At 63.4% G+C, this 82,399-nt stretch carries 87 protein-coding genes and 2 tRNA genes (1 of these 89 running past the window's edge); 45 read left to right on the top strand and 44 right to left on the bottom strand.

Features of this window, described 5'->3' with window-relative positions:
• Nucleotides 1-212: 212 nt before the first annotated feature.
• On the bottom strand, nucleotides 213-1,403 hold the full coding sequence (gene fdhA / locus D460_RS0113425) for a formaldehyde dehydrogenase, glutathione-independent (RefSeq protein WP_018899073.1): 1,191 nt from the start codon (nucleotides 1,401-1,403) through the stop codon (nucleotides 213-215).
• A gap of 303 nt (nucleotides 1,404-1,706) precedes the next feature.
• Here fdhA and D460_RS0113420 point away from each other — a divergent pair, with 303 nt between their 5' ends.
• Both D460_RS0113420 and D460_RS0113415 read left to right on the top strand, forming a co-directional pair.
• On the top strand, nucleotides 1,707-3,590 hold the full coding sequence (locus tag D460_RS0113420) for a methyl-accepting chemotaxis protein (protein ID WP_018899072.1): 1,884 nt from the start codon (nucleotides 1,707-1,709) through the stop codon (nucleotides 3,588-3,590).
• A 136-nt stretch (nucleotides 3,591-3,726) separates the two neighbouring features.
• Nucleotides 3,727-4,035 carry a Dabb family protein gene (locus D460_RS0113415; protein WP_026283108.1) on the top strand — a complete coding sequence of 103 codons (309 nt, stop codon included), beginning with the start codon at nucleotides 3,727-3,729 and terminating at the stop codon, nucleotides 4,033-4,035.
• Nucleotides 4,036-4,066: 31 nt separating this feature from the next.
• Here D460_RS0113415 and D460_RS0113410 read toward each other — a convergent pair whose 3' ends face one another.
• From D460_RS0113410 to D460_RS37080, 4 genes are read right to left on the bottom strand one after another with little or no spacing between them, the layout of a single operon-like run.
• Entirely contained in the window at nucleotides 4,067-4,966 is a 900-nt protein-coding gene (locus D460_RS0113410; protein WP_026283107.1) for a zinc ABC transporter substrate-binding protein, read from the bottom strand.
• Between the two features lie 15 nt (nucleotides 4,967-4,981).
• Complete coding sequence (locus D460_RS0113405) at nucleotides 4,982-5,854, bottom strand: metal ABC transporter permease (RefSeq protein WP_018899069.1); 873 nt, start codon at nucleotides 5,852-5,854, stop codon at nucleotides 4,982-4,984.
• The gene (locus D460_RS0113400; protein WP_018899068.1) at nucleotides 5,851-6,591 is read right to left on the bottom strand and encodes an ABC transporter ATP-binding protein; all 741 of its coding nucleotides are present in this window, start codon (nucleotides 6,589-6,591) and stop codon (nucleotides 5,851-5,853) included. The genes D460_RS0113405 and D460_RS0113400 overlap by 4 nt, the downstream gene beginning before the upstream one ends.
• The gene (locus tag D460_RS37080; RefSeq protein ID WP_018899067.1) at nucleotides 6,588-6,713 is read right to left on the bottom strand and encodes a hypothetical protein; all 126 of its coding nucleotides are present in this window, start codon (nucleotides 6,711-6,713) and stop codon (nucleotides 6,588-6,590) included. Before D460_RS37080 ends, D460_RS0113400 begins: the two co-directional genes overlap by 4 nt.
• A gap of 55 nt (nucleotides 6,714-6,768) precedes the next feature.
• On the opposite strand from D460_RS37080, the gene D460_RS35935 reads away from it, so the two are divergent.
• A complete protein-coding gene (locus D460_RS35935; protein WP_018899066.1) occupies nucleotides 6,769-6,906 on the top strand; it encodes a hypothetical protein in 138 nt (45 codons plus the stop codon).
• A 403-nt stretch (nucleotides 6,907-7,309) separates the two neighbouring features.
• Here the strand turns inward: D460_RS35935 and D460_RS0113385 are convergent, their stop codons facing one another.
• Nucleotides 7,310-7,795 (bottom strand): peroxiredoxin, encoded by a 486-nt coding sequence (locus D460_RS0113385; protein ID WP_018899065.1) that lies wholly within the window; start codon nucleotides 7,793-7,795, stop codon nucleotides 7,310-7,312.
• A gap of 85 nt (nucleotides 7,796-7,880) precedes the next feature.
• On the bottom strand, nucleotides 7,881-8,591 hold the full coding sequence (locus D460_RS0113380; protein ID WP_245267747.1) for a protein-disulfide reductase DsbD domain-containing protein: 711 nt from the start codon (nucleotides 8,589-8,591) through the stop codon (nucleotides 7,881-7,883).
• 265 nt (nucleotides 8,592-8,856) lie between these two features.
• Here D460_RS0113380 and D460_RS0113375 point away from each other — a divergent pair, with 265 nt between their 5' ends.
• The 3 genes from D460_RS0113375 to D460_RS0113365 all read left to right on the top strand — a co-directional run bounded on the left by D460_RS0113375 (nucleotide 8,857) and on the right by D460_RS0113365 (nucleotide 10,907).
• On the top strand, nucleotides 8,857-9,462 hold the full coding sequence (locus tag D460_RS0113375; RefSeq protein WP_018899063.1) for a YqgE/AlgH family protein: 606 nt from the start codon (nucleotides 8,857-8,859) through the stop codon (nucleotides 9,460-9,462).
• A gap of 87 nt (nucleotides 9,463-9,549) precedes the next feature.
• Complete coding sequence (locus tag D460_RS0113370; RefSeq protein WP_018899062.1) at nucleotides 9,550-9,741, top strand: CsbD family protein; 192 nt, start codon at nucleotides 9,550-9,552, stop codon at nucleotides 9,739-9,741.
• 80 nt (nucleotides 9,742-9,821) lie between these two features.
• On the top strand, nucleotides 9,822-10,907 hold the full coding sequence (locus tag D460_RS0113365; protein ID WP_018899061.1) for a putative zinc-binding metallopeptidase: 1,086 nt from the start codon (nucleotides 9,822-9,824) through the stop codon (nucleotides 10,905-10,907).
• A 36-nt stretch (nucleotides 10,908-10,943) separates the two neighbouring features.
• On the opposite strand, the gene D460_RS0113360 is transcribed toward D460_RS0113365, so the two are convergent.
• From D460_RS0113360 to thrC, 4 genes are read right to left on the bottom strand one after another with little or no spacing between them, the layout of a single operon-like run.
• Nucleotides 10,944-13,856: an EAL domain-containing protein gene (locus D460_RS0113360; protein ID WP_018899060.1), complete on the bottom strand. Its 2,913-nt coding sequence runs from the start codon at nucleotides 13,854-13,856 to the stop codon at nucleotides 10,944-10,946.
• Complete coding sequence (locus tag D460_RS0113355) at nucleotides 13,853-14,467, bottom strand: GNAT family protein (RefSeq protein ID WP_018899059.1); 615 nt, start codon at nucleotides 14,465-14,467, stop codon at nucleotides 13,853-13,855. Before D460_RS0113355 ends, D460_RS0113360 begins: the two co-directional genes overlap by 4 nt.
• A gap of 29 nt (nucleotides 14,468-14,496) precedes the next feature.
• Nucleotides 14,497-15,795, bottom strand: a complete 1,299-nt coding sequence (locus tag D460_RS0113350; RefSeq protein WP_026283105.1) for a pitrilysin family protein — start codon at nucleotides 15,793-15,795, stop codon at nucleotides 14,497-14,499.
• A 27-nt stretch (nucleotides 15,796-15,822) separates the two neighbouring features.
• Nucleotides 15,823-17,223, bottom strand: coding sequence for a threonine synthase (gene thrC / locus D460_RS0113345; RefSeq protein ID WP_026283104.1), 1,401 nt, complete (start codon nucleotides 17,221-17,223; stop codon nucleotides 15,823-15,825).
• A 232-nt stretch (nucleotides 17,224-17,455) separates the two neighbouring features.
• Here thrC and D460_RS0113340 point away from each other — a divergent pair, with 232 nt between their 5' ends.
• The gene (locus D460_RS0113340; RefSeq protein WP_026283103.1) at nucleotides 17,456-18,121 is read left to right on the top strand and encodes a hypothetical protein; all 666 of its coding nucleotides are present in this window, start codon (nucleotides 17,456-17,458) and stop codon (nucleotides 18,119-18,121) included.
• 242 nt (nucleotides 18,122-18,363) lie between these two features.
• Here the strand turns inward: D460_RS0113340 and D460_RS0113335 are convergent, their stop codons facing one another.
• Nucleotides 18,364-19,053, bottom strand: a complete 690-nt coding sequence (locus D460_RS0113335; protein ID WP_018899055.1) for an HAD family hydrolase — start codon at nucleotides 19,051-19,053, stop codon at nucleotides 18,364-18,366.
• 195 nt (nucleotides 19,054-19,248) lie between these two features.
• On the opposite strand from D460_RS0113335, the gene D460_RS0113330 reads away from it, so the two are divergent.
• The 3 genes from D460_RS0113330 (at nucleotide 19,249) to D460_RS0113320 (ending at nucleotide 21,127) form a co-directional block, all read left to right on the top strand.
• A complete protein-coding gene (locus D460_RS0113330) occupies nucleotides 19,249-19,920 on the top strand; it encodes a GntR family transcriptional regulator (protein ID WP_018899054.1) in 672 nt (223 codons plus the stop codon).
• A 201-nt stretch (nucleotides 19,921-20,121) separates the two neighbouring features.
• Entirely contained in the window at nucleotides 20,122-20,700 is a 579-nt protein-coding gene (locus tag D460_RS0113325; RefSeq protein WP_018899053.1) for a biotin transporter BioY, read from the top strand.
• A 1-nt stretch (nucleotide 20,701) separates the two neighbouring features.
• Nucleotides 20,702-21,127: a DUF1284 domain-containing protein gene (locus D460_RS0113320; RefSeq protein WP_018899052.1), complete on the top strand. Its 426-nt coding sequence runs from the start codon at nucleotides 20,702-20,704 to the stop codon at nucleotides 21,125-21,127.
• A gap of 21 nt (nucleotides 21,128-21,148) precedes the next feature.
• Here the strand turns inward: D460_RS0113320 and D460_RS0113315 are convergent, their stop codons facing one another.
• Complete coding sequence (locus D460_RS0113315) at nucleotides 21,149-21,868, bottom strand: helix-turn-helix transcriptional regulator (RefSeq protein WP_018899051.1); 720 nt, start codon at nucleotides 21,866-21,868, stop codon at nucleotides 21,149-21,151.
• 101 nt (nucleotides 21,869-21,969) lie between these two features.
• Here D460_RS0113315 and D460_RS0113310 point away from each other — a divergent pair, with 101 nt between their 5' ends.
• Both D460_RS0113310 and D460_RS0113305 read left to right on the top strand, forming a co-directional pair.
• Entirely contained in the window at nucleotides 21,970-22,299 is a 330-nt protein-coding gene (locus tag D460_RS0113310) for an NIPSNAP family protein (protein WP_018899050.1), read from the top strand.
• A complete protein-coding gene (locus tag D460_RS0113305; protein WP_018899049.1) occupies nucleotides 22,296-22,649 on the top strand; it encodes an antibiotic biosynthesis monooxygenase in 354 nt (117 codons plus the stop codon). The genes D460_RS0113310 and D460_RS0113305 overlap by 4 nt, the downstream gene beginning before the upstream one ends.
• A 3-nt stretch (nucleotides 22,650-22,652) precedes the next feature.
• Here the strand turns inward: D460_RS0113305 and D460_RS0113300 are convergent, their stop codons facing one another.
• Nucleotides 22,653-22,838, bottom strand: a complete 186-nt coding sequence (locus D460_RS0113300; RefSeq protein WP_018899048.1) for a hypothetical protein — start codon at nucleotides 22,836-22,838, stop codon at nucleotides 22,653-22,655.
• Between the two features lie 183 nt (nucleotides 22,839-23,021).
• Here D460_RS0113300 and D460_RS0113295 point away from each other — a divergent pair, with 183 nt between their 5' ends.
• Nucleotides 23,022-24,152 carry a site-specific DNA-methyltransferase gene (locus D460_RS0113295; RefSeq protein ID WP_018899047.1) on the top strand — a complete coding sequence of 377 codons (1,131 nt, stop codon included), beginning with the start codon at nucleotides 23,022-23,024 and terminating at the stop codon, nucleotides 24,150-24,152.
• 191 nt (nucleotides 24,153-24,343) lie between these two features.
• Here the strand turns inward: D460_RS0113295 and D460_RS0113290 are convergent, their stop codons facing one another.
• The 4 genes from D460_RS0113290 to mutY all read right to left on the bottom strand — a co-directional run bounded on the left by D460_RS0113290 (nucleotide 24,344) and on the right by mutY (nucleotide 27,572).
• Nucleotides 24,344-25,255, bottom strand: coding sequence for a hypothetical protein (locus D460_RS0113290; RefSeq protein ID WP_018899046.1), 912 nt, complete (start codon nucleotides 25,253-25,255; stop codon nucleotides 24,344-24,346).
• Nucleotides 25,256-25,500: 245 nt separating this feature from the next.
• Complete coding sequence (locus tag D460_RS0113285) at nucleotides 25,501-25,866, bottom strand: nuclear transport factor 2 family protein (RefSeq protein WP_018899045.1); 366 nt, start codon at nucleotides 25,864-25,866, stop codon at nucleotides 25,501-25,503.
• A 2-nt stretch (nucleotides 25,867-25,868) separates the two neighbouring features.
• On the bottom strand, nucleotides 25,869-26,477 hold the full coding sequence (locus D460_RS0113280; protein WP_018899044.1) for an HAD family phosphatase: 609 nt from the start codon (nucleotides 26,475-26,477) through the stop codon (nucleotides 25,869-25,871).
• The gene (mutY, locus tag D460_RS0113275) at nucleotides 26,478-27,572 is read right to left on the bottom strand and encodes an A/G-specific adenine glycosylase (RefSeq protein WP_026283101.1); all 1,095 of its coding nucleotides are present in this window, start codon (nucleotides 27,570-27,572) and stop codon (nucleotides 26,478-26,480) included.
• Between the two features lie 97 nt (nucleotides 27,573-27,669).
• Here mutY and D460_RS0113270 point away from each other — a divergent pair, with 97 nt between their 5' ends.
• The 6 genes from D460_RS0113270 to ppdK all read left to right on the top strand — a co-directional run bounded on the left by D460_RS0113270 (nucleotide 27,670) and on the right by ppdK (nucleotide 36,256).
• The gene (locus tag D460_RS0113270; protein WP_018899042.1) at nucleotides 27,670-28,158 is read left to right on the top strand and encodes a DUF721 domain-containing protein; all 489 of its coding nucleotides are present in this window, start codon (nucleotides 27,670-27,672) and stop codon (nucleotides 28,156-28,158) included.
• 81 nt (nucleotides 28,159-28,239) lie between these two features.
• Nucleotides 28,240-28,515: a type II toxin-antitoxin system ParD family antitoxin gene (locus tag D460_RS0113265; RefSeq protein ID WP_037111341.1), complete on the top strand. Its 276-nt coding sequence runs from the start codon at nucleotides 28,240-28,242 to the stop codon at nucleotides 28,513-28,515.
• On the top strand, nucleotides 28,502-28,807 hold the full coding sequence (locus tag D460_RS0113260; RefSeq protein WP_018899040.1) for a type II toxin-antitoxin system RelE/ParE family toxin: 306 nt from the start codon (nucleotides 28,502-28,504) through the stop codon (nucleotides 28,805-28,807). Before D460_RS0113265 ends, D460_RS0113260 begins: the two co-directional genes overlap by 14 nt.
• 142 nt (nucleotides 28,808-28,949) lie before the next feature.
• Nucleotides 28,950-29,642, top strand: a complete 693-nt coding sequence (locus D460_RS0113255; RefSeq protein WP_018899039.1) for a DsbA family protein — start codon at nucleotides 28,950-28,952, stop codon at nucleotides 29,640-29,642.
• Between the two features lie 84 nt (nucleotides 29,643-29,726).
• On the top strand, nucleotides 29,727-33,188 hold the full coding sequence (smc, locus tag D460_RS0113250; protein WP_018899038.1) for a chromosome segregation protein SMC: 3,462 nt from the start codon (nucleotides 29,727-29,729) through the stop codon (nucleotides 33,186-33,188).
• Between the two features lie 395 nt (nucleotides 33,189-33,583).
• On the top strand, nucleotides 33,584-36,256 hold the full coding sequence (ppdK, locus tag D460_RS0113245; protein ID WP_018899037.1) for a pyruvate, phosphate dikinase: 2,673 nt from the start codon (nucleotides 33,584-33,586) through the stop codon (nucleotides 36,254-36,256).
• Nucleotides 36,257-36,285: 29 nt separating this feature from the next.
• Here the strand turns inward: ppdK and D460_RS0113240 are convergent, their stop codons facing one another.
• Together D460_RS0113240 and D460_RS0113235 are read right to left on the bottom strand one after the other, a co-directional pair.
• Nucleotides 36,286-36,534: a hypothetical protein gene (locus D460_RS0113240; protein ID WP_026283099.1), complete on the bottom strand. Its 249-nt coding sequence runs from the start codon at nucleotides 36,532-36,534 to the stop codon at nucleotides 36,286-36,288.
• A 92-nt stretch (nucleotides 36,535-36,626) separates the two neighbouring features.
• Complete coding sequence (locus D460_RS0113235; protein WP_018899035.1) at nucleotides 36,627-36,824, bottom strand: hypothetical protein; 198 nt, start codon at nucleotides 36,822-36,824, stop codon at nucleotides 36,627-36,629.
• A 105-nt stretch (nucleotides 36,825-36,929) separates the two neighbouring features.
• Here D460_RS0113235 and D460_RS0113230 point away from each other — a divergent pair, with 105 nt between their 5' ends.
• Nucleotides 36,930-37,175 (top strand): hypothetical protein, encoded by a 246-nt coding sequence (locus D460_RS0113230; RefSeq protein ID WP_018899034.1) that lies wholly within the window; start codon nucleotides 36,930-36,932, stop codon nucleotides 37,173-37,175.
• 6 nt (nucleotides 37,176-37,181) lie between these two features.
• Here D460_RS0113230 and D460_RS0113225 read toward each other — a convergent pair whose 3' ends face one another.
• Nucleotides 37,182-37,568 (bottom strand): hypothetical protein, encoded by a 387-nt coding sequence (locus D460_RS0113225; RefSeq protein ID WP_018899033.1) that lies wholly within the window; start codon nucleotides 37,566-37,568, stop codon nucleotides 37,182-37,184.
• Between the two features lie 243 nt (nucleotides 37,569-37,811).
• Between D460_RS0113225 and D460_RS0113220 the strand changes: the two genes are divergently transcribed.
• The gene (locus D460_RS0113220; protein WP_018899032.1) at nucleotides 37,812-38,750 is read left to right on the top strand and encodes a DUF1499 domain-containing protein; all 939 of its coding nucleotides are present in this window, start codon (nucleotides 37,812-37,814) and stop codon (nucleotides 38,748-38,750) included.
• On the opposite strand, the gene D460_RS0113215 is transcribed toward D460_RS0113220, so the two are convergent.
• Genes D460_RS0113215 through D460_RS0113200 form a run of 4 tightly spaced genes read right to left on the bottom strand, consistent with a single transcriptional unit; the run spans nucleotide 38,747 to nucleotide 41,059 of the window.
• Complete coding sequence (locus D460_RS0113215; RefSeq protein ID WP_018899031.1) at nucleotides 38,747-39,352, bottom strand: DUF4166 domain-containing protein; 606 nt, start codon at nucleotides 39,350-39,352, stop codon at nucleotides 38,747-38,749. The two genes, D460_RS0113220 and D460_RS0113215, sit on opposite strands and share 4 nt — an antisense overlap.
• The gene (locus D460_RS0113210) at nucleotides 39,349-39,798 is read right to left on the bottom strand and encodes a DCC1-like thiol-disulfide oxidoreductase family protein (protein WP_018899030.1); all 450 of its coding nucleotides are present in this window, start codon (nucleotides 39,796-39,798) and stop codon (nucleotides 39,349-39,351) included. Before D460_RS0113210 ends, D460_RS0113215 begins: the two co-directional genes overlap by 4 nt.
• 4 nt (nucleotides 39,799-39,802) lie before the next feature.
• Nucleotides 39,803-40,720 (bottom strand): MBL fold metallo-hydrolase, encoded by a 918-nt coding sequence (locus D460_RS0113205; RefSeq protein ID WP_018899029.1) that lies wholly within the window; start codon nucleotides 40,718-40,720, stop codon nucleotides 39,803-39,805.
• A 42-nt stretch (nucleotides 40,721-40,762) separates the two neighbouring features.
• On the bottom strand, nucleotides 40,763-41,059 hold the full coding sequence (locus D460_RS0113200) for a cupin domain-containing protein (RefSeq protein WP_018899028.1): 297 nt from the start codon (nucleotides 41,057-41,059) through the stop codon (nucleotides 40,763-40,765).
• 187 nt (nucleotides 41,060-41,246) lie between these two features.
• Between D460_RS0113200 and D460_RS0113195 the strand changes: the two genes are divergently transcribed.
• Nucleotides 41,247-41,321 (top strand) — tRNA-Gln (locus D460_RS0113195).
• 141 nt (nucleotides 41,322-41,462) lie between these two features.
• On the opposite strand, the gene D460_RS0113190 is transcribed toward D460_RS0113195, so the two are convergent.
• Nucleotides 41,463-41,879: a hypothetical protein gene (locus D460_RS0113190; protein WP_026283098.1), complete on the bottom strand. Its 417-nt coding sequence runs from the start codon at nucleotides 41,877-41,879 to the stop codon at nucleotides 41,463-41,465.
• Nucleotides 41,880-42,148: 269 nt separating this feature from the next.
• Here D460_RS0113190 and D460_RS0113185 point away from each other — a divergent pair.
• Nucleotides 42,149-42,225, top strand: a tRNA-Pro gene (locus tag D460_RS0113185).
• Nucleotides 42,226-42,343: 118 nt separating this feature from the next.
• On the opposite strand, the gene D460_RS33025 is transcribed toward D460_RS0113185, so the two are convergent.
• Nucleotides 42,344-44,527 carry an Ig-like domain-containing protein gene (locus D460_RS33025; protein ID WP_018899026.1) on the bottom strand — a complete coding sequence of 728 codons (2,184 nt, stop codon included), beginning with the start codon at nucleotides 44,525-44,527 and terminating at the stop codon, nucleotides 42,344-42,346.
• Nucleotides 44,528-44,986: 459 nt separating this feature from the next.
• Here D460_RS33025 and D460_RS0113175 point away from each other — a divergent pair, with 459 nt between their 5' ends.
• Nucleotides 44,987-45,805 carry a bifunctional allantoicase/(S)-ureidoglycine aminohydrolase gene (locus tag D460_RS0113175; RefSeq protein WP_026283097.1) on the top strand — a complete coding sequence of 273 codons (819 nt, stop codon included), beginning with the start codon at nucleotides 44,987-44,989 and terminating at the stop codon, nucleotides 45,803-45,805.
• Nucleotides 45,806-45,820: 15 nt separating this feature from the next.
• Nucleotides 45,821-46,330: a GNAT family N-acetyltransferase gene (locus D460_RS0113170; protein WP_018899024.1), complete on the top strand. Its 510-nt coding sequence runs from the start codon at nucleotides 45,821-45,823 to the stop codon at nucleotides 46,328-46,330.
• A gap of 9 nt (nucleotides 46,331-46,339) precedes the next feature.
• Here the strand turns inward: D460_RS0113170 and D460_RS0113165 are convergent, their stop codons facing one another.
• The 4 genes from D460_RS0113165 to D460_RS0113150 form a co-directional block, all read right to left on the bottom strand.
• Nucleotides 46,340-47,296, bottom strand: a complete 957-nt coding sequence (locus D460_RS0113165; RefSeq protein WP_155947746.1) for a DMT family transporter — start codon at nucleotides 47,294-47,296, stop codon at nucleotides 46,340-46,342.
• A 132-nt stretch (nucleotides 47,297-47,428) separates the two neighbouring features.
• Nucleotides 47,429-48,913: a sulfate adenylyltransferase subunit CysN gene (gene cysN, locus D460_RS0113160; RefSeq protein WP_018899022.1), complete on the bottom strand. Its 1,485-nt coding sequence runs from the start codon at nucleotides 48,911-48,913 to the stop codon at nucleotides 47,429-47,431.
• A gap of 1 nt (nucleotide 48,914) precedes the next feature.
• Complete coding sequence (cysD, locus tag D460_RS0113155; protein WP_018899021.1) at nucleotides 48,915-49,868, bottom strand: sulfate adenylyltransferase subunit CysD; 954 nt, start codon at nucleotides 49,866-49,868, stop codon at nucleotides 48,915-48,917.
• Nucleotides 49,869-49,976: 108 nt separating this feature from the next.
• Complete coding sequence (locus tag D460_RS0113150; protein WP_018899020.1) at nucleotides 49,977-50,720, bottom strand: phosphoadenylyl-sulfate reductase; 744 nt, start codon at nucleotides 50,718-50,720, stop codon at nucleotides 49,977-49,979.
• A gap of 414 nt (nucleotides 50,721-51,134) precedes the next feature.
• Between D460_RS0113150 and D460_RS0113145 the strand changes: the two genes are divergently transcribed.
• Nucleotides 51,135-51,578: an Rrf2 family transcriptional regulator gene (locus D460_RS0113145; RefSeq protein WP_026283096.1), complete on the top strand. Its 444-nt coding sequence runs from the start codon at nucleotides 51,135-51,137 to the stop codon at nucleotides 51,576-51,578.
• A gap of 15 nt (nucleotides 51,579-51,593) precedes the next feature.
• Here D460_RS0113145 and D460_RS0113140 read toward each other — a convergent pair whose 3' ends face one another.
• Nucleotides 51,594-52,955: a chloride channel protein gene (locus D460_RS0113140; protein WP_026283095.1), complete on the bottom strand. Its 1,362-nt coding sequence runs from the start codon at nucleotides 52,953-52,955 to the stop codon at nucleotides 51,594-51,596.
• Between the two features lie 158 nt (nucleotides 52,956-53,113).
• On the opposite strand from D460_RS0113140, the gene D460_RS0113135 reads away from it, so the two are divergent.
• Together D460_RS0113135 and D460_RS0113130 are read left to right on the top strand one after the other, a co-directional pair.
• Complete coding sequence (locus D460_RS0113135; protein ID WP_018899017.1) at nucleotides 53,114-53,329, top strand: ribbon-helix-helix protein, CopG family; 216 nt, start codon at nucleotides 53,114-53,116, stop codon at nucleotides 53,327-53,329.
• Nucleotides 53,323-53,688 carry a type II toxin-antitoxin system VapC family toxin gene (locus D460_RS0113130; RefSeq protein WP_018899016.1) on the top strand — a complete coding sequence of 122 codons (366 nt, stop codon included), beginning with the start codon at nucleotides 53,323-53,325 and terminating at the stop codon, nucleotides 53,686-53,688. Before D460_RS0113135 ends, D460_RS0113130 begins: the two co-directional genes overlap by 7 nt.
• 3 nt (nucleotides 53,689-53,691) lie before the next feature.
• Here the strand turns inward: D460_RS0113130 and betA are convergent, their stop codons facing one another.
• The 3 genes from betA to betI form a co-directional block, all read right to left on the bottom strand.
• A complete protein-coding gene (gene betA / locus D460_RS0113125) occupies nucleotides 53,692-55,344 on the bottom strand; it encodes a choline dehydrogenase (RefSeq protein WP_018899015.1) in 1,653 nt (550 codons plus the stop codon).
• Nucleotides 55,345-55,527: 183 nt separating this feature from the next.
• On the bottom strand, nucleotides 55,528-56,991 hold the full coding sequence (betB, locus tag D460_RS0113120) for a betaine-aldehyde dehydrogenase (protein ID WP_018899014.1): 1,464 nt from the start codon (nucleotides 56,989-56,991) through the stop codon (nucleotides 55,528-55,530).
• A gap of 1 nt (nucleotide 56,992) precedes the next feature.
• Entirely contained in the window at nucleotides 56,993-57,691 is a 699-nt protein-coding gene (betI, locus tag D460_RS33020) for a transcriptional regulator BetI (RefSeq protein ID WP_037111263.1), read from the bottom strand.
• A 137-nt stretch (nucleotides 57,692-57,828) separates the two neighbouring features.
• Here betI and D460_RS0113110 point away from each other — a divergent pair, with 137 nt between their 5' ends.
• The 4 genes from D460_RS0113110 to D460_RS0113095 all read left to right on the top strand — a co-directional run bounded on the left by D460_RS0113110 (nucleotide 57,829) and on the right by D460_RS0113095 (nucleotide 61,887).
• The gene (locus D460_RS0113110; RefSeq protein ID WP_018899012.1) at nucleotides 57,829-58,380 is read left to right on the top strand and encodes an HdeD family acid-resistance protein; all 552 of its coding nucleotides are present in this window, start codon (nucleotides 57,829-57,831) and stop codon (nucleotides 58,378-58,380) included.
• A gap of 236 nt (nucleotides 58,381-58,616) precedes the next feature.
• Nucleotides 58,617-58,844 carry a type II toxin-antitoxin system ParD family antitoxin gene (locus D460_RS0113105; protein ID WP_018899011.1) on the top strand — a complete coding sequence of 76 codons (228 nt, stop codon included), beginning with the start codon at nucleotides 58,617-58,619 and terminating at the stop codon, nucleotides 58,842-58,844.
• 166 nt (nucleotides 58,845-59,010) lie between these two features.
• The gene (locus D460_RS0113100) at nucleotides 59,011-60,816 is read left to right on the top strand and encodes a GGDEF domain-containing protein (protein ID WP_018899010.1); all 1,806 of its coding nucleotides are present in this window, start codon (nucleotides 59,011-59,013) and stop codon (nucleotides 60,814-60,816) included.
• 75 nt (nucleotides 60,817-60,891) lie between these two features.
• Entirely contained in the window at nucleotides 60,892-61,887 is a 996-nt protein-coding gene (locus tag D460_RS0113095) for an NAD(P)H-quinone oxidoreductase (protein WP_018899009.1), read from the top strand.
• 3 nt (nucleotides 61,888-61,890) lie between these two features.
• On the opposite strand, the gene D460_RS0113090 is transcribed toward D460_RS0113095, so the two are convergent.
• A complete protein-coding gene (locus D460_RS0113090) occupies nucleotides 61,891-63,336 on the bottom strand; it encodes an MFS transporter (protein WP_018899008.1) in 1,446 nt (481 codons plus the stop codon).
• A gap of 119 nt (nucleotides 63,337-63,455) precedes the next feature.
• Here D460_RS0113090 and D460_RS0113085 point away from each other — a divergent pair, with 119 nt between their 5' ends.
• A complete protein-coding gene (locus D460_RS0113085) occupies nucleotides 63,456-64,082 on the top strand; it encodes a transcriptional regulator (protein ID WP_018899007.1) in 627 nt (208 codons plus the stop codon).
• Here the strand turns inward: D460_RS0113085 and D460_RS0113080 are convergent.
• A complete protein-coding gene (locus tag D460_RS0113080) occupies nucleotides 64,079-64,816 on the bottom strand; it encodes a DUF3750 domain-containing protein (RefSeq protein ID WP_018899006.1) in 738 nt (245 codons plus the stop codon). The genes D460_RS0113085 and D460_RS0113080 overlap by 4 nt on opposite strands.
• Nucleotides 64,817-64,971: 155 nt before the next feature.
• Between D460_RS0113080 and D460_RS0113075 the strand changes: the two genes are divergently transcribed.
• Both D460_RS0113075 and D460_RS0113070 read left to right on the top strand, forming a co-directional pair.
• Complete coding sequence (locus D460_RS0113075) at nucleotides 64,972-65,979, top strand: asparaginase (RefSeq protein ID WP_018899005.1); 1,008 nt, start codon at nucleotides 64,972-64,974, stop codon at nucleotides 65,977-65,979.
• 140 nt (nucleotides 65,980-66,119) lie between these two features.
• On the top strand, nucleotides 66,120-66,869 hold the full coding sequence (locus D460_RS0113070; protein WP_018899004.1) for a hypothetical protein: 750 nt from the start codon (nucleotides 66,120-66,122) through the stop codon (nucleotides 66,867-66,869).
• Here the strand turns inward: D460_RS0113070 and D460_RS0113065 are convergent.
• The gene (locus D460_RS0113065; protein ID WP_018899003.1) at nucleotides 66,844-67,599 is read right to left on the bottom strand and encodes a DeoR/GlpR family DNA-binding transcription regulator; all 756 of its coding nucleotides are present in this window, start codon (nucleotides 67,597-67,599) and stop codon (nucleotides 66,844-66,846) included. The two genes, D460_RS0113070 and D460_RS0113065, sit on opposite strands and share 26 nt — an antisense overlap.
• Nucleotides 67,600-67,717: 118 nt before the next feature.
• Here D460_RS0113065 and D460_RS0113060 point away from each other — a divergent pair, with 118 nt between their 5' ends.
• Together D460_RS0113060 and D460_RS0113055 are read left to right on the top strand one after the other, a co-directional pair.
• Nucleotides 67,718-68,083, top strand: coding sequence for a hypothetical protein (locus tag D460_RS0113060; protein ID WP_018899002.1), 366 nt, complete (start codon nucleotides 67,718-67,720; stop codon nucleotides 68,081-68,083).
• A gap of 105 nt (nucleotides 68,084-68,188) precedes the next feature.
• On the top strand, nucleotides 68,189-68,809 hold the full coding sequence (locus D460_RS0113055) for a glutathione S-transferase (protein ID WP_018899001.1): 621 nt from the start codon (nucleotides 68,189-68,191) through the stop codon (nucleotides 68,807-68,809).
• Between the two features lie 6 nt (nucleotides 68,810-68,815).
• On the opposite strand, the gene D460_RS0113050 is transcribed toward D460_RS0113055, so the two are convergent.
• Together D460_RS0113050 and D460_RS0113045 are read right to left on the bottom strand one after the other, a co-directional pair.
• Nucleotides 68,816-69,169, bottom strand: a complete 354-nt coding sequence (locus tag D460_RS0113050; RefSeq protein ID WP_018899000.1) for an MmcQ/YjbR family DNA-binding protein — start codon at nucleotides 69,167-69,169, stop codon at nucleotides 68,816-68,818.
• Between the two features lie 46 nt (nucleotides 69,170-69,215).
• Entirely contained in the window at nucleotides 69,216-69,386 is a 171-nt protein-coding gene (locus tag D460_RS0113045; protein WP_245267743.1) for a hypothetical protein, read from the bottom strand.
• 164 nt (nucleotides 69,387-69,550) lie between these two features.
• Between D460_RS0113045 and D460_RS0113040 the strand changes: the two genes are divergently transcribed.
• The gene (locus D460_RS0113040; RefSeq protein ID WP_018898998.1) at nucleotides 69,551-70,447 is read left to right on the top strand and encodes a LysR substrate-binding domain-containing protein; all 897 of its coding nucleotides are present in this window, start codon (nucleotides 69,551-69,553) and stop codon (nucleotides 70,445-70,447) included.
• On the opposite strand, the gene D460_RS0113035 is transcribed toward D460_RS0113040, so the two are convergent.
• Nucleotides 70,448-71,107 carry a glutathione S-transferase family protein gene (locus tag D460_RS0113035; protein WP_018898997.1) on the bottom strand — a complete coding sequence of 220 codons (660 nt, stop codon included), beginning with the start codon at nucleotides 71,105-71,107 and terminating at the stop codon, nucleotides 70,448-70,450.
• Nucleotides 71,108-71,262: 155 nt separating this feature from the next.
• On the bottom strand, nucleotides 71,263-72,636 hold the full coding sequence (locus D460_RS0113030) for a TIGR03808 family TAT-translocated repetitive protein (RefSeq protein WP_037111259.1): 1,374 nt from the start codon (nucleotides 72,634-72,636) through the stop codon (nucleotides 71,263-71,265).
• Between the two features lie 227 nt (nucleotides 72,637-72,863).
• Here D460_RS0113030 and D460_RS0113025 point away from each other — a divergent pair, with 227 nt between their 5' ends.
• The 6 genes from D460_RS0113025 (at nucleotide 72,864) to D460_RS0113000 (ending at nucleotide 81,046) form a co-directional block, all read left to right on the top strand.
• Entirely contained in the window at nucleotides 72,864-75,152 is a 2,289-nt protein-coding gene (locus D460_RS0113025; RefSeq protein ID WP_018898995.1) for an EAL domain-containing protein, read from the top strand.
• A gap of 89 nt (nucleotides 75,153-75,241) precedes the next feature.
• Nucleotides 75,242-76,252 carry a ligase-associated DNA damage response exonuclease gene (locus tag D460_RS0113020; protein ID WP_026283094.1) on the top strand — a complete coding sequence of 337 codons (1,011 nt, stop codon included), beginning with the start codon at nucleotides 75,242-75,244 and terminating at the stop codon, nucleotides 76,250-76,252.
• Nucleotides 76,253-76,487: 235 nt separating this feature from the next.
• Nucleotides 76,488-78,113, top strand: coding sequence for a cisplatin damage response ATP-dependent DNA ligase (locus tag D460_RS0113015; protein WP_018898993.1), 1,626 nt, complete (start codon nucleotides 76,488-76,490; stop codon nucleotides 78,111-78,113).
• 160 nt (nucleotides 78,114-78,273) lie between these two features.
• On the top strand, nucleotides 78,274-79,206 hold the full coding sequence (locus D460_RS0113010) for an alpha/beta fold hydrolase (protein ID WP_018898992.1): 933 nt from the start codon (nucleotides 78,274-78,276) through the stop codon (nucleotides 79,204-79,206).
• Nucleotides 79,207-79,314: 108 nt separating this feature from the next.
• Complete coding sequence (locus tag D460_RS0113005) at nucleotides 79,315-80,151, top strand: L,D-transpeptidase (protein ID WP_026283093.1); 837 nt, start codon at nucleotides 79,315-79,317, stop codon at nucleotides 80,149-80,151.
• 169 nt (nucleotides 80,152-80,320) lie between these two features.
• Complete coding sequence (locus D460_RS0113000; protein WP_026283092.1) at nucleotides 80,321-81,046, top strand: L,D-transpeptidase; 726 nt, start codon at nucleotides 80,321-80,323, stop codon at nucleotides 81,044-81,046.
• Nucleotides 81,047-81,131: 85 nt separating this feature from the next.
• On the opposite strand, the gene D460_RS0112995 is transcribed toward D460_RS0113000, so the two are convergent.
• Complete coding sequence (locus D460_RS0112995) at nucleotides 81,132-81,359, bottom strand: DUF1127 domain-containing protein (protein ID WP_018898989.1); 228 nt, start codon at nucleotides 81,357-81,359, stop codon at nucleotides 81,132-81,134.
• A 96-nt stretch (nucleotides 81,360-81,455) separates the two neighbouring features.
• Between D460_RS0112995 and D460_RS0112990 the strand changes: the two genes are divergently transcribed.
• Nucleotides 81,456-82,334, top strand: a complete 879-nt coding sequence (locus D460_RS0112990; protein WP_018898988.1) for a LysR family transcriptional regulator — start codon at nucleotides 81,456-81,458, stop codon at nucleotides 82,332-82,334.
• Between the two features lie 27 nt (nucleotides 82,335-82,361).
• Here D460_RS0112990 and D460_RS0112985 read toward each other — a convergent pair whose 3' ends face one another.
• Nucleotides 82,362-82,399: the 3' end of a gamma-glutamylcyclotransferase gene (locus D460_RS0112985; protein ID WP_245267742.1), read on the bottom strand. 673 nt of this gene lie beyond the right edge of the window; the window shows 38 of its 711 coding nt (coding positions 674-711); the start codon falls outside the window, past its right edge; its stop codon occupies nucleotides 82,362-82,364.

Below are 82,399 nucleotides of genomic sequence, written 5' to 3'. Positions count from 1 at the left end.
GCCAGAAAACTCGTCATTCTCGCCAACACAATCCTTACCCGAAAGACCGAATGGACGCCGAAATATGTGAATGGATGAGACATGGTTGCTCCCCGCGGGGGAGAAGGGACTCGTGGCGGGCCTCTTGCTCCCCCTCTCCCCAGCGGGGAGAGGGTAGGGTGAGGGGGCCACGCGCGCCAACGCTGGCCACCCCATATCCGTCGAGCGAGCCCTCAAGCTGCCTTCGCCACATCCCCATGCGGGTCGAGCACGAATTTCGTCGCGGCCCCGTGGTCGAAGCTCTCGTAGCCCTGAACGGCCTCTTCGAGCGGGATCACCTTGGCGTTGACGATATCGGCGATCGGCAGGCGGTCGTGGAGGATCGCCTGCATCAGCTGCCGGTTATACTTCAGCACCGGCGTCTGGCCGGTGTGGAAGGATTGTGCCTTGGCCCAGCCGAGGCCGAAGCGCAGCGACAGGTTGCCGGTCTTGGCCGCGCTGTCGACGGCGCCGGGGTCCTCGGTCACATAGAGGCCGGGAATGCCGATCGAGCCGGCGGCGCGGGTGATGTCCATCATCTGGTTCAACACGATCGCCGGCTGCTCGCCGCCCGAATGGCCGCGCGCCTCGAAGCCGACCGCGTCGATCGCGCTGTCCACTTCGTTGCTTCCCGTCACCTGCGCGATCATGTCGCCGAGACGGTCGCTCTTCGACAGATCGATCGGCTCGAAACCGACGCGGGCGGCATGCGCCAGGCGATCCTTGTTGAAGTCGCCGATCATCACCACGGCGGCACCCAGGATGCGGGCGGAAGCGGCAGCCGCAAGCCCGACCGGGCCGGCGCCCGCGACATAGACGGTCGAGCCGACGCCGACGCCGGCGCGCACCGCGCCATGGAAGCCTGTTGGAAGGATGTCGGAGAGCATGGTGAGATCGCGGATCTTCTCCATCGCCCGGTCGCGATCCGGAATTTTCAGGAGGTTGAAGTCCGCGTAAGGGATGGTCACGTAGCGGGCCTGGCCGCCGATCCAGCCGCCCATGTCGACATAACCATAGGCGCCGCCGGCGCGCGACGGGTTGACGGTGAGGCAGACGCCGGTGTCCTGCGACTTGCAGCAGCGGCAGCGGCCGCAGGCGACGTTGAACGGTACGGAGACGATGTCGCCCACCTCGAGCATCTCGACGTCGATGCCCTTTTCGATGATCTGGCCGGTGATTTCATGGCCGAGAACCAGCCCCGGCATCGCCGTGGTGCGGCCGCGCACCATGTGCTGGTCCGATCCGCAGATATTGGTCGAGATCACCTTCAGGATCACGCCATGCTCGATGCGGCGCCCATCGGGTGCCTCGAGCTTGGGATCGTCGATGTCATGGATTTCGACAACGCCGGGCCGCATGTAGACGACGCCACGGTTCTTGCTCATTTTCATCTCCTCCGTTGAAAATGCTCACCTCCGCGCGGGCTCCTCTTCCCGTGCGGTCATGCGTCGCAGCTTAGAGGAGAATGTCGCCGGCGTCGTCCCGTTTACGACGGTTTTTCCGCCCGAAACGGCCATCGTGCAGTCGTAACGCCCTGGGTTTCGGGCGTTTCGCAGCGGAACATGGGGCGTTGCTACATTTAGCCGCAAGCATCGCTCCGGTAAGTATTTCTCAATTGCCATTTGTCAAACCGGTTGCCGGTTGAGGAGGGCCAGAGCGAAAAGATTGAAGAAAGACCGGGGCTTACGATGATGAATTTGAAGATCAGGACACTGATACCAGCGCTGTTTGGCGGCGTTGTTGTCTTGGGTGTCATTCAGGGCGGCTTGGCGCTCAACTCTATTTCCAATCTCGAAACACAGTCGCAGTTGATGGTCCGCAACATGACCGGCAACGCCTTCCTGGCCGCGCTCGACAAGAGCTTCGGCGATCAGCGCCGCCATGTCACGGCCATGCTGTCGGCAACTGGCCCGCAGGAGATCGCAACGCTCGAGAAGGCGCTGGAAGATGTCCGCGTCGTTCGCGACGAGGCGCTCGCTTCCTTCGAAACCCGCGTCACCCTGCCGGCCACCCGCGCCAAGGTCGAGACGCTGAAAAAGGACTTCCGCGACTACGACAATTTCGGCGCGACGATCGCGAAGATGGCGACCTCGGGCGAGCAGGCGAACCTGAAGACGTTCATGGTCGAGAACATGGACCCGATCAGCACTGAGGCCAGCGGCATCATCAAGGGCGTGGTCGACAACAACAAGACCCTGGCGGCAACATCGATCACGATCTCCAGCGACGTCATCAGCTTCGCCCGGATCTCGACGATCGCGGCCGTCGCCATCGCGGCCCTTCTCGCCATCGCCGCCGCCTTCATCTCGTTCTTCCGCGTGGCGCGGCCGATCAGCGACATCACCAGTGCGATGAACAAGCTTGCATCAGGCGACAACAGCCATGAGATCCCGCACGGCGCCCGCCGCGACGAGATCGGCGAAATGGCCGCCGCCGTCACTGTCTTCCGCGAAAACGCGCTGGAGCGCGAACGCCTCGAGCGCGAAACGGAAGCCAATCGCAGCCTCAGCGAAAACGAGCGCATCGCCCGCGAAACGCAGAAGGCACGCGAAGCCGAAGACGTCCGCTTTGCTGTCGATGGCCTCGGCGTCGGGCTGCAGCGCCTGTCGGATGGCGACATGACCTACCGTCTCGAAACGCCCTTCGCTGATCAGCTGGACGCGCTGCGCATCAGCTACAACGAATCGATCGGCCGTCTGCAGGAAACGCTGCGCACGGTTGGCGAGAATGCCCGGATGATCGATGCCGGCGCAGCCGAGATCAAGGCGTCGGCCGACGATCTGTCCCGCCGCACCGAACAGCAGGCAGCCTCCGTCGAGGAGACGGCCGCCGCACTGGAACAGGTGACGACCGCAGTCAAGGATTCGGCCACCCGCGCCGGTGACGCCGGCGAACTCGTCAAGCGCGCCCAGGCCGGCGCCGAACGCTCCGGCGACATCGTCCGCGAGGCGGTCGATGCCATGCATGAGATCGAGCAGTCGTCGAGCCAGATCTCGAACATCATCGGCGTCATCGACGACATCGCCTTCCAGACCAACTTGCTGGCGCTGAACGCCGGTGTGGAAGCGGCGCGTGCCGGTGAAGCCGGCAAGGGCTTCGCGGTCGTGGCCCAGGAAGTGCGCGAACTCGCCCAGCGCTCGGCCAACGCCGCCAAGGAGATCAAGCAGCTGATCACCAAGTCCGGCGAACAGGTGCGCGGCGGCGTCGATCTCGTCGGCCGCACCGGCAAGGCGCTGCAGGAGATCGTCTCCGAAGTGCAGGACGTCAACCGCAACGTCCAGTCGATCGTGCTTTCGGCGCGCGAACAGTCGACCGGCCTGTCGGAGATCAACACCTCGGTGAACCATATGGACCAGGGCACGCAGCAGAACGCGGCCATGGTGGAGCAGGCGACCGCGGCAAGTCACGGCCTCGCGACCCAGGCGGCAACCCTGCTGGAGCTCCTGTCGCAGTTCAAACTCGACGACCGCGCCGTCAGCGCCGCAACGTCAAGCTCGCGTCCGGTACAGTCGCCGGCCCGTGCGCTCGCCGATCGCCTGACGTCGTCCTTCGGCGGCCGCTCCGCCGCCTGACCGCGGCTTGGCAATCATCGTTCAGAAGGCGCGGCCGGCACCGGTCGCGCCTTTTTCCATGGCTAATCTTTGCATCTTGCCCGCAGCCGCATTCCCACTATGCTTTGCGGATAACAACATGTCGGGAGGCGACCATATGATCCTGCACTCAGTGCTGATGCGGCTGAAATCGGCCATCACGGGCGAAGAGAAGCAGTCCCTGTTTGAACAGATCGTCGCGCTGAAGCAGGTCATTCCGGGTATTCTGGATATCAAATACGGCCCGAACGTCTCGCCAGAGGGCCTGCATGCCGGCTTCGTCGATGGCTTTGCCGTTACCTTCGAAAGCCCGGAGGCGCGCGACGCCTATCTCGTCCATCCCGAGCATGTCGCCGTCGGCGAGCGCATCGTCTCGTCGCTGGATGGCGGCCTCGGCGGCCTGATCGTCTTCGACCTGCAGGTCTGATCCCGCAGGTCGAACGTCTCGGTTTCCGTCGTCAGCTGCCCTTGCGCATCGCGGCGGAGATCTGGTCGACATTGTAGCGGAACATCTTCTCGTAGTTGGATGCCGGGCCCTTGGCATCCGACAGCGACTCTACATAGAGCTCGCCGCCGGGCTCAGCCCCCGTTGCCTTGGCGATCTGCTTGACGAGGCGCGGATCGTTGGAGTTCTCGAAGAAGTACGTCTTCACGTGCTCGGCTTTGATCTGCTCGATCAGCTGGGCAACTTCGGCGGCTGACGCCTCGCTTTCGGTGGAGACGCCGAGCGGCGCCAGGAAGCTCACATGATACTCCCGGCCGAAATAGCCGAAGGCGTCGTGGCTGGTCAGAACCTTGCGGTGATCCTCGGGGATATCCTTGAACTTCGCCTTGGCATAGGCGTCCATCTCGTCGAGCTTCTTGGTGTAAGCCGCGGCATTGGCCTTGAACGCCGCCGCATCCGCAGGATCGGCCGATGAAAGCGCCTTCTCGATGTTGGCGACCCAGACCTTGACACTGACGGGGCTGTTCCAGACGTGCGGATCGGTCACTGTCTTGCCGTCCTCTTCCATGGTGCGCGTCTTCACGCCCTCGGAGACGGTCACCGGCGTGCCCTTGTAGCCCGATGCCGCGATCAGCCGGTCCATCCAGCCCTCCAGTCCTTCGCCGCTGACGAAGGTGACCTTCGCGGCCTTCAGGTTCTTGGCGTCGGTCGGCGACGGCTCGAATTCGTGGGGGTCGCCGTTCGGCCCGACGAGGCTCTTGACGTCGACATGGTCGCCGCCAACCTGTTTGACGACATCGGCCAGCACGGTGAAGGAGGCCACGACCTTCAGCGTTTCGGCCGAAGCCGGCATGGCCGAGAAGGCCATCAGCGCGGGAAGCGAGGCGGCAAGAAGCAATCTTCTATGGGGCATAGAAGGATCCTTTGGTTAGCCCTTGAGATGGGCGCGGGGGAAAAGACGCCGGGCAAGGCCCGACGGTGCGAAAAAGATGGAGAAGCCGTAGATCGCCGCCGCCGTCATGATGATCGTCGGCCCGGAGGCGAGCTCTAGATGATAGGAGGCGATCAGCCCGAAATAGCCGGATGCCGCGGCACTCAAGGCCGCCACCAGCATCATCGAGGGCAGACTGCGCGACCAGAGCTGCGCGATCGCAGCCGGCAGCATCATCAGCCCCACCGCCATCAGCGTACCAAGCGCCTGGAAGCTGGCGACGAGATTGAGCACGACGAGCAGCAGGAACAGGAAGTGATAGACCGGACCGCGCCCGCCGATCGCCCTGAGGAAACTCGGGTCAAAGCATTCGGCGATCAGCGGCCGGTAGATCGCGGCGAGCACGATCAGCGTCAGCGTCGTGATCGCGCCGATCTGGTAGAGGGCAGGGGGATCGATGGCGAGGATGGTGCCGAACAGCACATGCAGCAGATCGATATTGGACCCCCTCAGCGAGACGATCAGCACGCCCAGCGCCAGCGATGCCAGATAGAAGCTGGCAAAGCTCGCATCCTCCTGCAGCACCGTCACACGGCTGACCGCGCCCGACAGCAAAGCCACAGCGAGCCCCGCCACCAGCCCGCCGATCCCCATCGCCGTCAGCGACAGCGACCCGGCGACGAGATAGCCGATCGCCGCCCCCGGCAGGATCGCATGGCTCATCGCATCGCCCATCAGGCTCATGCGCCGCAACATCAGGAACACACCGATCGGCCCGGAACCGAGCCCGAGGCAAAGGCACGCGACCAGCGCCCGGCGCATGAAGCCGTAGTCGACAAAGGGCGCGAAGAAGAGATCGTAGATGGTCATGCGGCCGGCGCGCAGGCGTCTGCGTCCTCATCCCAGCGCTCGGCCATCGCCCGCGCCTTCAACAGGTTCTCGGCCGACATCGCGGAAGCGGTCGGGCCCCAGTCGATCATCTCGCGGGCGAGAAGCAGCGTCTGCGGGAAATGCGCGCGGATCTGCTCGAAATCGTGCAGCACCGCCACGATCGTGCGCCCGTCGCCATGCCATCGCCTGATCATCTCGATCAGGTCGCGGGTGGTGCGGGCATCGATCGCGGTAAAGGGCTCGTCGAGCAGGATCACCTTGGCATCCTGCAGCAATAGCCGCGCAAACAGCACGCGTTGCAGCTGGCCCGACGACAGCGACCCGATCTGCCGCCGCTCGAAACCTTCGAGCCCGACCGCCGCGATCGCCTCACGCGCCCTCACCATCTCCGCACCCGAAACCCGCGAAAACGCCCCCGCCTGCCGCCATGCGCCGAGCAGCACGGTATCGAGCACCGAGATCGGAAACCGCCTGTTGATATCGGCCGCCTGCGGCAGATAGCCGAAATCGGTGCGCTGCAGCCGATGCTCCACGCGCCCCTCGCTCGGCCTGAGCTCACCCATGATCGCCTTCAAAAGCGTCGATTTCCCCGCGCCGTTCGGCCCGGCAATGGCCGTCAGACTGCCGGCCGCTATCGCGCCGGAGACGTGGTGCACAGCCGGGTGCCGGTTATAGGCGACGGTAAGATTGGAAAGCCGGATCAGATCTTCGCTCATGGCAGCACCACCGCCCATGCGATCGCGATCCAGAGCAGGGCGGTGACGACAACAGCGCCGATCACGCGGCTCATCGCCGATGTGCCCAACAGGCCGGCGGCGAGATTGTTTAGGAGGGTCATTCTCGGCACTCAGTATGTAATAACATTACTTTGTAACGTTATAACGATATTTTCAATGAGGACGCAAGCGCTCGAGCGCGAAAATATCGGCGACCAGCAGAGGTTTGTGGAGAACAGGAAGTGGAAGGCGGACTGGGAGGACGCCGCCGCCACTCTCTCGGCGTCATCCTCGGCCAACGTGCCGAGGATCTAAGCACGCAGCCGCGAATGCAACGGTTCAGGGGGATGAGAGGAGCCGGAGCCACTGGAGTTGGTGGGTGATGCGTACTTGCGTCTGAGCCGGCACCCGCAGCCCCGTCCTCGCCCAGCGTCCATTCACGTTGAGCCAATTGCACCGACAGCAGATACTCGGGACGGGCCCGAGTATGACGGTTGAAAGGATGGATACGTCTCTAACCTATTGAAAGGACGTCGCTTCCTACGCTCTCGGCGTCATCCTCGGGCTCGTCCCGAGGATCTAAGCACGCCGCCAGAAACGCAACGGTGCGTTAAAAACGCAAGAGAGCCAAGGCCCGCAGCAACCCGCCACGGAAGCCAGCGCAGCGTGGCCAAGCGCAGGGCGAAGCCGACACGCGGCCCCGCCCCGCAACATCACATCAAAGCTGCTCGATCATCGTCGCAGCGCTCGAAACCGTCGCCTGGCCGGGATTGTCTTCGACGTTGAGCGACTTCACGACACCGTCCTCGACCAGCATCGAGTAGCGCTTGGAGCGCACGCCGAGGCCGCCGCCGGAGAGGTCGGCGTCGAGGCCGATGGCTTTGGTGAAGGAAGCGTCCCAGTCGGGGAGGAAATGGATCTTGCCCATGCCGCCGGAGGATTGCGCCCAGGCGCCCATCACGTGCCAGTCGTTGACGGCGATGACGGCGATGTCGTCGACGCCCTTGCCGAGAATGGTGTCGCGGTTTTCGAGATAGCCGGGCAGGTGGTTGAGCGAGCAGGTCGGCGTGAAGGCGCCGGGCACGGCGAAGAGCACCACGCGCTTGCCCTTGAACAGCGCCTCGGTCGTGGTCTCGACCGGACCGTCAGCCGTCTTTTCCTTGAAGGTCGCCGAAGGCAGCGTGTCGCCGATTGCAATGGTCATGACTATCTCCTGGTTATTGTTTGGCAGGCGCCGCCGAGGGCCGCCTAAGTTGAGATCAATGGCAGGTGTGAATGATAGGATCGGCCTATTTGAAAGCAAGCGGGCTTTCGATGGCGCGGGCACCGTCGATCACAAGCGCGCTCCAGCTCTTGCCCGATATGTCGTAATTCTTCGGCAGCTTGCCGATCGCAACTGTCGTCGTCAGCGACGTGCCATCGCGCTTGCTCATCAGCTGCTTGGTAAACACATAGCCGCTCGGGCCGGCAATGGCGACGTCGGGCGTCGTGTCGCCGATATCGGGGAGCGTGATATTGAGCGTCAGCTCCTTCAGGTCGGCCGACAGCGTGTGCTTGGTCACCTTGAACTTGGAGGAAGGCGCCTCCGGCAACCGCGCGTCGGCGGCGTCCAGTATGGCCTTTTCCTCCGGCTCCGATTGTCCTGCCGCAGCGAGGCGAACGGTGAGATCGGCCTGGAAGGGCACGCAGATATCCTTGCAGATACCGATGAAGGCCTGCGCCTTGATCTCGGTGGCACCGCTCGTGGCCGAAAGCGTGAGCGGCAGCGTCACCGGCGCGTCGTAGCCGATGTCGTCGAGCCTCTCGTCCTTGATGTGCTTCGGGATCGGGTAGCCGATCTTATCGAGCGTCACGCCTGTCTCGGGCGCGATCGTGATCTGCGGGGGGATGCCGCTATTGCCCGGCTCGCGCCAATAGGTGATCCATCCGGCATTGGGTTCGATCTGCAGCCCGGCGCGGATCTTGCCGTGCGCGTCGGGCGCCATCGCCACCAGCCGCATCCGCCCGCCGGCATTGTCGACCCATTCGCTGGTGCCCGCCTGCGCTGTGGAGAGCGCGGCTGAGGACAGGCCAAGAGCCGTGGCGAGGATTAGGACGAGATGTCTTTTGTGCGGGGCAAAGGTCATGCGGCAATGGTTATTCAAATCCGCTGCCCTTCGCCAGCAGCCGCATCCGATTTAATTTTCATTTTCAGTTGATTGAAACAGGACATTGGCCCATGTTTCTCTTGTCGGCGCCTCGAGCGGTCTGGCATCAGGAGGTATCATGTCCCTGTCGACCCTGAAAAACAGACGTGAACGCGGCTTCTTCGACGGCCAGTTCCTGATCGCCATGCCCGGCGTATCGGACAGCAATTTCGCCCGCACCGTCATCTATGTCTGCGCCCATTCCGATGCCGGCGCCATGGGTTTCATCATCAACCGCTCTCAGGAGCTTTCGTTCACTGACGTGCTCATGCATCTCGACATGATCAAGAGCGACGAGGCGATCCTCATGCCGCCGCCATCTGGCGACCTGTCGATCCAGACGGGCGGGCCTGTGGAAAGCGGCCGCGGTTTCGTTCTGCATTCCGATGATTATCTCTGCGATTCCAGCATTCCCGTCAGCGACGATATCTGCATGACGGCGACGCTCGACATCATCCGTGCCATTGCCAAGGGCGAGGGGCCGAAGCGCGCCACCATGCTGCTCGGCTATGCCGGCTGGGGTGCTGGCCAGCTCGAAGCCGAGATCGCCAGCAATGGCTGGCTGAATTGCCCGGCCAACGATGCCCTCATTTTCGATCCCAATCTGGATGATAAATACGAGCGCGCATTGGCCGGCATGGGCATTTCGGCCGCCATGCTCTCCACTGAAGCCGGCCACGCCTGAAGCTGAAAAAATTCGCGGAACGAATAGCCGCGAACCACGTTCTCTTTTCGCACCGGGCACGAGGCCCGTACCAAAAGGAGACATCAGATGGGTAGCACCAGCGACAAGATTTCCGGCAAGGCCAACGAAATCGCCGGCAAGGCGAAGCAGGCTGTCGGCAAGGCGACCGGCGACAATTCGACCCGCGCCAAGGGCGCCGTCCAGGAAGCCAAGGGCAAGGCACAGACTGCCAAGGGCAATGCAAAGGACAAGCTGAAGGATGTCGTCGATCGCATGTGATCGAAAGCATCCACGCAATGGCCCGTCGCGCATCCGCGCTGCGGGTCGTTTTGTATCAACACCACGCTATGGGGCGTTCCATGCGGCTTTTCGCCTGCGATAACTGCGATCAGGTCGTGCACTTCGACAACCGGCAATGCGTTCGCTGCAACCATCGCCTCGGCTTCCTGCCTGATGACCTCTCGATGCGGGCACTCGAGCCGCGCGACGACACGCTGTGGCAGCTGACGTCGGACCCTCAGCGCGCGGTGCGCTTCTGCGCCAATGCCGGTCTCGATATCTGCAACTGGCTGGTCAATGCGGATGACGAAAATCCGTTTTGCATCGCCTGCCGCTACAATCGCCTGGTGCCGAATACCCATACGCAGGAGGGGATCGATCGCTGGCGTCGCATCAGCCAGGCGCAGCGCCATCTCTTCTACTCGCTCTTGCGCTGGCGCCTGCCGCCGCCCGATCGGATCGAGGATCCGCAAGGCGGGTTGGTATTCGACTTTCTCGAGGATGAGGTGCAGGTCGACGGCAACGTCATCCCGGCCATGACCGGCCACGACGAAGGTGTCATCGCCATCCGCGCAGCCGAGGCCGACGACATCACCCGCGAACTTGCCCGCGCCTCGATGAACGAACCCTATAGAACGCTGCTCGGCCATTTCCGCCACGAGATCGGGCACTTCGTCTGGAACCGCCTGGTCCGCGACCGCGACGCCTTCGATGGCTTCCGCGCCGTCTTCGGCGATGAGCGCCAGGATTATGGCCAGGCGCTGCAGAACCATTACCAGAACGGCGCGCCTCTCGGCTGGCAGCAGAGTTTCATCAGCGCTTATGCTGCGGCCCATCCCTGGGAGGATTTCGCCGAGTGCTTCGCGCACTATCTCCATATCGTCGATACGCTGGAGACCGCGCGCGGCTTCGGCATCGCGATCGATCCGCGCGGTCATGAGGAAATGGCGTCTGAGGTGGATTTCAATCCCTATCGGGCAGCGAGCGCCGAGCAATTGGTCAGCGCCTGGGTGCCGCTATCGGTAGCGATCAACGCCATCCAGCGCAGCATGGGCCAGCCGGATTCCTACCCCTTCGTGCTGTCGAACGCTGTCGTCGAAAAGCTCGAATATCTGCATCGGCTGATCCAGGATCGCGTCGCCGAGCCACGGCAAGTCGCGGCCTGAATATTAGGTGCCTGAACCTTGGCGGCCTGAGAGACCTCAGGCGCGCTTGGTCAGAGGAAACCGTTCCTTCAGCAGCCGCAGTACCGATTCCGACGCCATCGGCGGGCCGAAGAGATAGCTCTGGCCGTAGGTGCAGCCCATCTTCGCCAGCTCGATCGCATCCTCGTTGGACTCGATCCCCTCGGCGACGACCTTCATCTCAAGCTCCCGCGCCATCGAGATCACCGAGCGCAGCACGGTCGACTTGCGGTCGCTGGTGTCGCAGACCAGCGTCTTGTCGAGCTTGATCGTGTCGAACGGGAAGCGGGTGAGGTAGGAGAGCGAGGAGTAGCCGGTGCCGAAATCGTCGAGCGCCAGCCCAAGCCCGATCTCGCGCAGCTTGCCGAGCACCAGGCGCGCCTGCTCCGGGTTTTCCATCACCATCGTCTCGGTCAACTCCAGCTTCAGCCGGGTTGGATCGCAATGGGTCTTGGCGAGAACCGAGCGGACGTCGTCATAGAGATCGTTGTTCAGCAGCTGCGAGCTGGAGAGGTTGATCGACACGAAGATCGGCAGCTCGCCGGTCTGGCTCTCCCAGGCCATCAGGTCGTTGGTCGCCTGTTCGAGCGCGAAGACGCCGAGCATGTTGATGATGTCGGAAGCTTCCGCGATCGGGATGAACTCCGACGGCGGGATGTTGCCGCGCTTCGGATGCTCCCAGCGCATCAGCGCCTCGAAGCCGGCGATCTCCACATCTTCCAGGCCGGCAATCGGCTGGTAGACCATCGACAGTTCCTTGCGCTCCAGCGCACGGCGGAGATCCGATTCCAGCTGCAGCCGATCGGCGCCGAAGTCGCGGAAGGCAGGCTGGAACGGCTCGACGCGATTGCTGCCGGCACGTTTCGCTCGGTACATGGCAAGCTCGGAATCGCTGAGCATCCCCGTCGCGTTTTCCTGCTGGTCGACGAAGGAGGCAAGCCCGATCGACGCCGTCAGGATGATCTCGCGGTTGGCGAAGTTGATCGGCACCATGATCGCCTTGCTGATCGCATCGGCGAAGTCGGCGATCTTGGTGGGATCGCGCTCGGAAACCAGAATGAGGCCAAACTGGTCGCCGGAGAGCCGCGCCAGCGTGTCCTGCGGCTTCAACAGTCGGCGAAGACGGCGCGTCAGCGCGATCAGAATGTTGTCGCCGGCCGCCACGCCAAGCGCGTCGTTGACCAGCTTGTAGCGATCGATATCGATCACCATCACGGTCGGCCTCAGCGTATCGCCACCTGGCGCCAGCGCCAGCACGCCCTGCAGGCGGTCGAGGAACAGCTGGCGGTTGGGAAGGCCGGTCAGGTTGTCGTGCAGCGCGTCCTGCAGCAGCCGGTCGATCGAGTTCTTCTGCTCGGTCACGTCGATGACGGTGCCGACGCAGCGGATCACCTCGCCGTTGGAATCGAGCACCGGCCGGGCGCGGATCAGCAGCCAGTGGAAATGCCCGTCCTCGGCGCGGATGCGGAACTCGTGGTTCAGCCGGCCGCGGCGATGTTCGAGCAGCACGTCGAGCGTGGCGCGGAAGCGGTCGCGATCGTCGGGGTGCAGGCGCGGCAGCCAGTTGCGGGCGGCACCATGCATCGTGCCGGGCGAAAGGCCGAGCTTGACCGAGACATCGGGGATGGTGACGACGCGGTCGCGCGCCACGTCCCAATCCCACACCATGTCGCCGGAGCCAGTCAGCGCCAGCGATTGCCGTTCGAGATCGGAGAACAGGCCCTGCTGGAACGTGCCGCCGGCAAAGGCGTGCTGCATGACGGTGAAGCCGATCAGAAGCACGATCAGCACGAGACCACCGCCGAGCGCCGGCTGGATGATGTCGTTGTCGAGCTGGCCGGTGATCGTCAGCCAGCCGCCGAACAGCCACACCAGGATCAGCGCCCATGCGGGCACGAGCAGGATGGCGCGGTCGTAGCGGTTGAGGCCGAGATAGATGATCAGCAGCAAGCCCAGCGTCGCGGTGAGCGCGAAGGAGAGGCGGGCGATACCGGCGGCGATGGCCGGATCGTAGATCGCGACGCCGAAGAGCAGCGCCAGACCCAGCACCCAGGCCAGCGTCACGTAGCCGAGATGCGTATGCCACCGGTTTAGGTTGAGATAGGTGAACAGGAAGATGACGAAACTCGATGCCAGCGCCACTTCCGCGCAGGCGCGCCATATTCGCTGGTCCGCCGAAGCGATGCTGACGAGCTTGCCGAGAAAGCCGAAATCGACGCAGATATAGCCGAGCACCGCCCAGGCGAGCGCGGCGGTCGCCGGCAGCATCGAGGTGCCCTTGACGACGAAAAGGATGGTGAGGAACACCGCCAGCAGGCCGGCGATCCCAAGCACGATGCCGCGATAGAGCGTGAACGCGTTGATCGTGTCCTTGTAGGCGTCGGGCTCCCACAGATAGATCTGCGGCAGTTCCGGCGTCGAAAGCTCGGCGACGAAGGTGATGACGGAGCCCGGGTTGAGCGTGATGCGGAAGACGTCGGAATCGTCGCTCGGCTGCCGGTCGAGCGCGAAGCCTTCGCTCGGCGTGATCGCGATGATGCGCTGCGAGCCGAGGTCAGGCCAGAAAAGCTTGGAATTCACCAGACGGAAATGCGGTGCGACGATGACGCGTTCCAGCTGCTCGTCGGAAACGTTGGCAAGCGCGAAGACCGCCCAGTCGCCCTGGTGGTTGCCGGAGCTCGAGCGCACCTCGATGCGCCGGCGGATGCCGTCGGCGCCGGCCGCGGTAGACACCTGAAAGGCCTCACCCTGGTTGGCGTAGATCTCGGTGGTCTTGGTCAGATCGAGCGCGGTGTCGTCGCGGGAAATCTTCACCGGTTCGGCCGCCTGCGCGACCCCTGCCATCAGCGCCAAAGCCGACAGGAAAAGCGCTGCGATCACCGCGACGAAACGTCCAGATGGTGATGGGTGCAGCATGCGTTTGTTGGTCATCGGCTGTCGGTTATCCTGCCTTTATCCGTATCGGTGGCGAGCAGTGAAAACATCACGTGATCATGCCACTGACCGTTGATCTTCAAGTATCCGCGCAGATAGCCTTCCCGCTGAAACCCGGCTTTTTCAAGCAGGCGGATGCTCCGAGCATTGTCTGGAATACAGGCTGCTTCGATACGGTGCAACTCAAGGCCTGCGAAGATGTAGGGTATAACCAATTGAAGTGCGGCGAACATATGGCCCTGGCCGGCATGCGCTTCGCCCATCCAGTAGCCGATCATGCAGCTCTGTGCCGCCCCGCGCCTGATATAGCCGATGGTGATGCCGCCGAGCAGCGTCATGTTTTCACGGTGGAAAAGCAGCAGCGGAACGGCCTGGCCTGACGCGTATTCCTGCTTGCCGCGAATGACGCGCGCCCGGTACGAGCCTTCCGTCAGCTCATCGCGGCGCCAGGTCGGCTCCCAGCGTTCGAGAAAGCCGCGGCTTGCCGACCGCAGCTTGTGCCACTGGTTGAAATCCTGGTAGCGCGGCAGCCGCAGCACATAATTGGCGTCTTCGATTTCAACTGCTTCCGGCTGCCGAGACAGGAACCGAAACACCGATTTTGGCATCGATTACTCCCGGAGCCGCGAATGCAGGTTCAAAGTACGGCTTGCTTGCCCTGTGGGGCAGGCGAGGTGAGCGACGCGGCGATGTCTTCCATCGGCGCCAGATGCTCGAGCGGGCCGATCGCCGACAGCGTCGGCACGGTGTCGAAGAACAGCCGGCCCGCAAGGTCGGTCAGGCGTTCGATGGTGATGCCTTCGAGCCGCTCCATCATTTCAGGATTGGAGATCGGCCGGCCGTAGAGCATCATCTGCCGCGCCACCTGGCCGGCGCGCGCCGCCGGGCTTTCCTGGCCCATCAGAAGCTGGGCGCGGATCTGCGCGCGGGCACGCTCGATTTCCTTCTGGTCGATGGAGGTCGCCGACTTGTGCAGCTCGTCGATGATCACAGGCACCAGTTCCGGCAGGTTCTCGCCGCCGGTCGCGGCATGAATGCCGAAGATGCCGGTGTCGGAAAAGCCCCAGTGGAAGGCATAGATCGAATAGCAGAGCCCGCGGATTTCGCGCACTTCCTGGAACAGGCGGGAAGACATGCCGCCGCCGAGGATGTTGGCGAGGATCTGCGAACAGTAGAAGTCGCGCGCGTGATAGGCCTTGCCCTCGAAGCCGAGCAGGATCTGGGCGTCCATCAGGTCGCGCGTCTCGCGGATGTTGCCGCCGATGTACTTGGCGGGGTCCATGACCGGCGTGGCGCTCGGCGCGGTCGGGAGCGAGGCGAATCGCTCCTCGACCATGCGCACGAACTCGTCGTGCTGCACGGCGCCGGCTGCGACCACGAACATGCGATCGGTCGTGTAGTTGCGGCTGAGATAGCCGCGGATCTGCTGCGGCGTGAAGGACACCACCGTCTGCGGCGTGCCGAGAATGGCGCGGCCGAGCGTCTGGTCGCGATAGGCGACTTCGGAAAACCGATCGAACACCACATCGTCGGGCGTGTCGTTGGCGGCGTTGATTTCCTGCAGGATGACCTGCTTCTCACGCTCCAGCTCTTCCTCTTCGAAAGCGGATTCAGTGAGGATGTCAGCCAGGATATCGACGGCGAGCGGCACGTGGTCTTTCAGGACGCGCGCGTAGTAGGAGGTCGTTTCGGTCGAGGTGGCGGCGTTTACTTCGCCACCGACATCCTCGATCTGTTCGGCGATCTCGCGGGCGCTGCGGCGCGCGGTTCCCTTGAAGGCCATGTGTTCGAGCAGGTGGGCAATCCCGTGCTCGTCTGTCGTCTCGTTGCGCGAACCTGATTTGATCCAGACCCCGAGCGCTGCACTTTCGAGGTGCGGCATGGTCTGTGTCACTACTGTCAGCCCGGATTTGAGCCGGGTGCACTCAACTGTCATTGGCTATCTTTCTGCGCCTTCTGCCGATTAGGCCCGGGAATGCTCGTCGATAAATGTTTCTACCTCTTTGAGCTCGGGCTTAACGATCTGAAAGCGCTCCTCCTTGTCCATCAAATCAGCAAGCCACGTCGGGAGCGCGGGGTCAATACCGGATGCGGATTTTACGGCGGCGGGGAACTTAGCCGGATGCGCGGTGGCCAGCGTCACCATCGGTGAATTGGCCTTTTCATGCTTGTCAGCCACGAAAACGCCGATCGCCGAATGCGGATCGAGCAGGTAGCCGGTCTTTTCGAGCGTGGTCTTGATCGTCTCGGCCACCTGCTTTTCGCTGGCGCGGCCGGCGCGGAAATCCTTCTTGATGAAGGACATGGCATCGGCCGAAATATCGAAACCGTTCGATTGCTTCAGGCTGTCCATGGCAGCGCGAACCTTCGAGGCATCGCGGCCATAGGCCTCGAACAGCAGCCGTTCGAAATTCGACGAAATCTGGATGTCCATCGACGGCGAGGTCGTCGCCTTGACGTCCTTCATCTCGTAGCGGCCGGTCTTGATCGTGCGCGCCATGATGTCGTTTTCGTTGGTGGCAACGACCAGCTTGCCGATCGGCAGGCCCATGCGCTTGGCGCAGTAACCGGCGAAGATATCGCCGAAATTGCCGGTCGGCACGGTGAACGAGACCTTGCGATCAGGTGCGCCGAGCGTGATCGCCGTCGTGAAATAATAGACGATCTGCGCCATGATGCGCGCCCAGTTGATCGAGTTGACGCCCGAGAGCTTCACCTTGTCGCGGAAGGCGGCATCGTTGAACATCGCCTTCACGAGGTTCTGGCAATCGTCGAAATTGCCCTCGACGGCGAGCGCATGCACGTTCGACGCCGTCGACGTCGTCATCTGCCGCTGCTGAACCGGCGAAACCTTGCCATGCGGGAAGAGAATGAAGATGTCGGTGCGCTCGCGGCCGGCGAATGCGTCGATCGCGGCCCCGCCCGTGTCGCCCGAGGTGGCGCCGACGATGGTGGCGCGCTCGCCGCGCTTTTCCAGCGCATAATCCATCAGCCGTGCCAGAAGCTGCATCGCCACATCCTTGAAGGCGAGCGTCGTGCCGTGGAAGAGCTCCATCACGAAGCTGTTCGGGCCGGTCTGCACCAAAGGCGCGATCGCCGGATGGCGGAAGGTGCCGTAGGCTTCGTCGATCATCGCCCGGAAGGTGTCGGCTGGGATTTCACCGTTGGTGAATGGCGACAGGATGGTGAAGGCGATATCATGGTAGCTCTTGCCGCGCAGTGCCCGGATTTCCTTCTTGGAGAACTGCGGCCATTCGCGCGGCACATAGAGGCCACCGTCACGCGCCAGACCCGCCAGCAATGCATCGCAGAAACCGAGAGCAGGCGCTTTGCCGCGGGTCGAGATATATTCCACTGTCGTCATCCTTGATGTGCCGGCCTAAATAAAATCCGGATTGAAGAGAAAACCTGTGTCGCGCCGCCTCTTGGCCGCAGCTCTGGCCTTCGCCGGCTGCAATCCCGAAATGTGCATCAAAACAGTGCTTACCCAATCGATTTTTGTTTGCGCCGCTGATATAGACCATCGCAAACTGTCACGAAAGGCCCTGTTTTCACTCAGCAGGCCTGGCAAAAAACTTTGTGAAGAGGGTGGAATAATCGTGCTCGGCAAGGTCTCTCGTCTTATCGCTTCCGTATCCTTCGCGGCTGTTCTGGTCGGCTGCAACTCGCTCGGGATGGGCGGTGGTGAGACGAAGACGGCGGAAACGGCACCATCAGGCGCCACCGGCCAGATCATGCCGCTGTCGCCCGCCAACCCGTCCTCCAACGATCCGTCGATCGGCACCGCCACGACAGCATCCGGCAATACGGCGCGCGTCGTCCAGGGCGCTTGCCCGACCATCTACATGAAGGACGCCGACGCGATCCTCTACCGCTACGCAGGCGGCGCCAAGACCGGCGCGCCCGACAAGCTCTCCTTCCAGGCCTCGATCGGCAACTACACGCGCCAGTGCACGCTGAACGACCAGAACCTCGTGATGACCGTCGTGGCACAAGTCCGCGTCGTCGCGGGCCCGGCCGGCACCGGCGGCAACGTCACGCTGCCGATCCGTATCTCCGTCTTCGACGGCGAAGACGCGCTCTATTCCGAAGTCACCAACTTCCCCGCCCAGATCGACCCGACCGGCGCCACCCAGGTCCTGTTCCGCAAGGACGACATCAAGCTCCCCGTCGGCTCCGGCGCACTGGTCCGCGTCAACGTTGGCTTCGACCAGGGCGCGCCTGCCAAGGGCAAGGGCAAGGGCAAGAAGAAGTCTAGCTAAGGTTTGGGGTAGGGGGATCGCGGTTGCCGAGGTATCGCGATTTCAAGTTTGAGGGCGTGCCGTGAGGCCCCCTCATCCGACCCTTCGGGCCACCTTCTCCCCGTTGGGGAGAAGGGAAGATGGAGCGAGTGGCCGGCCCCGAGTCTCTTCTCCCCAACGGGGAGAAGGTGCCGGCAGGCGGATGAGGGGGCTCACGGCACAACGCCAACCACGTAATCCCTCAAACACCCCTCAATCCAAACTCACGCCACGCCTTCCCACTCCGCAAGCGCCGCAACTACACCCGGCAGATCCACCATCCGCGAAATCACCGTCTCGGCACCCGCATCCGTCAACCGGTCGGCATGCGAGGGGTAGGTGTGCGAGGCGCCGGTGAAGCCGATCACCCGCATGCCGGCGGCGCGGGCCGCGTGGACGCCGTGCACGGAATCCTCGACCACCACGCAGCGCGACGGCGAAGCGCCCATCTGCTTGGCGCCATGCAGGAAGATATCGGGCTTCGGCTTGACGCGGTCGGCGCCAAGATCCTTGGCCGAGAAGATGTTCGGCGCGAAGAACTGGCTGAGCCCCACCTTCGAGAGCATCATGGTCAGCCGCGCGCTCGACGAGTTCGAGCAGATGCAGCGCTTGAGATCGATGCGCTTGATGGCCGCCTCGACGCCCGCGATCGCCTGCACGTCGGAAGCGAGGCGCATGTCGAGCAGCTTCTCGGACTTGTCGAGCAACGAGGCCGAGAGCGGAATGCTGGCGTCGCGCTCCACTTCCATGAGGATGTTCTGCCAGGTCATGCCGGAGAAGCGCTCGCCCATCTCCTCGATGCTGATAGGGTAGCCGGCCTCCGTCAGAAGCTTGGACTCCACGTCCGCCGCGATGATTTCGGAATCGACCAGAACACCGTCGCAGTCGAAAAGGATGAGGTCGAAGCCATTCATGTCTATCAAGCCTTGTTGGGGGATGCTGCGGCTTTACACGATGCCTCGCCCGATCTCAACCGGCCGGGCGTCATGGCTGGCCTGCGGGTGCTGGGTGGCTAGGGTTGCGCTCAATTGAAATGCCTGCGGATGCAGGCGCTTGCCGCCTCGACAAGCCATCTCGACAAGCCACGGCTCGCCCTCTAATGGATGAGTATGGCCAAGGAACCGGAAGACACAATCGCAAGCCGCATCAGCCGCGTGCTCGCCGACCGCATCGTTCGCGGCGAACTGCCGGCCGGCTTCCGTCTGCGCCAGGATCATATCGCCGAGGAGTTCGGCGCCAGCCACGTGCCCGTGCGCGAAGCCTTCCGCCGCCTGGAGGCCCAGGGGCTGGCGATCAGCGAGCCGCGCCGCGGCGTGCGCGTCGCCTCGTTCGACATCAAGGAGGTGCGCGAGGTGGCCGAGATGCGCGCCGCACTCGAGGTCCTAGCGCTGCGCCACGCCGCCAAGCATCTGACGCCCGCCATCCTCGATGCCGCCGAGGACGCGACCCGCGAGGGCGATGCCGCGGCCGACGTTCATGCCTGGGAGGAGGCCAACCGCCGCTTCCATCGCCTGATCCTGACGCCCTGCAACATGAGCCGTCTGCTCGCCTCGATCGACGATCTCCACGCCGCCAGCGCTCGCTTTCTGTTTTCCGCCTGGCGTTCGGGCTGGGAAAAGCGCACCGACCACGACCACCGCGCCATCCTCGTGGCTTTGCGCCAAGGCAGGGCGGAAGAGGCGGCCGGCATCCTTGAGCGACACGTCCAGTGGATCGGTCGCGCGCCGAAATCCACCAACAAGGCTGGCGAAAACGGCGAAGCGTTCGCCATCGTCGGCTGATTTTCCAAAATTATAGATAATTTTTAATGGTCGTGATTTTCCCGGAAAATCGCGCCGTTACGCCTGCTTTCATGGTCGATCGTGCACGCGCTCTCGTTTGTCCACTGCACAATCGCGTCGCACCCGCTTGCCATCGCGAAAAATCTCTCTCATAAAATAGATGGGAATCAAAAATTATCTATAATTTGAGAAGGAGAGTTCATGTCCCTGTTCGATCAATCCCAGGAGTTCCGTTTCGACCCGCTGCGCCTCGCTGCTCGGCCGGCCGCCATCAAGGCCGTCTTCGTGCTGGCCGGCACGCTCGTCCTGGCACTAGCCTCGCAGATCTCGGTGCCGATGGTGCCGGTGCCGATCACGATGCAGACCTTCGCGGTGACGATGATCGGCGCGCTCTATGGCCGGCGTCTCGGCGCGGCGACGGTTCTGGCTTGGCTCGCTGAAGCAGCCATGGGCTTCCCGGTTCTGGCTGGCGGCGCCGGTGGTCTCGCCCCCTTCGCCGGTCCTACGGCGGGCTATCTCGCATCCTTCCCTGTGATCGCGGCGCTTGTCGGCTGGCTTGCCGCGCGCGGCTGGACCGGCGACGCCGTGATCCGCAGCTTCGCCGCTCATTTCGCCGCCAATATCCTGTGCCTGGCGATCGGTGGCCTGTGGCTCGCAAACCTGCTCGGCATGGAAAAGGCCTGGCTGCTCGGCGTCGCCCCCTTCATTCTCGGCGCGGTGTTGAAGTCGGCGCTGGCGGCAGCCGTGCTGAAGGGTATCAGGATCTATACCGGCCGCTGAAATGACCGTTCGCCTGCGCGCCCACCACCTGCTCTGCATGCTGACCTTCGTCGGTGAAGGCTACACGCCCGCCTTCACCGAGAACTACATGCGTATCGCCCGGCGCCTCTCGTCGGGCGAGGAGATCGAGGTGGTCGACGGCCCCGACGATATCTGCGCGCCGCTGCTCTCGGGAGCGGCGGCGCATTGCCACAACGACAGCGTCGTGGCGCGGGACAGGGCGGCGGCGCAAGCCGTCGGCCGTCTGTTGGGGATGGCGGTCTGGAAAGGCACCCGCATCTATCCCGACGCGGCGCTGCTGGAACGCCTGCGCCGCAATTTCGCTCTCGGCACGATCCGCAAGGCTTGCGAAGAGTGCGAATGGAGCGAACTCTGCAACGATATCGCCGAGCGCGGCTTTACCGATGTGCTGGTCGCGCCAAGCTGACGCATGTCTCCCGAAAGTGGTTCACGGTTTCGGGACAAAGACATGCGCAAAAACAAGAGCCTCTACCGGAAACAGTGCCAGGAACTGTCGCTCTCCATCAGGCGAAAAGATCACCGAGCGGCTGCCCGCCGTACGACGCGCCCAGCCCTTGTCGAAGAAACTCGCAAGCAGCGCCTTGCCGAGACTGCCCGCCAGATGCGCCCGCCGCTCGCTCCAATCGAGGCAGGAGCGGCAGAGTGGCCGCCGCGAAGCCTTGAGGTCGGCGACATTAATCCCGATGCACTGGAACGTCTCCTCGCCCTTCGCCGTCAGCGCCAGCCCGTCGCCGACGGCGTCGATCGCGCCTTTGGCGACGAGGCTATCCAGCATCCGCACCCCGTAATCGCCGGCCAGATGGTCGTAGCAGATCCGCGCCTTGCGCAGCGCCGGCTCCTTCGGTCCCGGCTGGTGGCGCAGATGCCCGCGGCTCGCCGCAAAGCCCATCATGCTTTCGATCAGCCGCGCCACAGTTTCATCGGCAAGAGTGAAATAGCGATGCCGCCCCTGCTTGCGGGGAAGGAGCAGCCCGCCGGCCTCGAGCTTGGCGAGATGCGCGCTCGCCGTCTGCAGCGTGATGCCGCCGACCGCGGCAAGCTCGGTAGCGGTCAGTGCCTTGCCACCCGTCAGCGCGGCCAGCATGTTGGCGCGGGCGGGATCGCCGATCAGCGCGCCGATCTGGGCGATATCAGGTCCTTCCTTCACGGCTCACCTCCTGCAGATGTCATCTTCCATACTTCGACCGTAGCCGAAGCATCTCCGTCCCGCAACATGGCAAAACCATCCTGCAATCAAGGAGAAAAAAGATGATCACCTGCTTCATCCGCTACGAAATCGACCCGTTCAAGAAGGATGCCTTCGCCGAATATGCGCGCAACTGGGGCCAGGCTATCCCGCGCAACGGCGCCGACCTCATCGGCTACTTCGCCCCGCACGAGGGTTCCGCGACCACGGCCTACGGCGTCTACAACATCGAAAGCCTCGCCGCCTACGAAGCCTACCGCGCCCGCCTTGCCGCCGACCCGCTCGGCCGCGAGAACTACGAATTCGCAATAGGCGAACGCTTCATCCTCAAGGAAGATCGCATCTTCCTGAAGAACGTCTCGCTCCCCCATGCCGCAAAGGTGCTGCCATGATCGCCGTTATCTTCGAAGTTCTGCCCTACATGGGCGAGCGCCACACCTATCTCGACCTCGCCGGCGAACTGCGCGCCGAATTGGAGAAGATGGATGGCTTCATCTCCATCGAGCGCTTCGAAAGCCTGACCATGCGCGGCAAGCTGCTGTCGCTCTCCTTCTGGCGCGACGAGGACGCGGTCAAACGCTGGCGCAACCTCGAACACCACCGCGCCGCCCAGGCCGCCGGCCGCGGCGGCATCTTCGCCGACTACCGCCTGCGCATCGGCCATGTCGTGCGCGACTACGGGATGAACGAGCGGGACGAGGCGCCGGCAGATAGCCGGGCGGTGCATGATGTGGTGGGTTAGGGATCAGCTCGGCCGCTTCGAAGGGCTGAGCTTTCCATCCTCATCAAGATCGTCAAGTTCGTAAGGCGCATCGGTTTCAACGCGCGCATTGCGGATCAGCCGAATTTCTTCATCGGTCAACTCTCCCGCGAGAATGCTCTTCCGGGACGGTTGCTTGCCTGAGCTTTCGGCTGCCTTGGTCGATCGCATCGCGTGTTCGCTCCTGAGAATTCAATCATAGGCAATGGCCCGCAAACCCGGCAAGTGGTTGCACCATGGCGCGCGCTGGAGATTTTATTTTCCCGAAATCGTACCCCGGTTCAGGCTTTGGTAACCAAGATGAGTAACCATAACAGACAGTAAAGAGCGTAATGTGTATGAGCGAGTTAAAAGATGGCGTCTGTATTTCCGCTTGCCGATCTCAAGGCCTCCGCAAAGCCGGACAGCTGGATCGACACGATCATCAAGGGCGATTGCGTTGCCGCTCTTGAAGCCCTCCCGACCCATTCCGTAGACGTCATTTTCGCCGATCCGCCCTATAACCTGCAGCTCGGCGGCAATCTGCATCGTCCCGATCAGTCGCTGGTCGACGCGGTCGACGACGAATGGGACCAGTTCGCCTCCTTCGAAGCCTATGATGCCTTCACCCGCGCCTGGCTGCTCGCCTGCCGCCGCGTGCTGAAGCCGACGGGCACGCTCTGGGTCATCGGTTCCTATCACAACATCTTCCGCGTCGGTGCCACGCTGCAGGATCTCAACTTCTGGATCCTGAACGACATCGTCTGGCGCAAGACCAACCCGATGCCGAACTTCAAGGGCCGTCGCTTCCAGAACGCGCATGAGACGATGATCTGGGCGAGCCCGAATGCCAAGGCCAAGGGCTACACCTTCAACTACGATGCGCTGAAGGCCTCGAACGACGACGTGCAGATGCGCTCCGACTGGCTGTTCCCGATCTGCAACGGCCACGAGCGCCTGAAGGGCGAGGACGGCAAGAAGGTGCATCCGACGCAGAAGCCGGAAGCGCTGCTTGCCCGCGTCATCATGGCTTCTTCCAAGCCCGGCGACATCATCCTCGATCCGTTCTTCGGCTCGGGCACGACGGGCGCCGTCGCCAAGCGTCTCGGCCGCCACTTCGTCGGCATCGAGCGCGAGCAGCACTATATCGACGCGGCGTCTGCCCGCATCGAGGCCGTCGAGCCGCTCGGCAAGGCGGAACTGACCGTCATGACCGGCAAGAAGCAGGAGGTCCGCGTGGCCTTCAACACGCTGGTCGAAAGCGGCCTCATCAAGCCCGGCCAGGTGCTGACCGACGCCAAGCGTCGCTATAGCGCGATCGTTCGCGCCGACGGCACCGTCACGGCGGGAGGCGAGGCGGGTTCGATCCACAGAATGGGCGCAAAGGTCCAGGGTTTCGACGCATGCAACGGATGGACGTTCTGGCACTTCGACGACGGGCAATCCCTGCGCCCAATCGACGATCTCCGGGCCGTCATCCGCAGTGATCTGGCAAACGCGGGCTGATCCGCGAAAGGCCCGATCGAGACTGCCGTCGACCGGTTTTTGTACCTCCAGTTGCGGAAGACGGCAAAAGGCGCCCGGGATCATACCCCGGGCGTCTTCAGTTCTGGACTTGGTCTTCACGCAGCCGCGCAATGAAAAACGCCCCGGAAAGCCCGGGGCGTTTGATGTTTGTCGATATCGCGGTCTCGGCTTCAGCGCTGCAGCAGCGCCATCCGCTCCTCGTCCTCGTCGCGCTGGCGACCGCCGATCGCGGCGGCGACACTGGCGATGAAGGCGCCGACGAACAGCGACAGCGCGCCGAACAGGGCAACCGCCGAAGCCGTCTTGCGGGCGTTATCCGCAGCCTCCTTGGCGGCAAGCTTGGCGTCGTCGATCCGCTTCATGACGGCGTCGACGCGGGCCTTGGCATCGGTTGCGGAAAGGCCGGTGCGGGCCGCGACCACCTGCTCGACAAAAGCCTGGTCATCGGCCGAAAGCTTGCCGTCGACAATGCCGTTCACCAGCACACGAGTCACCTGCGCATTGACCGCCTCATCGCTCTGGTTGCCCGCTGCCGGCGCCGTATTGGCCGGGCGCAGCAAGGCGTCGGTGAAATAGGCGGGCGAGAAACCGCTCGTATTGTCGCTGGCGCTTACGGCCGCCCCGGCACCCGCGGCGCCGACTGCTCTCACCGCTGTTGCCGTCGCCTGCGTGCCGGTGCTGATCACCGATGACAGCGCCGATCCCAGCAATCCGGCAACGACCACGGTCGCCAGCGCCCAGGAGAGGAAGCCATGCGCGGTATCGCGGAAGAAAACCTCGTAGGTATGGACGCCGACCCATTTGGTGCGCAAGCGGCCGGTCAGATAACCGCCGAGTGCGGCCGAGACCCATTGCACGACGATCAGCCAGATCGCGGCAGTCGCGCCGATCGTGGTCAGCGAGGCGTTGTCATGCGACCAGGGCGATACCATGGTCAGGCCAAGGCCGGAACCGATCAGGATGAAGATCAGCGAGATCGCGGTTGCGGCCAGCGTGCCGGCGATAATCGGCCCCCAGCTGACAGCGGGAGCCGATGATTCTAGTGGTGCGTCGGTCACCACGGTGGAGGAGGTAAAGGACATCGCCGACCCCCTAGTGCCAGAACAGCAGGATGATCAGGATCAGCGGGATCGGAACGCCCAGAAACCACAGCAAGATACCTCTACCCATCATAACCTCCCGTCAGCACGGCTGACTTATCGTTTGCTCGAAACCGCGTCATGCGCGGGTCCTCACAAAACCGTCAACGGCGCTGATTGTTCCTAAGGCGATGAGAGATTTACGGTTTCTCTTCGCGCCGGGAGGGAGGCCTAGAAGCTTCTCCGGCTTAGAAGTCCTGATAGTCCTTCACATCCACCCGCGTCACGCGTCCCTCTTCGTTGAAGGTGATCGTCTCCTCGCCCTCGCGCACGAGCGGCTTGCCGGTCTTGCTGTGGGTGGCGCGCACCGACCATACGGCGCGTCCGGCATAGGGGCTGACGCGCTCGACAAGCGTGTTGAAGGCCGTCTGGTCGGGATAGTCGTCGAAGTATTTGCGGAACGCCGTCATGATCTCGTCGCGGCCCGAAAGACTGCCGACGCCGTTCGAGACATAGGTCGCGTCCTCGGCGAAATAGTCCTCGATGACAGGATAATCGAGCCTGTTGATCGCGTCGTGAAACAGGGTGATTTCCTTGACTGGATCGAATGCCATGGTCAGACCCTCACGCCGCGTTCTGCAAGATCGGCGCGCAGCTGCTCGGCGCCGGTGAAGAGCACCGCGTCCCATCCCGCCTTCTTGGCGCCTTCGATGTTGGGCGCCGAATCGTCGATGAAGATCGTCTTCGCCGGATTGAGGCCGAAGCTTTCGGTGTGTGCTTCGTAGATCGCGATGTCGGGCTTGATCAGGCCGATATCGCCCGAGACGGTAACGCCGCGCGGCTTGGTGAGGAAGGGGAAGCGCACTTGCGCCTCGCGGAACGTGTCGGAAGCGAAGTTCGTCAGCATCGTCACGTCGCGGCCTTCGGCAATTAGCCCTTCCATGATGGCGACGCTGTCGTCATAGGAATGCGACACCATCTCGTGCCAGTGCTTGCGGAAGGCGCGGATGTGCTCTTCGCGATCGGGATGCGTCTCGATCAAAAGCGCCTCGGCATCCGCCCATGTGCGGCCGCGGTCCTGCTCGATGTTCCAGTCGTGGGTGCAGACATTGTCGAAGAACCACTGCCGCTCGGTCGCATCCGGAATGATGCGGCTGAAGGGAATGTTCGGATCGTAGTGGATAAGAACTTTTCCGATATCGAAAACGATATGATCAATAGGCATTTATCCGTCCTTGGACTGTTGAAACGCGCGTGGAATAGCCGATGTGATCGCTTTTTTCATGACTGTGGGCAATGCCTGCGCGTCAAGATTTGTAACCGGCTCCCACCATCCGTCATCCTCTTCGATCCTCGCGGGGATCGCCACGCGCCAGATCGAAAGCCTGAGCTCGAAATGGGTGAAGACATGGGTGACGGTGCCCGAGGGCTGCCAGTCGGCCGCGAACGGGGCCGCGTCGGCCGAGGTCTCGCCGTCGATCCGCGCCGTCCAGCCCGTCGTCGGCACCTCGGTCATCCCGCCGAGCAGCCCGCTCTCGATCCTGCGTCGCAACAGCACCTCGCCATCTGATGTGACCGCCACGAAGGCGGCGCCGACGCGAACGGGCTTGGCTTTCTTTGCGGCCTTGACCGGAAAATGCTCGGGATCGTGAAGCGCCAGCGCTTCGCACGATCCGTTGAAGGGACAGAGCGCGCATGCGGGCCGCTTCGGCGTACAGATCGTGGCGCCGAGGTCCATCATCGCCTGCGCGAAATCGCCCGGCCGGTCCGCCGGCGTCAGGAGCGCCACCCTCTGCTTCATCAAGGGCTTGGCAGCAGGCAGCGGCGTCGAGATCGCATAGAGCCGCGAGATCACCCGCTCGATATTGCCGTCCATCACGGCGGCCTGCCGGTTGAACGCGATCGCCGCCACCGCAGCCGCCGTATAATCGCCGATCCCGGGCAATGCCTTCAGCCCTTCCTCGGTGTCGGGAAACACGCCGCCATGATCGTACGCCACCGCCTCGGCGCATTTCTTCAGGTTGCGCGCACGGGCGTAATAGCCAAGCCCGGCCCATGCCGCCATCACGTCCTCGCTGGGTGCTGCGGCGAGATCATCAACTGTTGGCCAGCGCGCGAGGAATTTCAGGAAATAGGCTTTGACGGCGGGAACCGTGGTCTGCTGCAGCATCACCTCGGAAAGCCACACATGATAGGGATCGGCCTTGATCCCGCGCTTTGCCATCGGTGGCGAGACGCGCCAGGGCAGGTCGCGGTGATGGCGATCGTACCAGTCGAGCAGGGGCTTTGCTAAGGGCGCGGTGGTGGTCTTTAAGGTCATCATTTGCCGTGCGGAGGGGAAGTGCCCTATACTTGGCGAAGCATTGCCGCCCGATCAAGGCGGCGGCGCCCGATAGCGGCGGCATCCAAAGGTTTCCATGAGTTATCCACGCAAAGGTGAAAAACAGATCTCCGAACTGGCCAATGGCCTGATCGACCCCGTGCTCGCCAAGCGCGCCGGCATCAACACGGCGCTGCTCGGCTCCTGGGACGAGATCGCCGGCGAGGATTTCGCCGATTGCACCCGCCCGGAAAAGATCGCCTGGGCGCGCGGCGGCGATGACGGCAGCTTCCGCCCCGGTGTCTTGACCATCGCCTGCGAGGGCGCCCGCGCCTTGTTCTTGACGCATGCGCAGGGCGAACTCATCCAGCGCATCAACAGCTTCTTCGGCTTCTCCGCCGTCCACCAGATCCGCATCGTCCAGAAGCCGGTCTCCCAAGCCTTCAAACGCTCCCGCACCCCGCCGCCGCTGAAAGGCGAGGCGGCCCGCCGGCTAGAGGGGATGATGGAGGGGATCGACAATGCGAAGCTGCGTGAGGCGGTGAAGCGGCTCGGCACGGCGGTGTTGGGGAAGAAGGGGCGGTAGCGGCTCGGCCGCCTTTCGCTTGCATCAGAGGCGTTCTGTATTACACTGTAATTGTTCTCGTTCCGGTCTCAGGTGATCAGCATGCGCAGCAGCAAACCCATAACCGTTACGCTGGGCAGCCAGCAAAAGAGCTTGGATACGCGCCTGGAATCAGGGGCCTACAGCTCGGCCAGCGAAGTCATGCGCGCCGCGTTGCGCGCGCTTGATCGAGAGGAGGACGCGCTTGACGAAATCATGCGCCAGAAAATCCGCGAAGCGATTGACGATCCAAGCCCCGACATCGATGAGGACGTGGTCTTCGACCGTATCGAGCGCAAGCATGCGGAAAGAATGAAAGCGCGCGATGCCGGTAACTAAGGTCGTCTATCGCGCCAAGGCCGAACGAGACCTCGACGAAATCTATGACTTTATCGCCGACGACAATCCTGTTCATGCTGTCGACTTTGTTCGCAGATTGCGAGCCTTTTGCCGCAGCCTGACGGAGTTCCCGGAGCGCGGCGCTGCACGAAACGATTTTGATCCAGGTGTCCGCATCTTGGTGTTCGAGAAACGCGTGACGGTCGCTTACAAAGCTGACGGCAAACGCGTCCTGATCCTGCGATTTTTCTACGCGGGACGAAACACTCCGGCCGCCTTCCGTGCCAAATAAAATCAAGAGTTGCTTGCCACTCCCGCCCCTTCGTCCCATCAAGGTCACAATTGTTTGAAGAAACTCGTTCACGCGTGCCTTGTTCGCGGCCGTCAGCCGTTATATCGCACTTCCAGCCGCTACTCTCATTTATGAGGAAATTATGCAGATGTCCGAAATGCAACTGACCAAGCGCCAGCTCCTGGGCGGCGCAGCTGCCGCGACCGCCGGACTGGCGGTCTTCAGCAGCGCCAATGCGGCTGTGGAAATTCCGAAGTCCGACGGCGATGTCGATATGGAAGCCGTGCTGAAGCCGGGCGCTCTGCCGGAAATGGCACTGGGCAAGGAAGACGCCAAGGTCACCATCGTCGAATACATGTCGATGACCTGCCCGCACTGCGCGCACTTCCACACCACCACCTTCGACGAGATCAAGAAGAAGTATGTCGACACCGGCAAGGCTCGCTTTATCATCCGCGAATTCCCCTTCGATCCGCGCGCTGCCGCAGCCTTCATGCTGGCTCGCTGCAATCCGTCCAAGCCCGAAGATCTGAGCACGCCGGAGCAGTATTTCCCGATGGTCTCGATGCTCTTCAAGCAGCAGCAGACCTGGGCCGCTGCCGAAGATGGCCGCACCGCACTCCTCCAGATGTCCAAACTCGCTGGATTTAGTGAGGAAAGCTTCACGAAGTGCTTGACGAACCAGAAGCTGCTGGATGAAGTGAACGCGACGCGGGAACGGGGTTCCAAGGATTTCGGCGTCAACGCCACGCCGACTTTCCTCATCAACGGGAAGCGCTATTCTGGAGACATGTCGGTTGACATCATGTCGGCCCTTATCGACAGCCTGCTTTAAGCTGAGCCGTTCCTATAAGACGGGCGACGGCGGAAGCCGTGCGCCCGTTTTTTCGTTGGGCCAGCGCCCGGCTGAGGCGACCGCATGAAGTTCAACAAGCTCCGCCTCGTCGGCTTCAAATCCTTCGTGGAACCCGCCGAATTCGTCATCGAGCGCGGCCTGACCGGTGTCGTCGGGCCGAATGGCTGCGGCAAGTCCAATCTTGTCGAGGCGCTGCGCTGGGTGATGGGCGAGAACTCGTACAAGAACATGCGCGCGTCGGGCATGGACGACGTGATCTTTTCCGGTTCCGGCAATCGTCCCGCCCGCAACACCGCCGAGGTGGCACTCTATCTCGACAATGCCGACCGCACCGCACCTGCCGGCTTCAACGATAGCGACGAGATTCAGGTCACCCGCCGCATCGAGCGCGAGCAGGGTTCCGTCTACCGCATCAACGGCAAGGAAAGCCGCGCCAAGGATGTGCAGCTGCTCTTCGCCGACGCCTCTACCGGCGCCCGCTCGCCGTCCATGGTCGGGCAGGGGCGTATCGGCGAACTGATCTCGGCCAAGCCGCAGGCCCGTCGCCAGTTGCTGGAAGAAGCCGCCGGCATTTCCGGCCTGCATTCACGCCGTCATGAGGCGGAGCTTCGCCTGCGCGCTGCCGAAAGCAATCTCGAGCGCCTCGACGACGTGACGTCGCAGCTCGAAAGCCAGATCGAGAGCCTGAAGCGCCAGGCCCGCCAGGCCAATCGTTTCAAGTCGCTCTCCGCCGATATCCGCGCCCGCGAAGCGATGCTCCTGCATATCCGCTGGGTGCAGGCCAAGGAGGCGGAAGCCGAGGCAGACAGCGCGCTCAATCAGGCCACCTCCATCGTCGCCGAAAAGGCGCAGATGCAGATGGAGGCCGCCAAGTCTCAAGGCATATCGAGCCTCAAGCTTCCAGAGCTGCGCGAGGGCGAAGCCCGCGCCGCGGCTGCCCTGCAGCGCCTGCAGATCGCCAAGACCCAGCTGGAAGAAGACGCCAACCGCATCCTGCGCCGTCGCGATGAGCTCACCCGCCGCCTGGCGCAGCTCTCGGAGGATATCAGGCGCGAGGAACGGCTCGTCGCCGACAATGCCGAGATCCTCCAGCGTCTCGATGCCGAGGAAGCCGAGATCAACGAGATCCTCGCCGATTCCGGCCGCTACGCCGAAGAGACCCGCGAGGCCTTCGAGGAAGCCGCCGCCAAGCTTGCCGACAGCGAGCGCATCTTCGCCGGCCTGACATCGGAACGCGCCGAAGCCGCCGCCGGCCGCAACCAGCTCGAACGCGCCATCCGCGATCTCTCCGACCGCAAGATGCGCCTTGAGCGTCAGATGGACGAGGCCAATCGCGAGCTGTCAGGTATCGGCGAGCGCATCGCGACGCTGCCCGATCCCGACGAGAAGCGCATGGTGGTCGAAGCCGGCGAGAGCGCTGTCGCCGAGGCCGAAGCCGCGATACAGTCAGTCGAGCAGGCGCTGGCCGCAGCCCGCCAGACGGAGGCGATGTCGCGCGCCCCGGTCGATCAGGCCCGCGCCCAGCTGAACGCCATCGAGACCGAAGCGCGCACAATTTCCCGCATGCTGGCATCCGGCGCCACCGCCGGCGAATTCGCGCCTGTCGCCGATGACCTCAAGGTCGATCGCGGTTTCGAGACCGCCGTGGGTGCTGCCCTCGGTGACGATCTCGAATCCCCGCTCGACCCCAAGGCGCCCGCCCATTGGTCGGAAAACGGCGACGGCGCGGCCGATCCGGCGCTGCCATCAGGCGTCACACCGCTGATCACGCATGTCCGCGCCCCAGCCGCACTTGCCCGCCGCCTCAAGCAGATCGGCCTCGTCTCCGACGCCGATGCTGCCGGCCTGATGGTAAGCCTCAAGCCCGGCCAGCGCCTCGTCACCCGCGATGGCGCCGTCTACCGCTGGGATGGCCACGTCACCGGCGCCGATGCGCCGAGTGCCGCAGCACTCCGCCTGGCGCAGAAGAACCGTCTGTCCGAGCTCGAGAGCGAAGCATCGATCGCCCGCGACGTGCTGACTGAAGCCGAGGAGCAGCTGGCGATCGCGGCCGAAGCCATCTCGGGCGAGGAACATCGCCTGGCCGAGGCCCGCGATACCGCGCGCATGTCGTCACGCCAACTGGCGGAAGCGCGCGAGGCGTTGGCCGCTGCCGAGCGCGCCTCTGGCGATCTCATCCGCCGCCGCGATGTCATCGCCGAAGCCGTCAGCCAGCTGCAGAGCCAGCTCGAAGACATCGCCATCCAGGAAGAAAACGCCCGCATCGAGCTCGACGACGCGCCGGATCTCTCCGCACTCGACGAACGCCTGCGGCTGCAGCAGGCCGATGTGGCGACCGATCGGGGCGCCCTTGCCGAAGCCCGTGCCCGCCACGAGAGCCTCAACCGCGAAAACGACGCCCGCCAGCGCCGCATCATCGCGATCGGCCAAGAGCGCGAGACCTGGCGCCAGCGCGCCGCAAGCGCCGAGGACCACATCGCGACCTTGCGCGACCGCGAAGAGGAAGCCCGCGAGGAAGCGGCCGATCTGGAAATGGCGCCGGACGAATTCGACGACAAGCGCCGAGGCCTGCTCAACGAGCTGCAGAAGGCCGACGACGCACGCCGCGCCGCCGCCGATCTGTTGGCGCAGGCTGAGCTGATGCAGCGCGATGTCGATCACAAGGCGGCGATTGCGCTCTCCGAGCTTGCCGAAAGCCGCGAACGCCGTGGCCGCGCCGAAGAGCGCCTGGTTTCGGCCCGCGAAAAGCGCGTGGAGACCGAGGCCCGCATCCGCGAGGCGTTGAACGTCGCCCCGCACGAAGCCTTCCGGCTCGCCGGTCTCGACGCCATGCAGGCGATGCCTGATCTGCGCGAGGTCGAGCGCGAGCTTGAGCGGCTGAAGATGGAGCGCGAACGGCTGGGCGCCGTCAACCTGCGCGCCGAGGAAGAGCAGAAGGAACTGAGCGACCGGCTGGCGGCGCTGATCAAGGAGCGCGACGACGTCATCGACGCGATCCGCAAGCTGCGCGGCGCCATCCAGAGCCTGAACCGCGAAGGCCGCGAGCGCCTGATCGCCGCCTTCGATGTGGTCAACACCCAGTTCCAGCGCCTCTTCACCCACCTGTTCGGCGGCGGCACGGCCGAGCTGCAGCTGATCGAATCCGACGATCCTCTGGAAGCAGGCCTCGAAATCCTCGCCCGTCCGCCGGGCAAGAAGCCGCAGACCATGACGCTGCTTTCGGGTGGTGAGCAGGCGCTGACGGCGATGGCGCTGATCTTCGCGGTGTTTCTCACCAACCCGGCGCCGATCTGCGTGCTCGACGAAGTGGACGCGCCGCTCGACGATCACAACGTCGAGCGCTATTGCAACCTGATGGACGAGATGGCAGCCTCCACCGAGACGCGCTTCGTCATCATCACCCACAACCCGATCACCATGGCCCGCATGAACCGCCTCTTCGGCGTGACGATGGCGGAACAGGGCGTGTCGCAGCTGGTCTCTGTCGACCTGCAAACTGCGGAACAATTGCGCGAGATCGCCTGAGGTCAAGGCGAAACACCCAAAAAAGGTCGCCTCTGAGTAGCTTTCTCACCCAATAAGGTGATGCCTTTTTACCCATCTTGCATTAGAAGAAACTGTATGTGCGGTCCGCGAGGATCGCGCCACCGGTTTTGCGTACAGATTGCCGTGCGCATGTGTTGAGGCTTCCTCCACGTCGTGTCGGCATGCTGAACCCCCCGTCCGGTTTTCCTGGCCGGACGGAAATAAGGCTTTGCGGGACTTTGTTGCGGTCCCGCAAAGCTTTATTACTCTTCCTGAAAATTCAAACGGCTTGAATACGCGGATGTTGTGCACTGCAACATTTTGGCCGTATTTGTGCGATTTTCATTTTAACACCAAGGGATTAAGCTGATCCCGATTTTGGTGTTGGGGAGAGCATGACCAAGTGGGTCTACACATTCGGTAATGGCGCGGCGGAGGGGCGAGCGCTCGACCATGAAATGCTGGGCGGCAAGGGGGCCAATCTCGCCGAGATGTGCAGCCTCGGCCTGCCCGTTCCCCCTGGCTTGACCATCACCGCCGACGCCTGTTCCGCCTATTATCGCGACGGCCGCCGCATCTCGGATGAGGTGCGTGCGCAGGTGCTGTCGGGCATCTCAAGCATCGAGGCCGTCACCGGCCGCCGCTTCGGCGCGGGCGCCAGCCCGCTGCTGCTGTCGGTCCGCTCCGGTGCGCGCGTGTCGATGCCGGGCATGATGGATACGGTGCTGAACCTCGGGCTCAACGATGAGACCGTTCAGGCGCTCGGACACGATGCCGGCGATGCGCGCTTCGCCTGGGATAGCTACCGCCGCTTCATCCAGATGTACGCCGATGTCGTCATGGGGCTCGACAACGAGGTCTTTGAAGAAATCCTGGAAGACGAGAAGGCGCGCCACGGCTACGAATACGATACCGAGATGACCGCGAGCGAATGGCAGCACGTCGTCCATCTCTACAAGGCGGTGCTGGAAGAGGAACTCGGCGAGGAGTTCCCGCAGGATCCGCAGGTGCAGCTCTGGGGCGCTGTCGGTGCGGTGTTTTCGAGCTGGATGAGTGCCCGCGCCGTCACCTATCGCCATCTCCACAATATTCCCGAAGGCTGGGGCACCGCCGTCAATATCCAGGCCATGGTCTTCGGCAACCTCGGCAATTCCTCTGCCACCGGCGTCGCCTTCACCCGCAACCCGTCGACCGGCGAAAAGGCGCTTTACGGCGAGTTTCTGGTCAACGCCCAGGGCGAGGACGTTGTCGCCGGCATCCGCACGCCGCAGAGCATCACCGAAGAGGCCCGCATCTCCTCCGGCTCCGACCGGCCGTCGATGGAAAAGCTGATGCCGGAGGCCTTCAGGGAGTTCGTGGCGATCTGCGATCGTCTCGAGGCGCACTATCTCGACATGCAGGATATCGAGTTCACCATCGAGCGCGGCACGCTGTGGATGCTGCAGACACGATCGGGCAAGCGCTCGACCCGCGCGGCAATGAAGATCGCCGTCGACATGGTGGACGAGAAGATGATCACCGAGGAGCAGGCGGTGCTGCGCATCGAGCCGTCCTCGCTCGATCAGCTGCTGCATCCGACCATCGACCCCCGCGTTGCGCGCGAGGTGATCGGCACCGGCCTTCCGGCATCGCCCGGTGCGGCCTCCGGCGAGATCGTCTTTACCGCCGAAGAGGCTGTCATGGCGGAAGAGGAGGGGCGCAAGGTCATTCTTCTGCGCGTCGAGACCAGCCCCGAGGACATCCACGGCATGCATGCCGCCGAAGGTATTCTCACGACCCGTGGCGGCATGACCAGCCACGCGGCCGTCGTTGCCCGCGGCATGGGCATCCCCTGCGTCGTCGGCGCCGGCACCATGCGCATCGATCTGCGCAACGAGCGGCTGATCGGCATGGGCGTGACACTGAAGAAGGGCGATATCATCACTATCGACGGATCGGCCGGGCAGGTGCTGAAGGGCGAGGTGCCGATGGTGCAGCCGGCGCTCTCGGGCGATTTCGGCCGTATCATGGAATGGGCAGACCGCGTCCGCCGCATGACCGTGCGCACCAACGCCGATACGCCGGCCGACGCGCGCGCCGCGCGCTCCTTCGGTGCCGAGGGCATCGGCCTCTGCCGCACCGAGCACATGTTCTTCGAAGGCGAGCGCATCCATGTCATGCGCGAGATGATCCTGGCCGAAGACGAGGCAGGACGCCGTACCGCGCTCGACAGGCTGCTCCCCATGCAGCGCGAGGATTTCGAGAGCCTCTTCAACGTCATGCACGGCCTGCCGGTGACGATCCGCCTGCTCGATCCGCCACTGCACGAATTCCTGCCGAAGACCGACGAGGAAATCGCCGATGTCGCTGCCGCCATGAACATGGACGCGACAGCACTTCGCCAGCGCGTCGATGCCCTGCACGAGTTCAACCCGATGCTCGGCCATCGCGGCTGCCGTCTGGCGATCTCCTATCCCGAGATCGTCGAGATGCAGGCGCGCGCCATCTTCGAGGCAGCCGTCCATGCGGCCCGCGAGACGGGCGCCGCCGTCGTGCCGGAGATCATGGTGCCGCTTGTGGGCCTTCGCTCCGAGCTCGATTACGTCAAGGATCGCATCGACGCCATCGCCCGCGACGTGATGACGGAAGCCGAGATGCAGATCGATTACCTCGTCGGTACGATGATCGAGCTGCCGCGCGCGGCGCTGCGCGCCCACATCATCGCCGAAGCCGCCGAATTCTTCTCCTTCGGCACAAACGACCTGACGCAGACCACCTTCGGCATTTCGCGCGATGACGCCTCGGCCTTCATCCCGACCTACCAGCGCAAGGGCATCATCGAGCATGACCCGTTCATCTCACTGGATTTCGATGGTGTCGGCGAACTCATCCGCATCGCCACCGAGCGCGGCCGGCGCACCCGCGCCGACATGAAGCTCGGCATCTGCGGTGAACACGGCGGCGACCCGGCCTCGATCCATTTCTGCGAGGGCATCGGTCTCGACTACGTCTCCTGCTCGCCCTTCCGCGTGCCGATCGCCAGATTGGCGGCGGCGCAGGCGGCGATCAAGGAGAGGTCGCTTCGGTAGAGGCTATCGATAGCGATAGTAAGGGCCACCTAATAGGGGCCGCCCATGCGCCATGACATGTCCGACATCACATAAGCGCTGTCGGCCCGCGCCTGCGCCTGCCGGTTGAGGTCGATGCGCTGCAGGCAGGTGGCGAAGCTTTCTGTGCCGCGCTTGAAGCCATAGCCCAGGCACTGCCGCTCATCGGCCGCGCGCCGCTCTTCCGGCGTCATCGTCTGGCAGGCCGAAAGGCCGATCGCAATGGCGGCGATGGTGAGCGTCAGCGGGAGAATACGCATGGTTTTATCTTCAACGGATTGATCTTGCTGGAAATAGCAGACGCCAAGCCCGACCACCCGTCAACTAAAAACTCCGTCAGCCGCAAAACTTGTCACGCAGCGCCGGCGGGATCGCCGATCGGCAAAAGCGCCGGATCAAGCGTCGGGTCGTTCGGGTTCTTGCTGTCGCCGGGATCCTGTGCCGGCGTCAGCGGCGGCTTTTCCTGCACGCGGTCGGGAATGCCGGGTGTCGGCGTCGGGCCGCGCGGGGTCTCTGGCGTGGGCACGGGGATCGGGTCGCGATTGGGCATGATTGTCTCCTTTCAAGGGAAAACGATGCCCCCAAGCTTTGGTTCCGGCTTTCGCCCGGATGAGAACCGCTATAAGAAGACGCCTCACGGAAATGGAAGCGACTGATGGCACTGCGTGATCGATTCTCGAAAAAGCTGACCTGCCCGCAATGCGGCAATAGCGGCTTTGCCGAAGCCTCCGAGACGGACGATCCGAAGCGCAAGCACCCGGGCTTCAACATCGACCAGCTGCCGCGCGGGCTTTTCGTCCAGCGCCAGACCAATTTTCAGGAAACCAGTGTGATCAAGTGCGAATGCGGCCGCAAGTTCGCCTTCCGCACGCTGGCCGAAGCCGCATCCGGTCGCGATTGAACGAGACTAGAACCGCTCCAGCACCTCGATAAAGGCATCGGCGAACTGCGCGATATGGGCGGTCTCGGGCGCCGGGCTTTCCATGCGGATATCGGTGCCGTTCTGATCGAGCACCGCGAGCACGATCCGCATGTCTGTGGAAGCCGACGGGATGCGCAGCACCGCGATCCGCTTGCAATCGTCGATCAGCCCTTCGGCCGGGAGATCGAACAGGAATTCGCCGCCGCTCTTGCCCGCCGCCGTGCGCACCGCATCGCAGAAGTCGCTGTCGCCATCATAGCTTTCGAGCGAAAGCTCGAGCTCCAGAAGCTCCATCGGCAGAAGCGGATCGCTCGCATCGGCCCCTGATAGCGTCGGCATGGGGCTTTCCACTGCAAGCTCGGATGCGATCATTGCTCTTCTCCTGTTCGTTCGTGACCGATGAACATGCTGCAACTGCGGGAAATCAACTCAATATCAGAAAATGCTCACGTAGGCCATGCCCGCTTTGCTGGTCTAAAACGTGGGTTCATCGTGGATTGGACACGCTCGCGTAAGACAACAGTTTCAATTTAGGCGAATCTTGCACTAAACAAGTGCTTGGGCGATTTGCGCGTTCATGCGGGACGCGCCGCTTGCGACTAACCGGTAAGTTTGATGGCAATCCGTTTCGACCGCCCCATTTCCAGTGCCGCCCGCTTTTCCAGGCGGTTCGCGGCCTTTGCGCTGGTCTTGTGCCTGGCGGCGCTGATCGGCCACCGCTTCGCCGGCCTCGCCACGCCCTATCTCGTGCTCATCCTCATTGTCGCCACCGGCTTCAGCATCCTGGCCGCCGTGCTCGCCGCAGCCGGCCTGCGCAGCCTGTGGCTGACGGGCGCCGAGGGCGGTCATGATGCGCTGAAGGCGCTGATCTTCGCGGCACTGCCGCTCGTCATCGGCGGACTGGCGGTGGATCGCTATCTCACCATGCCGGTCATCTACGACGTCTCCACCGATCCCGTCTCTGTGCCGGACTGGCTGAAGACCCCCAGCGCCGACCAGATCTGGCTGAAGCGGGTTCCGGTGACGCCTGAGGATCGCGAAAAGCAGCTGGAAGCCTATCCGGAACTCACCGGCCGCCGCTACGACGGCGCCATCGACCGCGTGCTGGAGGCCGTCAAGAAGGTCGCCAAGCTGAACGGCATCCGCATCACGCGCGCCGAAGGCGACAGCGTGCCGACCCGCGATCCGGAAGACAAACCGGCGGCCAAGCCCCAGGCGCAGCCCCAAGCCCAGAACCAAGCTGCCGACAACACCGCCGTGCCCGACGAGGCCCCCGACGTCGTGCCCGTGCCGACGCCGCGTCCCTATGACGACGACGTCGCCCAGCTGATCCGCCGCGCCAATGGTGTGACGCTGCAGGGCGAGACGCGCACGCTGGTTCTCGGCCTGCGCTTCGACGTGATCATCCGCCTGCGCGAAGAGGCCGAGACCACCTTCGTCGACGTCCGCGTCGCCTCCCGCTACGGCCCCTCCGACCTCGGCTTCAGCGCCGATATCGCCGAGGACTATCTGAAGGCGCTGGACGCCGAACTGCTCGGCATCGCCGGCAGCTAATTGGTTTCCGGTGAAAGTGCAGCTGTCGGCACCAGCCATCCACGATAACGAACGATCAGGCCGACCAGCGGCGCCCTGACCTCGACATGAAACCGGAACCGCCCGTCGCGTTCCTCCTCATGCACCGTGCCGCCCGGTGCCAGGGCCATCGGCATGGGCAGCCCCAGAAACCGCCAGCCGCGCACCTGCAGCAGCAGCCGTCCATCCGCAACGACAAGCGCCATCAATATCCGGAACGGCCCGAGATCCTCCGCCAGCAGCGGAGCGCCGGCGTTTCCGCCCGCCATCTGAACACTGCGAAACACCTTGCCCCCGAAACGCCGCGTCCAGACCTCCATGCCATCCCGCGCCAGAAAATGGACCTCGACATCCGTCTCCGCCGCTGCCTTCGGGAAGCCCGCAAGCGTGGCGGCGAACTGGGCAAGCCACCCGCGACCGCGCTCGATATCGGCGCGCCCGCGCGCGGTGAGTTCATCAGAGACATCATGCATCGCCGCGACGCAGGGCGGCAACCGGTCCCAATCCGGGCCGAGCAGGCGGCGATAGAGCGGGGCAGGGCAGGTGCCCGGCTTCGGCGGGACGTTGCCGCGTCGATCGCTCATCCGAGAAAGCGATCCCGTTGCGCCTTGGTCGGCACGAAGCAGCTTGCCCGCCGCCCGGCAATCTTCAGCCGGTTGCGCGCCACGAATTCGTAGAGCCGATCTGCGAGCTTTCGCGGCAAAAGCCGGAATATCCTCACAGCCGACCACGGCGCGCCGAGCCCCGCCACCATCCGGATCGAGCCGTCCGACTTGAAGAAGGCCCGCCCGTCTTCGATCAGGATATTGGTCTCGTAGTCGCGCTCGTTGAGCCCATAATGCCGGTAGAGCGCCTCGCCGAGCGGCGTCTGCGCGGCAAGAAAGCGGTAGCGCTGGCGCTTGTCGTGCTTCAGCGCGAATTGCACCCAGGCAGAGCAGAACACGCATTCGCCATCGAACACGATCAGCGGCCTGTCGTCGGGGAAATCGGGAACGGCCGCATCGTTTCGATAGCTGTAGTCCGCCCGCATCGTCTCATCCTCTCCCGGCCATCCGATACGACCCCAGAAGCGCCGGCGGCCCATCGGTCTCGATCTCGCCGCGCTCGATCAGATCCTCGATATGCGCCAGCACGGAGAGCGCGGCCGCGCCGTGCAGCCTGGGATCGGTGTCGCGGTAGATCACCTTCACCATGTCGGGGATATTCGTGTCGCCGGCCCTGATCCGCCCCAGCACTGCGCGCTCGCGCATGCGCCTGTGCGTCTTCAGCGCCCGCATGAAGGAGATCGGCTTGCGCACCGGGCCGCCATGGCCGGGCAGAAGCAGCCGGTCGCGCCTTGCGATCAGCTTGTCGAGTGAGGCCATATAGTCGGCCATCGAGCCATCCGGCGGCGCGACGATCGAGGTCGCCCAGGCCATGACATGATCGGCCGAAAACAGGATGCCCGTGTCTTCAAGCGCGAATGACATGTGGTTGGCCGCATGCCCAGGCGTATGCACGCCCGTGAGCCGCCAGCCATCGCCCTCGATCGCATCGCCATCGGCAAGCGCGATATCGGGGCGAAAGGCCATGTCAGAGCTCTCGGCGAAGGGATTGGTCTCCCCCGCATGCAGCGGCCGCGCCGCCCGGTGCGGCCCCTCGGCGACGACGATAGCCCCCGTCGCCTCCTTGAGCCGGCGCGAGAGCGGCGAGTGGTCGCGATGCGTATGGGAAACGAGGATATGCGTGACCTCGCGCCCCTTAAGCGCTGCCATCAGCGCCGAAAAATGCGCGTCATCATCCGGGCCGGGATCGATCACCGCGACGGAGCGATCGCCGACGATATAGCTGTTGGTGCCGTGAAAGGTGAACGCGCTCGGATTGTTGACCGTGATCCGCTGCACACCGGGTGCTACCGGCACGGCCTGGCCGTAGGCGGGCTCGAAGGCGCGATTGAAGTCTGGATTGGCCATGTCGTTCCTGCGGTCGTCCACCCGGTCGTGTCCTGTAACGACCTACTTGTACTCGATCTCGATGAACGACATCGGCTTGTCGCCGGCATTGACGACATTGTGTTCGGTGCCCGCATCGCGCCGATAGGCGGCACCCGCCGCGATATCCACCCGCCGGCTATCGCCATTCTCCTCGATCAGAAACTGGCAGTCCGTCATCGGCACCACGACATAGCCCATGCCATGCGTATGCACGCCGGTATCGGCGCCGGGCTCGAAGTCCCAACGGGTGATCTTGACGACGGCATCGTCGAGGAGAAGCGTGGCAAGGGCAGGCGGGCGGGCACGATACTGGCTCATTGTCACTCCGAAGCGGTATGGTCTGAGAAGAGACCTAGCATGCCGTCCGCCAAAGCGTACAAAAAAGAGCGCATGGAAAACACCGCACAGAAATATGCTCGCCCTGAAACTTAATGATTGTGACGTTCACGGACCTTTGCTAATCAGGCGACGCAATTGGCAAGCGTTTCTCGCTGCCAGTCTCTGGTGGGGCGTCGCCAAGCGGTAAGGCACCGGTTTTTGGTACCGGCATTCCCAGGTTCGAATCCTGGCGCCCCAGCCACTGCTATCCTTCTCATCCAATAAATCTCTGAACGCGATCGCGCTTCAAACACGTACGCTTTGCCGTGGTGACACCTGTGCCCCACAACAAAAAAGGCGGAACCTGCGTCCCGCCTTTCATATCTCTTGCCGTGGCTGCGCCTTACTGCGTGGCCGGCTGGGCAGGCGCCAGGAATTCGGCGCAGTAGGAGGGGCCGTTTACGCCGGGGATGTCGCCGGCAACCTTGATGCTGCGGATCGTGTAGTCCGAGCTGGTGGTAATGGTAACCTTGCAGCGCAGGTACTGCTTGCGGGCGGGCGAGATCTGCTTACCGCGCTTGCCCTCAGTGCCATCGGCATATTTCGCCGGAACGGTTACGGTCTTGTAGCCGCCCTGCCAGGTGTATACGTTGCCGCCGCCATTGTCGGCATCGGTAAGCGGCGGGCCGTAGGCTGCGAAGAACTTGCCGGCGGACTGGCCGACCCAGCGGCTGGAGATCGGATCGGCGGCCGTTGGGATGGTCGTGCAGCCGGCCAAGGCGATGGCCAGCGCTGCGGCTGCGAAAGTGCGGAGTTTCATGATGTCGTCCCTGGATTTGTCGCGCATTCGGCGGCGGGAATCACTGCCCCTGCAGCGTTTCAGCCTGTCCTGACAGCGCTTTAGCGCGGAACCCGGCAAAAGAAAATCAGCTCTTTTTCGCGATTGCAAAATTTGCGGCGGGTGTGGCTTTTTGCTCTCGCGCAAGCCCGGGCGCGCTTCCCGCCGCCGCCGTCATAAAAATGCAACCTGCTTTGGATTTTGGTGCTTGCGCAAGCCGTTGGGCCGGTCTATAGAGGCGCCGCTGGTCACGGAGTGTAGCGCAGTCTGGTAGCGCACCACGTTCGGGACGTGGGGGTCGGAGGTTCGAATCCTCTCACTCCGACCAGCTGAAAATCCAGGCATTGCAGGATTTTCCACCCGATCCCGAATTTTTCCGAATACATCGCCCTATCGCAACTGACAGCTTCGCCGTCCGCCCGCCTCAGCCTGTCTGGATCCGGTTCTTACGGCGTGGCCTGCTCGGGCCGAGCATCCGGCGCCATATTGTCGGCGACACTGTTGCCGTAGCTTGCGCGATAGGTTCCGTCCGTTCCGGGGAAGAGGGCGTATTCCACACCTTTGATGACGGCTGTTTCGATCGGCATCGGCGCACCATTGTGGGTAAGCTCCAGGAGCCGCCCCCGGTCCGTTGATGACGGAAGCATCGCGGTCAGCATGCCATGCGTTCGCGGATCGCCGACGATCGTGAAGGAGAGGCCTTCGCCGTCCCACAATTGATTGAGAACGTCGGTCCGCGACCGTCCGTCCATCCAGTCCAGCATCTGCCGCGCCGAGACCATGGGGACCTGGTATTTTCGCGCCAGTTCCATCAGCATCTTGTCGAATTCGTTGTGGAAGTCGTAATGCGTGCCGAAGGCGCCGAAGAACTGTTCCGGCCCGAGCGCTCGCTGGATAAGCCCCTCGACCGCGGCGCGATCATTGCCGAAAATCTCGTCCACGAGATGGGTCTCCTGCTGATAGACATTGATCAGCTCGCCCTTCTCGCTGCTGAACCGCATCGGAATGCCCGATCCGGTCATGAAGCCGGTGCGGCCGTCCACCCAGGCCCTCGGCCAGTAATAGTAGTTCATGTCGAAGCGAATGCCCCAGTCCCGGCCGATCTTGGCCTGGGAGCTGTAGTCGCTCCACACGATGCAATGCAGCCGGCTCGCCTCCTGCACCGGAACATCGGGATAGGCGGCGCGGAAGCGCAGGATGTCGTGGGCGAAGGCAAGGTCGAGAGAGGCCCTGGACCAGTTCTGGCAATAGGTGCTGGCATGCGAGCCGAGATCGAAGCCCGCCGCCGCATAGTCCTTGGCCGCATGCGCGGTCAGCCCTGAATCGGCGTAGAGCCAGGAGGTGGCTCGTGCGCACTCCCATTTCGAGACGTCGCAAGTCTTGTCGTCGAGCGAGAGCATGCGCTCGAAGGAATCGCGCGTCCCGCGTTCGGTTCCGTGATCGTCGGCGGCCATGACGAGTACCGCCTTGTGGCGCTTGGGGAAATACCAGAAGCGCGGGATGGGCGCGCCGTCGCTCTGCAAATGTTCGATCAGGTTCGTCAACAATCGCATCTGTTCGTCGGCTTGCGGGATGTGTACGCGCGATATGTCGATGAAGTCGGGCTGCGGGTCGGTGGCGGATTGGCCGTAGAAGAGATCGTTCGGCCGTATCGGCGCAAGCCCGTCGCGCTCCTGTCCCGCCCATTGCGGATTTCCCTGGCGGGTGAGAACGACCGACTGCGGCAGGTCGAAGGCGAATGCGGCGACTTCGCCGCCCGCGTTGCCGACGCGTCGCAGCGTCAGGGCCGGCATCGGGCTCTTGTCGGCGTGGCTAGAAAGCGTGGCGAGCGTCCTGGTATTGGGGCCCGCGATGTAACGCTGCGCGGGACCATGGAACCGGAGATCGGCCACAAGCCCCCGTCCGGGCGCCTGCTGCGTGTCGATCGCCAGTTCCCCCTCGGAAAACGGCGCACCTGTCATCCGCAGCCCCGCGAGATCCGCGAGCTCGGCGGAGGGCCGGATCGAGATCAGATGCCCGCCACCATTGACCCAGGTCTCAAGCGCCGATGCCGACGCAGCCGGTATCGTGCCTGCGGTGATCACCAGCCGGTGCTCGCCAAGGGCGGTCGACTGCAGCGAGGAGCCGCCGATCGTCACGAAATTGGTAAAGCCCTCGGCCCGCATGATTTCGGAAAGATAGGACCCGAAGGGCGCATCCTCGCCAAGCACGAGCAGGATCGGCCCGCCACGGCCCTGGTCGAGCGGCGCCTTTTCCAAGACCGAGAACGCCCAGTCATGCATGGTTTTGCCTTGCAGCGAACCGCGCACCTGGATGTCGCCTTCAGGCAGCGGCCGATAGCTGCGGAAGATCGCGGCGGTGCGCTGCTCGTTTACCTCCACGGAGCCGGCGATATCCGTCTTCGAGCCATCGGGTTTGCGGGCCGATACGTCGAGCACCATCGCGCCGGGGTCGAAGGGTTGGCTGAAGCCGATCTGGATGCGCACGCCGGGAACGTTGACCGAACCCGGAAGGGGGAAGGTCGAAGCGACCTGGGGTTCCTTCTTCGACAATTTCGACAATGAGGAGACACTCATCGCGGCGGCCGCGATGAGTAGGAGAAGCGCGACAGTCCCTATGATTTTCTTCACGAGCCGTATCTTCCTCGCTATAGTTTGCCTAATCCACGCGATGCTCGGGCCGACCGGAACCAGCCCCATTGCCCGCCGGGTGGCAGGGCCTTGGAGAGGCGCCGTTTGCAAACACAAAGAAGAACCGTCCGTCGGCATCTCCCACTGCCGACGCCCACAAAAACGCCCTGCTGCCACAGATATCTTGAGAAAACGGGTTTTGAAATTACACCCTTCGCAGGGCCAGAAACTACCGCTAAAAGCTAGTTAAATTCAATTTTTGATTGCTTAAGGTTGAATCAATCAACTTTGTGGTGGCATCGAGAGACCCACGCCTCATCTTGCCCCCCGCTCGAAAACAACCGCATGCGACGAAGTCGCCGGCATGGTGCGGAAAAGCTCTTCCGCCAATCCGCATATTGCCTCGCCCGGACTGCGCGCTTAAAGCTTGATGTCACAAATGTCATGAGAAGCGGACCGATGAGCAGAGATTACTATTCCAGCATGGGCGGCCTGCCGCCGCAGACCGATCTTTTGTCGAGCAAGGCGGTGTTCACGACGGCCTATGCCGTCATCCCGCGCAGCGTGATGACCGATATCGTCACCAGCTATCTTCCCCATTGGCAGGGCACGCGCGCCTGGGTGATCTCGCGCCCGATGACCGGCTTCTCCGAGACCTTCTCGCAATACATCATGGAAGTGCAGCCCGGCGGCGGCAGCGACCGGCCGGAGCCGGAAAAGCGCGCCGAGGGTGTGCTCTTCGTGGTGGATGGCGAGGTGACGGTCGATCACGAGGGCGCAACCCACGTGCTGCGCCCCGGCTCCTTCGCCTTCCTTCCTGCCGGTTCGAGATGGACGCTCTGGAACAAGGGTGCAGATGCCGCCAAGTTTCACTGGATCCGCAAGGCCTTCCAGCCGGTCGAAGGCCTCGAGCCGCCACCGGCGCTCTTCACCCATGAGGATCAGAACCCGCCGCAGTCGATGCCCGATACCGACGACGTCTGGGCGACCACCCGCTTCATCGACCCGTCCGACCTGCGCTACGACATGCATGTGACCATCGTCACGCTCGAGCCCGGCGGCGTCATCCCCTTCATGGAAACCCACGTCATGGAGCACGGTCTCTACGTGCTCGAGGGCAGGGCGGTGTATAGGCTCAACAAGGATTGGGTCGAGGTCGAGGCCGGCGATTACATGTGGCTGCGCGCCTTCTGCCCGCAGGCCTGCTATGCCGGCGGCCCCGGCCGCTTCCGCTATCTGCTCTACAAGGACGTCAACCGGCACATGCCGCTGTTCTAAGCGGAGGCAGCGTCGATGACGGCATCGATCGAGATCAGGCGCGCCGAAGCGGCGGATGCGGCGGCACTCAGCCATTTCGCCGCCCGCCTGTTCCGCGCCACCTATGGCGACGATACGCCGCCCGCCGATCTCGAGGCCTACGTTACCAAGGCATTTAGGCCGGACATCCAGGCCGCCGAGATCGCCGACGCTGGCGCCGCCGTCTTTCTGGCCACGGACGGCGACATGCTTGCCGGCTACGCCTATCTCGTCGTCTCGCCATCCCCGTCCGATGCCAGCCTGCTCAGCCGCATCTACATCGACGCCGCCTGGCGCGGCCAAGGCCTCGCCAACCGCCTGCTCGACGCTGTTGTCTCGGAATGTGCGGCGCGCGGCGTGAAGCGCCTGCAATTGACGGTCTACGAAAAGAACGCCCGCGCCATCGCCTTCTACAACAAGGTCGGCTTCGTGCCGGTCGGCAGCACGACGTTCACAGTGGGTGAGGATGTGCAGAGGGATATCGTGATGGAACGCGCGACGCGCTAGTGTCTGTCGTCAGATGTCGCTCGCCGCATACGGCCAACGCCGCACCGCCTGCGCCGCCGTCATCCGCCGCACTCCGCCGCCACCGATGAGCCGCCGCAACACCCGGCCGTCGATCACAACCAGGCTGCTCATGATCAGCGCCATTCCCGCAAGCTCGAACATTCGCAGCCGCTCGCCGAGAAAGAGCGCGCCCAAGAGCGTGGCGCTCACCGGCACCAGCAGCGTCACCAGCGAGGCATTGGTGGCGCCTGCCGAGGCGATGAGGCCGAAGTAAAGGATGAAGGCGAGCGCCGTGCACAGGAGACCGAGGATCGCGATCGCCAGCCATGTCGTTCCGCTCACGGGGATGATGTCATCAGGCGCACAGAAGATTGCGACAACGGGCAGCATCAGCAGGCTCGAGACCGTCAACTGGCCGGTGGCGATCACCTCGGCGCCGATGCTGCGGAAGCGCCTCGCCAGCACGACGCCAAACGCATAGGAGATGGAAGCGCCGATGACCGCGAGCTTGGCCCATAGCGGCCCGTCGAGATTGGAGATCAGGCCGGGGCCGATCAGCACCACAGCCCCTGCGATGCCGAACGCGATACCTGCAAATGCCGTCATCGACAGCCTCTCGTCCTTCGCAAGCACCGTGGCGACGAAGATCGTCCATAGCGGCGTCGTCGCATAGAAGATCGAGGCGAGCCCGGCGCCGATTTCGGTCTGCCCGGCGAATATCAGCGAGAAGGGGATGACGTTGTTCAGCAGTGCTAGGCCGAGGAAGCCTGCCGGGTGCGCCAGCACCGGGGCGAAGGACAGGCCGCGAAGCTTCAGCCAGAGATGCAGCGCCAGCGCCGCGATCGACACCCGGTAGAAGACGAGAGCCAGCGGCGAAATCTCGGAAACGGCGATCCGCCCGATGAAGAACGAACCGCCCCAGAGCGCGCCGAGCAGCAGCAGCCGGCTCCAATCCTGCGAGGACATGGCGCGCCCCGCCGTGACAGGCACGACGATGCTGTGTGACGAGACAGGCTTTTCCGGTATTGCGATGCCACGCATGCCCTTTGCCTCCCCAAAAGAAAACGGGGCCGATCGGCCCCGTCTCATGTCGTCATCTCAGATGTCGCCGCCGGCGTTGGTCCAGAGGTTGGCGGCCTCCGCCGCCGTCATCCGGCGCACTTCCGCCTCGTCGCGGCGGCTGGAAAACAGCTCGCTGGCCATGATCTGGTCGGCGAGGTCGGCCGGCAGTGAGAGGATCACGCGGCCGTCGCCGCTGTGCAGGCCGCCGAGTTCCGAGCGCTTGCCTGTCACCATGCCGCCGGCGACCGTATTGTTGGTCTCCGGATCGATCAGGATGAAGGCGCCCGAGGAGCGGTTCTGCTCATAGGGGTCGAAGATCGCCGCTTCGTCGAAGGTCAGGTGCACCTTGCCGATGGCGTTCATGTAGAGCGTCTCGGCCGAGGTCCAGGTTCCGGTCTTCAGCTGAAGCTGCGCGACCGGCTGAACCTGAACGCGCTGGCGGCGGCTGCCGCTCTTCAACCAGTAGCGCTTGCCGGCTTCGATGCCCTCGGGCTGCAAGGCCACGATCTGTGCGTCGAAGGACAGGCCCACCTGCGGCTGGCTGTCGATCGAAACGATCATGTCGCCGCGCGCCACGTCCACCTGGCGGTCGAGCACCAGCGTGATCGCATCGCCCGCGACCGCCGCATTGCGCACGAGGTCGAAGGTGACGATCTTGGTGACGTTGGCGACCATGCCCGACGGCAGGATCATGACGCTGTCACCCGGCTTCACCGAGCCGCCGGCAACCGTGCCCTGATAACCGCGGAAGCTTTCGCCCGGGCGCGACACGCGCTGAACGGAGAGGCGGAAGCCGACCGTCTGCGACGAGCGCACGGTGGCAAGCTCCAGCGTTTCCACCAGCGTCGGGCCGGCATACCATGGCATCGAAGCCTCGCCGGAATAGACGACGTTTTCGCCCTTCAGCGCCGACATCGGGATCGCGGTGATCTGCTTGACGCCGAGAGACAGTGCGAATTCGCGGAACTCGTGGACGATCTTGTCGAAGCCGGCGCGATCATAGTTGGTGAGGTCGATCTTGTTGACCGCGAGCACGAACTGCTTGATCCCGAGCAGCGAGGCGATCGTCGCGTGACGGCGCGTCTGCTCGAGAATGCCGGCGCGGGCATCGACCAAGAGGATGGCGAGATCGGCCGTGGATGCGCCGGTCGCCATGTTGCGGGTATACTGCTCGTGGCCGGGGGTGTCGGCAACGATGAAAGAGCGCTTGTCGGTCGCGAAATAGCGATAGGCGACGTCGATGGTGATGCCCTGTTCGCGCTCGGCCTGCAAGCCGTCGAGAAGCAGCGCGAAGTCGGGCAGGCCGAGATCGTTCTGCTTGCCGGTGGAATCGCGGCGCAGCGTCGCTGCCTGGTCTTCCTTGACGGCCTTGGTATCCCAGAGCAGGCGTCCGATCAGCGTGGACTTTCCGTCATCGACGCTGCCGCAGGTGATGAGGCGCAACGGTCGCGTGTCGCGCACGGCCTGGGCGGGCTCGGCGGCGGGGGCGGCGATGGCGCTTGCTGTTGCTGCTGCAGTCATCTCAGAAATATCCTTCACGCTTCTTTTTCTCCATGGAGCCGGACTGGTCGCGGTCGATGGCGCGGCCCTGGCGTTCGGAGACAGTGGCAATTTCAAGTTCGGCGATAATGTCGTCCATCGTCGTGGCGGTGGACTTGATCGCGCCCGTCAGCGGGAAGCAGCCGAGCGTGCGGAAGCGGATGAAGTCTTCCTGCTTCGTCTCGCCGGGCAACAGCTCCAGGCGCGGATCGGTCGCATCGATCATCATGCCGTCGCGCTCGACGAACGGGCGCTTGGCGGCAAAGTAGAGCGGCACGATCGGAATGTTTTCGGCCTGGATGTAACGCCAGATATCGACCTCGGTCCAGTTCGACAGCGGGAAGGCGCGCACGCTCTCGCCGCTGCGGATCTGGCCGTTATAGATGTTCCAGAGCTCGGGGCGCTGGTTGCGCGGGTCCCAGCGGTGGTCGGGCGTGCGGAAGGAGTAGATGCGCTCCTTGGCGCGGGATGCTTCCTCGTCGCGACGCGCGCCGCCGAAGGCCGCGTCGAACTTGCCGGCGTCGAGCGCATTGCGCAGCGCTTCCGTCTTCATGATATCGGTGTAGCGCGCCGAGCCATAGGTGAACGGCGTGATGTTTTCGGCCGCACCGCGTGGATTGATGTGCTCGATCAGGTCGAGATCATATTCCTTCACTATTCTGTCGCGGAAGGTGATCATCTCCGCGAATTTCCAGCCGGTGTTGACGTGCAAGAGCGGGAAGGGCACGCGGCCGGGGTAGAAGGCCTTGCGCGCCAGATGCAGCAGCACGGAACTATCCTTGCCGATCGAGTAAAGCATCACCGGACGCTCGAACTCGGCCGCCACTTCGCGGAAGATATGGATGGATTCGTTTTCGAGCGCCTTCAGATGAGGGTCGAGCGGCGGCTTGGTGCTCTGCGGATTGCTGAGTTCCGTATCCGGACGGCTATCGGGCATGTCTTACTCCAGACTTCGATCATTCGCGGGCGCCTGGCCCGGAATGTAATGAGACGATGCATCGGGGAGCGCCGGCGGCTGCCGCGCTCTGATCCCGATGCCGAGGGGTTACTGTTGGATGGAAATGGCGGACGCCTCTTCAGCCACGTGCAGACCGCATTCGCGCGTCTGGTCCTGTTCCCACCACCAGCGGCCGGCGCGCTCGGGCTCGCCGGGCTTGATGGCGCGGGTACACGGCTCGCAGCCGATCGACGGGTAGCCGCGCGCATGCAGCGGATTGATCGGCACACTGTTGTCGGCGACATAAGCCTTGATGACATCGATGTCCCAGTCGGCCAGCGGATTGACCTTCAGGAGATGGCGATCGGCGTCATATTCGGCAAACGGCGTCTCGGCGCGATTGGCCGATTGACCGCGACGCAGGCCGGTGACCCAGATGGTTGCCCCATTGAGCGCGCGCGCAAGCGGCTTCAGCTTGCGCACGCCACAACAGGCATGCCGGGCTTCGACGCTCTCGTAGAAACCATTGAGGCCGTATTGCGCCGCATAGGCGTCGATATCGGCCTGTTCGGGCTCGTAGCGGCTGATGTGGATGTCGTACTGCTTTTCCGTCTCGTCGATCAGGTTGAGCGTCTCGGCAAAAAGGCGGCCGGTCTGCAGCGTCACGACGTCGATCGGCAGTCGGTGATTGCCGATCTCGGCGGTAATGACCTGGTCTTCGATACCAAGCGACGTCGTGAACACCACCCGCCCGCCGAGGCCGGCGACGAACGACAGGCGTTCCGCCAGAGATAGGCTTGCAAGCTTCGTGTTCAGCGTTTCCGCTTCTTCGATTGTATGAGCAACAGTCATGGGAATCCTGTCCTAGATGTTGACAGGAGTATCGCAGGTCGAGGCTGGATCTAACAGAAACAGGCATTTCGAAAGCGGGCTGGAAAGGAGCAAATATCTCTCCCCGGCCGCTGCAACGCAGAAAAGCAGCCGCGCCGGCGCTTAACGGCGCCGTGAGCCTTAATGTCTATTGATTTAGTAGTCTAACACGCCGTTTGTCAACCAGAAATCTGTTTTGATGATCGCCATTGTGCATTTTGACGTACATTCGACGGTGCTGAATTGTTCCGGAAGCACGCGCTCGAAAGCCTTGCCACGCAAGGGTTTTCTCGCTGTTGTTCAAACTCCGTTCATCCCGGCTATGCCATAAGGCAAGATGGAAAATTGCTGCCGGGTGCTGATGGCGCCCTGCCGCGTGTGTATCGATGGTTTGAGATGATTACGCAGAAGGCGAAATACGCGCTCCGTGCGCTGACGGTTCTGGCCGAGGCCGATGACGGCGAACCTGTGATGATCTCCGATATCGCGGCGCAGCAGAAGATCCCGAAGAAGTTCCTCGAGCAGATCCTCCTCGACCTCAAGCACCAGGGCATCGTCGTCAGTCGCCGCGGCAAGCAGGGCGGCTATCTGCTCCTGAAGCCGGCCGACATGATCACCTTCGGCGAAGTGCTGCGCATCATCGACGGCCCGATCGCTCCGCTGCCCTGCCTGTCGATCACCGCCTACCGCAAGTGCGACGATTGCGACGGCGAGCAGAACTGCGAAATCCGCCATGTCTTCGCCAAGGTGGCCGACGCCACCCGCAAGGTGCTGTTCTCCACCACCATCGCCGACGCCGTGGCGCCGCGCGGCGCCGAAGTCACGCGGATGCTGGCCTAAGCGCCGGCGGGTGACTCAGTGGGCCGGCTCTTCCTGATGTGACGCCTTCTCCGCCGCGCGGCGCGCCCGGATCGTGGCTGCGATGAACACGCGCGACAGGCCGTGATAGAGCGGCTCCCGCGACAGGAAGCGCGAGGTCACATAGCCGATCATCGACACCGCCATGATCGGGATTACCGCCTCATGGTCGCCGGTCATCTCCAGAATGATCACGAAAGCCGTCATCGGCGCCTGCACGACACCGGCGAAATAGCCAGCCATCCCAAGGATTGCGGCCAGCGCGATGCTGCTGCCGATCAGCGAGCCGACCGTGCTGCCGAAACCGGCGCCGACGGCCAGCGACGGCGCGAAGATGCCGCCCGGAATGCCTGAGATCATCGACAGGAAGCTGGCGAGCAGTTTCTCCACGAAGAAGAACAGCGGCAGCGCATGGCCCTCGACCGCACCGCGCGCCTGCTCGTAACCGGTGCCGAAGGTGTTGCCGCCCGACGCGATGCCGATGACGGCGATCACAAGCCCGCAGCCGCCCGCGAGGCACAGCATGCGTTTCAGGGGCTGTGGCTGCGCCCAGCGGCGCACGCGCTGGCCGACATGCAGTGCAAGGCCGCTGAAGCCTGCCCCAAGCGCCCCGCCGCCGACGCCGCAGATGAGAACGAGGCCCCAATCGGCCATATGCATGGGCGCCACCGAGGTGGAGCCGAAGTAGTTGTAGCTGCCAGATAACCCGAGTGCTGCGAGACCGGAGAGGATCACTGCGGTCAGCACCAGCCCGTTCGACCGCGACTCGTAGGTGCGGCTCATCTCCTCGATGGCAAAGACGATGCCGGCAAGCGGCGTGTTGAAGGCCGCCGCGATGCCGGCTGCCGAGCCCGCCAAGATCAGCCCGCGTGCCTGCGCCATGCCGCCGAAGCGGGCGACGGCCAGCATGATCGACGCGCCCACCTGCACCGTCGGCCCCTCGCGGCCGATCGATGCGCCGGAGAAGAGGCCGAGGACCGTCAGCAGGATCTTGCCGCCGGCGATCCGGAGCGACAGCAGTCGCGTGCGGTCAGCCTCGTCATGCAGGTGCCGCGCCGCGATCGCCTGCGGGATGCCGCTCCCCTGCGAGTTCGGAAACAGCTTCGCCGCCAGATAGGCCGACAGCACGAAGCCAGCCGGTGTGATGATCAGCGGCAAAAGGAACGACCACCGCCCTGATGTCGTCACCGCCGCAAACGCTTTCTGCGCCATGTCGGCAAGCTCCGCGAAGGCGACGCTGATCAACCCGATCGCCAATGCACCGCACCAGAACACCAGACGCGGACGCCAGAGCGAGAACGAGCCCCGAAACACGCGCGAACGGCGGAGCAGCTTGGATTTGCGATAGAGAGTGGGCATGTCGGTCACTTGGGGGTGGGGACGGGAGAGGGGGCACCGGTCTTATCTGCCCCGTGGCCGGTGTTTGCAAGCCCTGACGAATATGCGGGGGAGGTTGTATTTGGGCGCTATATGATATACATAGATGATATCTATAAATATCGCTTTTGGTGGATCCAATGAGAATCCTTGTCGATGTTGGTGAAGATGACCTTCGAGCTCTTGATGCGATCGCCGCCGCCAAGAACGTCTCGCGTGCCTCCCTTATTCGCAAAGCGGTCAGCGGCTTCCTTGAGCAAGACGCGCCCCGTGATCGGAAAGAGGCTTTTGGGCTATGGGGAAACCGTAAGATCGATGGTCTTGCATATCAGGAGGAGATCAGGGGCGAATGGTGAAGCCGCTGTTCGACACCAATATCCTCATCGATCATCTGAACGCCGTTCCGCAGGCTGCCCAAGAGATTGATCGCTACGACAGCGCAGCGATCAGCATTATCACCTGGATGGAGGTGTTGGCCGGCGCCCGTCGTGACGTTGCCGATGCCACCCGACGCTTCCTGGCCGGATTTCAGGTGATCCCGCTCGAGACATCCATCGCGGAAAGAGCTGTCGAGATCAGGCAGAAATACCGCATCAAGCTCCCCGATGCGATAATCTGGGCGACCGCCGATACGAATGCGATGCTGCTTGTCACGCGCAACAGCAAGGACTTTCCGGCAGACGCACCCGGGGTGCGGCTGCCTTATGTGATCTAACCCCTACCGGTCACTCACTTCCCACCGCGGATTGATCCATGGCTCCTGGTTGGAGCGCGGCAGCGGCTGCTTGCCGAGAATGTGGTCGGCGGCCTTCTCGCCCGTCATGATCGAGGGGCCGTTCAGGTTGCCATAGGTCACGTGCGGGAAGATCGATGAGTCTGCGACGCGCAATCCATCGACGCCGATAACCCGCGTTTCCGGATCAACCACCGCCATCGGATCGTCCTTGGCGCCCATCTTGCAGGTGCCGCAGGGGTGATAGGCGCTTTCCAGATGCTCGCGCAGGAAGGCGTCGATCTGATCGTCCGTCTGGACGCTCTCGCCCGGCTGGATCTCGGGGCCGCGATACTGGTCGAAGGCCTGCTGGCCGAAGATCTCGCGGGTGAGACGCACGCAGTGGCGGAACTTCTCCCAATCCTCGGGGTGGCTCATGTAGTTGAAGCGGATCAAGGGATCGGCCTTCGGGTCGGCTGAGGCGAGCGTCACGTTCCCGCGCGATTTCGACAGGTTATAGCCGACATGCACCTGGAAGCCGTGGCTCTTGGCGGCCGCCTTGCCGTCATAGCTGATTGCAACAGGCAGGAAGTGATACTGGATATCCGGCTGCTTCACACCCGGTGCCGAGCGCAGGAAGGCGCAGGCCTCGAACTGGTTGGAGGTGCCGAGACCCGATTTGGTGAACATCCACTGCGCGCCGGCAACGCCCTGCCAGAACCAGGGAAGCCACGAGTAAAGCGATACCGGCTTGGTCGAGACCTGCTGGAAGTAGAACTCCATATGGTCTTGCAGGTTGGCGCCAACACCAGGCCGGTCCGCCTTCACCTCGATCCCCATCTCCTTCAGATGCGCCGCCGGGCCGATGCCTGAGAGCATCAGCAGCTTCGGCGAGTTGAACGACGAGGCCGAGACGATCACCTCGCGTTTGGCCTTGATGACCTCGACCTTGCCGCCGCGCTCGATCTCGACGCCAACAGCCCGGCCGTTCTCGATCACCACCTTGCGGGCAAGGCCGTAGACGAGATCGACATTCGCCCGCTTCAGCGCCGGCTTCAGATAGGCCGACGCGGCCGACCAGCGCCGCCCCTGGAAGATCGTCTGCTCCATCAGCCCGAAGCCTTCCTGCTTCGAGCCGTTATAGTCGTCCGTCGCTTCGAAGCCCGCCTGCTTGCCGGCCTCGATGAAGGCGTGGAACAGCGGGTTGCGGAAGCCGCCGCGCTGCACATGCAGCGGCCCGTCGGTGCCGCGCCATCCCTCTTCGCCGCCGTGGCTGTGTTCCATCCGCTTGAAGTAGGGGAGCACGTCGGCATAGGCCCAGCCATTGGCGCCGAGCGCCTCCCAGCGGTTGTAGTCCTCCGCGTGCCCGCGCACATACACCATGCCATTGATCGACGACGACCCGCCGATCACCTTGCCGCGCGGCGCGGTGATGCGGCGGTTGTTGAGGTTGGGCTCTGGCTCGGAAAGATAGCCCCAATTGTAGCGCTTCATGCTCATCGGCCATGCCAGAGCCGCCGGCATCTGGATAAACGGCCCGAAATCCGACCCGCCGGCCTCGATGACGATAACACTGTTCTTGCCGTCTTCAGAGAGACGATAGGCAAGCGCCGAGCCCGCCGAGCCGGAACCGATGATGACGAAATCTGCCTGCTGCATGATGTTCCCTTATATTTTTTGTGGAGCCGGTGGCCCCCTCATCCGGCTGCCGCCACCTTCTCCCCGGCGGGGAGAAGGGATGTGCCGCACCGTCTCGTTCCCCCTTCTCCCCAGCGGGGAGAAGGTGCCCGTAGGGCGGATGAGGGGGCCGCACGGCAAAGCCGAAAAGGCATCAACCGAATATCAATAAGGCGCCTGAACCGGCCCCATGCCGACGTAAACCGTCTTCAGCTCGGAATAGTGCTCCAGTGCGGCAATCGAGTTCTCGCGGCCGAAGCCGGATTGCTTGGAGCCGCCGAAGGGGATTTCGACCGGGCAGAGATTGTAGGTATTGATCCACAGCGTGCCGGCCTCCAACTGATCGACTACCCGGTGGGCGCGGCTCATGTCTGAGGTGAAGACGCCGGCCGCCAGGCCGAATTCCGTGGCGTTGCCGCGCGCGATGACTTCCGCCTCGTCCTCGAAGTCGAGCACGCACATCACAGGTCCGAAGATCTCCTCGCGGGCGATCGTCATCTCGTCGGTCACATCGGCAAACACCGTCGGCTGCACATAGTAGCCTTCGCCCGAGACATTGTTCGGAATGCCGCCACCGACCAGAAGCGTCGCGCCCTCGGCCTTGCCCTTCTCGATGTATTGGAGAACCTTCTCGCGCTGCGCCCAGGAGACCATCGGGCCGATCTGCGTCGCCTCGTTCATGGGATCGCCGATCACCATCGCCTCGGTGCGTGCCTTCAGCCGCTTCAGGAACTCGCTCTTGATATCCTTCTGCACGAAGACGCGGGTGCCGTTGGAGCAGACCTGGCCCGTCGAATAGAAGTTGCCGAGCATGGCGCCACCCACCGCGCTGTCGATATCGGCGTCGTCGAAGACGATCAGCGGCGATTTCCCGCCAAGCTCCATCGTCACATGCTTGAGATTGCCGGCTGCAGCAGCCGCGACCTTGCGGCCCGTCGGCACCGAGCCGGTCAGCGACACTTTGGCGACATCGGGATGGTTGACCAGCAGCGGCCCGGTGTCGCGGTCGCCCTGGATGACGTTGAAGAGCCCCTTGGGCAGGCCGGCTTCGATCAGGATCTCGGCGATCTTCAGGGCGCCGAGCGGCGTGTTTTCCGACGGCTTGAACACCATGGCGTTACCGGCGGCCAGCGCCGGTGCTGCCTTCCAGCAGGCGATCTGCTGCGGATAATTCCAGGCGCCGATGCCGACGCAAACGCCGAGCGGTACGCGCTTCGTATAGGCAAAATCGCCGCCGAGCGGGATGTAGGAGCCGTTGAGGGCCGCCGCGATCACGCCGCCGAAGAACTCGAAGCTATCAGCGCCGGACGTCGGGTCGGCGACGATGGTCTCCTGGATCGGCTTGCCGGTATCGAGCGTTTCGAGCTCCGAGAGTTCGCGGTTGCGCTCGCGCATGATGTCGGCGGCCCGCTTCAGGATGCGGCCGCGCGCCGTCGGGCTCATCGCCGCCCATTCCGGCTGCGCGCGCTTGGCCGCGGCGATCGCCTTTTCGACGATGGCGGGCGTGGCGGCGTAAAGCCGCGCGATGACTTCGCCGGTTGCCGGATAAAGGCTTTCGATCACGGTGCCTGCATCGTCCTCGACATACTCGCCATCGATGAAGTGCGATGCTGTGGGCTGGGCTCTCATGTCAGATGTCCTTGCGGTGCTTGGGTTCGCTTTCCCTTCTCCCCTCGGGGAGAAGGTGGCCTGAAAGGCCGGATGAGGGGGCCGCGGTCTCGGCCTTGCGGTTGTCCATGTCGGGAGACGAATGGCGCGCCAGCTGTATCGTCACATAATCCTCCGTCAGCGCGATCGAAGCCTCGGCGCCAACCCGTGTCGAGCCGAGACTCTGGCGGATGTAGAGCCCGTCGATCATCGCGGCCACGCCTTCGGCGATATGTTCCGCGACATCGGCGGGGCAGAGCGGCTTCAGATTGGCGACGAGGTTGGAGCGCAGGCGCCTGGAATAGATGACGAGGAAGCGGCGCGTCTCTTCCGAGCGCTGCGCCTCGGGGTAGAAGGCAAGCCAGGCGGCGACCGTCTGCGGCGCGAACTGGTCGGCGTGGAAGCTGACGCGGATCACCGCAGACAGCCGGGCGCGCGGCGTGGCGGCCGCCTTCAGCGCCGTCACCGCGTCGTCGCGCAACTGCTTTAGAAGCGAACGGATCGTCTCGATCAGCAGCTGATCCTTGCTGCCGAAATAGTGGTGCGCGAGCGCCGGTGAAACGCCGGCCTGCTTGGCGATTTCGGACATGGTGACGCTGAGCGAGCCGTGATCCCCGATCACGCGCAGCGCTGCATCGACGAGCGCCTTGCGGCGCATCGGTTCCATTCCGACTTTCGGCACGGTCTTTCTCCTGCAATAGCCCAGCATAATTTTGATTGACTGATCAATCAATAAAAATCTGACCGCCTTTTCCGTGAGATATCTCTTTCCATCCGCCGTTTCTGCGCCATACTCAATGAACAACCGGGAGGTGCATGATGACAGACATGTCCGATGAAATGCCTTCGTCCTCCGCGCTGCGGTCGAAATGGGTCTGGTTCGTGGTGCTCGGCGTGCTGCTGATCGTCTTCGGCGCCATCGCCGCCGCCAACGTCTTTCTCGCCACCGTCGTATCCGTCTATTACGTCGGCCTGCTCATGCTCGTCGGCGGCATCGTCTATCTCGCCCATGCCTTTCAGGTGCGGGAGTGGGAGCAGCTCTTGTTCTGGGCGCTGAGCGGCGTGCTCTATGTGCTGGCCGGCGTCTTTGCCTTCATGAATCCCATTCTGGCATCGGCGGCGCTCACGCTGTTTCTCGCCATGGCCTTGCTGGTGGCGGGCATCTTCCGCGTCTTCGTCGGCTGGCGCATGCGCCCGTCGAGGGGCTGGGGCTGGGTGCTCTTGAGCGGTCTGATCACGGCGCTGGCGGGCTTCGTCATCGTGCTCGGCTGGCCGGTCAACAGCCTGTGGATCCTCGGCCTGTTCCTCGCTTGCGACCTGCTGCTGCAGGGCTGGTCGATGCTCGCCTTTGGCCTCGCCATCCGCCGCTGATTGTACCCGCTATTCACAGCCTGTTCATCACGCACTGTTTCTTTTTTGACAAGAATGTGAGTGAAGACTAAAATTAACCCCATGGCAGAGGTCGCAAACGTGTGAAAGCGACGCTGCTGAAAGCCCAGCACCCGCGACCGGAAGGGCGGCCGAAGCGAGTGTGTATCCGTTCCTCAAGAGGGTAGGTGTCTGCCCGACGAGGCGATGGGAGACCACGAGGCAATGGGAGTGATGTCATGCCGATGGTAACCGTTTCCATCTCTCCGCTGCAGGCGGCCGATATCCGCGCGGCGATCGACGATGGCACTTATGTTTCCAGCAGCGAGGTGGTGCGCGAAGCGCTCCGGCTGTGGGATGCCGCCCGCAAGGTCGATGGCCTGCCGAAAGCGCGCGATTGCGCCCCCGCCGATGCCAGATGCGTCGCCGACATGTTCGCCGACCATGAGCACCGCCGCACCGCCTGAAGGCGGCCTATATATGACCGCCGCCCGGTGCGGCGGTTGCGGCATGCATTTGATAAAACGCCAAGTTTCACAAAACCTTCACATTGGGGAAAGTGTTCGTTGACGCTTCGCCCTTAGTCTCCGCGCGAAAAATTATAATTATAAATGCCGTATAGTGGAGAATGGCATGTCGTTGGCTGCCACCGTAGAGCCCGCCCTTATTCGTCGCTATACCAGCGATCAAATCATTACCCTCGCAAAACTTGTTATCGAAAACGCCTTCCAGCCAATCGTCGAAGCCAGCACCGGTGTTGCTTTCGGCTATGAATCGCTGATGCGCGGCCAGGAGCGGCTGGGCTTCAATTCGCCGCTCGAAATTCTGGACGAGGCCCAGCGCGGCGATCAGCTGCTGCAGCTCGAGCAGATGGTGGCGAGCCGCGCGCTCGCCAAGTTCGCGTCGCTGCCGAATTTCGCGACCGCGACGCTGTTCCTCAATCTCGATGTCCGCCTCATTCCGCATGGCGAGCAGCTGGTGGAAAACCTGCTGCAGCATCTGAAGCTTGCCAATATCCCGCCATCCTCGATCTGCTTCGAATTCTCCGAGCGCTTCGACAACACCTCGGTTCCCGAATTCGCCGCATTGGTGTCGCTGCTGCGCAAGCGCGGCTTCAAGCTGGCGATCGACGATTTCGGCGTCGGCCATGGCGAGATGAAGCTGCTCTGTGATCATCCGGTGGATTACCTGAAGATCGACCGCTACTTCATCGCCGATATCGATGGCAGCCCGCGCAAGCGTCACCTGTTGAAGAACATCGTCCACATCGCCCACGTGCTTGGCACCCGCGTCATTGCCGAGGGCATCGAGACCGAAGCCGAGTTCATCACCTGCCGCGAGTATGGTGTGGATCTCGTGCAGGGCTGGTTCATCTCGCGCCCGACCACGCATGTCTCCGAGCTGGTGCCGTCATTCCCGCATCTGCAGGAACTCGGCAAGAGCAAGCGCAACAACCAGTCGCTTGACGAAATCCTCATCCGCAAGCAGATCGAAGTGCTGCCGACGGTCTATGAAAACGACACGATCGACAGCGTCTTCGAGGTCTTCCGCCGCCATCCGCAGAATGCCTTCTTCCCGGTCCTGAATGCTAATGGCGAGCCGCGCGGTATCCTGCATGAGCGCCATCTCAAGGAATATATCTACCACCCCTTCGGCCGCGACCTGCTGAAGAACAAGATGTATGAGCGCACCATCTCGCACTTCGTCGAAATGGCGCCGATCGTCGGCCTCGATTCCGATGCCGAGCAGCTGATGACCATCTTCGCCAACATGGAAGGCGCCAACTGTCTGCTGTTGACGGAAAACATGCGCTATGCCGGCGTCGTCTCGGCCGCCTCGCTCATCAAGGTGATGAACGAGAAGAAGCTCAAGACCGCGCAGGACCAGAACCCGCTGACCGGCATTCCCGGCAACCACGCCATTCGCGATTTCATGCGCGAGGCAAGCCGCGACAGCGATGAGACGCGGCACTTCTGCTATTGCGACTTCGACAACTTCAAGCCCTTCAACGATGCCTATGGCTTCCATCTCGGCGACCACGCGATCTCGCTCTTCGCAGCCTTGATGCGACGCTACTTCTTCGCCGAGCGCCACTTCCTCGGCCATGTCGGCGGCGACGATTTCTTCATCGGGGTGCAGGGCTGGACCAAGGAGGAGCTCACGGAAATCCTTGATCGGCTGATCGGCGACTTCCACGACGATGCCCAGGATCTCTATTCCGAGATCGACCGCGCCGCCGGCCGCATCCGCGGCCACGACCGCGCCGGCGTCGAAGCCTTCTTCCCGCTGATGCGCTGCTCGATCGGCGTTCTGGAGCTTCCCAAGGGTCTCGTCATCGACGATATCAGCCGCGTCTCCGCCGCCATCGCCCATATCAAGGCGCTGGCGAAGGAAAGCGCGGAAGGCCTGGTCTTCCATCGGTTGGGCGAGGCGAATTGACGCTACGGCGTTTCCGCCCTTCTCAACGCGGCGGGGCTGAACTATCTCACTGCTATCCGAATGAGGAGACCGGTGATGTCTTTGCCTGCGCTTATGCGTTTTGTCGATTTGCCCCGCTTCGGCGCCCCTGACGTGATGACCATTTCGAGCGGGCCGCTGCCCGTGGCGGGCGAGGGGCAGATCCTCGTGCGCACCCAGGCGATCGGTGTGAACCGTCCCGATGTCGCGCAGCGCCAGGGCACCTATCCGCCACCGAAGGACGCAAGCCCGATCCTCGGCCTCGAAATCGCTGGTGAAGTGGTCGCGATCGGCCCCGGCGTCAGCGGCTATACGGTCGGCGACAAGGTCTGCGGCCTCACCAATGGCGGCGCTTATGCCGAATATTGCCTCGTTCCCTCAGGCCAGGCACTGCGCTTCCCCAAAGGCTATGACGCCGTCAAGGCGGCAGCACTTCCTGAAAACTACTTCACGGTCTGGGCCAACATGTTCCAGATCGCGGGGCTGACCGAAGGTGAGAAGGTGCTCATCCACGGCGGCACAAGCGGCATCGGCACAACCGCGATCCAGCTTGCCCGCGCCTTCGGCGCCGAGGTCTACGCGACCGCAGGCTCTCAGGAAAAATGCGACGCCTGCGTCAAGCTCGGCGCGAAGCGCGCCATCAACTACAAGGCCGAGGATTTCGCCGAGGTGATCAAGGCCGAGACCGGCCAGGGCGTCGACATGATCCTCGATATGATCGGTGCCGCCTATTTCGAGAAGAACCTCGCCTCGCTGGCGAAGGACGGCTGCCTCTCGATCATCGCCTTCCTCGGCGGCGCGGTTGCCGAAACGGCCAACCTCGCGCCGATCATGGTCAAGCGGCTGACGGTGACAGGCTCCACGCTGCGCCCGCGCACGCCGGAAGAAAAACGCGCCATCCGCGACGATCTCCTGTCGCAGGTCTGGCCGCTGCTCGACGAGGGCAAGCTTGCCCCCGTGATCCACAAGACCTTCGCCTTCGAGGATGTCGTCGAAGCCCACAAGTTGATGGAATCGAGCAGCCATATCGGCAAGATCATGCTGCGCGTTTGACGATCACGCCGCTGCCGTCGCTTGCGTCTCGTTGCCGGACTTCTGGATCGACAGCGAGATCACGATCGTCACGATCCCCGGCAGCGCCATCAGCACGAACAGCCAATGCGCGGCGGATATGCCGCCGGCAACGCCGCCTGGCGCAAGCAGGCCGGTGCTGTTGACGATGACGCCCGCAAAGGCTGCGCCGAATGCGCTTCCGAGCGATTGCACGGTGGTGATCGCCGCCGAGGCCTTGTCCTGCTCCGAGGTCGCGACGAGACGCAGCACCTTGGTCACCAGATGTGCCCAGCCGAGCCCGACCCCAAACCCCATGAGGAACATGAAGACGACGGCCGGCGCGAGCAGCGCGATGCTGCCTGCCTGATTGTCGCGTGCCAGGAATATCGCCAGCGCCGCGACCGCAACCGTCTCGATCACGCAGCCGATAACGATCGCGCGCCCGGCGCGGCGACCGGAGAACGAGGCGCTGAGAAACGCTGCCACCGTCCAGCCGAGCGCGACGAGCGCCGTGAGGTATCCCGATTCCAGCGGGCTGACATTGTGCAGGGATTGCAGGAAGTAGGGGATGTAGATGTCGCTGGTCAGCACCAGGATCAGCAGGAACATCATCAGGTAGACGCGGGAAATCGGCATGCTGAGGGCCACGGCGCCTGTCGGCAGCAGGCGGTTCTCGCTACGCCGCTCAATGCCGAGCATGGCGACCACGGCGATGAGCGATGCCGCAACCAGCAGCGCCTTCGATTGCGTCGCCTCGATCGTGCCGGCGATGCTGACCAGAAGCACGGCCACTAGGAGCAGCGCGATCTGGGTGATCGGCGTGCGCCCGGGAGCCCGGTCGTCATGCGCCGACGGCAACAGCACGGGCGCAAGGATAGCCATGAGCACGCTCACGGGGACAAGCAGCATGAAGGCGTGGCGCCACGTGCTGCCATCGGAGAACAGGCCGCCGAGGCTTGGGCCGAGCAACGTCGCCACACCCCAGATCGCCGCGTAGAGCGTCGAGGCCTTGCGCCACAAGTGCTCGGGATAGGCAAAGCGGATGAATGCATAGGCAAGCCCGCCCAGCGCGCCGGCTCCAAACCCCTGCACCGCGCGTCCGGCCAGGATCACCTGCATCGAGGGCGCCAGCGCGCAGATCAGGCTACCGGCCGCAAACATCAGCGCGCCGGCCACGTAAACCGTGCGCAGGCCGATGCCGCGCGGCCGCATCGCGACGAAGATGGATCCGAGCACGGCCGCCGCGACGAACAGCGTGGTGACCCACGAGAGCAGTTCCAGCCCGCCGATATCGCGCACGATCGATGGCGCGATGGTCGCCATGATATAGGCCTCGACCGCATAGAGCGTCACGCCGCCGCCGAGCATCAGCGTGGCGGCTAGGACCGGCCTGGAAAAGAGATGGAAGACGGAGGAGCGCTCCGTCGCGACGTCGTCGATGCTGCTCATGCGGAATGCCTTGAATGTTTCCTGGAACGCTTTTGGGAAAGTTTTTTGCAAGTTATAGCTTGGAAAAAATACACGGCTGCGTTATTAAAGCAAGAACAAGCTTGGAAAAATATCAGCCTATGCGACAATCACCGGCCAACCGAATTCTGATGCTGCTCAAGACCGAAGGGCCACAACTCCTATCGGCCATAGGCGACGCGCTGTCCATCTCCGGCGAGGCCGCGCGCCAGCAACTGGCGAAGATGGCCGACGAGGGGTTGGTCGAGCCCGTCTCCGCGCCCGCGCCGGGCAGGGGCCGCCCCCGCCAGCTCTGGCACCTGACACCATCAGGCAACGCCCGCTTCCCCGACCGCCACGCCGAACTGACCGCGACGCTTCTCGCAACCATGGTCCAGAGCCTCGGCCCCCAGGCGCTCGACACCGTCATCGCCGCCCGCGAGACTGAGACGCTGGCGCGCTACCGCAGCGAGATCACGGCAGAAGATCTCCCCACCCGCGTCCGCCAGCTGGCCGGTATCCGCACCGACGAAGGCTACATGGCCGATAGCTGGCAGGAAGAGGACGGCTCGCTGCTCCTGATCGAAAACCACTGCCCCATCTGCGCCGCCGCCACCGCCTGTGCCGGCTTCTGCCGCTCCGAACTCGAAACCTTCCGCAGCATCCTCGGCGCCGACGTCGAGCGCGAGGAACACATCCTCCACGGCGCGCGGCGTTGTGCGTATCGGATTAGCGGGACCGCCCGCTAAAGCCCGATCCGCCCGATCGCCGGGATCTTCACGCCGGGGTTGGCGACGTCTATGCCGGCGACCAGGCCCATGAAGTGCACTTCGAAGCCGCTGCGCTGGCCGGCGGCGATGCCGATCAGGCCGTAGAGGGTCGCATGCATGTCGCGCCCGTCGGCATCGATCGCAAACATCCGCCCGTCGCTGAGGTAGTCGCGCCCGACCGCATCGGGTGGCAGCACCGTGTCGAGATCGGGCACCGCGCGCAGCACATGCGCGACGAAGCTGTTGGAATTCGGTCCCGGATAAATCCGGTAGTCGCCGACGCCGGCATAGGGGTAGGACTGGATCGCCGCCTCGACGGCGGGGATGAGCCTCTGGGCCTCGTCGCCGGAGATTTCCTTCACGATATGAGGTGTGTTGGAATACCAGTAGGCGTCCGCGACGTAATTGTTGCGGCGGATCGGCGAGCCCCAGCCGACCTTGTCGTAGCGATTGTAGGTCGCGTCGCCCTTGGCCTTGGTGACGATCCACGAGTGGCTGGCGACCGCGCCCTTCAGCCCGCCGGTGCTGGCCGACATGATATAGATCTTGGCGTCGCCCTTGGCATCGGCCTTCGGCAGCACGCCCGACGTGCCCCATTCAGCCTCCCGCCATGAGCTGGGATGGTTCTGCAGCGACCACCACCCGGCCGACGCCAGGGCCGGCAGCAGATAGACGACGAGGATGAGAAGAAGGAGCCGTTTGAGATGACGCATGAAACGCCGGGGACCTTTGCTGACGTGCGGTTGCGGTCAAGGATGTGACGAGCAAGATGGCGCAATTGCGCCGCTCTTTTTCAACATGAACCCGATTGCTTTATCGCGCCCATCATTTATGCGTGACAGCCTGTTCAGAATATCAGGATGAGCTCATGACCAATCCCGTCACCGTTGAAGTCACCCGCGGCGCGCGCGTCGAAAGCCGGCATCGCGGCGCCGTCATCGCGGTCGATGGCGATGGCAAGGTCGTCTTCTCGCTTGGCGATGTCGAGGCGCCCACCTTTCCGCGTTCGGCCTGCAAGGCCATGCAGGCGCTGCCGCTGGTCGAAAGCGGCGCTGCCGATGCCTACGGTTTCGGCGACAAGGAGCTGGCGCTCGCCTGTTCCTCGCATAATGGCGAGGACGAGCATGTTGCGGTGGCAGCCTCTATGCTGGCGCGTGCCGGCCGCGATGTCGAAACGCTCGAATGCGGCGGCCACTGGTCGTCGAGCCAGAAGGTGCTGATCCACCAGGCCCGCACGATGGAAAAGCCGACGGCGCTCCATAACAATTGCTCCGGCAAGCATTCCGGCTTCGTCTGCACCTGCGTCCACCAGGGCGTCGATCCCAAGGGCTATGTCGGTTACGATCATCCCCTTCAGCGCGAGATCCGCGCCACCATGGAAAGCCTGACCGGCGCCGTGCTCGGCCATGACAATTGCGGCACCGACGGCTGCTCGATCCCGACTTACGCCGTGCCGCTGAAGAGGCTGGCGCATGGCTTCGCCAGGATGGCGACCGGCAACGGCCTCGAACCATTGCGCGCCAAAGCCTCGCGCCGGCTGTATGACGCCTGCATGGCTGAGCCCTTCTATGTCGCCGGCACCGGCCGTTTCTGCACGAAGCTGATGCAGCTGGCGCCCGGCCGCATCTTCGCCAAGACCGGTGCCGAGGGCGTCTTCTGCGCCGCCATTCCCGATCAGGGCATCTCGATCGCCGTCAAATGCGACGACGGCCATGCGCGCGCCGCCGAAAGCATGGTTGCCGCAGCCCTTGCCCGCTTCTTCGACAAGGACAGCGCCATCGGCGTCGGTCTGGCAGAGCTGGCGACTTCAAGCATGCACAACTGGAATGGTATTCACGTCGGCGACATTCGCGCGGCGGCGGTACTCTCCGATTAAAGCGTGCCGGAACGGTACATTCCAAGCATCAAAGATAGTCGATTCTAATACATGCGAAACTGAACCGGATGACGGCGCGTGCGCTTTCATCCGGTTAAGCTACTCTTGGCGCAGTACATCGATTGCCATGAGGGCAGGATATGTTTGCAGGCCGCTATCTCTGGTGGATGCTGATCGCTCTGGCGGTCTTCCTGTTCTTTGCCATGAGCTTCGATTACGTCACCTGGGCAACGGTCGCGACATCGAGCTGCGCGCGGGTGGCCGGCTCCTGCGGGCCGCTGATCCTGCTGATGACCGGCACGATCAAGCCCATCGGCTATTACATCGCCAGCGGCATCATCCTCGTCATCACCTGCGCCCGCATCCATCACGTCGGCATGAGCTGGCTCTGGTGCCTCTTCGTGCTCGTCCTCTTCGGCGCCTCGGCGCCGTTTCCGCTCCTGCTCGCCAATGTCTGGACCGGCCAGATGAACGCGGAAATGGTGATGGAGAACCTGCCGGTGGCCTTCCCCTTCCTGGTGGTGTTCTGCACCTATATCGGCTGGTCGTTCGAGGATGGAGGGGGCAGGCCGCTCGGCCCCTGGCGCTGGCTGCGCGTAGCGATCCGGCTCTCGGCCCTGTATGGCGCCATGATAGCGCTCGCGCAGACACCGACGTTTGCCTGGATGCCCGGCCGGCTGCTCGACATGCCCGCGCTCTCGGTCCTGCTGGCCACCTGGCAGCCGAAGCTGGAGGCGGCACTCACGCTGGGCGCATTGGATGATCGGCTGGCCTATCTGGCCCTTGCCGTCTTCTCTGCAGCACTCGCGACAAGCCTGTTTGGCCCCCGCATCGAGACCCTCGGTGCCCGCCTCATGACACCCTTCATGCTGAGAGGATCGCGCCGTTGAGGCTGCGATAGGGCGCAAGCTGCGCCTCGTCGATATCGTCAGGCACGATCAGCCCCGAGACGGAAGCGACCGGCAGAACCTGGCAGGCGGAGGCCCGGTCGAGCTTGTCCGCCGTCAGCAGCACATAGGTCTCGATCGCGCAGCCGGCGATATGCCGCTTGATCGCGGCCTCCTCGAAATCCCCCGTCGACAGCCCATGCACGGGATGCGCCGCCGTCACGCCCAGAAAAAACAGGTCCGGCCGCAGCTGCGATATCGCGGCCATCGCGACGGCGCCGACAGCAACCATCGAATGCTTGTAGAGCTTCCCGCCGATCAGGATCACCTCGGCGCTCGGATGATGCTCGAGCTCGGCTGCGATCGTCGGGCTGTGGGTGACGATGGTGACCGATAGCCCGCGCGGCAGCTGCCGGGCGATCTCCGCCGTCGTCGTGCCGCCGTCGAGAAAGACCATGTGTCCCGGCTTGATCAGCCCGATCGCTCTTGCCGCAAGCCGCTGCTTGGCGTGGCGCGACACATCCTTGCGGGTCGTAAAATCGGGCAGCTCCGGCGAAAGCGGCATCGCGCCGCCATGCACGCGTTTCAAAAGCCCCTCCGCCGCCATCTCGCGCAGGTCGCGACGGATCGTGTCTTCAGACACGGAGAGGTCCTCGGCTACCCGCTTGGCAATCACCTGGCCGTCGCGGCGTAGCAGGTCGAGGATCAGTGTCTTGCGTTGGGAGGTCAGCATAGGGCTCACGAAGTTGAATGAATTTTCTTGAGTTTGCACGAAATGATTCGACAATCAAGAAATATCATGCATTTTCACGCAATCCCGTGCATGAAGCCGGGAGTTGAGGAGAAGAGACATGTTGATCTTGATTGCGGGCCCCTATCGTTCCGGAACCGGTGACGATCCGGCGAAGATGGCGGCCAACCTGCAGCGGCTGGAAGCGCCGTCGCACGTTTTGTTCGAAGCCGGCCACGTGCCGATGATCGGCGAATGGGTCGCCCTGCCGGTCTGGCATGCCGCCGGCGGCAAAAGCGTCGGCGATGATCTCTACGAGCGCATATTCCACCCGGTCGCGGGCCGCCTGCTGCAACTGTGCGAAGGCGTGCTGCGGCTGGAAGGGGACTCCAAGGGCGCCGACAACGATGTCCGCATTGCAAGAGAGCGCGGCATTCCCGTCTGGTACCGGCTGGAAGACGTGCCGGGCTGCGCCAAGGCCGCTTGACGCTGCGCCAGAGACAAATCGGGGAGGCCGCGCATGCGGTCTCTCTTTCTCGCTCGCAATCCCCCGCGCGCGCTCTATGCTCTCCTGAAAAAAACAGGAGTCGTCATGCTGACATTGTATTTCGCGCCCGGCGCATGTTCCCGCGCCAGCCTCATCGCGCTCGAGGAATCGGGCCTTCCCTTCGAAGCGAAGCGGGTCGATACCGCCAATGGCGAACAGCGTTCCGAAGCCTATCGCAAGATCAATCCCAAGGGCCGCGTCCCGGCACTTGCGACCGAAAAGGGCGTGCTCACCGAAACCCCGGCAATCCTTGCCTATATCGCCGCCATCGCGCCGGCCGCCGGCCTCGCGCCGCTCGACGACCCCTTCGAATTCGCCCGCCTGCAGGCCTTCAACAGCTACATCTGCTCGACGGTGCATGTGAACCACGCCCATGGCCGCCGCGCCAGCCGCTGGGCAGATGATGCCGCCGCCCATGAGGCGATGAAGGCCAAGGTGCCGGAGACGATGGCGGAGAGCTTCGCGCTGATCGAAGACGGCATGTTTGCCGGCCCCTGGGTGATGGGCGAGCGCTACTCCGTCGCCGATCCCTATCTGTTCGTCATGACCGGCTGGCTGCCGAGCGACGATGTCGACCCGGCGCGCTTCCCGAAGGTGGCCGACCACTACGCCCGCATGCTCGATCGCCCCGCCGTGCAGCGTGCGCTCGCCCGCGAGAAGGCGTAAGCCGCTTCACTGCGGATAACTTGCCGAAAGCTTCTTCGGCGCGCGCAACCGCCACGCGCGGATCAGCCGATCCGTCAGTTCCGCATCGCCGATGACGTCGATACGCACGGGCAGATACTGCCAGCCGACATAATGCAGTGTCTGAAAATAGATCTCGGGCGCCAGCTCAAGCAGCGCCTCCTTCTCGTCCAGCGGAATGGAAATCACCACCGTCTCGTTATCCTTCACGGCCACGAAGGACTTGCCCCCGACCTTCAGCGCATGGTTGCCGTAGGACGTGCCTTCCTCGACCCCGGGCAGCTTCGCCTCGGCCACCAGCCGCAGCAGCCGCTTGAAGATCGCATCGATATCCTCAGCCATGCCTTTCTCCCGATCCCGTCCGGGAGAGACTAGCAGATTTCGGAGCCTATGCGCAGAGCGCCAGCTCTGGCCGCTTAAGGCTTTGGCTGGACTGCTCGCAACGCTCGAGCGGCAAGTCCGCCAGCTCCGTCAGCGACATCCGCGCAAGATCGGGATGGGAGAGCGGATCGCCTGCCGGGTCCGCCCCATAAGACGGTTCGGCGGTCTCTTCGTTCAAGAAAAACTTTAGCCATTGCATCGGATGCCTCGCTTTCTCGGTCTCTGCCTGCGGTGGGTGATCGCTTGGCAGGCGTAAGATGTACGCGTCATGCCGGGCAATATCCTCCCGAAGCGGGGAGGGTTTCAATTGAGAATAACGGAATTCTGATATAGAAAATCTATATGAGAAATCTGAACTCGGTACATCTGAACGGCCTGCGCGCGCTTGAAGCGGTCGGGCGGCTGGGCTCGCTGCAGGCGGCGGCCGAGGAGCTTGGTGTGTCGATCGGCGCCGTCAGCCAGCAGGTGATCAAGGCCGAGGCGCAGCTTGATCGAACGATCTTCGAGCGTACGCCCAAGGGCATGCTGGCGACCGAAGCGGGCGCTCCGCTGCTGGCGGCGCTGAGTGAAGGCTTCGCGCATCTGTCGCGGGCGGTGGCGCTCGCGCAACGCCGCGACGACAGCATCCTGACGATCTCGGTGGCGCCGGTCTTCGCCGCACGTTGGCTGGTCTATCGCCTCGATCGCTTCGCCGAACACCACCCCGACATCAACCTGCGCATGGACGCGACCATGAAGCTGGTCGATCCGGCGCTCTGCGATGTCGATATCGGCATCCGTGTCGGCGATGGCCGCTGGCCGGATGTGAAGGCGGAACTGTTGCTGGAGCAGGAGGTGTTCCCGGTCTGCACGCCCGCTATGGCCGAGCGTCTGCGCGAACCCGCCGACCTCTTGGCGCTGCCCGCGATCATCGATGGCCGCGCGATGTTTGGCTGGGACGTCTGGATGCGCGCGGCGGGGCTTGAGGGTGCGGCGCTCGAAACCCGCCACGTCTTCAATGACGCCTCGCTCTGCCTCGATGCCGCCGTCGCCGGGCAGGGGGTAATGCTCGCCTGGCAGACGCTGGCCGGCTACGCGCTGCAGCAGGGCCAGCTGGTCGCGCCATTCGGCATTCGCGCCAGAACCGGCTTCGGCCACTATTTCGTGACCGCGCACGGGGTGCGCGAGCCGAAAAAGGTCAGGGACTTCAAGGCCTGGATCCGCGCCGAGATGGCCGAGACCTTGAAGCTGTTTATCTGATCACACCGCCTCTTTGGACCGTGCCGCCTGCATGGCGATATAGGCCGGGCGGGCCTGGCAGCGCTTGATCCAGGCATCGACCTTGGGGTGCGCGTCGAACAATGCCTGCTCCGACTGGGCATAGCGCAGCACTTCGGCAAGGTTGAGATCGGCGGCGGTGAAGCGGTTGCCGACGAGATAGTCGGTGGTGGCGAGATGCTTTTCGAGCACCGCCAGCGGCCGCTTCAGCGAACGGCTGGCCACCGCGATGGTCGCTCGGCCCTCGTCGGTGTCTTCCTTCTCGTTGTCGTAGGTCATGACGAGCTTGATCGTGTGGATCTCGACCTCGGTCGCCGCCCACATCGTCCACATGGTCAGAAGGCCGTCTTCCTCCACGCTCTGGCCGGCGAGCGAGCCGCCGTGCTTGCGGGCGAGATAGAGCGTGATCGCCAGCGACTCGTGCATGACGAGATCGCCGTCCTTGATGGCCGGGATCATCGCCATCGGGTTGATGGCGGCAAAGTCGGGCGACAGCGTATTGACCGGCGCATCCGGTGCCAGCGGGTCGTCGAGGCGCCGCGCCTGCAACACGGGCACGGATTTGAACTCCAGCCCGAGCTCTTCCGCCATCCAGTAGACGCGCGAGGCGCGCGAGCGATAAACGCCGTAGATTGTCAGCATGATGATGTGCCCCTCTTCAAAACTGCCGCGAGCCTAGAGGCTAGGGCGATCAAGCGGAAGCTTCCAAGGCTGATGGGTCAATCAAAGCTTTTGATGGTGGATTAAAGCTCGTCGCATGTCGCGCAAAACCGCTGCACACTTTTTCGCGACATGCTTCACGACACGCGATTGCGCTCGACCGTCAGATGCGCGTAGCCCCCGGCGCCATCCGCCAGTTCTCCCGACATCTTCTTGTCCCACGCAAACCCGACCACCGCTCCCTCGGCCATGTCCTGAAACACGTTGTCGGTGATGACGGCCGTTCCGGCCCCATCGACGACCGAAACCGCGCAGCCGACCGGCGCCTTGCGCACCACATTGCCGGTGACCACCAGATTGCGCATGTAGGGACCCCAGCCGAGCTGCATGCCCCATCTTGGCGCACCCTCGATGATGTTGTTCGAAACCAGCGTATCGGCCTCCGCGGCAATGCCGATGCCGAAGCTCACATCCGGCTTGTAGGGTCCGTCGAGCTTGAGATTGCGCATGACGTTGCCGGTGACGCTGGCGAGCCTGCCGCCCTTGTCGAAATTGGCGATCGAGATGCCGTTGGCGGCCCCGTCGATCATGTTGTTTGCGACCACGGCCCCCTCGAACTCGAATTCGACATAGATCGCCGTCTCGCCCGATCGCCGGCACTGGTTGCCCGTGATCTGCACGTCGGAGGCCGAGTTGGCGCGGATCGCGGTGAAGGCGCAGTCGGAGATGTGGTTGTTGGCGACCATGACATTGTCCGCGCGAAACAGGTTGATGCCGTTGCCGTTCTGCCCGGTCCCGCCATCGGTCGCGCCGATCCTGTAGATCCGGTTGCCACTGACGATGCTGTCATCGGCCGCCTTTTTCCAGCGATGGATCAGGATGCCGCCATTGCCGCAATCGAAGACCTCGTTATTGGTCACCGAAAGGCCCGAGGATTCCACCACGTAGAGCCCGGATTGCGCGGCCCCCGATATGCGGCTGCGCTCGATCCGCCCGCCGCAGCGTTCCAGCTGCAGTCCATGCTTGCGGCTTCCCGAGATCTCGCAATTGTCGATCACGACGTCGTCGACGCCGGTGAATTGCACCAGAGCGGACGCATTATCGCCCAGCCAGCGGTTCTGCCCGTCGATCACGATATTGGAGAGCTCGATGCGCTTGACGTTCTCGGCGGTAAACAGGCGTCCGTCGCCGGTATAGACGATCCGCGATGCGCCCGGCACGCCGGTGATGCGCGTATTGTTGGGCAGGGTCAGGTTCGACACCTTGTAGACACCGGGCGGCAGGAACACCGGAACGTTCTCCGCCGACGCGTCGTCGATCATCTTCTGCAGGCTGCTGCTCTTGCCGTCACCAGGATCGGGTGCGGCCTTGTATTTCACCGCGTCGATCGACCCGCGCAGATCCGGCTGCCGGCTCGCCGCGAAGGCGGGCGGCGCAAGCATGGCGACCGTTGAGCAGGCGGCAAGGCGCAGGAGATTGCGGCGGGACGATAGGAGAGGTGATTTGTTCATGGTGGCCGCCATGCAGGAACCGTGCCGCGACGACAGTATCATTTTGATACACCGGAAGTTGATAGGATTATTATTTATTAGTCATGCGATTCATGCAGTGGTGTTGGCGTATGATTCACCTTTTTATTTGAATGTGGCTGGGTAATCCGGAAGCATCTCCGGATTTACTGTGTGTATGACCGTGTTTGATGGCGTGGTTGCCGTTGCGGCCACTCTGGAGACTGACAATGAATGACTTGAGTGCCGGCCGCCGCGATGCCGATGTGACTGAGATCGACTCGAAACGGATTGCCGCTGCCGCCGAAGCGCTCATTGTCTCCAGCCGCCTTGGCATGGCCGCGGGCATCGAGGATCTCGGACTGAAGGCGATCATCCACGAGCTTCCCGATTTCTTCTACGTCAAGGACCGCGCCAGCCGTTTCGTGTTCGCCAATGCCACCGTCGCGCGCTCCTTCGGAGTTGACGACCCCGAGGACCTCACCGGCAAGCGCGATTTCGATTTCTTCGACTTCCAGACCGCGCGCGGCTTTTTCGAGTTCGAACAGGAGATCATGGCGACGGGCGAGCGGCGGCTCGATGTCGAAGAGATGGTCCGTTCGGCATCAAGCGAACTCGTCACCTGCCGGCTTACCTCCAAGCTTCCGTTGCGCAACGACAAGGGCGAGATCGTCGGCTTGATCGGCGTTTCGCGCGATATCACCGAGCGGCAACGGCAGGAAGAGTTTCGCCGTAACCAGGCGCAAATAGTGGAAATGATCGCCCGCAACGAGCCGCTCGAAATGATCCTTGAGGCGCTGGTCCTCTTGGTCGAGGCCGAGATCGAGGGCATTTCCGGATCGGTGCTCATTCTGGATCGCGACGGACGACGACTCTACCACGGCTCGTCGCCCAGCCTGCCAAGCATCTACAGCCGAATGATCGATGGCATCACGATCGGCCCGAATGCCGGCTCGTGCGGAACGGCGGCCTGGCGCGGCAAGTTCGTGATGGTCGAGGACATGATGGTCGATCCGCTCTGGGCCGACTATCGGGCCGTGGTGCAGCAATACGGCTTCCGCTCCTGCTGGTCGATGCCTGTCATGACGGCGCAGAACAATGTGCTCGGCACCTTCGCGCTCTATTCCAGCGAGGTTCGCCGCCCGACACCGCGCGAGATGGAATTCGTCGCCATGGCGACGCACATCGCCGGCATTGCCATCGAACGCCGCCGTGGCGACGAGCGCATCCAGTTCATGGCCCACCACGACGATCTGACCGGCCTGCCCAACCGCGCCTTCTTCAAGGAGCGGATGGCCAAGACCCTGCATCAGGCACGCCGCAGCGGCCGCAAGGTCACGGTCGCCTATATCGACCTCGACAATTTCAAGGATATCAACGACGGTCTCGGCCACGGGGCTGGCGACGAGGTCCTGAAGGAAGTCGCCGCCCGCATGGCGAACGGCGTGCGCGCCTCCGACATGGTCGTGCGCCTCGGCGGTGACGAATTCGTGGTGGTCCTCGTGCACCAGTCGAACCACGATACCGGCATCACCCGCCGCCTGCGCGAACTGCACAAGGCGGTGCGCAAGCCGATAAACTATCAGGACAAGCAGCTGCATGTGACCTGTAGCATCGGCGTCGCTTCTTTCCCAAGCGACGGCGCCACCGCCGAAGAGCTTCTGGCAAACGCCGATGGCGCCATGTACCGCTCCAAGCAGCTCGGCCGCGACACACTGCAGCACTATCAAAGTGCGCGCGATGCCGATCTCAACCTGCCGATCAGCGAGCAGGAGGAACTCAGACAGGCGATCATCTCCAATCAGCTCATCCTTCACTATCAGCCGCAGATCGATGTCTCGACACTTGAGGTGACCGGGCTCGAAGCCTTGGTGCGCTGGAAGCACCCGACGCGGGGAATGGTGCCGCCGATCGAGTTCATTCCGATGGCCGAAGAGTGCGGGCTGATCATTCCGCTCGGACTTTGGGTGCTGAACGAAGCCTGCCGCCAGGCGCGCGAATGGCAGGACATGGGCCTGCCGCCGCTGCGCATCGCCGTCAATGTCTCGGCACGGCAGTTCACCGACAAGGATTTCGCGCGTCATGTGACGGAAGCCATCGAGCGTTTCGACCTCGCACCGCGCTGGCTGGAGCTCGAGCTCACCGAAAGCGTGCTGATGCAGGACGCCGACCGTGCCCGCGCCACCATGAACGCGCTGCGCCCTCTCGGCATCCGCTTCTCGATCGACGATTTCGGCAGCGGCTATTCCAGCCTCGCCTCGCTGAAGACCTTCCCCTTCGACCGCCTGAAGATGGATCGCTCGCTGATCGAGGCGCTGCCATCCGACAAGACCGCCGTCGCCATCGGCCTGGCCGTCATCTCGCTGGCGCAGACGCTGAAGCTGACGGTCGTCGCCGAGGGCGTGGAGACCGACGAGCAGCGCGAGTTCCTGCGCTTCGCCAAGTGCGAGGAAGCCCAGGGCTACCGCTTCTCCAGGCCGCTGCCGGCTGAGGAAATTCCCGCTTTTCTGAGCCGCTAGGACAAAGGGGCGGGGCAGGGCGACGCCAAAGGGCCCCGATCCCGCCAGCCCCTCTGGTTCTTCCGCCATTTGCCGCTATCTCTATGGCGATGAGATTTGACGCGCTGCTTTATCCCGCGCCCGAGGGCCTCTACTGCCCGGTAGGCCGATTTTATGTCGATCCGGTCAGGCCCGTGGAGCGCGCGCTGATCACCCACGGCCATTCCGACCACGCCCGCTCCGGCCACGGCCATGTGCTCGCCACCCGCCAGACGCTCGACATCATGCGCATCCGCTACGGCGAGGATTTCTGCGGCTCGGAGCAGCCCGCCGCCTTCGGCGAAGAAATCGTCGTCAACGGCGTCAAGGTGAGCTTCCACCCCGCCGGACATGTGCTCGGCTCCGCCCAGATCGCCATCGAGAAGGACGCGACCCGCATCGTCGTCTCGGGAGATTACAAGCGCCGTCCGGACCCGACCTGCGCGCCCTATGAGCCTGTTGCCTGCGACGTCTTCATCACCGAGGCGACCTTCGGCCTGCCTGTCTTCCACCACCCGGACCCCGCGGGCGAAATGGCCAAGCTCTATGCGTCGCTGCGCCAATTTCCCGAGCGCACCCACATGATCGGCGCCTACGCGCTCGGCAAGGCGCAGCGCGTCATCCGCCTTCTGCGCGACACCGGCTACGACCAACCCATCTACATCCACGGCGCCATGGAGCGGCTCTGCGACTACTACGTCAGCCAAGGCATCGACCTCGGCGAGCTGCGCCCGGCAACCGTCGAGGGACGCGACAAGTCGGCGTTCAAGGGCGCCGTCGTCGTCGGCCCGTCATCCGCCTTCGCCGACCGCTGGGCCCGCCGCTTCAACGACCCGCTGCCTGCCTTCGCGTCCGGCTGGATGATGGTGCGCCAGCGTGCCAAGCAAGGCGGTGTGGAACTGCCGCTTGTGATCTCCGACCATTGCGACTGGCCCGAACTCACCGACACGATCTCCGAGCTTCACCCAGCCGAGGTCTGGGTGACGCATGGGCGCGAGGAGGCGCTGGTGCGCTGGTGCGAATTGCAGGGCATCAAGGCCAAGCCGCTGCATCTGGTGGGGTATGAGGATGAGGCGGAGTGATGGGTGTCTTGACGAGCATAGTTGGCCTTGGCGCCAGCATTACCCCCCTCTGCCCTGCCGGGCATCTCCCCCACAAGGGGGGAGATCGGCAAGTGGCTTGCCCAGAGCCAAACAATGAGCGTGGAGCGAACGGTTGCACCCAGCCAATCTCCCCCCTTGTGGGGGAGATGTCCGGCAGGACAGAGGGGGGTATCCCACCCACCAACGCCTCCTACGGAAGCGACGGAGGCCACCCATGAAAGCCTTCGCCGACCTCCTCGACCGCCTGGTACTTACGCCATCCCGCAACGACAAGCTCAAGCTGCTGACCGACTACTTCCGCGACACGCCCGACCCCGATCGCGGCTACGGCCTCGCGGCCATCGCCGGCACGCTCGATGTGCGCAACGTCAAGCCCGCCATGCTGCGCGAACTGGCGCTGGAGCGCATCGACGACGTCCTCTTCCGCTACTCCTACGACTACGTCGGCGATCTGGCGGAAACCATCTCGCTCGTCTGGGACAATGAGCGCGACATAGAGCGCTCGGCGCTGGCGCAGCCGAGGCTCGGAGAGGTGGTGGCTGAGATGAACACGCTCGGCCGCACCGAGGTGCGCGGCTATGTCCGCGACCTGCTCGACCGCCTCGACGCCTCCGGCCGCTTCGCCTTCATCAAGCTCGCGACCGGCGCGCTGCGCATCGGTGTATCGGCAAGGCTCGCCAAGCAGGCGCTGGCCGATCTCGGTGAACCCGATGTGACCGAGATCGAGACATTGTGGCACGGCCTGCAGCCGCCCTATGAGAGCCTGTTTGCTTGGCTGGAGGGCAAGGGCGGTAAGCCGGTGCTGGCGACGCCGGCGATCTTCCATTCGGTGATGCTGGCAAACCCGGTGGAGGAGGGCGATCTCACGCAGCTCGACCCGGCCGACTACGCCGCCGAGTGGAAATGGGACGGCATCCGCGTGCAGCTGTCGCGCGCTGGCGATACCCGCAAGATCTACTCCCGCTCCGGCGACGACATCTCCGCCGCCTTTCCCGATATCGTCGATTCGATCAGCTTCGACGGCGTCATCGACGGCGAGTTGCTGGTCGGCGGCACCGCCCGCTCAAACAGCCCGACCCGCACCTTCTCCGACTTGCAGCAGCGCCTCAACCGCAAGACCGTGACGCAGAAGATGCAGGACGATTACCCCGCCTTCATAAGGGCTTACGACCTGTTGTTCGACGGCGAGGAGGATGTGCGCGCCAAGACCTATCTCGAACGCCGCGCCCGCTTGAGCGAAATCGTCGAGCAAGCGCCGCACGAGCGCTTCGACCTCTCCGCGCTGGTTCCGTTTTCCTCATGGGAAGAACTTGACGACCTGCGCTCGACCCCGCCCGATCCCGTCATCGAAGGCGTGATGATCAAGCGCCGCGACAGCGTCTACCAGGCCGGACGGCTGAAGGGGCCGTGGTTCAAGTGGAAGCGCAACCCCTATAATGTCGATGCCGTGCTGATGTACGCGCAGCGCGGCCACGGCAAGCGCTCGAGCTACTATTCCGATTTCACCTTCGGCGTTTGGGCCGAAACGCCCGACGGCGAGCAGCTGGTGCCCGTCGGCAAGGCCTATTTCGGCTTCACCGACGCCGAGCTGGAGATCCTCGACAAGTTCGTGCGCAACAATACCACCGAACGCTTCGGCCCGGTGCGCGCCGTGCGCGCCGACAAGGATTTCGGCTTCGTGGTGGAAGTCGCCTTCGAAGGCATCAACCGCTCCAACCGCCACAAGTCAGGCGTCGCCATGCGCTTCCCCCGCATCTCGCGCCTACGGCAAGACAAGCCTTCCTATGAGGCCGATAGGTTGACGACGCTGGTGGCGATGATCGATGCGAAGGCGGGGTAGGGGCGGTCCTCAAGTCACCGTTTTCTCGATGATCTCTCGCTGACCTCGCATTTTCCTGATGCAAAATACATCCGACTGTGCATCCTCAACACAATGTGTCTTGGCGTTGATGCGTCGAGGGTGCAAGCATCTATCATGCCGGGGAAGACGGAAGAGTGATATGACATCAGACAACGACCATTCCTTTTCGCGCCAGCGCCGCCTGCTTCTTGGCGGGCTCGCCGGTGCCCTTGTTCTTCCGGCTCTTCCAGGTGTCGCCAATGCCTTCGACGTTCCCCCCGAGCCGCGCCTGATCACCCGCGATTACGCCAAGGTGCGCAAGCGCTTCCGCACGCGGCTGCTCGAAAAAGGCCCGGCGCCCGACAAATACGAGCCGCTCGATGCGCCCGCCAATGCCGAGAAGATCTTCTATCGCTCCGGCTATGGCGGCGAGCTGGAGTTGGTCGCCTGGGTGTCGAAATACAAGCGCGAGCGCAAGGCCAAGCCCGGCATTCTCTTCCTGCATGGCGGCAATGCCATGGGCGTTGGCCACTGGAACCTGATGGGACCTTATATCGATGCCGGCTTCGTGGTGCTGATGCCGTCGGTGCGCGGCGAAAACGGCCAGGCGGGCAATTTCTCCGGCTTTTATGACGAGGTGGACGACGTGCTGTCTGCCGCAGACCGCCTGGCGCATCTGCCGGGTGTCGATGCGAACCGCCTCTTCATCGCCGGCCACAGCATCGGCGGCACGCTCACCATGCTGGCCTCGATGTCCACTCACAAGTTCCGCGCGGCAGCCCCGATCTCCGGCAATCCCGACGCCTTCCGCTTTTTCAATCGCTATCCGCAGGATATCCGCTTCGACGACGACAACACCCACGAGTTCGAGGTGCGCACGGCGCTCTGCTACGCGCAGAGCTTCAAGTGCCCGGTGCGCGTCGTCCACGGCACGGACGAATCGCATTTCAACGACCGCGCCGGCCTGCTTGCCAGCCGCGCGCGCTCCGGCGGAGTTCGCATCGAGACGGATACAGCCAAGGGCGGCCACACATCCGCCTTGCCCGAGGAAATCGAGCAGAGCATCCGCTTCTTCCACGGCGTGGCGGCTTAATCAGTCGCGTTAGGGCGCTGGCTGGTCGTCGTCGCCAGCTTCGCGCCAGCCGCGCATGCCATCCTCGCGGCAGCTATAAATGTCGCTGTTATCGATGAGGGTGGTTTCATGAAGGGTCTAAGCCGGTTGTCGGCCATGTCGGGGCTTGTGTTGGCGGCCCTGTCGCTTGGCGGCTGCAACATTCTCGTGCCCGATACCGGCGCCACCGATCCGGCCCGTTTCGTGCAGGAAACCTATCCGGTGTTCTACAAGCCGCCGGGCATCGATCCCGATCGCGTCCGCCCGATCAACGCGCCGATCCCGCAGCGTCCCGGCGTCCCGGCGACGATCTACAACCAGACCTACGGCATCCCCGGCGCCACCCAGATGCGCACCTACGGCATGCCGTTGATCAATCCCGTCAGCGCCGCGATGTATGGCGAGGTCAGGGACAACGACTTCACGCTGCCTGCCATCCCCGTCAGCCGCGTCGATCCTGTATATATGCGCCAGGAGGTCGATTACCCCTCGACCGAAAAGCCCGGCACCATCGTCGTCAACACCAAGACCAAGCACCTCTATTTCATCGAGCCCAATGGCAAGGCCATGCGCTATGGCGTCGGTCTCGGCCGCGAAGGCTATGCCTGGTCGGGTCGTGGTGTCATCCAGTGGAAGCAGAAGTGGCCGCGCTGGACGCCGCCCGATGAGATGGTCAAGCGCCAGCCCGATGTCCGCTCGTTTTCGGCGGCCAATGGCGGCATGAACCCAGGCCTTGGAAATCCGCTTGGCGCGCGCGCCATGTATATCTTCAAGAATGGCGAGGATACGCTCTACCGAATCCACGGAACGCCCGATTGGGAATCGATCGGCAAGTCCACGTCGTCGGGCTGCGTGCGCATGATGAACCAGGACGTCATCGACCTCTACGACCGTGTTTCGGCCAAGTCCGAGATCGTGGTGATGTAGCCGCGCAACAGGCGGCGTGAGAACGTCGCCGCAAGCGGGCACACGTCTTCGTGAGGTTCTGGTTTATTTAGCATAACGGGATAGTTTCCTTGAATTGTGACTAGCGTTGAACAACCCTCCAGGAAACGACGTTCGCCGTTTCCGCGCTTAAGGAAAATTGACCCTCGTTATGAGCTTTGACAAATCCATATCCCGCCGCAACTTTCTATCGCTTTCAGCGGTAACCGCGGCATCGGCGCTGGCAGGGTGTGCCTCCACTTCGGGCACGAGCCCGTCGTACGGCCAGCCAATGGCATTCCCGAATCCAATCCGTGCCTTCCAGACGACGCCGGCGCCCACCGATGCCGAGCTCGCTGTCATGTACGGCCCGGTCGAGGATGGCGGTTTCCTCATTCCGCCGGTTCCCTACCAGCAGATCGATCCGCGCTTCTATCGCCAGCAGGTCATCGATCCGACCGGCGAGCGCCCCGGCACCATCGTCGTCGATACCCCCTCGCGCTTCCTCTATCTCGTCCAGCCGGGCGGGACGGCGATGCGCTACGGCGTCGGCATCGGCCGCGAAGGCTTCGCCTGGCAGGGCGACGGCGTCATCCAGTGGCGTCAGAAGTGGCCGCGCTGGAAGCCACCGAATGAGATGGTCGCCCGTCAGCCGGAACTCGTAAAATATTCGATCGAGAACGGCGGCATGGAGCCGGGCCTGAAGAACCCGCTCGGCGCCCGCGCGCTCTACATCTTCTCGGGCGGTCAGGACACGCTCTACCGCCTGCACGGCAATCCGGACTGGCGCTCGATCGGCAAGGCCGTATCGTCTGGCTGCGTCCGCCTGCTCAACCAGGACATCATCGACCTCTATGACCGCGTGCCGAACAAGGCGCCGATCGTCGTCAAGCAGTAAGTCACTGTCTCCGTCTCTCCCCGATCAGGGGAGAGACTTTTCGCGCCGGCCCCATGGCTTCTCGGCTGTGCGCCCCAAGCGCTCCTCATCCCCAGAACGCCGATTTCGCCGCTTCCGTCATCGCTTCCGCGCGCGACACGCCGATATCCTTGAGTTCGTCATCGGTGAGTTCGCTGAGCGCCGCCCTGCCGCGTCGCTTCCGGCAGCGCGTCTCGATGCTTTCGATAAGGTTTCGCGCCGCCTCCGCAAGCGTTGCCAGCAATGCCGGCACGCGCGGTTGGCTTGCTCTTTCGTCCGATGTGTCGGTCGCCATCTCTTCTGTCTCCGTATTGGCCTGTCCCGACAATGCGCTGGATATATATCGCAATGAAGCTTATGCATCTTATGCAAACCATAAGAGAAACTTCGCATGGCTTTCGGTTTCGATCAGCTGCAGACCTTCATTCACATCGCCGAACTCGGAAGCTTCACCGCCGCCGCCGACAAGGCGGGCGTGACCCAGCCGGCGGTCAGCCTGCAGATCAAGCTCCTGGAGCAGCGCCTCGGCGTGCGCTTGATCGAGCGCGTCGGGCGCCGCGCGCAGCCGACGGCGGCCGGTCTCGAATTTCTCGACCATGCGCGGCGGATCATGCGGGAACTGGCCGATGCCGAGGAGGCGATGACGCCGCACAGGAATGGCGAGAGCGGCCGCGTGCGCATCGGTAGCGGCGCCACCGCCTCCATTCACCTGCTGCCGCTGGCGATCTCGCGCGCCAGGAAGAAGATGCCCGGGCTCGAAGTCACCGTCCGCATCGGCAATACCGACGACATCCTGCGCGATCTCGAGACCAATGCGCTCGATGTCGCGGTCGTGACGCTGCCGGCGCCCGGCCGGTCCTTCGAGGTCGAGGCATTCTATGACGACGAGCTGATGGTGGTCGCGCCGCGCGGCTCGGCCATCCCGCATGGCGGTCCGGACGCGGCCTTCATCAACACCAAGCCGCTGCTGCTCTATGACGGCGGCAACACGAGGCGGACCATCGACGAATGGATGGGGCAGGCCGGTCTGGTCGCGCGCCCGGCGATGGAATTCGGCAGCGTCGAGGCCATCAAGGAACTGGTGGCGGCCGGCCTCGGCTGGTCGATCCTGCCCGGCCTTGCGCTGAAGCGCGACCGCGCCGGCTTCCTCGAAACCGCACCCGTCAGCCCGCCGCTGGTGCGCAAGCTCGGAATGGTCGTGCGCCGCGACAAGCACCTGAGCCGGGGTCTGCGGGAGATGATGAAGTCACTGCGTGAAGCCGGGTCGTAGAGCCGTCATCGCCCGAGCGGCAAGCCTCTATGCCGTCGGCTCCGCGATCCCGTGGATCTTGCGGA

The organism is Rhizobium sp. 2MFCol3.1, from assembly GCF_000377565.1.
In the GTDB taxonomy this organism is placed as follows: domain Bacteria; phylum Pseudomonadota; class Alphaproteobacteria; order Rhizobiales; family Rhizobiaceae; genus Rhizobium.
This window is presented reverse-complemented; position numbering and strand designations above follow the sequence as displayed.

What these genes read in the sequence shown, in the direction of transcription:
- D460_RS0113135 (WP_018899017.1), top strand. Translation starts at nt 53,114, where the DNA reads ATGAGAATCCTTGTCGATGTTGGTGAAGATGACCTTCGAGCTCTTGAT.
- D460_RS0113415 (WP_026283108.1), top strand. Translation starts at nt 3,727, where the DNA reads ATGATCCTGCACTCAGTGCTGATGCGGCTGAAATCGGCCATCACGGGC.
- D460_RS0112995 (WP_018898989.1), bottom strand. Translation starts at nt 81,359, where the DNA reads ATGGCGACCGACACATCGGACGAAAGAGCAAGCCAACCGCGCGTGCCG.
- betA (WP_018899015.1), bottom strand. Translation starts at nt 55,344, where the DNA reads ATGCAGCAGGCAGATTTCGTCATCATCGGTTCCGGCTCGGCGGGCTCG.
- thrC (WP_026283104.1), bottom strand. Translation starts at nt 17,223, where the DNA reads ATGACGACAGTGGAATATATCTCGACCCGCGGCAAAGCGCCTGCTCTC.
- D460_RS0113140 (WP_026283095.1), bottom strand. Translation starts at nt 52,955, where the DNA reads ATGCCCACTCTCTATCGCAAATCCAAGCTGCTCCGCCGTTCGCGCGTG.
- D460_RS0113080 (WP_018899006.1), bottom strand. Translation starts at nt 64,816, where the DNA reads ATGCGTCATCTCAAACGGCTCCTTCTTCTCATCCTCGTCGTCTATCTG.
- D460_RS0113110 (WP_018899012.1), top strand. Translation starts at nt 57,829, where the DNA reads ATGACAGACATGTCCGATGAAATGCCTTCGTCCTCCGCGCTGCGGTCG.
- D460_RS0113350 (WP_026283105.1), bottom strand. Translation starts at nt 15,795, where the DNA reads ATGACAGTTGAGTGCACCCGGCTCAAATCCGGGCTGACAGTAGTGACA.
- D460_RS0113010 (WP_018898992.1), top strand. Translation starts at nt 78,274, where the DNA reads ATGACATCAGACAACGACCATTCCTTTTCGCGCCAGCGCCGCCTGCTT.
- D460_RS0113050 (WP_018899000.1), bottom strand. Translation starts at nt 69,169, where the DNA reads ATGGCTGAGGATATCGATGCGATCTTCAAGCGGCTGCTGCGGCTGGTG.
- D460_RS0113230 (WP_018899034.1), top strand. Translation starts at nt 36,930, where the DNA reads ATGGCACTGCGTGATCGATTCTCGAAAAAGCTGACCTGCCCGCAATGC.
- D460_RS0113150 (WP_018899020.1), bottom strand. Translation starts at nt 50,720, where the DNA reads ATGACTGTTGCTCATACAATCGAAGAAGCGGAAACGCTGAACACGAAG.
- D460_RS0113015 (WP_018898993.1), top strand. Translation starts at nt 76,488, where the DNA reads ATGAAAGCCTTCGCCGACCTCCTCGACCGCCTGGTACTTACGCCATCC.
- D460_RS0113410 (WP_026283107.1), bottom strand. Translation starts at nt 4,966, where the DNA reads ATGCCCCATAGAAGATTGCTTCTTGCCGCCTCGCTTCCCGCGCTGATG.
- D460_RS0113005 (WP_026283093.1), top strand. Translation starts at nt 79,315, where the DNA reads ATGAAGGGTCTAAGCCGGTTGTCGGCCATGTCGGGGCTTGTGTTGGCG.
- D460_RS0113325 (WP_018899053.1), top strand. Translation starts at nt 20,122, where the DNA reads ATGTCCCTGTTCGATCAATCCCAGGAGTTCCGTTTCGACCCGCTGCGC.
- mutY (WP_026283101.1), bottom strand. Translation starts at nt 27,572, where the DNA reads ATGACCTTAAAGACCACCACCGCGCCCTTAGCAAAGCCCCTGCTCGAC.
- D460_RS0113355 (WP_018899059.1), bottom strand. Translation starts at nt 14,467, where the DNA reads ATGCCAAAATCGGTGTTTCGGTTCCTGTCTCGGCAGCCGGAAGCAGTT.
- D460_RS0113360 (WP_018899060.1), bottom strand. Translation starts at nt 13,856, where the DNA reads ATGACCAACAAACGCATGCTGCACCCATCACCATCTGGACGTTTCGTC.
- D460_RS0113285 (WP_018899045.1), bottom strand. Translation starts at nt 25,866, where the DNA reads ATGGCATTCGATCCAGTCAAGGAAATCACCCTGTTTCACGACGCGATC.
- D460_RS0113380 (WP_245267747.1), bottom strand. Translation starts at nt 8,591, where the DNA reads ATGCGGCTGGTGGCGATGGCGCCCGACGCGCACGGCAAGATCCGCGCC.
- D460_RS0113055 (WP_018899001.1), top strand. Translation starts at nt 68,189, where the DNA reads ATGCTGACATTGTATTTCGCGCCCGGCGCATGTTCCCGCGCCAGCCTC.
- D460_RS0113270 (WP_018899042.1), top strand. Translation starts at nt 27,670, where the DNA reads ATGAGTTATCCACGCAAAGGTGAAAAACAGATCTCCGAACTGGCCAAT.
- fdhA (WP_018899073.1), bottom strand. Translation starts at nt 1,403, where the DNA reads ATGAGCAAGAACCGTGGCGTCGTCTACATGCGGCCCGGCGTTGTCGAA.
- D460_RS0113310 (WP_018899050.1), top strand. Translation starts at nt 21,970, where the DNA reads ATGATCACCTGCTTCATCCGCTACGAAATCGACCCGTTCAAGAAGGAT.
- D460_RS0113320 (WP_018899052.1), top strand. Translation starts at nt 20,702, where the DNA reads ATGACCGTTCGCCTGCGCGCCCACCACCTGCTCTGCATGCTGACCTTC.
- D460_RS0113095 (WP_018899009.1), top strand. Translation starts at nt 60,892, where the DNA reads ATGTCTTTGCCTGCGCTTATGCGTTTTGTCGATTTGCCCCGCTTCGGC.
- ppdK (WP_018899037.1), top strand. Translation starts at nt 33,584, where the DNA reads ATGACCAAGTGGGTCTACACATTCGGTAATGGCGCGGCGGAGGGGCGA.
- D460_RS0113205 (WP_018899029.1), bottom strand. Translation starts at nt 40,720, where the DNA reads ATGGCCAATCCAGACTTCAATCGCGCCTTCGAGCCCGCCTACGGCCAG.
- cysD (WP_018899021.1), bottom strand. Translation starts at nt 49,868, where the DNA reads ATGCCCGATAGCCGTCCGGATACGGAACTCAGCAATCCGCAGAGCACC.
- D460_RS0113190 (WP_026283098.1), bottom strand. Translation starts at nt 41,879, where the DNA reads ATGAAACTCCGCACTTTCGCAGCCGCAGCGCTGGCCATCGCCTTGGCC.
- D460_RS0113105 (WP_018899011.1), top strand. Translation starts at nt 58,617, where the DNA reads ATGCCGATGGTAACCGTTTCCATCTCTCCGCTGCAGGCGGCCGATATC.
- D460_RS0113370 (WP_018899062.1), top strand. Translation starts at nt 9,550, where the DNA reads ATGGGTAGCACCAGCGACAAGATTTCCGGCAAGGCCAACGAAATCGCC.
- D460_RS0113075 (WP_018899005.1), top strand. Translation starts at nt 64,972, where the DNA reads ATGACCAATCCCGTCACCGTTGAAGTCACCCGCGGCGCGCGCGTCGAA.
- D460_RS0113330 (WP_018899054.1), top strand. Translation starts at nt 19,249, where the DNA reads ATGGCCAAGGAACCGGAAGACACAATCGCAAGCCGCATCAGCCGCGTG.
- D460_RS0113300 (WP_018899048.1), bottom strand. Translation starts at nt 22,838, where the DNA reads ATGCGATCGACCAAGGCAGCCGAAAGCTCAGGCAAGCAACCGTCCCGG.
- D460_RS0113235 (WP_018899035.1), bottom strand. Translation starts at nt 36,824, where the DNA reads ATGCCCAATCGCGACCCGATCCCCGTGCCCACGCCAGAGACCCCGCGC.
- D460_RS0113090 (WP_018899008.1), bottom strand. Translation starts at nt 63,336, where the DNA reads ATGAGCAGCATCGACGACGTCGCGACGGAGCGCTCCTCCGTCTTCCAT.
- D460_RS0113070 (WP_018899004.1), top strand. Translation starts at nt 66,120, where the DNA reads ATGTTTGCAGGCCGCTATCTCTGGTGGATGCTGATCGCTCTGGCGGTC.
- D460_RS0113405 (WP_018899069.1), bottom strand. Translation starts at nt 5,854, where the DNA reads ATGACCATCTACGATCTCTTCTTCGCGCCCTTTGTCGACTACGGCTTC.
- D460_RS0113260 (WP_018899040.1), top strand. Translation starts at nt 28,502, where the DNA reads ATGCCGGTAACTAAGGTCGTCTATCGCGCCAAGGCCGAACGAGACCTC.
- D460_RS0113130 (WP_018899016.1), top strand. Translation starts at nt 53,323, where the DNA reads ATGGTGAAGCCGCTGTTCGACACCAATATCCTCATCGATCATCTGAAC.
- D460_RS0113305 (WP_018899049.1), top strand. Translation starts at nt 22,296, where the DNA reads ATGATCGCCGTTATCTTCGAAGTTCTGCCCTACATGGGCGAGCGCCAC.
- D460_RS0113240 (WP_026283099.1), bottom strand. Translation starts at nt 36,534, where the DNA reads ATGCGTATTCTCCCGCTGACGCTCACCATCGCCGCCATTGCGATCGGC.
- D460_RS35935 (WP_018899066.1), top strand. Translation starts at nt 6,769, where the DNA reads ATGAGGACGCAAGCGCTCGAGCGCGAAAATATCGGCGACCAGCAGAGG.
- D460_RS0113085 (WP_018899007.1), top strand. Translation starts at nt 63,456, where the DNA reads ATGCGACAATCACCGGCCAACCGAATTCTGATGCTGCTCAAGACCGAA.
- D460_RS0113060 (WP_018899002.1), top strand. Translation starts at nt 67,718, where the DNA reads ATGTTGATCTTGATTGCGGGCCCCTATCGTTCCGGAACCGGTGACGAT.
- D460_RS0113400 (WP_018899068.1), bottom strand. Translation starts at nt 6,591, where the DNA reads ATGAGCGAAGATCTGATCCGGCTTTCCAATCTTACCGTCGCCTATAAC.
- cysN (WP_018899022.1), bottom strand. Translation starts at nt 48,913, where the DNA reads ATGACTGCAGCAGCAACAGCAAGCGCCATCGCCGCCCCCGCCGCCGAG.
- smc (WP_018899038.1), top strand. Translation starts at nt 29,727, where the DNA reads ATGAAGTTCAACAAGCTCCGCCTCGTCGGCTTCAAATCCTTCGTGGAA.
- D460_RS0113175 (WP_026283097.1), top strand. Translation starts at nt 44,987, where the DNA reads ATGAGCAGAGATTACTATTCCAGCATGGGCGGCCTGCCGCCGCAGACC.
- D460_RS0113145 (WP_026283096.1), top strand. Translation starts at nt 51,135, where the DNA reads ATGATTACGCAGAAGGCGAAATACGCGCTCCGTGCGCTGACGGTTCTG.
- D460_RS0113385 (WP_018899065.1), bottom strand. Translation starts at nt 7,795, where the DNA reads ATGACCATTGCAATCGGCGACACGCTGCCTTCGGCGACCTTCAAGGAA.
- D460_RS0113215 (WP_018899031.1), bottom strand. Translation starts at nt 39,352, where the DNA reads ATGAGCGATCGACGCGGCAACGTCCCGCCGAAGCCGGGCACCTGCCCT.
- D460_RS0113265 (WP_037111341.1), top strand. Translation starts at nt 28,240, where the DNA reads ATGCGCAGCAGCAAACCCATAACCGTTACGCTGGGCAGCCAGCAAAAG.
- betB (WP_018899014.1), bottom strand. Translation starts at nt 56,991, where the DNA reads ATGAGAGCCCAGCCCACAGCATCGCACTTCATCGATGGCGAGTATGTC.
- D460_RS0113365 (WP_018899061.1), top strand. Translation starts at nt 9,822, where the DNA reads ATGCGGCTTTTCGCCTGCGATAACTGCGATCAGGTCGTGCACTTCGAC.
- D460_RS0113280 (WP_018899044.1), bottom strand. Translation starts at nt 26,477, where the DNA reads ATGCCTATTGATCATATCGTTTTCGATATCGGAAAAGTTCTTATCCAC.
- D460_RS0113210 (WP_018899030.1), bottom strand. Translation starts at nt 39,798, where the DNA reads ATGCGGGCGGACTACAGCTATCGAAACGATGCGGCCGTTCCCGATTTC.
- D460_RS0113225 (WP_018899033.1), bottom strand. Translation starts at nt 37,568, where the DNA reads ATGATCGCATCCGAGCTTGCAGTGGAAAGCCCCATGCCGACGCTATCA.
- D460_RS0113035 (WP_018898997.1), bottom strand. Translation starts at nt 71,107, where the DNA reads ATGCTGACAATCTACGGCGTTTATCGCTCGCGCGCCTCGCGCGTCTAC.
- D460_RS0113020 (WP_026283094.1), top strand. Translation starts at nt 75,242, where the DNA reads ATGAGATTTGACGCGCTGCTTTATCCCGCGCCCGAGGGCCTCTACTGC.
- D460_RS0113335 (WP_018899055.1), bottom strand. Translation starts at nt 19,053, where the DNA reads ATGAATGGCTTCGACCTCATCCTTTTCGACTGCGACGGTGTTCTGGTC.
- D460_RS0113170 (WP_018899024.1), top strand. Translation starts at nt 45,821, where the DNA reads ATGACGGCATCGATCGAGATCAGGCGCGCCGAAGCGGCGGATGCGGCG.
- D460_RS0113040 (WP_018898998.1), top strand. Translation starts at nt 69,551, where the DNA reads ATGAGAAATCTGAACTCGGTACATCTGAACGGCCTGCGCGCGCTTGAA.
- D460_RS0113220 (WP_018899032.1), top strand. Translation starts at nt 37,812, where the DNA reads ATGGCAATCCGTTTCGACCGCCCCATTTCCAGTGCCGCCCGCTTTTCC.
- D460_RS0113030 (WP_037111259.1), bottom strand. Translation starts at nt 72,636, where the DNA reads ATGAACAAATCACCTCTCCTATCGTCCCGCCGCAATCTCCTGCGCCTT.
- D460_RS0112990 (WP_018898988.1), top strand. Translation starts at nt 81,456, where the DNA reads ATGGCTTTCGGTTTCGATCAGCTGCAGACCTTCATTCACATCGCCGAA.
- D460_RS0113000 (WP_026283092.1), top strand. Translation starts at nt 80,321, where the DNA reads ATGAGCTTTGACAAATCCATATCCCGCCGCAACTTTCTATCGCTTTCA.
- D460_RS0113420 (WP_018899072.1), top strand. Translation starts at nt 1,707, where the DNA reads ATGATGAATTTGAAGATCAGGACACTGATACCAGCGCTGTTTGGCGGC.
- D460_RS0113295 (WP_018899047.1), top strand. Translation starts at nt 23,022, where the DNA reads ATGGCGTCTGTATTTCCGCTTGCCGATCTCAAGGCCTCCGCAAAGCCG.
- D460_RS0113025 (WP_018898995.1), top strand. Translation starts at nt 72,864, where the DNA reads ATGAATGACTTGAGTGCCGGCCGCCGCGATGCCGATGTGACTGAGATC.
- D460_RS0113065 (WP_018899003.1), bottom strand. Translation starts at nt 67,599, where the DNA reads ATGCTGACCTCCCAACGCAAGACACTGATCCTCGACCTGCTACGCCGC.
- D460_RS0113165 (WP_155947746.1), bottom strand. Translation starts at nt 47,296, where the DNA reads ATGTCCTCGCAGGATTGGAGCCGGCTGCTGCTGCTCGGCGCGCTCTGG.
- D460_RS0113375 (WP_018899063.1), top strand. Translation starts at nt 8,857, where the DNA reads ATGTCCCTGTCGACCCTGAAAAACAGACGTGAACGCGGCTTCTTCGAC.
- D460_RS37080 (WP_018899067.1), bottom strand. Translation starts at nt 6,713, where the DNA reads ATGACCCTCCTAAACAATCTCGCCGCCGGCCTGTTGGGCACATCGGCG.
- D460_RS0113290 (WP_018899046.1), bottom strand. Translation starts at nt 25,255, where the DNA reads ATGTCCTTTACCTCCTCCACCGTGGTGACCGACGCACCACTAGAATCA.
- D460_RS0113100 (WP_018899010.1), top strand. Translation starts at nt 59,011, where the DNA reads ATGTCGTTGGCTGCCACCGTAGAGCCCGCCCTTATTCGTCGCTATACC.
- D460_RS0113255 (WP_018899039.1), top strand. Translation starts at nt 28,950, where the DNA reads ATGCAGATGTCCGAAATGCAACTGACCAAGCGCCAGCTCCTGGGCGGC.
- D460_RS0113200 (WP_018899028.1), bottom strand. Translation starts at nt 41,059, where the DNA reads ATGAGCCAGTATCGTGCCCGCCCGCCTGCCCTTGCCACGCTTCTCCTC.